This window comes from Streptomyces sp. NPDC041940 (genome assembly GCF_055589465.1).
Genome location: NZ_JBVJBP010000021.1, coordinates 57672 through 171226 on the forward strand (window position 1 = coordinate 57672; position 113555 = coordinate 171226).

99 protein-coding genes and 2 pseudogenes (2 of these 101 cut by a window edge) are annotated in these 113555 nt (G+C 71.8%); 60 read left to right on the forward strand and 41 right to left on the reverse strand.

All coding sequences use genetic code 11. From position 1 onward, the window contains the following. Nucleotides 1–514: the 3' portion of a cation efflux transmembrane domain-containing protein gene (locus ACZ6I3_RS29710; protein WP_469418752.1), read on the forward strand. Its footprint begins 188 nt before the window's first position; only the last 514 of its 702 coding nucleotides appear in the window; the start codon falls outside the window, past its left edge; it ends in the stop codon at nt 512–514. A gap of 40 nt (nt 515–554) precedes the next feature. On the opposite strand, the gene ACZ6I3_RS29715 is transcribed toward ACZ6I3_RS29710, so the two are convergent. From ACZ6I3_RS29715 to ACZ6I3_RS29735, 5 genes are all read right to left on the reverse strand, one after another. After that, nucleotides 555–1046: a CinA family protein gene (locus tag ACZ6I3_RS29715; protein ID WP_469418753.1), complete on the reverse strand. Its 492-nt coding sequence runs from the start codon at nt 1044–1046 to the stop codon at nt 555–557. Between the two features lie 209 nt (nt 1047–1255). Further along, nucleotides 1256–1480 carry a hypothetical protein gene (locus tag ACZ6I3_RS29720; RefSeq protein WP_469418755.1) on the reverse strand — a complete coding sequence of 75 codons (225 nt, stop codon included), beginning with the start codon at nt 1478–1480 and terminating at the stop codon, nt 1256–1258. Nucleotides 1481–1576: 96 nt separating this feature from the next. Further along, entirely contained in the window at nt 1577–2098 is a 522-nt protein-coding gene (locus tag ACZ6I3_RS29725) for a DUF4232 domain-containing protein (RefSeq protein WP_469418757.1), read from the reverse strand. Nucleotides 2099–2299: 201 nt separating this feature from the next. Beyond that, a complete protein-coding gene (locus ACZ6I3_RS29730) occupies nt 2300–3019 on the reverse strand; it encodes an ABC transporter permease (RefSeq protein ID WP_469418759.1) in 720 nt (239 codons plus the stop codon). A gap of 66 nt (nt 3020–3085) precedes the next feature. Further along, the gene (locus tag ACZ6I3_RS29735) at nt 3086–3970 is read right to left on the reverse strand and encodes an ABC transporter ATP-binding protein (protein WP_469418760.1); all 885 of its coding nucleotides are present in this window, start codon (nt 3968–3970) and stop codon (nt 3086–3088) included. A 108-nt stretch (nt 3971–4078) separates the two neighbouring features. Here ACZ6I3_RS29735 and ACZ6I3_RS29740 point away from each other — a divergent pair, with 108 nt between their 5' ends. The 7 genes from ACZ6I3_RS29740 (at nt 4079) to ACZ6I3_RS29770 (ending at nt 8838) form a co-directional block, all read left to right on the forward strand. Then, the gene (locus tag ACZ6I3_RS29740; RefSeq protein WP_469418761.1) at nt 4079–4354 is read left to right on the forward strand and encodes a hypothetical protein; all 276 of its coding nucleotides are present in this window, start codon (nt 4079–4081) and stop codon (nt 4352–4354) included. Continuing rightward, on the forward strand, nt 4351–5466 hold the full coding sequence (locus tag ACZ6I3_RS29745) for a sensor histidine kinase (RefSeq protein ID WP_469418762.1): 1116 nt from the start codon (nt 4351–4353) through the stop codon (nt 5464–5466). The genes ACZ6I3_RS29740 and ACZ6I3_RS29745 overlap by 4 nt, the downstream gene beginning before the upstream one ends. After that, nucleotides 5463–6065: a response regulator gene (locus tag ACZ6I3_RS29750; protein ID WP_469418763.1), complete on the forward strand. Its 603-nt coding sequence runs from the start codon at nt 5463–5465 to the stop codon at nt 6063–6065. The genes ACZ6I3_RS29745 and ACZ6I3_RS29750 overlap by 4 nt, the downstream gene beginning before the upstream one ends. 115 nt (nt 6066–6180) lie before the next feature. After that, entirely contained in the window at nt 6181–6858 is a 678-nt protein-coding gene (locus ACZ6I3_RS29755; RefSeq protein ID WP_469418764.1) for a hypothetical protein, read from the forward strand. Nucleotides 6859–6974: 116 nt separating this feature from the next. After that, nucleotides 6975–7643: a DsbA family protein gene (locus tag ACZ6I3_RS29760; RefSeq protein WP_469418765.1), complete on the forward strand. Its 669-nt coding sequence runs from the start codon at nt 6975–6977 to the stop codon at nt 7641–7643. A 41-nt stretch (nt 7644–7684) separates the two neighbouring features. Further along, complete coding sequence (locus ACZ6I3_RS29765; protein ID WP_469418766.1) at nt 7685–8080, forward strand: hypothetical protein; 396 nt, start codon at nt 7685–7687, stop codon at nt 8078–8080. 104 nt (nt 8081–8184) lie between these two features. Then, complete coding sequence (locus ACZ6I3_RS29770; protein ID WP_469418768.1) at nt 8185–8838, forward strand: DUF3105 domain-containing protein; 654 nt, start codon at nt 8185–8187, stop codon at nt 8836–8838. A gap of 57 nt (nt 8839–8895) precedes the next feature. On the opposite strand, the gene ACZ6I3_RS29775 is transcribed toward ACZ6I3_RS29770, so the two are convergent. Continuing rightward, the gene (locus tag ACZ6I3_RS29775; RefSeq protein ID WP_469418769.1) at nt 8896–9621 is read right to left on the reverse strand and encodes a GntR family transcriptional regulator; all 726 of its coding nucleotides are present in this window, start codon (nt 9619–9621) and stop codon (nt 8896–8898) included. Nucleotides 9622–9785: 164 nt separating this feature from the next. Here ACZ6I3_RS29775 and ACZ6I3_RS29780 point away from each other — a divergent pair, with 164 nt between their 5' ends. Together ACZ6I3_RS29780 and ACZ6I3_RS29785 are read left to right on the forward strand one after the other, a co-directional pair. Continuing rightward, nucleotides 9786–10679, forward strand: a complete 894-nt coding sequence (locus ACZ6I3_RS29780; RefSeq protein ID WP_469418771.1) for a MerR family transcriptional regulator — start codon at nt 9786–9788, stop codon at nt 10677–10679. A 223-nt stretch (nt 10680–10902) separates the two neighbouring features. Continuing rightward, nucleotides 10903–12177 carry a phosphatase PAP2 family protein gene (locus tag ACZ6I3_RS29785; protein WP_469418772.1) on the forward strand — a complete coding sequence of 425 codons (1275 nt, stop codon included), beginning with the start codon at nt 10903–10905 and terminating at the stop codon, nt 12175–12177. A 17-nt stretch (nt 12178–12194) separates the two neighbouring features. Here the strand turns inward: ACZ6I3_RS29785 and ACZ6I3_RS29790 are convergent, their stop codons facing one another. After that, nucleotides 12195–13889: an SMI1/KNR4 family protein gene (locus ACZ6I3_RS29790; RefSeq protein WP_469418773.1), complete on the reverse strand. Its 1695-nt coding sequence runs from the start codon at nt 13887–13889 to the stop codon at nt 12195–12197. Between the two features lie 248 nt (nt 13890–14137). Between ACZ6I3_RS29790 and ACZ6I3_RS29795 the strand changes: the two genes are divergently transcribed. Further along, nucleotides 14138–15199: a peptidoglycan recognition protein family protein gene (locus ACZ6I3_RS29795; RefSeq protein WP_469418774.1), complete on the forward strand. Its 1062-nt coding sequence runs from the start codon at nt 14138–14140 to the stop codon at nt 15197–15199. Nucleotides 15200–15211: 12 nt separating this feature from the next. Here ACZ6I3_RS29795 and ACZ6I3_RS29800 read toward each other — a convergent pair whose 3' ends face one another. Further along, nucleotides 15212–16693: an alpha/beta hydrolase gene (locus tag ACZ6I3_RS29800; protein WP_469418776.1), complete on the reverse strand. Its 1482-nt coding sequence runs from the start codon at nt 16691–16693 to the stop codon at nt 15212–15214. Between the two features lie 90 nt (nt 16694–16783). On the opposite strand from ACZ6I3_RS29800, the gene ACZ6I3_RS29805 reads away from it, so the two are divergent. The 11 genes from ACZ6I3_RS29805 to ACZ6I3_RS29855 all read left to right on the forward strand — a co-directional run bounded on the left by ACZ6I3_RS29805 (nt 16784) and on the right by ACZ6I3_RS29855 (nt 29575). Then, nucleotides 16784–18040: an ATP-grasp domain-containing protein gene (locus ACZ6I3_RS29805; RefSeq protein ID WP_469418777.1), complete on the forward strand. Its 1257-nt coding sequence runs from the start codon at nt 16784–16786 to the stop codon at nt 18038–18040. Next, on the forward strand, nt 18037–18873 hold the full coding sequence (locus ACZ6I3_RS29810; protein ID WP_469418778.1) for a Rossmann-like domain-containing protein: 837 nt from the start codon (nt 18037–18039) through the stop codon (nt 18871–18873). Before ACZ6I3_RS29805 ends, ACZ6I3_RS29810 begins: the two co-directional genes overlap by 4 nt. Beyond that, the gene (locus ACZ6I3_RS29815; RefSeq protein WP_469418779.1) at nt 18870–19958 is read left to right on the forward strand and encodes a PLP-dependent cysteine synthase family protein; all 1089 of its coding nucleotides are present in this window, start codon (nt 18870–18872) and stop codon (nt 19956–19958) included. Before ACZ6I3_RS29810 ends, ACZ6I3_RS29815 begins: the two co-directional genes overlap by 4 nt. Continuing rightward, complete coding sequence (locus ACZ6I3_RS29820; RefSeq protein WP_469418780.1) at nt 19955–21007, forward strand: dipeptide epimerase; 1053 nt, start codon at nt 19955–19957, stop codon at nt 21005–21007. The genes ACZ6I3_RS29815 and ACZ6I3_RS29820 overlap by 4 nt, the downstream gene beginning before the upstream one ends. Continuing rightward, the gene (locus ACZ6I3_RS29825; RefSeq protein WP_469418781.1) at nt 20991–22226 is read left to right on the forward strand and encodes an MFS transporter; all 1236 of its coding nucleotides are present in this window, start codon (nt 20991–20993) and stop codon (nt 22224–22226) included. The genes ACZ6I3_RS29820 and ACZ6I3_RS29825 overlap by 17 nt, the downstream gene beginning before the upstream one ends. Next, on the forward strand, nt 22223–23008 hold the full coding sequence (locus tag ACZ6I3_RS29830; RefSeq protein ID WP_469418782.1) for a class I SAM-dependent methyltransferase: 786 nt from the start codon (nt 22223–22225) through the stop codon (nt 23006–23008). The genes ACZ6I3_RS29825 and ACZ6I3_RS29830 overlap by 4 nt, the downstream gene beginning before the upstream one ends. 15 nt (nt 23009–23023) lie before the next feature. Further along, a complete protein-coding gene (locus ACZ6I3_RS29835) occupies nt 23024–24598 on the forward strand; it encodes an ABC transporter substrate-binding protein (RefSeq protein WP_469418783.1) in 1575 nt (524 codons plus the stop codon). After that, nucleotides 24595–25620, forward strand: a complete 1026-nt coding sequence (locus ACZ6I3_RS29840) for an ABC transporter permease (RefSeq protein WP_469418784.1) — start codon at nt 24595–24597, stop codon at nt 25618–25620. Before ACZ6I3_RS29835 ends, ACZ6I3_RS29840 begins: the two co-directional genes overlap by 4 nt. Then, nucleotides 25617–26411, forward strand: a complete 795-nt coding sequence (locus tag ACZ6I3_RS29845) for an ABC transporter permease subunit (RefSeq protein WP_469418786.1) — start codon at nt 25617–25619, stop codon at nt 26409–26411. The genes ACZ6I3_RS29840 and ACZ6I3_RS29845 overlap by 4 nt, the downstream gene beginning before the upstream one ends. After that, on the forward strand, nt 26408–28342 hold the full coding sequence (locus ACZ6I3_RS29850) for an ABC transporter ATP-binding protein (protein ID WP_469418788.1): 1935 nt from the start codon (nt 26408–26410) through the stop codon (nt 28340–28342). Before ACZ6I3_RS29845 ends, ACZ6I3_RS29850 begins: the two co-directional genes overlap by 4 nt. Nucleotides 28343–28483: 141 nt before the next feature. Beyond that, nucleotides 28484–29575: an acyltransferase family protein gene (locus tag ACZ6I3_RS29855; protein WP_469418790.1), complete on the forward strand. Its 1092-nt coding sequence runs from the start codon at nt 28484–28486 to the stop codon at nt 29573–29575. Between the two features lie 47 nt (nt 29576–29622). Here ACZ6I3_RS29855 and ACZ6I3_RS29860 read toward each other — a convergent pair whose 3' ends face one another. The 5 genes from ACZ6I3_RS29860 to ACZ6I3_RS29880 all read right to left on the reverse strand — a co-directional run bounded on the left by ACZ6I3_RS29860 (nt 29623) and on the right by ACZ6I3_RS29880 (nt 33633). Then, nucleotides 29623–29790, reverse strand: a complete 168-nt coding sequence (locus ACZ6I3_RS29860; protein WP_469418792.1) for a hypothetical protein — start codon at nt 29788–29790, stop codon at nt 29623–29625. A 193-nt stretch (nt 29791–29983) separates the two neighbouring features. Further along, entirely contained in the window at nt 29984–30211 is a 228-nt protein-coding gene (locus ACZ6I3_RS29865; RefSeq protein WP_184589531.1) for a hypothetical protein, read from the reverse strand. A 427-nt stretch (nt 30212–30638) separates the two neighbouring features. Further along, nucleotides 30639–31661, reverse strand: coding sequence for a hemolysin family protein (locus ACZ6I3_RS29870; protein WP_469418794.1), 1023 nt, complete (start codon nt 31659–31661; stop codon nt 30639–30641). After that, complete coding sequence (locus tag ACZ6I3_RS29875; protein WP_469418795.1) at nt 31658–32992, reverse strand: hemolysin family protein; 1335 nt, start codon at nt 32990–32992, stop codon at nt 31658–31660. Before ACZ6I3_RS29875 ends, ACZ6I3_RS29870 begins: the two co-directional genes overlap by 4 nt. A gap of 137 nt (nt 32993–33129) precedes the next feature. Next, nucleotides 33130–33633 (reverse strand): MarR family winged helix-turn-helix transcriptional regulator, encoded by a 504-nt coding sequence (locus ACZ6I3_RS29880; RefSeq protein WP_469418796.1) that lies wholly within the window; start codon nt 33631–33633, stop codon nt 33130–33132. Nucleotides 33634–33762: 129 nt separating this feature from the next. Between ACZ6I3_RS29880 and ACZ6I3_RS29885 the strand changes: the two genes are divergently transcribed. Next, entirely contained in the window at nt 33763–34278 is a 516-nt protein-coding gene (locus ACZ6I3_RS29885) for a YceI family protein (RefSeq protein WP_469418798.1), read from the forward strand. Between the two features lie 61 nt (nt 34279–34339). Here ACZ6I3_RS29885 and ACZ6I3_RS29890 read toward each other — a convergent pair whose 3' ends face one another. After that, a complete protein-coding gene (locus ACZ6I3_RS29890) occupies nt 34340–38413 on the reverse strand; it encodes a molybdopterin-dependent oxidoreductase (RefSeq protein ID WP_469418800.1) in 4074 nt (1357 codons plus the stop codon). A 194-nt stretch (nt 38414–38607) separates the two neighbouring features. Between ACZ6I3_RS29890 and ACZ6I3_RS29895 the strand changes: the two genes are divergently transcribed. The 4 genes from ACZ6I3_RS29895 to ACZ6I3_RS29910 all read left to right on the forward strand — a co-directional run bounded on the left by ACZ6I3_RS29895 (nt 38608) and on the right by ACZ6I3_RS29910 (nt 41279). Next, nucleotides 38608–39003 carry a cell division protein SepF gene (locus tag ACZ6I3_RS29895; RefSeq protein ID WP_031134653.1) on the forward strand — a complete coding sequence of 132 codons (396 nt, stop codon included), beginning with the start codon at nt 38608–38610 and terminating at the stop codon, nt 39001–39003. Nucleotides 39004–39095: 92 nt separating this feature from the next. After that, a complete protein-coding gene (locus ACZ6I3_RS29900) occupies nt 39096–40313 on the forward strand; it encodes an ATP-binding protein (RefSeq protein WP_469418801.1) in 1218 nt (405 codons plus the stop codon). Beyond that, nucleotides 40306–40635, forward strand: coding sequence for a nucleotide pyrophosphohydrolase (locus ACZ6I3_RS29905; protein WP_469418802.1), 330 nt, complete (start codon nt 40306–40308; stop codon nt 40633–40635). Before ACZ6I3_RS29900 ends, ACZ6I3_RS29905 begins: the two co-directional genes overlap by 8 nt. 173 nt (nt 40636–40808) lie before the next feature. Then, a complete protein-coding gene (locus tag ACZ6I3_RS29910; RefSeq protein ID WP_468192190.1) occupies nt 40809–41279 on the forward strand; it encodes a DUF6099 family protein in 471 nt (156 codons plus the stop codon). A 192-nt stretch (nt 41280–41471) separates the two neighbouring features. Here ACZ6I3_RS29910 and ACZ6I3_RS29915 read toward each other — a convergent pair whose 3' ends face one another. After that, on the reverse strand, nt 41472–41645 hold the full coding sequence (locus ACZ6I3_RS29915) for a hypothetical protein (RefSeq protein WP_469418804.1): 174 nt from the start codon (nt 41643–41645) through the stop codon (nt 41472–41474). Nucleotides 41646–41882: 237 nt separating this feature from the next. Here ACZ6I3_RS29915 and ACZ6I3_RS29920 point away from each other — a divergent pair, with 237 nt between their 5' ends. The 6 genes from ACZ6I3_RS29920 to fxsT all read left to right on the forward strand — a co-directional run bounded on the left by ACZ6I3_RS29920 (nt 41883) and on the right by fxsT (nt 54442). Beyond that, a complete protein-coding gene (locus ACZ6I3_RS29920; RefSeq protein ID WP_469418805.1) occupies nt 41883–42806 on the forward strand; it encodes an LLM class F420-dependent oxidoreductase in 924 nt (307 codons plus the stop codon). Nucleotides 42807–43066: 260 nt separating this feature from the next. Next, the gene (locus tag ACZ6I3_RS29925; protein WP_469418807.1) at nt 43067–44530 is read left to right on the forward strand and encodes a 3' terminal RNA ribose 2'-O-methyltransferase Hen1; all 1464 of its coding nucleotides are present in this window, start codon (nt 43067–43069) and stop codon (nt 44528–44530) included. Next, entirely contained in the window at nt 44527–47070 is a 2544-nt protein-coding gene (locus tag ACZ6I3_RS29930; RefSeq protein ID WP_469418808.1) for a polynucleotide kinase-phosphatase, read from the forward strand. Before ACZ6I3_RS29925 ends, ACZ6I3_RS29930 begins: the two co-directional genes overlap by 4 nt. A 178-nt stretch (nt 47071–47248) precedes the next feature. Then, the gene (locus tag ACZ6I3_RS29935; RefSeq protein WP_469418809.1) at nt 47249–48799 is read left to right on the forward strand and encodes a VMAP-C domain-containing protein; all 1551 of its coding nucleotides are present in this window, start codon (nt 47249–47251) and stop codon (nt 48797–48799) included. Beyond that, entirely contained in the window at nt 48796–49887 is a 1092-nt protein-coding gene (locus ACZ6I3_RS29940; protein ID WP_469418811.1) for an AAA family ATPase, read from the forward strand. The genes ACZ6I3_RS29935 and ACZ6I3_RS29940 overlap by 4 nt, the downstream gene beginning before the upstream one ends. A 76-nt stretch (nt 49888–49963) precedes the next feature. Next, nucleotides 49964–54442, forward strand: a complete 4479-nt coding sequence (fxsT, locus tag ACZ6I3_RS29945; protein WP_469418812.1) for an FxSxx-COOH system tetratricopeptide repeat protein — start codon at nt 49964–49966, stop codon at nt 54440–54442. 46 nt (nt 54443–54488) lie between these two features. Here fxsT and ACZ6I3_RS29950 read toward each other — a convergent pair whose 3' ends face one another. After that, nucleotides 54489–55853 carry a cation:proton antiporter gene (locus tag ACZ6I3_RS29950; protein ID WP_469418813.1) on the reverse strand — a complete coding sequence of 455 codons (1365 nt, stop codon included), beginning with the start codon at nt 55851–55853 and terminating at the stop codon, nt 54489–54491. Nucleotides 55854–56038: 185 nt separating this feature from the next. Here ACZ6I3_RS29950 and ACZ6I3_RS29955 point away from each other — a divergent pair, with 185 nt between their 5' ends. The 5 genes from ACZ6I3_RS29955 to argF all read left to right on the forward strand — a co-directional run bounded on the left by ACZ6I3_RS29955 (nt 56039) and on the right by argF (nt 62775). Further along, complete coding sequence (locus ACZ6I3_RS29955; RefSeq protein WP_469418815.1) at nt 56039–57172, forward strand: alpha/beta fold hydrolase; 1134 nt, start codon at nt 56039–56041, stop codon at nt 57170–57172. Further along, nucleotides 57169–58275: an effector-associated domain 2-containing protein gene (locus ACZ6I3_RS29960; RefSeq protein ID WP_469418817.1), complete on the forward strand. Its 1107-nt coding sequence runs from the start codon at nt 57169–57171 to the stop codon at nt 58273–58275. The genes ACZ6I3_RS29955 and ACZ6I3_RS29960 overlap by 4 nt, the downstream gene beginning before the upstream one ends. A gap of 385 nt (nt 58276–58660) precedes the next feature. Next, the gene (locus ACZ6I3_RS29965; RefSeq protein ID WP_469418818.1) at nt 58661–60355 is read left to right on the forward strand and encodes an HEXXH motif domain-containing protein; all 1695 of its coding nucleotides are present in this window, start codon (nt 58661–58663) and stop codon (nt 60353–60355) included. A gap of 93 nt (nt 60356–60448) precedes the next feature. After that, nucleotides 60449–61672, forward strand: a complete 1224-nt coding sequence (locus ACZ6I3_RS29970; protein WP_382825381.1) for an arginine deiminase — start codon at nt 60449–60451, stop codon at nt 61670–61672. Nucleotides 61673–61767: 95 nt separating this feature from the next. Continuing rightward, entirely contained in the window at nt 61768–62775 is a 1008-nt protein-coding gene (gene argF, locus ACZ6I3_RS29975) for an ornithine carbamoyltransferase (protein ID WP_469418819.1), read from the forward strand. Between the two features lie 7 nt (nt 62776–62782). On the opposite strand, the gene ACZ6I3_RS29980 is transcribed toward argF, so the two are convergent. Next, complete coding sequence (locus ACZ6I3_RS29980; RefSeq protein WP_469418821.1) at nt 62783–63238, reverse strand: ATP-binding protein; 456 nt, start codon at nt 63236–63238, stop codon at nt 62783–62785. 322 nt (nt 63239–63560) lie between these two features. On the opposite strand from ACZ6I3_RS29980, the gene ACZ6I3_RS29985 reads away from it, so the two are divergent. Together ACZ6I3_RS29985 and ACZ6I3_RS29990 are read left to right on the forward strand one after the other, a co-directional pair. Beyond that, nucleotides 63561–64388 (forward strand): enoyl-CoA hydratase family protein, encoded by an 828-nt coding sequence (locus tag ACZ6I3_RS29985; RefSeq protein WP_469418823.1) that lies wholly within the window; start codon nt 63561–63563, stop codon nt 64386–64388. After that, entirely contained in the window at nt 64373–66748 is a 2376-nt protein-coding gene (locus ACZ6I3_RS29990; RefSeq protein WP_469418825.1) for a bifunctional salicylyl-CoA 5-hydroxylase/oxidoreductase, read from the forward strand. The genes ACZ6I3_RS29985 and ACZ6I3_RS29990 overlap by 16 nt, the downstream gene beginning before the upstream one ends. Nucleotides 66749–66800: 52 nt before the next feature. Here the strand turns inward: ACZ6I3_RS29990 and ACZ6I3_RS29995 are convergent, their stop codons facing one another. Both ACZ6I3_RS29995 and ACZ6I3_RS30000 read right to left on the reverse strand, forming a co-directional pair. Continuing rightward, nucleotides 66801–67613: a PaaX family transcriptional regulator gene (locus ACZ6I3_RS29995; RefSeq protein WP_469418826.1), complete on the reverse strand. Its 813-nt coding sequence runs from the start codon at nt 67611–67613 to the stop codon at nt 66801–66803. A gap of 15 nt (nt 67614–67628) precedes the next feature. Beyond that, nucleotides 67629–69251 (reverse strand): AMP-binding protein, encoded by a 1623-nt coding sequence (locus ACZ6I3_RS30000; protein WP_469418827.1) that lies wholly within the window; start codon nt 69249–69251, stop codon nt 67629–67631. 127 nt (nt 69252–69378) lie between these two features. Here ACZ6I3_RS30000 and ACZ6I3_RS30005 point away from each other — a divergent pair, with 127 nt between their 5' ends. Together ACZ6I3_RS30005 and ACZ6I3_RS30010 are read left to right on the forward strand one after the other, a co-directional pair. After that, complete coding sequence (locus ACZ6I3_RS30005) at nt 69379–70533, forward strand: acyl-CoA dehydrogenase family protein (RefSeq protein WP_469418828.1); 1155 nt, start codon at nt 69379–69381, stop codon at nt 70531–70533. Further along, a complete protein-coding gene (locus tag ACZ6I3_RS30010) occupies nt 70530–70928 on the forward strand; it encodes a RidA family protein (RefSeq protein ID WP_469418830.1) in 399 nt (132 codons plus the stop codon). The genes ACZ6I3_RS30005 and ACZ6I3_RS30010 overlap by 4 nt, the downstream gene beginning before the upstream one ends. Before the next feature lie 11 nt (nt 70929–70939). Here ACZ6I3_RS30010 and ACZ6I3_RS30015 read toward each other — a convergent pair whose 3' ends face one another. Further along, nucleotides 70940–71131 carry a DUF5999 family protein gene (locus ACZ6I3_RS30015; protein ID WP_469418831.1) on the reverse strand — a complete coding sequence of 64 codons (192 nt, stop codon included), beginning with the start codon at nt 71129–71131 and terminating at the stop codon, nt 70940–70942. Between the two features lie 243 nt (nt 71132–71374). On the opposite strand from ACZ6I3_RS30015, the gene ACZ6I3_RS30020 reads away from it, so the two are divergent. From ACZ6I3_RS30020 to ACZ6I3_RS30045, 6 genes are all read left to right on the forward strand, one after another. Then, entirely contained in the window at nt 71375–71830 is a 456-nt protein-coding gene (locus ACZ6I3_RS30020; RefSeq protein ID WP_469418832.1) for a DUF6299 family protein, read from the forward strand. A 129-nt stretch (nt 71831–71959) separates the two neighbouring features. Then, on the forward strand, nt 71960–73546 hold the full coding sequence (locus tag ACZ6I3_RS30025) for an ABC transporter substrate-binding protein (RefSeq protein ID WP_469418834.1): 1587 nt from the start codon (nt 71960–71962) through the stop codon (nt 73544–73546). Nucleotides 73547–73566: 20 nt separating this feature from the next. Further along, complete coding sequence (locus tag ACZ6I3_RS30030) at nt 73567–74535, forward strand: ABC transporter permease (RefSeq protein ID WP_469418836.1); 969 nt, start codon at nt 73567–73569, stop codon at nt 74533–74535. Continuing rightward, the gene (locus ACZ6I3_RS30035; RefSeq protein ID WP_469418838.1) at nt 74525–75412 is read left to right on the forward strand and encodes an ABC transporter permease; all 888 of its coding nucleotides are present in this window, start codon (nt 74525–74527) and stop codon (nt 75410–75412) included. The genes ACZ6I3_RS30030 and ACZ6I3_RS30035 overlap by 11 nt, the downstream gene beginning before the upstream one ends. A 403-nt stretch (nt 75413–75815) precedes the next feature. After that, the gene (locus ACZ6I3_RS30040) at nt 75816–76742 is read left to right on the forward strand and encodes an ABC transporter ATP-binding protein (protein WP_469418898.1); all 927 of its coding nucleotides are present in this window, start codon (nt 75816–75818) and stop codon (nt 76740–76742) included. Further along, entirely contained in the window at nt 76735–77388 is a 654-nt protein-coding gene (locus ACZ6I3_RS30045; protein WP_469418839.1) for an ABC transporter ATP-binding protein, read from the forward strand. The genes ACZ6I3_RS30040 and ACZ6I3_RS30045 overlap by 8 nt, the downstream gene beginning before the upstream one ends. Nucleotides 77389–77424: 36 nt before the next feature. Here ACZ6I3_RS30045 and ACZ6I3_RS30050 read toward each other — a convergent pair whose 3' ends face one another. The 5 genes from ACZ6I3_RS30050 to ACZ6I3_RS30070 form a co-directional block, all read right to left on the reverse strand. Further along, a complete protein-coding gene (locus tag ACZ6I3_RS30050) occupies nt 77425–77724 on the reverse strand; it encodes a hypothetical protein (protein ID WP_469418841.1) in 300 nt (99 codons plus the stop codon). A 117-nt stretch (nt 77725–77841) separates the two neighbouring features. Beyond that, nucleotides 77842–78606 (reverse strand): class I SAM-dependent methyltransferase, encoded by a 765-nt coding sequence (locus ACZ6I3_RS30055; RefSeq protein ID WP_469418843.1) that lies wholly within the window; start codon nt 78604–78606, stop codon nt 77842–77844. A gap of 102 nt (nt 78607–78708) precedes the next feature. Further along, nucleotides 78709–79905: an aminotransferase class V-fold PLP-dependent enzyme gene (locus tag ACZ6I3_RS30060; RefSeq protein ID WP_469418844.1), complete on the reverse strand. Its 1197-nt coding sequence runs from the start codon at nt 79903–79905 to the stop codon at nt 78709–78711. 5 nt (nt 79906–79910) lie between these two features. After that, the gene (locus ACZ6I3_RS30065) at nt 79911–81230 is read right to left on the reverse strand and encodes a pyridoxal-phosphate dependent enzyme (protein WP_469418845.1); all 1320 of its coding nucleotides are present in this window, start codon (nt 81228–81230) and stop codon (nt 79911–79913) included. Then, nucleotides 81227–82705: a Y4yA family PLP-dependent enzyme gene (locus ACZ6I3_RS30070; protein WP_469418847.1), complete on the reverse strand. Its 1479-nt coding sequence runs from the start codon at nt 82703–82705 to the stop codon at nt 81227–81229. Before ACZ6I3_RS30070 ends, ACZ6I3_RS30065 begins: the two co-directional genes overlap by 4 nt. Nucleotides 82706–83005: 300 nt before the next feature. Between ACZ6I3_RS30070 and ACZ6I3_RS30075 the strand changes: the two genes are divergently transcribed. From ACZ6I3_RS30075 to ACZ6I3_RS30085, 3 genes are all read left to right on the forward strand, one after another. Next, nucleotides 83006–83899, forward strand: coding sequence for a helix-turn-helix domain-containing protein (locus tag ACZ6I3_RS30075; protein WP_469418849.1), 894 nt, complete (start codon nt 83006–83008; stop codon nt 83897–83899). Further along, a complete protein-coding gene (locus tag ACZ6I3_RS30080; RefSeq protein WP_469418851.1) occupies nt 83896–84087 on the forward strand; it encodes a DUF397 domain-containing protein in 192 nt (63 codons plus the stop codon). The genes ACZ6I3_RS30075 and ACZ6I3_RS30080 overlap by 4 nt, the downstream gene beginning before the upstream one ends. 75 nt (nt 84088–84162) lie before the next feature. After that, nucleotides 84163–84810, forward strand: a complete 648-nt coding sequence (locus ACZ6I3_RS30085; RefSeq protein WP_469418853.1) for a hypothetical protein — start codon at nt 84163–84165, stop codon at nt 84808–84810. A 453-nt stretch (nt 84811–85263) separates the two neighbouring features. Here the strand turns inward: ACZ6I3_RS30085 and ACZ6I3_RS30090 are convergent, their stop codons facing one another. Further along, nucleotides 85264–85893, reverse strand: a complete 630-nt coding sequence (locus ACZ6I3_RS30090; protein ID WP_469418855.1) for a type III effector protein — start codon at nt 85891–85893, stop codon at nt 85264–85266. A 128-nt stretch (nt 85894–86021) separates the two neighbouring features. On the opposite strand from ACZ6I3_RS30090, the gene ACZ6I3_RS30095 reads away from it, so the two are divergent. The 3 genes from ACZ6I3_RS30095 (at nt 86022) to ACZ6I3_RS30105 (ending at nt 87455) form a co-directional block, all read left to right on the forward strand. After that, entirely contained in the window at nt 86022–86453 is a 432-nt protein-coding gene (locus tag ACZ6I3_RS30095) for an Hsp20/alpha crystallin family protein (RefSeq protein ID WP_453462454.1), read from the forward strand. 101 nt (nt 86454–86554) lie between these two features. Next, complete coding sequence (locus ACZ6I3_RS30100) at nt 86555–86950, forward strand: DUF2267 domain-containing protein (protein ID WP_469418857.1); 396 nt, start codon at nt 86555–86557, stop codon at nt 86948–86950. A 58-nt stretch (nt 86951–87008) separates the two neighbouring features. After that, on the forward strand, nt 87009–87455 hold the full coding sequence (locus tag ACZ6I3_RS30105) for a DUF2267 domain-containing protein (protein ID WP_469418858.1): 447 nt from the start codon (nt 87009–87011) through the stop codon (nt 87453–87455). A gap of 270 nt (nt 87456–87725) precedes the next feature. On the opposite strand, the gene ACZ6I3_RS30110 is transcribed toward ACZ6I3_RS30105, so the two are convergent. After that, entirely contained in the window at nt 87726–88064 is a 339-nt protein-coding gene (locus ACZ6I3_RS30110; protein WP_469418860.1) for a MerR family transcriptional regulator, read from the reverse strand. A 2047-nt stretch (nt 88065–90111) separates the two neighbouring features. Between ACZ6I3_RS30110 and ACZ6I3_RS30115 the strand changes: the two genes are divergently transcribed. Continuing rightward, nucleotides 90112–90312, forward strand: coding sequence for a hypothetical protein (locus tag ACZ6I3_RS30115; protein ID WP_469418861.1), 201 nt, complete (start codon nt 90112–90114; stop codon nt 90310–90312). Nucleotides 90313–90456: 144 nt separating this feature from the next. On the opposite strand, the gene ACZ6I3_RS30120 is transcribed toward ACZ6I3_RS30115, so the two are convergent. Both ACZ6I3_RS30120 and ACZ6I3_RS30125 read right to left on the reverse strand, forming a co-directional pair. Continuing rightward, a complete protein-coding gene (locus ACZ6I3_RS30120; protein WP_469418862.1) occupies nt 90457–91986 on the reverse strand; it encodes a helix-turn-helix domain-containing protein in 1530 nt (509 codons plus the stop codon). A gap of 65 nt (nt 91987–92051) precedes the next feature. Further along, nucleotides 92052–92252, reverse strand: a complete 201-nt coding sequence (locus ACZ6I3_RS30125) for a DUF4236 domain-containing protein (protein WP_469418863.1) — start codon at nt 92250–92252, stop codon at nt 92052–92054. A gap of 276 nt (nt 92253–92528) precedes the next feature. Between ACZ6I3_RS30125 and acnA the strand changes: the two genes are divergently transcribed. Both acnA and ACZ6I3_RS30135 read left to right on the forward strand, forming a co-directional pair. Further along, the gene (gene acnA, locus ACZ6I3_RS30130) at nt 92529–95246 is read left to right on the forward strand and encodes an aconitate hydratase AcnA (protein WP_469418865.1); all 2718 of its coding nucleotides are present in this window, start codon (nt 92529–92531) and stop codon (nt 95244–95246) included. Nucleotides 95247–95390: 144 nt separating this feature from the next. Continuing rightward, entirely contained in the window at nt 95391–96887 is a 1497-nt protein-coding gene (locus tag ACZ6I3_RS30135; protein ID WP_469418867.1) for a sensor histidine kinase, read from the forward strand. A 126-nt stretch (nt 96888–97013) separates the two neighbouring features. Here ACZ6I3_RS30135 and ACZ6I3_RS30140 read toward each other — a convergent pair whose 3' ends face one another. The 5 genes and pseudogenes from ACZ6I3_RS30140 to ACZ6I3_RS30160 form a co-directional block, all read right to left on the reverse strand. Then, nucleotides 97014–98366 carry an ABC transporter substrate-binding protein gene (locus tag ACZ6I3_RS30140; RefSeq protein WP_469418869.1) on the reverse strand — a complete coding sequence of 451 codons (1353 nt, stop codon included), beginning with the start codon at nt 98364–98366 and terminating at the stop codon, nt 97014–97016. Nucleotides 98367–98426: 60 nt separating this feature from the next. Continuing rightward, entirely contained in the window at nt 98427–99719 is a 1293-nt protein-coding gene (locus tag ACZ6I3_RS30145) for a sugar ABC transporter permease (RefSeq protein WP_469418870.1), read from the reverse strand. After that, nucleotides 99710–100489 (reverse strand): ATP-binding cassette domain-containing protein, encoded by a 780-nt coding sequence (locus tag ACZ6I3_RS30150; protein WP_469418871.1) that lies wholly within the window; start codon nt 100487–100489, stop codon nt 99710–99712. Before ACZ6I3_RS30150 ends, ACZ6I3_RS30145 begins: the two co-directional genes overlap by 10 nt. A 15-nt stretch (nt 100490–100504) precedes the next feature. Continuing rightward, complete coding sequence (locus ACZ6I3_RS30155) at nt 100505–101587, reverse strand: substrate-binding domain-containing protein (RefSeq protein WP_469418873.1); 1083 nt, start codon at nt 101585–101587, stop codon at nt 100505–100507. 386 nt (nt 101588–101973) lie between these two features. Continuing rightward, nucleotides 101974–104394, reverse strand: a pseudogene (locus tag ACZ6I3_RS30160) (SpoIIE family protein phosphatase); the annotation flags it as partial. 561 nt (nt 104395–104955) lie between these two features. On the opposite strand from ACZ6I3_RS30160, the pseudogene ACZ6I3_RS30165 reads away from it, so the two are divergent. Then, nucleotides 104956–105141 (forward strand): annotated as a pseudogene (locus ACZ6I3_RS30165) (hypothetical protein); the annotation flags it as partial. Between the two features lie 57 nt (nt 105142–105198). On the opposite strand, the gene ACZ6I3_RS30170 reads toward ACZ6I3_RS30165, so the two are convergent. The 3 genes from ACZ6I3_RS30170 to ACZ6I3_RS30180 form a co-directional block, all read right to left on the reverse strand. Continuing rightward, entirely contained in the window at nt 105199–106257 is a 1059-nt protein-coding gene (locus ACZ6I3_RS30170) for a lytic polysaccharide monooxygenase auxiliary activity family 9 protein (protein ID WP_469418875.1), read from the reverse strand. Between the two features lie 225 nt (nt 106258–106482). Next, entirely contained in the window at nt 106483–107403 is a 921-nt protein-coding gene (locus tag ACZ6I3_RS30175; RefSeq protein WP_469418877.1) for a LysR family transcriptional regulator, read from the reverse strand. Nucleotides 107404–107630: 227 nt separating this feature from the next. Further along, nucleotides 107631–108386 carry a formylglycine-generating enzyme family protein gene (locus tag ACZ6I3_RS30180; RefSeq protein ID WP_469418878.1) on the reverse strand — a complete coding sequence of 252 codons (756 nt, stop codon included), beginning with the start codon at nt 108384–108386 and terminating at the stop codon, nt 107631–107633. 309 nt (nt 108387–108695) lie between these two features. Here ACZ6I3_RS30180 and ACZ6I3_RS30185 point away from each other — a divergent pair, with 309 nt between their 5' ends. Continuing rightward, complete coding sequence (locus ACZ6I3_RS30185; RefSeq protein WP_469418880.1) at nt 108696–109088, forward strand: hypothetical protein; 393 nt, start codon at nt 108696–108698, stop codon at nt 109086–109088. A 238-nt stretch (nt 109089–109326) separates the two neighbouring features. Here ACZ6I3_RS30185 and tgmC read toward each other — a convergent pair whose 3' ends face one another. From tgmC to ACZ6I3_RS30205, 4 genes are all read right to left on the reverse strand, one after another. Further along, on the reverse strand, nt 109327–110451 hold the full coding sequence (tgmC, locus tag ACZ6I3_RS30190; RefSeq protein ID WP_469418882.1) for an ATP-grasp peptide maturase system methyltransferase: 1125 nt from the start codon (nt 110449–110451) through the stop codon (nt 109327–109329). After that, nucleotides 110451–111401, reverse strand: coding sequence for an ATP-grasp ribosomal peptide maturase (tgmB, locus tag ACZ6I3_RS30195; RefSeq protein WP_469418884.1), 951 nt, complete (start codon nt 111399–111401; stop codon nt 110451–110453). The genes tgmC and tgmB overlap by 1 nt, the downstream gene beginning before the upstream one ends. After that, nucleotides 111398–111709: a putative ATP-grasp-modified RiPP gene (gene tgmA, locus ACZ6I3_RS30200; RefSeq protein ID WP_469418886.1), complete on the reverse strand. Its 312-nt coding sequence runs from the start codon at nt 111707–111709 to the stop codon at nt 111398–111400. Before tgmA ends, tgmB begins: the two co-directional genes overlap by 4 nt. 285 nt (nt 111710–111994) lie before the next feature. Further along, a complete protein-coding gene (locus ACZ6I3_RS30205; RefSeq protein WP_469418888.1) occupies nt 111995–112576 on the reverse strand; it encodes a hypothetical protein in 582 nt (193 codons plus the stop codon). Between the two features lie 107 nt (nt 112577–112683). Between ACZ6I3_RS30205 and ACZ6I3_RS30210 the strand changes: the two genes are divergently transcribed. After that, on the forward strand, nt 112684–113555 hold the 5' portion of the coding sequence (locus tag ACZ6I3_RS30210; RefSeq protein WP_469418890.1) for a helix-turn-helix domain-containing protein. 343 nt of this gene lie beyond the right edge of the window; only the first 872 of its 1215 coding nucleotides appear in the window; the start codon lies at nt 112684–112686; its stop codon lies beyond the right edge, outside the window.

Below are 113555 nucleotides of genomic sequence, written 5' to 3' on the forward strand. Positions count from 1 at the left end.
GGCCGCCGCGGTCGCCTGGCAGTTCTCCGCCCGGGAGCACGCCGTGCGCGAGGCGCGCGAGAAGGTCGCCCTGCGGATCATCGCGCTGTCGTTCTTCGCGCTCGCCGCCTATGTCAGCGTCGACGCCGTCCGCGCCCTCACGGGCACCGGCGAGGCCGAACGCTCCGTCCCCGGCATCGTGCTGGCCGCCCTCTCCCTCGCGGTCATGCCGTTCCTGTCGGCCGCCCAGCGCCGCGCGGGCCGCGAACTCGGCTCCGCCAGCGCGGTCGCCGACTCCCGGCAGACCCTGCTGTGCACGTACCTCTCGGGCGTGCTGCTGGTCGGCCTGATCCTCAACGCCACGATCGGCTGGTCCTGGGCGGACCCCGTCGCCGCCCTCGTCATCGCGGCCGTCGCCCTGAAGGAGGGGCGTGACGCCTGGCGGGGTGAGGGCTGTTGCGCCGTCGCCCCTGCGGCCGGGGCGAGTGATGCGGAGGTGTGTGGCTGTCGTCCAGGGTGCGACTGTTGCGGCTGAGGGGCGACGTCGTCCCTGGTCGTAGTCGAGCCCGGGTCCGTCAGTTCTTCTCCGGCCGGTCGAGATGGTCGACGAGCAGGCTCAGTGCCCGTTCCACGGCTTGGCGGCGTACCTCGTCGCGCGTCGTGCCGTTGCTTCTGAACTCGTGGCTGACGGTGCGCTCCGTGTCGGAGACTCCGATGTAGACGAGTCCTACGGGTTTGCCGTCCTGGCCGGTGGGGCCGGCGACGCCGGTTGTCGAGACGCCGAGGGAGCTGCCGAACAACTCCCTTACACCGCGCGCCATTTGTTCGGCGGTCGCAGGACTCACGGGGCCGTCGGAGGCGAGGGTCGCCTCGGTGACGGAGAGGACCGTCGCCTTGGAGTCCGTCGCGTAGGTGATCGCGCCGCCGCGGTAGTAGTCCGATGCGCCGGGGGTGCCGGTGATCGTCGCGCCGAGCATGCCGCCGGTGAGGGATTCCGCCGTGCTGACGGACAGACCGCCGGCGCGAAGCAGCGAACCGAGCCGTGCCGCGATGTCCTGCGGTGTCACAGAGACTCCTCCGTTGCGGGCTGCGCCGGGGTGCCCGTCGCCACGGACGGTAGGCCGAGCGCCAAAGCGTATCCGGCCTCGACGCAGGAACTCGATACCAGCCGGCCGTTCGAAACGGCCATGGGGCGTGATTGCCGAACACCCCATGGGGCAGCCCCGGGAATCGTCATGAGATCCCCGGGGCCCGGAGTTACGGCCGAGACATTCGTCTAGTGGTGGCCAAGGTCGTTGACATTCACCGGGAGGAGGCTGGTGAGCGGGCTGAGCGCGTTGGTGGTTCTGTGGAGCAGGTTGTTTCCGCTCGTGCTCACGGTGGTGCCGTCGGCCTGGTCGCCGCCCTTGCCGCCGGGGTCGGCGGCATGAGCTGTGCCGGTGGCGGCCAGGGCGGCCCCGGCGAGAGCCAGGGCGGCGATGGTGCGTCGCGTGTTGGTCATGCACTGCTGAACGATCAGGCGTCCTATGCGTAACTAGGCCAAAACGGCGCTGGTCTAGGTGGTCGCCCCCTCTACCTCCGTGTCCCCGTGTATCCGTCAGCCGGAGAACGGGACCGCGTCGGCCGGGTCGGTGTGCCAGTTGGTGGCGACGGGCCTGTCGACCAGGGCGGGGTCGGGGAGGTCGAGGCTGATGGAGTTGGCCTCGTCGCCCGCGACGGACAGGTGGATCCGGTCGAACTCCTTGCCGTAGTCGTTGTTGGTGGTCTTGGGGTTGATGCCGGCGTAGGCCCGGGTGGAGCCGGAGAGGACGACGTTCTCGCTGACCGCGTGCTCGGCCGGTCCCACCTCGGTGTCGGCGGCCGAACCGAAGGACGCGGAGGGGAAGACACCCTTCAGGTAGCAGGTGACGCCCGACTTGGCCTTGGCGGTGAGGAGGTAGTAGCCACCCGCCTGGGTCTCCGTGGTCAGCTTGAAGGTCAGGTCCTTGGTCACGCAGGCCCGCGCGGTGCTGCCTTTGCTGTCGGCGGTCGCGGTCGCGGTCGCGGTGGCAGTGAGGGCGACCGCCGCGACGGCGGCCAGGGCGAGACGGGCGGGGCGGGCGGCAAAGCGCGAACGCATCGAGATCTCCATCGTGCAGAGGTGGGTCGTCCAGCGGGTTGCTGGACGACCGCAGCTTGTTCCGCGATTCGTCCCGCCCGCCACAAGCGGCGGCGATGATGGGACGCCGGAACGCTGGAACGGGGGCTGACCAGCAAAGACGCTGACCGCCTGGAACGGTGTGCTGGGACGGGGGAGAGCCCAGCCCCCCCGGGTTCCCGCTCACCGGCGCGGCTCCCAGCGGAACAGGCGGGAAGCGAGCGCGATGGCGACGACCACCCAGCTCAGTGTGGGCGCCAGCAGGAGGAGGGAGTCCGCGACGGGGACGCCGCCGTTCCAGGCGTTGAGGACCAGTTCGGTGGCCGAGCCGCCGGGGAGCAGCCGCTTGAGCAGGGTGAGTTCCTCGGTGCCGGTGATCCCCACCCAACTCGCGACTGCGATGGTGCCGAGGCTGACCGGCAGCGTGGTCACCTGGGCGTGCTCCGGAGAGTTCGTCAGTCCCGCCGTGGCCAGTCCCAGTCCGAGCATCATGGCGACCGTGGAGAGGACCGCCGCCGCCAGGAGGGGGACGTTGGCCGGTTCGCCGGCGACCGAGCCCAGCACCACGAGGATCGCCACCACCTGGAGCAGCGACAGGACGGTGACCGGGAGCATCAGGCCGGAGAGGATGCCGGCGTCGCCCGCCGGGGTGGAGCGCAGCCGCTTGAGGAAGAGGTTCTGACGGCGCGAGGCCAGAGTGGTCACGGTGGTGGTGTAGAGCCCGAACGCCCCTACGGTGAACACCACCACCGCCGCGATGTATCCGAGGCTGCCCAGGTCCGCGAAGACCTCGTGCTGGCGGATGAAGTACGCGCTGACCACCGTAGGCATGATCAAACCGGTGACCAGAACCAGCCGGTTCCGGAAGATCTGGATCAGCTCGCCGAGAGCGATTGAGAGCATGGTGAAGGGCCTGTTCCTGGGAGGTTCCGGGGGAGGGGCTGACCGTTGGGGGAGGGGGAGGAGGGGCTAGTCGTCGCCGAGGGCGCGGAAGACGTCGTCGAGCCGGGTCGGCCCGGCTTCGAGTTCCCGCAGCTCCAGCCCGCCCGCGTGCGCCCAGTCGAGCAGGGCGTAGAGGGTCTCCTGCAGGCCGAAGGTCTCGACGAGGAACCGTCCGTCACTCGCACGCGTGGCCCGCAACGGCAGCGCCGGTGCGGCGGCCGGGAGCGAGAAGCGGATGACGGCGGGCAGCGTCCGCGTCAGCTCGGCGACGGTCCCTTCCTGGTGGAAGACGCCCTGGTGCATGAGCCCGACGCGGTCGGCACGCGCCTGGGCCTCCTCCAGGTAGTGCGTGGTGAGCACGATGGTGGATCCGTCCTCGCGCAGTTTGTCCACGGCGTCCCACAGGGCGTCCCGGGACTGGATGTCCAAGCCGGTGGTCGGCTCGTCGAGGAAGATCAGCTCGGGCTTCCCGTACACGGCCGTGGCGAAGTCCAGACGCCGCTTCTCACCGCCGGAGAGCTGGGACACCTTGGTGCCGGCCTTGTGCGTGAGGCCGACGACGTCGAGGACGCGGTCGACCCTGTCCCTGCGCCGGGAGAGCGTTCCGATCATCCGGACGGATTCCCTCACCGTCAGATCCGGGGAGAACCCGCTCTCCTGGAGCATGATGCCCATCCGGGGCCGCACGGACCGCCGGTCGCGGGGGCTCTGCCCGAAGACCCGCACGGTGCCCGAGGTGGCCGCGCGGTGGCCTTCGACGGTCTCCAGGGTCGAGGTCTTGCCGGCCCCGTTCGTGCCGAGCAGCGCGTACAGCTCCCCCTTCCGCACCTGGAACGACAGGTCCTTCACGGCGTGGAAGTCGCCGTAGCTGAGGTTGAGGCGTTCAACGTCGATGACTGGTGTCGAGGTCATGCGTCGATCTCAGCCGACGTCCCGCCCGTACGGCAGGGCCGTGGTGTCATCGTCGCGGTGTGACATCTCGGGGGGTGAACCCATGACGTGGTGTCACTGGTGCTGCCCGTGAGCAGGCAGAACACTGCGGCGGAGACTCTGCTGTTCGACCCCGGAGCGCCGTACATGGACACCAGACCCCTGCGCATACTGCTGACGGCCAATGCCGCCGTCTTCCTCCTGGTGTGCGCAGTCTTTCTCGTCCACCACCTCGGCGTCGGTCTCTACCCTGACGACATGGAGTCCTGGCTCGAGAACAACCAGTGGCTGATGTGGACGGCCGCGGCCCTCACCGTGGCCGGCGCCTCGGCGATCCCGTTGCTCAGCGTGCGGACGCAGCGGTGAGGACGCCGGACCGCGGGGAAACACGGGAACGGCTGCGCCGGCTGAACGTCACCACGATGGTCACGGTGAACGCCTCCGTCGGGACCCTGCTGGTGGTGGTCGACGCCCGGACGTGGTGGGACGCCGTCATCCTGAGCCTGGGCGTGGCCGCGGCGCTGGTCGCCTCCGCGCGCTGGACGGCGAGCGGGATTCCGCGGGTCGTCCTCCCGTGCCTGATCGTCACCGCGATGGTGTGGATCGCCGGGGTGCTGTTCGTGGGCGGCCATACGGCGTTCTTCGGCATCTCCGTCCTGGGCCCGCTGTACGCGCCCAAGCTGCCGCGCCACCGCGTCGCGGCCGCCGTCGGGCTGATCGCCTTCGTCGCCGCCGTGGGCGCGGCCCGGCTGCTGGTCGTGCCGGGGGATGTGCCGGAGGACCTGCTCCTCTATGTCCTCGTCCCGGCGGGCGTCATGGTCGTGGTGACCGGCGGCATGTTCGCCGGGCAGGTGTTCTACGACCTCGTCGAGGAGCTGGAGCAGTCACGGGAACGTGAAGCGGAGCTGGCGGTCGTCCGGGAACGCGTGCGCTTCGCCAGTGATCTGCACGACATCCAGGGCCACACACTGCATGTGGTGAAGCTGAAGATCGCGCTGGCCGAGAAGCTGGTGCGCAGCGACATCGGGCGGGTGGAGGAGGAACTCCGGGAGGTGCGCGCCCTGGTCGGCGACACCATCACCCAGACCAAGGAGCTGGCGTACGCACAGCGGCGGCTCAACCTGTCCGTGGAGCTGGAGAACGCGAAGAACCTCTTCGAGGCCGCGGGCATCCGCGTGCGGGTCGACCGCGAGGCCGAGGTCGACGAGCGGGTCGACGAACTGCTCGGCCAGGTCCTGCGGGAGACGACGACGAACATCCTGCGCCACGCGCAGGCCACGCGGGTGCGGATCACTCTCGCGGAGTCGGGCATCGCGATCGTCAACGACGGCGCGGGGGCGGCTCCCCTGTCCGGGCTCAGCGGACTGTCCACCCTCAGGGAGCGCGTGGGCGACCACGGCGGTGAGCTGACGGTGGAGCAGACGGACGGCCGCTTCCTCACGGCCGCGGCGTTTTCGAACGGGAGGACCGACCGATGACCACCGTGGTGCTCGCCGACGACGAGGCCCTGCTCCGTAAGGCCCTGGCGGCGTTGCTGAGCCTGGAGGACGAGATCACCGTGCTCGCCGAAGCGCAGGACGGCGAATCGGCGGTCCGGGCCACGCTCCGGCACCAGCCCGACGTACTCGTCATCGATCTCGAGATGCCCGGCGTGGACGGGCTGGGCGCTGTCGCGGAGATCCGCCGTGCCCGGCCGGAGCAGGTGATCCTCATGCTGACCCGCCATGCCAGGCCCGGAGTGCTCCGCAAGGCCCTGAAACTGGGCGTCCAGGGCTTCGTCAGCAAGTCGGCGGAACCCGCGCACATCACGTCGGTCATCCATACGCTGCACGACGGCAAGCGCTGGATCGACCCGGATGTCTCCGCGCTCGCCGTCGTCGACGACTGTCCCCTCACCGACCGGGAGATCGACGTCCTGCGCGTCACGCGCGACGGCTACTCCGTCGCCGACATCGCCGCCCGCCTGCACCTGGCGGAAGGCACCGTGCGCAACTACCTCTCGAACGCCATGCGGAAGACCCAGACCCGGACCCGGCACGAAGCGGCACGTTACGCCCGGGAGCACGACTGGCTGTAGAACTGGCTGTAGAGGCGGGCACCGCGAGAGGGGCGTCGGCAGCGGCCCGATACGCTGCGGAGGCGTGCGGGGAAACCGCCCCTCGCAGCCCGATGCTCCCGAAGGCCCGACCCTGATGCGACCGCACCGCCCGCGAGGACTCCCCTCCCCGGCGTCCGGCCTGCTGCGTGGGTTCAGCGCGGGTGTGCTCGCCGTGCTGTGTGTGCTGCTGCCGCTGGCCGGGCACGTGCTGGCGCAGTGCCACGCTCCTCGCTGGATCATCGTGGCCGGGATGGCGGCGGTGGCCGTGCCGGGCGCGACGGTGCTGACGCGGCGGAGGCTGACGGACACCCAGGTGTCGGCGGTGCTCGCCGTCGCGCAACTGGCCTGTCACGCCGCGTACTCCCTGCCCGGCGCGTGTGCGGCGGTGGCGGAACGGGGTGGCTCCGGCGGCGGCTTGTCCCGGCTGGCCGAGCACGACGCGGTCGCCGGTCCGTCGCCCGGGGTGGTAGTGGCCGGCCATGCGGTCGTGCTCCTGCTCGCCGCCCGTCTGCTGGGCCTCACCGAGCGGCTGCTGTGGCAGAGCAGGACGCTATGGACGGTCGTACGACGTCTGCTGCTGTTCCTGTGGCCGCTGCTGAGCGGCCGCCACGGCAACGGCCCGCGGGTCGCGGTGCGCGAGAGCGCGGCTCCGCCGGTGTCGGCGCTGCTGGTCCGGCTGAACGAGGGCAGGGCGCCCCCGCGTCACGGGCGCGGTCCGTTCCTCCTGCCTCTGCTCCGGCCGATGCCGATCGGTGGTCCCTGCCTGCCCTGACGGGCACGCGGCGCCGTCCCGCCCTGGTTATCGCCGACCACAACCCCTTCCTGGCCTGCCCGCCCGCGAGGGGCGTCCCGCCCGCACCACCACGACCACTTTCCCCCTGAGGAATCATGAAGAAACCGTACAAACACCTGATCGTCGCCGCCGTCCTCGTGGCCGGTTTCGCCGCGGCCCTCGGCTCCTACCTGCTGCTCAGGCCCGACGACGGAGCAAGCACCGGGGCGGACGTGCGGCCCGCAGCCGAGTCACTGCCCGTCCGGGCTTCCAGCCACCGACTGACCGAACCGGAGCGCAGTGAGCTCACGATCGTCGAGTTCCTCGACTTCGAGTGCGAGGCGTGCGGGGCGTACTACCCGGTCGTGGAGCGGCTGCGTGAGGAGTACGGCGACCGGGTCACCTTCGTCGCCCGCTACTTCCCCATGCCCGGACACCGCAACGCCGAGCCGGCCGCACGCGCCGCCGAGGCCGCCGCGCAGCAGGGCGAGTTCGAGGCGATGTACACCAAGCTCTTCACCACGCAGAAGGAGTGGGGCGAGTCGCAGGAGTGGAAGGCGCCCGTCTTCCGCGGCTACGCCGAGGAACTCGGCCTGAACATGAAGAAGTTCGACGCCGATTTCGCCGATCCGGAGACGGCCGGACGCGTCCAGGCCGACCAGCGCGACGGCCTCGGCCTGGGCGTCCAGGGCACCCCGACCTTCCTCCTCGACGGGACCAGGATCCAACCTCCCGCTTCCTACAAGGAGTTCAAGGCCCTCATCGAGGACAGGCTCGGCGACTGACCCCGCCCCGGCACCCCTCGAAACCGCTTAACATCACCGTGATGACGAGCAGGACGCCGCTGACGCAGCGCAGACCCCGTGGAGCGTGGTGGACCACGTGCGCCCGGGTCCTCTGTCCTGCTCTCGCCGTCCTGCTCGCGGCGGTGGTGATGTGCCTGGGCTACGCGGAACACGGCGGCGTCGACGGCGACCACCGGGCCGGGCATCACGCCATCACGGCCGTGCACCTGGACGACTGCCCCACCGGCGACGCGTGCTGCGCACCGGCCGCACACCAGGCGGCGGCGCTCCTCGCGACCCCCGTGCAACCGATGCCGGCGCTTCTGCCCCGCATGCCGGATCTCCCCAGGTGGCAGGGCGACACCACGCCCCTCGCCCAGCCGCCTCCCGCGGGCGGCGCTCCCGACCTTCACGTCCTTCAGGTGCTGCGGACCTGAGCCGGATGCCATGACGCCGTGCGCTCACCCGTGCGCACGCGCTCGAAGACATCCACTCCAGCTCCGCACTGACCGCCGTACGGCGGGACGGAAGGACACCAGTCATGAGCAAAACCGGCAAGAAGGCCGCCGCCGTCACCCGCAAGGCCCGCATCGAGGAGATGCGCCGCACCGAAAGAGCCCGCGAGCGCCGCAACCGCGTCATCACCATCACGCTCAGCACGGTCATCGTCGCCGGACTGGCCGGCTTCGGCGCGTACGCCCTGAACAAGGCCGAGGAGAAGGACGAGCAGCAGGCCGCCGCCGCGAAGAAGCCCGTACGCGGCGAGAAAACCTGGGACACGAAGAAACTCGGCCGCGAGCACGTCCAGGCCGCCGTCGACTACCCGATGAACCCGCCCGTCGGCGGCGACCACAACCAGGCGTGGATGACCTGCGACGGCACCGTCTACACCAAGGCCATAGGCAAGGAGAACGCCGTCCACTCCCTCGAACACGGGGCGGTCTGGGTGACGTACAACGACAAGGCCGCCGACGCCGACGTCAAGAAGCTCGGTGACAAGGTCTCCAGGACTCCCTACACGCTGATGAGTCCGGTCGACGAGCAGCCCGGGAAGATCATGCTGTCGGCCTGGGGCTACCAGCTCACCGTGGACAAGGCGTCGGACCCGCGGGTCGAGCAGTTCCTGACCAAGTACGTCCAGGGCTCGCAGACGCCCGAGCCGGGCGCCGCCTGCACGAACGGACTGACCCAGTAGGTGCGCGTGTGGGTGAACTCGCGGGCATCCAATCTTGTATACAGCAAGTGAGGGGGATCAGCCGACGATGTCGAGCTGAACCTCGCCGCCGAGGGCGAAGTCCTGTGCGGTCAGGCTGTCGATGAGGGCCTGCAGCGTCTGTGCCAGATGGTGACGGCAGGCCGCCGACGCGGCCTGTGCGTCGCCCCGCGTGATCGCCTTGAGCATGGCGCGGTGCTCCTCCAGCGACGTCAGCATGCGCCGGGGTCCGCTGTGCGACAGATACCGCAGCCGCACGGTCTGGCTGCGCAGGTCGCCGATCGTGCGGGCGAGGTACGGGTTGCGGCACGCCGCGATGACCGCCTGGTCGAAACGCTCGGTCAGATCGTAGAAACCCTGGTAGCCCTGCTCCTGCTCGGCCGCGTTCAGCGCCCGGAAGGAGGTGTCGAACTCGTCCAGCAGCTCCAGGAGTTCCCGGAACGGTGCGAGGGTCGTCTCACGGGCCGTGCCCGCCGTCGCGACCGAAGCGGCCGCCTCCGGCTCCAGCAGCATCCGGAAGTCGAACAGGGCGCGCACCCCGCCCAGCGAGATCCCCGCCACGCGGGCCACCTCGCCCGGCACGAAGTCGACGAGCCCCTCACGGGCCAGCCGCCGGATCGCCTCGCGCACCGGGGTGCGGGACGCCCCCAGCTCCTCCCCGAGCTGGATCTCGCTCAGCTTCGCCCCGGGGCGCAGGCGCAGCGACTCGATGTCACCCTTCAGCCGCGCGTACACCGCTTCGCTCTTGCCGGTCGCCCGGACCATGACACTCCCTCGTCGCCAGACCGCATGTCGTGCTGTATACAGCCTATTCGTCGACTGAATTCCCCACCCCCCAGGACTGTTCCGCCCACGACAGCGGGGTTTGCACGTGCCGTAGCGGCATGTGGTCCAGTAGGCGGCGAGACGACATCGAGAGGTTCCCTCGCATGCCCCTTCCTGCGATTCCCCGCCGGGTCAAGATCGGCGATGCCGCCGCGTTCGCCGGGACCACACCCCGCGCCATCCGCCACTACCACGCCATCGGGCTCCTCGCCGAACCGGAACGCGGCAGCGATGACCGCCGCCGCTACGGCTACGACGACATGATCCGCCTGCTGTGGATCCGCAGGATGGCCGATGCGGGTATCTCCCTGGATGACATCCAGGCCGCCTTCAAGGGCGCCACCGGCATCGAGGAGTCCCTGGCCCGTCTGGAGGAGTCCCTCGCTTCCAAGGCGGCCGTCATCGAGGCCCAGCGGGCCGCCGTGAACCGTCTGCGCGAGGTGGGCAGCCCCCTGGGCCTGCTCTCACCGCTGGTCACGGACCGCCTACGCGATCTACCGCCCGGAGCTCTGCGCTCCACCGACCTCGATACCCTCCTGGTCACGGAGCGCGTCTTCGGCCCTCTGGGCGCCGCGATCCAGGCCGACCGGTTCATCGTCCTGGCCACCCACCCCGAGTTGCGGGCCGCGGAGGACCGACTGGCCGAGGCCGAGGCGGCCCTGGACGACGCCATGTCCCCCGACGACCCCCGCGTCGAAGACCTGGCCGCCCAGCGATGTGATCACGAGGCCGCCCTGGCAGCCGCCATCGAAAGATCCGGCCTGGAAGAGGCCCTCGACGTCCTCCTGGACCGGGAGGACGAGCACGCCGGCGAGGAAGGAGACGGGGCGAGGATGAGCGCGATGGAGGCCATCGGCAAGATGCCGTACGACTTCTCCCCGGCCCGCGTCCGGTACGAGGAACGTGTCATCGAACTGCTTCACTCGGCCGATCAGGACGGCGACACCGACCCACTGACCGGCGACCACGTCCTGGCCCACCTGCCGCCAAGGCCCTGATCGATGCCCTGACCATCTGAGTCGGCGCGAATCACCCGTAATCGCGAGACTCATCCGCATCGCTCCGCTAGCATGTTCGAGCTTGTGACGAGCGCCCTCATAGTCCTTCTTCACCGGAAAACAGACTAAAAAATTGATACCCATGGCATCGCGGTTTCTTGCGCGAATAGGCAGCAGAACGACGTTCGCCGCATGGCGTCAACCGCGAGTGCTGCTATGGGCCATGGCGGCGGTGATCACCCTCGGCTTCCTCATCGCGCTGGAGATCGCCGCGCGTCGCTACGGAGTGCCGGGGCCGATCACCTGCCAGGTGCAAGAGGTGATACTCCCTCCCAAATCGGGCTGGTTGCTGTATGCCTGCCTGGCCATGGCGCTGATCGTCCTCAACCGGCGGCAACGGTTCATCGCGGTCGGCGTCGCGGTCGGTATCGACGCCGTCTTCCAACTGGTGCGGTGGGCGATCGGCGCCCCCTTCCTGGCCGACGGCCACCCCTTCGGCAACGGTGCGTTGTGGGTGATCCTGGGCATCGCGGTCATGGCCGTCACACGCCGTACCGGCGCGGAGCGGGTTCTGCTGCTGAAGGGCGTCGGGCTCGGCCTGCTGCTGGTGGCCGGCCGTAAGACCGGAGACACCTGGCTGCTCATCACGTCCAAGACCCGCCCGCTGGTTCTCGACCAGTACCTGGCGTCCGCCGATCACGCGCTCGGCAACCCGTCGTGGCTGGTGGGCCGTATCGTCATGGCGACCGACCCGGTCGGCACCCTTCTGCTCGACGTCGTCTACGCGCAGCTCGCGGTGGGCGCGGTCGTCGTCGCGCTGTACCAGCTGCGCAACGTGGCGGCCGAGCGCCGCTTCCCGAAGCATCACCTGGTGCGCACGTTCCTGGTGATCGGCCTCCTCGGGCCGGGCATCTACATGATCTTCCCGGTGGTCGGGCCGGTCTTCGCCTACGGTGCCGACGGCGGGCAGTGGGCGCTGGCCAACCTGTGGCCCGACCTGCCGCCGCCGGTCGGCGCCCCGCAGGCGATGCCGTTCGACGGGATCACCCCGCGCAACTGCATGCCCAGCCTGCACACGGCATGGGCCGTCGCGATCTACCTCCATTCCCGTCGGGGCCCGCGCCTGCTGCGCTACGGGGGCACGTTCTGGCTGATCGCCACGCTCACCGCGACGCTCGGCTTCGGCTACCACTACGGCGTGGACCTCGTCGCCGGCGTGGTGTTCACGCTCACCATCGAGGCGGGTCTGCGCGCGCAGGCACGCGGCTGGGACCGGTCGGGAGTCCAACTGGTCGCCTACGGCACGACGGTGTTCGGCGCGCTCCTGGTCTCCTATCGCTATCTGCCGGTGGAGATGGCCGCGCACCCGCGGATATTCGGACCGCTTCTCCTGCTGGCGATGGCCTCGGTGATCTACGGCTACATACGGACCACCAGGGTGTGGGAGCCGAAGACGGCCCCGACGCCCCAGCCGGAGCCGCAACCCGAAATGGTCTGAGCCGCCACGCCGCAGGCTCAGGTGTCGCCCAGGTCGGCGGCGAGTTCGTCCCGCCAGTGGAGGGAGACCCGCCGCTGGAGGACCGCCTCGGCGGCGACGGGCAAGGGGAGCCGGAGGAAGGCCCGTAGCGCGTCGGCCGCGTCGCTGCGCGCGACCCACGCGGTGAGGTCCTCCGCCGACACGGGTTCGCCGTCGCCGCCGGACAGCATCGTCCTGGTCGCGTGGACCTCCGCGACCAGGGTCCGCATCCGCACGGCCAGGGGATCGTCCTGGTCGCAGTCGACCGGCAGGCCGTGCCGGATCCGGTCGAGGGCCTCGGTCACCTCCGGGTGGGCGTCGAGGTGCGTCTCGGCCGCAAGCCGGGCCAGCTGGGCCGCGACGGCGGCGCGCAGTCGCTCCGGCGGGGTGCGCTCCACCAGCCCGGCCAGGTCGAAGTCCCGTACGTACGGCTCGGGTTCACGCTCCTGCGGGTCCTCCAGGAGGGGCAGCACCAGAGCGCTGGTCAGCTCCGTCGGCCCTTCCTCGTCCGGGTCGTAGGCGATCCCGAACTCCTCTTCCAGGACCGCCAGGAAGTCGGTGTAGGCGGCGGTGGAGCCGGGCCAGAGGTCCACACCGAGGCGCCGCGCCCACGGTCCGCCGACGCGATTGCCCTCCCGTGGTGACATGACGCGCCGGGTGTCCTCCTCCGGGCCCGGCACGCCGTCCTCCGCGAAGGTGAGAGCTACCTCGGGACCCCGCCTGGTCAGGACCACCACCCGCGTGCCGGCGGACAGGGCACGCAGCACCTCGGGCCGGGCGAACTGCGCGGCACCGCCCTCGATCGTGGCGTACGCCCAGCCGCCGACGGCACCCGCACGGACCAGGGGCCGGTGCGCGGCCCACGCCGACTCCACCGCCCGCTGCGCCTGCCGGCGGTCGCGCGGCCGGACGGTGCCGGGGACGGCGCCGAGCCGGCGCAGCATGCCGGCCGGCGTAAGACCCGCGGCGAACGCCACGTCCGGCTGGTCCGGGAGCGGTTCGCGACGCGGGCGGCCGGTGCGGAGGAAGAAGAGCCGTTGCGTGCCGCCCTCCGCAGGGGCCGGCCCGGCGCCTGCGGCGTGGTCCGGGAAGACCGGGTTCTGGGGGAAGGGCGGGTCCGACTCCGGCTCGGCGAGCGTGGTGGCGTGGGTGAGCGGGGAGACCGGGTCGGCGGGCACGGTCCGCTCGCCGTCCTCCCACAGCAGCCTTCCGTCCACGGCGAGGGGGATGCGGCCGAATAACGGGAGGGCCCCCTCCAGCGCCTCCGCGAAGTCGGCCAGAACATGACGCAGCGAGGGCCAGTGCGCCACCTGGCCGTGGTGGGATCCGGGACGGCAGCACACGAACAGGCTGTCCGAGGACCTCCCGGCGATACCCCGGGTGATGGGCAGTCCCTCCTCATCGTCCTTCTCCGCGATGCCTCGAAGGAACGTCGTGCTCCGCACGATGTCCGCGACTCCGGACAGGGGTCCGTGATACGTCAACTCCAGGGCGCCGTCACCGGGTTCCACCCCGTCATGGCACCCCAGCGATGCCACCAGGTCAGCCGGGAACGCCACCCCGAGCATCCGCTCGGCCGCCTCGATGCCGTCCTGTGATGCCGGTGGGCGCAGGGTCGTGTGGGTGACCGGAGCGCGCCGGGCCAGCCAGGTGCCGATGCGGGCCCAGGACTCCTCGACGCCGGGGATGCTCATGGCAGCGGACCCTACGCCGGGCCACTGACAGTGCCCTGCCGTTCCTGCCGCGGCAGGGGCGTAATCCCGCCGAATTTGTGTGCGGGTGCACGGCGAGGTGAGGGAGGAGGCAAGCGGCGGAACAATGGTGAGTGAGGGCCTGGCGAGTTTCCAGGGCAGATTCGGGCGCAGCGTTCCGCAGGCACGCTGCGCCGCCGGGCCCGCAGTCTTCGGACCGGTGCGAGCGCGCCGAAACGGAGGACCGACGCATGGCCACACCACTCACCGCCGCCCGGCTCGTCGCCGCGTTAAAGGCCGAGGGCTGCGCCGTCCACGAGGTCGGCGGCTGGCGCACCAACAACCGCAATCACAAGGGCCCCTGGGGCCCCGTACACGGTGTGATGATCCACCACACCGTCACCGGGCCGAGCACGGACGTCGTCGAGTTGATCTACCACGGCCACAGCGCCCTGCCCGGTCCGCTCGCCACCGGTTGCATCACCAAGGACGGTGTCGTCCATCTGACCGGCAACGGCCGGGCCAACCACGCCGGCGGCGGTGACGGTGACGTCCTGAACGCCGTCATAGGCGAGTCGTACGGTACGTACCCGCCGGCGACGCACGAGCACGACGGCTCGGCCGGCGCGGTCGACGGCAACGCCCGGTTCTACGGCTGGGAGTGCGAGAACCAGGGCGACGGCAAGGACCCGTGGCCCGGCGAACAGTACGTCGCCATGGTCAAGGCCACCGCCGCGGTCTGCCGTGCGCACGGCTGGGGCCACAAGAGCGCGATCGGGCACCTGGAATGGAGCGACTGGAAGGTCGACCCGCGCGGATTCGACATGGCCGACTTCCGCCGTGATGTCGCCGACGCCCTGGCCCTCCCGGCGGGCCGGTGGGAAGGAGAGGACCCCATGCCCCAGTACGTCAACCTAGGTGTCGCCGGGGAGTACCAGCTCCCGCCCGGCGCCTGGGACTCGGTCGAGTTCACCGAGGAGTGGACCGACGAGACCGGCCACCACGCCACCGGCGGAAGCGTGTTCGCCCGTGGCCCGGCCCGGTTCAGCGGGACCGTCAGCCTCCAGATCGACGGTCTGCCGGCGGGTGCCGTCGTGCAGGCGCGCATGTCGGAGTACGAGGGCGACGAGCACCGCGCGGACCACCCGATCCACGAGATCACCGGGACCGGGGGCGGTTCCTTCGTGGTCCTGCCGCTGACGAAGCGGCTCGCGTCGGGGCGCAGTATGCGGGTGCGGCTGCTGAGCCAGGCCGCGGTGCCCGTCACCGTCGCGAACGCGGTGCTGACCGTGCTGGTCTGGAAGGAGACCTGAGGCCGGCGCTCTCTACCCGACCGCCGGCAGACCCGGGCCCGTGCAGCGCACATCAGCCGACGGCACCGTTCCGCGCAGCAGATAGGCCGCCACGGTGCCGTCCACGCACGCGTTGCCGCGGCTCGCGAACACGCCGTGCGAGTAGTCGTTGTCGAGGGTGACCAGGCGTGCGCCGGGCAGCAGGCGCCGTAGGCCGCGGGCCCCCTCGACGGGCGTGACGGGGTCGTGCGCGGAGGCGACGAGGAGGACCGGCGGCGCGTCCGGACTGCCGAGCGGGGTGCGGTGGCCGGGCCGGTGGTGCCAGTAGGCGCAGGTGTTCGCCTCCATGCCCGTCAGAACCGGCTGCGGGTCGAGACGGCGGGTGCGGCGGATGTCCGTGACGATGTCGCGGGCGCTGGGGCCCGGCCCGTCGGCGCACTTGACGACCCGGTTGGCCGCCTCGTAGGTGCGGGACTCCGGGCCGTCGAAGGCGGCGGCCGGGCGCAGCCCGTCCGGGTCGCCGTCGGTCAGGTAGCCGCGCAGACCGTCGGCGAGGCCCTCCCAGCGTTCGGTGCGGCCCAGCGCGCGGTACACCGCGCGGTCGAACTCCGCAGGGCCGAACCGCGCGACGGGCCGCGCGGCCAGCCCCCGGCGCACCCGCAGATACGACGCACGCACCTCGGCGGGAGTCTCTCCCAGGCCGAAATGCCCGGCGGCCCAGGCGAAGAAGATGTCGCGTTGCCGCAGCAGCGCCCGGCTCTGGAGCACGTCGAAGTCGTACCAGTCCCACGGCCCGACCACGCTGTCCAGCACCATCCGGCCGACGCGGTGCGGGAAGCGGGCGGTGTACGCCGCGCCGAGCCAACTGCCGTAGGAGACGCCGAGGAAGCTCGTCCGCGGTTCGCCGAGGGCCCCGCGTATCGCGTCCATGTCGTACGCCGTCTGCTCGGTGGACAGATGGGGCAGCAGGCGGCCCGCGTGGGTCGCGCAGTCGCCGGCCAGGGCGCGCAGGGACGACAGGTACGACCGTTCCGCCGGGGCCCCGGCCGGTACCGGGTCGCCGCCCGGGCTGTCGAAGAGGCCGCCCATCGGGCCGCAGGAGACCGGGGTGCTCCGTCCGACACCGCGCGGGTCGAAGCCGACCACGTCGTACGCGCGCCGCACGCTCTCGGGGAGCTTGGCCCGCTTCGTGACCGTGTAGGGGAGTCCGGAGCCGCCCGGACCGCCCGGGTTGACCAGCAGGATGCCGCGTCGTTCGGCGGGGGTTCCCGAGGCGCGGACCCGTGAGACCGCCACCTCGATGCGCGGCCCTCGGGGGTGGCGCCAGTCCAGCGGCACGGCGAGCCGTCCGCACTCGACGCGCTCCGGGGCGGGCGGCCGGGGGACGGAGCCGGGGCAGTCGGTGAAGCGGAGCGGGGAGCGCGGCTCGGCCGCCCGGACGGGGGCGGCGGGGAGCAGGGCGGTGGCGGCCGCGAGGGCGCACAACAGTGCGGTGCGGCGTGCGGGACGGGTCAAGGGGGTCTCCGGAAGATCTTCGCTCAAGAAGGTGACAATGAAAATGATTATCGATACCGTCTCCGGCGGCAACCTTTGAAAGGGGGAGTTGTGGCTCATCTGTTGGTGGTCGAGAGCTGGGTCGGGTCCATGAGCCGACTGCTGCCACGGGCGATCCGGGAGAACGGGCACGCGTTCACGTTCCTCACCCGTGACCTGCATCACTACCTGCGCTCGGCTCCGGAGGGAACGGCCCATCCGCTGCTCGGCGCCCGCAACGTCATCACCGCCGACACCAACGACGTCGAGGCGCTGCTGCCCGAGGTCGAGCGGCTGCACGGGGTGCTCGGCTTCGACGGGGTCGTCACGTCCTGCGACTACTACCTGCCGGCCGTGGCGCGGATCGCGGAACGTCTCGGGTTGCCCGGCCCCGGGTACGAGGCGGTCCGCAACGCCTGCCGCAAGGACACCACGCGCCGCGTCCTCGGCGACGCGGGAGTGCCGGGCCCGCGCTTCGCCGTCCGGGAGGAGTGGGCCGACATCGCGCGGGCCGCGCGGGACATCGGCTACCCGCTGGTCGTCAAGCCCGTCGACCTGTGCGCGGGCATGTACGTGCGCCGTGTGGACGACGAGGCCCAGCTCGCTGCCGCCTGCCGGGCCCTGGCCGACTTCCCGGTCAACGCGCGCGGACAGCGCCGGACGCCCGTGGTGCTGCTCGAAGAACTGCTGGACGGTCCCGAGGTGAGCGTCGAGACGGTGTCGTACGCGGGCGCGGTCCATGTGGTGGGCGTGACCGACAAGAGCGTCGGCGGGGCGCCCGCCTTCGTCGAGACCGGGCACATGTTCCCCGCCGACCTGACGACGGCCGACGCCGAGGCCGCCGAACAGACCGCGCTGGCCGCCCTCAAGGCCCTCGGACTGACCGAAGGGGTCGTGGCGCACACGGAGATCAAACTGACCTCGGCCGGGCCGCGCGTGGTCGAGGTCAACCCCCGGCCCGCCGGAAACCGCATCACCGAGCTCGTGCGGCACGTCACCGGGATCGACCTCGCCGCCGCCTTCGTGGACGTCGCCCTGGGCCGCGCACCCGACCTGCGGCACACGGACACCGGGCTGGACAGCGCGGCCATCGGCTTCCTGGTGCCGGGCTCCTCGGGCACCCTCGAAGCGCTGGACGGCGTGAGCGTGTGCGACCTGCCCGGGGTGCTGGAGATGCAACTCGCCGAACCCGGCAGGGCGGTGAAGGCGGCGGGCAGCAATAACGAGTACCTGGGGCACGTCATGGCGGGCGACGCCGACGGACTCGGCGCCCGCGCACGCGTCGAAAGCGTGCTGGACGGGCTGCGGGCGGGGCTGGTGATCCGATGACCACCGCCCTCACCGGACTGTCGTACGACCACCTGGTGACGCTCGTACGCACAGGAGCCCTCGGGCCCGACCCCGGCACGCTGAGCGTCGCCGTCGCCTTCACCACCCGGCAGGCCGTCCGGCACGACGGACGGGGCACCGGCTACCGCAACGAGGTGCTCAGCCTGCGCCTCGGCGAGGCGGTCGGCTCCTGCGCGGTCGAGCCCGGCGCGCTGCCCGACAGCGCGGTCGAGGAGTGTGTGGGCGCGGACGTGGCCCGGCTGCTGGAGCATCCGCTGCCGGCGGTACGGGTCGCGGCCCTCGACGCCTACCTGATGCACGTCCTGCCGCACACTCCGGCCAACGGGGCCTGCCCCGTCCCGCTGCCCGCCGGGTCGTCGCTGGAGAAGTCCCGGGCCCGGGCGCAGGCGGTCGTCGGCCTGCTCGACCTCCCGCCCGGAGCCACCGTGCTCGTCGTGGGAGTGGTCAACTCCCTTCTGGAAGTGCTGCGTTCGCGCGATCTGCGCTACATCCCGTGTGACCTCAAGGGCGGCGCGACCGAGTGGGACGAGCCGGTCGTCGCCGACGCGCTCGCCGCGGCCGGGCGGTGTGACGCGCTGCTCGTCTCCGGCATGACCCTGGGCAACGGCACCTTCGAACGGCTGCGGCGGCACGCGCTGGCGCACGGCAAGCAGCTGGTGATGTTCGCCCAGACCGGCAGCGCCGTGCTGCCGCGCTTCCTCGGGCAGGGCGTCAGCGCGGTGTGCGCGGAGCCGTACCCGTTCTTCTGGCTCGACGGCGGCCCCGGTGTCCTGCACCGCTACGACGGCTCCTGCCCGGGAGGCGGGCGATGACCGCGACCGCGCTCCGTCCGGCCGCGCGACGGGAACTGCTCTCCCTGGTCGGCCGTACCCCACTGGCCCGCATCACCCCCGACCTGCCCGGCCCGCACCCCGGCTTCTGGGCCAAGCTCGAAGGGCTCGCCGCGGGCGGCATGAAGGCACGGGCCGCCGTGTCGATGCTGCTGGGCGCCCGAGAGCGCGGCGAACTGCTGCCCGGCGCCCCGGTGGTGGAGTCCACCTCCGGCACCCTCGGCATCGGGCTCGCCTTCGCCGGACAGGCCCTCGGCCATCCCGTCGTGCTGGTCGGCGACCGGGAACTGGAGCCGTCCATGCGCCAGTTGCTGCGCTCCCACGGAGTACGGCTGGAGATCGCGGACCGTCCGCTGGAGCGGGGCGGCTGGCAGGCCGCGCGCCTGGCCCGGCTGCGGGAACTGCTCGCCGAACTGCCCGGCGCCTACTGGCCCGACCAGTACAACAACCCCGACAACACCGCCGGTTACGCCTCCCTGGCGGCCGAGATCGCCGTCGAACTCGACCATCTGGACATCCTGGTGTGCAGCGTCGGCACCGGCGGCCACAGCGCGGGCATCATCGGCCCGCTGCGCCGCCACTGGCCCGCCCTGCGGCTCATCGGCGTCGACGCCACCGGCTCCACCATCTTCGGCCAGCCCGCTCGGCCCCGGCTGATGCGAGGCCTGGGCAGCAGCATCCACCCGCGCAACGTCGCCTACGACGCCTTCGAGGAGGTCCACTGGGTCGGCCCGGCGGAGGCCGTCGACAGCTGCCGCCGACTGGCGCGGGGCGCCTTCGTCAGCGGCGGCTGGTCCACCGGCGCCGCCGCCCGGGTCGCCGCCTGGGCCGCCCGCGTCCACCCCGGGGCGGTCGTCGCCACCGTCTTCCCCGACGGCCCGCACCGCTACCTCGGCACGGTCTACGACGACGCCTTCACCGACGCCCACGGCCTCGACCCGGACGCCGCGGCCACCCGGCCCGTCGAGATACCGCACCCCTACGCGGCGGAGGCCGCCGGCTGGGTCCGCTGCACCCGCGTCAGCGACCCGCTCGCCGCCTCCGCCCTGAAGAAAGAGCACTTGTGAAGTCCAGCCTGCGCACCGTACGCCTCGAACTCGCCGAGCCGCTGCGCATCTCCCGTTCCACCATGACCGCACGCGACGCCGTATGGCTCACCGTCGAGCACGACGGACTGCGCGGCCACGGCGAGGCCGTCACCAGCGTCTACTACGGACTCGGCACCGAGGCGCTCGTACGCCTCCTCTCCGCCGTGGACCTGAGTCGTTTCGCCTGTCCGGAGAGCGCCCTGGAGGCCCTGCGGGCCGGGGAGCTGACCGCGAGTGACACGCCGCCCGCGGTCACCGCCGCCGTCGAGTCGGCGCTGCTCGACCTGGCCGGCCTGCGCGCGGGCGTCCCCGTGCACCGTCTCCTCGGGACCACCGCCCCGCCCGTCGCCGCGACCGCCCGCACCATCGGCATCACCGCCCTGGCCCGCGCGGCGGCCGAGGCCAGGCACCTCGCCGCGAGCGGCTTCGAGGTCATCAAGGTCAAGGCGGGCGCCCCCGACCCCGAGGACGACATCGAGCGCGTGCGCGTCATCCGCGACGCCGCTCCCCGGGCCCGGCTGCTCCTCGACCCCAACGGCGCCTGGTCCGTGGCGCGGGCGGACGCCCTGCTGCCGCGCTTCGCCGACCTCGGCGTGGCAGCAGTCGAGCAGCCCGTCCCGCCCGGCGACCCGGACGCCCTGGGCGCCCTCGCGCAGCGCGCGCCGCTGCCCGTCATCGCCGACGAGGACGCCGTGACCCTGGAGGACGTCCGCCGCCTCGCCGGACGCGTCCAGGGCGTCAACGTCAAGCTCGCCAAGTGCGGCGGCGTCCACGCGGCCCTGCGCATCGCCGAGCTGATCGAGGGCAGCGGCACCGATCTGATGCTCGGCTGCCTGACCGCCAGCACCCTCGGACTCGCCCCCGCCGTCCACCTCGCCGACCGGGCCCGCTGGGCCGACCTCGACGGGCATCTGCTGCTCGCCCACGACCCGTGGACCGGCATCGGCGGCACCGACGGCGTCGTCCGCACCAGTGGCCTCGCCGGCCTGGGCGTCGAGGAGGTGGCGGTCCGTGCGCACGTGGCATGAGATACGTCGCTTCCCGCTCGCCGTGCGGCTCCTGCTGGTCAACCAGCTCGGCGTCAACACCGGCTTCTACCTGCTCATCCCCTACCTCGCCACCCACCTCACCCAGAACCTCGGCCTGTCGGCGGCGGTCGTCGGCATCGTCCTCGGAGTCCGCAACCTCAGCCAGCAGGGCCTGTTCATCATCGGCGGCTCCGCCTCCGACCGGCTCGGCGCACGCGGGGTCATCATCGCGGGCTGTGCCCTGCGCACCCTCGGGTTCGCGCTGTTCGCGCTCGGCGACGGGCTGGCGGTGCTGCTCGCCGCGTCCGTGCTGAGCGGGCTCGCGGGGGCGCTGTTCAACCCGGCCGTGCGGGCGTATCTCGCGCAGGAGGCAGGCGAGCGCAAGGCGGAGGCGTTCGCGCTGTTCAACGTGTTCGCCACGACCGGCGCGCTCATCGGCCCGCTGCTGGGCAGCGCCCTTCTCCTCGTCGACTTCCGCACGTCCGCGCTCACCGCGGCCGGGATCTTCGCCGTCCTCACCGTGGCACAGGCGCTCGTCCTGCCCGCGCGGAAGGCGGAGCCGAGCGGCGGCGGCGTCCTCGGGGACTGGCGCGAAGTGCTCGGCAACCGGCCCTTCGTGGCCTTCGCGCTCGCCATGGTCGGCATATACACCCTGGAGAACCAGCTGTATCTGCTGCTGCCGGCGGGGGCGCGGGACGCCACCGGCTGGGACGGGGCGGCCGGGATCGTCTTCCTCGTCGGAACGGTGGCCAACCTGGCCCTCCAGCTGAGGATCACACGGTCCCTCAAGGCCCGGGGCGACCGAGGGCGCTGGATAGCCGTCGGACTCGCGGTGATGGCGCTGGCCTTCCTGCTCCCGGCCTTCCTCGCGGGCGTCGTACCGGTGCTCGCCGGAGCCCTGCTGCTCTACCTCGGCGTCATGATCGCCCAGCCGTTCGTCATGGAGCTGGTCCCCGGCTTCGGCCGCCCCGAACTGACCGGCACCTACTTCGGCATCTTCTACGTCGTCTCCGGCGTCGCCGCGGCCCTCGGCAACACCGCCGTCGGCTGGGCCATGGACCGCGGTGAACACGGCGCCGGGTGGCTGCCCTGGGTGTGCTGCGCCTGCTTCGGCCTCGTCTCCGCGCTCGGTGTGGCCTGGCTGCGCCGGCTCGGTGCCCTGCCCGCGAGCACGGCCCCGGAGGTGCCCGCGCCGGCGGGGGAGAGGAGCAAGGCGTGACGAGCGGCAACCTCCTCACCGACCATCCGGCGCTGTACGAGGCCCGCTTCCCCGACGCCGAGCGGACGGCCGCCCGGTGGACCGAGGACTGCCTGCGCCGGCACGGTGCCGGGCCGCGCGTCCTGGACATGGGCTGCGGCACCGGCCGCGACGCGGCCGGACTGCACGCGGCAGGCCGCACGGTCACCGGCGCCGACCTGTCCGAGCCGATGCTCACCCACGCCCGCGCGCACCACCCCGGCCCGCAGTACGTCCGCGCCGACCTGCACGGCTTCGACCTCGGCCCCTTCGACGCCGTCGTGTGCCTGGACAGCTCCCTCCTGTACTGCCACACCAACGACCAGCTCGACGGCTTCCTCGCCTCCTGCCACAAGGCCCTCAGCCCGGGCGGCCTGCTCGTCGCCGAGATGCGCAACGGCGCCTACTTCCTCGGCCGCACCGACCTGCTCGACCGGCCCACCGCCAACGCCTTCGCCTGGCAGGGCACGTCGTACCGCTCCACCACCACGCTGACGGTGGACCGCACGACCCAACTCCTGCGCCGCACCCGCGTCTGGACCACCGACGACAGATCCGAGCCCGTCACCCAGCACTCCGCCTGGCGGCTGCTCTTCCCGCACGAACTGCGGCACTTCCTCACGGCGCACGGATTCGAAGTGCTCGAACTCCACGACGGACCCGGACCGCGCACCGAACCTCCCTGGCGGGCGGGCGAGTCGCCCGGCCGGACGACCGACGCGGACCGGCTCCACCTCGTCGCCCGCCGCCCGCACACCCACTGACCCGAAGGACCAGCCATGCCCGACGAACACCTTCCCGGTCTGCGCCGCCGCGGCTTCCTCGCCGCCACCACCGGCGCCGCCGCCCTCGCCCTCGCCGGCTGCGGCGGAGGAACGGACGACAAGACGGACAGCGGCAGCGGCGGAACGCCGAAGCGCGGCGGACGGCTGCGCGCCGCCTTCGCCGGCGGCGGCGCGAGCGAGACCCTCGACCCGCACCTGGCCAGTCTGTTCGCCGACGTCGCCCGCGCCAAGGCCCTCTACGACAAGCTCGCCGACTACGACGCCGACCTCTCCGCCCGCCCGCGCCTCGCCGCCGAGTGGAAGCCGAACAGGACCCTCGACCGCTGGCAGATCACCCTGCGTGAGGCCGCCTTCCACGACGGCAGGCCGGTCACCGCCGACGACGTCCTCTACAGCTACCGCCGGATCGCCGACCCGAAGCAGGCGTTCCGTGCCAAGGCGTCCCTGGAACCCATCGACCTCGACGCCAGCCGCGCCACCGGCGAGCGGTCGGTCGAGTTCGTCCTCAAGCGTCCCACGGCCGAATTCCCCAACGTCCTGGCCGCGTTCGGCGCGTACATCGTCCCCGAGCACGCCACCGGCACCGACTTCGACCGGCGGCCGATCGGCTCCGGCCCCTTCCGCTTCGAGTCCTTCGCGCCCGGCCGCTCCGCCGTCTTCCGCCGCTACGAGGACCACTGGGACGGCGCCCCGTACCTCGACGAGCTCGAATTCGTGGTCGCCAACGAGGAGTCCGCGCGCGTCAACGCCCTCCTCGCGGGCCAGGTCGAGTACGCGCACGAACTCAACCCCACCACCGCACGCGCCCACGAGGGCCGGGGACAGATCGAGATCGTCCGGCTGCGCAACAGCGCCATGCAGGCGTTCTGCATGAAGACCGACCGGCCGCCCTTCGACGACCGGCGGGTGCGCGAGGCGTTCTTCCTCATCGCCGACCGGAAGGAAATCGTCGACGGCGCCCTGTCCGGCGCGGGCGAGGCCGGCAACGACCTGTTCGGCAAGGGCTACGAGTACTACGCCGACGGCCTGCCCCAGCGCGAGCAGGACGTCGACCGTGCCCGCGCCCTGCTGAAGAAGGCCGGCGCCGAGAAGCTGAAGGTCACCCTGGACACCTCCGCCGTCGCCGCCGGCTTCACCGAGGCCGCCGGCATCTTCCGCGACCAGGCCGCCAAGGCCGGCGTCACGATCGACGTGCGGATGGGCAGCAAGGACTCCTACTGGAGCGACATCCTCGACGGCGGCACCCTGTGCTGCTACCGCTCCGGCGCCATGCCCATCGAGGCCCACATCTCCCAGCGGCTGCTCACCGACTCCACGACCAACGCCACCCACTGGCAGCACAAGGACTTCGACGCCCTCTACCAGCAGGCGCAGTCCACCCGCGACAAGACCGAGCGGTCCGCCGTCTACGAGCGGATGCAGCGCCGGCTGTACGCCGAGGGCGGGTTCCTGGTGTGGGGCTTCGCGGACTGGATCATCGGAACGTCCAGGACAGTGAGGGGAGTCGAGACCAAGGCCCCGGCCAACACCCTCGACTGGGCCCGCTTCGACAACGTATGGCTGGCATGAGCACCGACGTCCTGAAGGGGCGCGGGGAACTGCGCGACAAGCCACGACGCAGCCGCACCCGACAGACGACACACCGCGGCACATCCTTCGTCGCCCGGCGACTTGTCCTGGGCGCAGCCCAAACCGTCGCCGTAGTCCTCCTGGTCTTCACCCTCACCGAAGCCCTCCCCGGCGACGCCGCCGTCGCCCTCGCGGGCGACCAGCCCGACCCCGCGCGCATCGCGGCCATCCGCGAGGTCATGGACCTCGACCGGCCCGCCCACGAACGGCTGCTGAGCTGGGCCGCAGGCCTGCCGCAGGGCGACTTCGGCACCTCCCTGACCTCCGGGCGCCCCGTGGCCCACTACATCGCCGACGGCTTCGGTCCGAGCCTGCTGCTGGCCGCCCTCACCGTCGCCCTGCTCGTCCCGCTCGGCTTCGGACTCGGCGTGCTCGCCGCCCACCACGAGGGGCGGCTCATCGACCGGCTGGTCAGCTCCGTGACACTCGCCGTGTACGCCGTGCCCGAATTCGCCCTCGGGGTACTGCTGGTGACGGTCGTCGCGCTGAAACTGGCCTTGCTGCCGCCGACGGCCGTGGGCTACGGCACGGACCTGCTCGGCCACCCGGCCGTGCTCGTCCTGCCGGTGCTGGTCCTGCTGTCCCGCCCGGTCTGCTCCCTGTCCCGCCTGGTCCGGGCCGGCATGGTCGACGCCCTCGCCTCGCCCTACGCCGCCCATGCCCGCCGCTACGGCGTCCCGGGCGCCCGCGTCCGCTACGCCCACGCCCTGCCCAACGCCCTGGCCCCGGCCGCCCAGCAACTCGCCCGCACCGTCGACTGGCTGCTGTGCGGGGTCATCGTCGTGGAGGCGCTCTTCGTGATCCCCGGCCTCGGAACCGTTCTCCTCAACGCCGTCGCCGAGCGGGACGTGCCGGTGGTGCAGGGGCTGGCGGTGGTGTTCGGCGTGCTGACCGTCGTACTGAATCTGGGCGCGGACGTGGTGGCGTACCGGCTGACGCCGCGGGCGGGGGTGGCGGCGTGAGGGCCCCGCGCCGACTGCTGCCCGGCCTCGCCGTCGTCGCCGTCCCGCTGCTTCTCGCCCTCCTCGGGCCTTGGTTCGCCGGCGACCCCGGCCCCCGCGCCGTCTCCTTCACCCTCGGCGGCGGCCACTGGCTGGGCACCGACTTCGTCGGCCGGGACGTCTGGCAGCAGGTGCTGCACGGCGGCCGTACGGTCGTGCTGACCGCGCTCGCCGCGACCGCCCTCGCCTACCTCGTCGCCCTGCCGGTCGGACTCGCCGCCGCGGTCACCCGCGCCCGGTGGCTCGAGGAGCTGCTGATGCGGCCGCTGGACGTGCTGCTCGCCGTACCGTCGCTGCTGCTGATCCTGCTCGTGGCGTCCGTGTTCTCGCCGGGCGCGGCCGGCCTCGCGCTGCTCGTCGCCCTGGTGAACGTGCCCGACGCCGCCCGGATCGTACGGGCCGCGGCGGCCGAGGCGGCGGCCCGGCCCGCCGTGGAGGCGCTGCGCATGCAGGGCGAGTCGTGGTGGCGCGTCGCCGTCGGCTACGTCGGCCGCTCCGCCCTGCGCACCCTGGCCGCCGACGCCGGTGTCCGGCTGACCGGCGTGCTGTATCTGGTGTCGACGGCCGCGTTCCTCGGTGTGGGCGTCGCCCCGGACGCCGCCGACTGGGCGGTCATGGTGGACCGCAACCGCACGGGTCTGTTCATCCAGCCCTGGGCCGTCGTCGTGCCCGCCCTGCTGATCGTCGCCCTGACGACGGGCACCAACCTGCTCTTCGACGCCGCACTGGACAAGAAAGGGCGACGCCCGTGAGCCATCAGACCGACCCGGTCGCCGAGATCCGTGACCTGCGCGTGGAGATCGCCGGCCGGCCCATCGTCGACGGGGTGGACCTGCGTGTGCTCCCCGGCCGGGTGACCGCCCTGGTCGGTGCCTCCGGGAGCGGCAAGACCACCACCGGCCTCGCACTGCTGGGGGAGTACCCGCCCGGCGCCCGGGTCACCGGGGAGGTACGCCGGTCGGGGGCCGGACCGGTCGGGTACGTGCCCCAGCATCCCGCCGCCGTCCTCAACCCGGCCCGCCGCGTCAACGCCCTGCTCGACGACATCGCCCGCGCCCAGGTACGCCACCTGCCCCGCGCGCAACGCCGCACGGCGGCCCGGGAACGCGTGCGTGAAGCCCTGGCAGCGGCCCAACTCCCTGCTGCCGACGCCCTGTTGATTCGCTACCCCCACCAGCTCTCCGGCGGCCAGCAGCAACGGGTCGTCCTCGCCCAGGCCCTCCTCCTCGGCGCCCGTGTCATCGTCGCCGACGAACCCACCACCGGCCAGGACGCGCTCACCAAGCGCGGCATCGTCGACCAGCTGGCGACGGTCGCGGCCCGCGGCATCGCGGTCGTCCTGCTCAGCCACGACCTGGACGTGGTCCGCGCCCTCGCGGACGACGTCCTCGTCCTGCGCGCCGGCCAGGTCGTCGAGTCGGGCCCCGCCCAACGCCTGTGGCACGCACCCCGCCACGCGTGGACCCGCGACCTCCTCGCAGAACACGCCCCGGCTCTCACCGGCGAGGCCGGCGCCGACTTGGCGCAGCACGGCCTCGCCCGTGTCCGTGGCTCCGCCCCGCGCGTAGGCGATCTGCCTGCCCGGGCGCAGGATGACGACGGCCCTGCTTCTGTCCGTGCCCCTGTCTTGGGCGTGCGCGATCCGGCCGCTCGGGCGCAGGGCGACGCCAGCCTGGCCTCTGTCCGTGCCCCTGCCTTGCCGACACCCGACCGCCCCGCTCGGGCGCAGGACGACGACAACCCTGCCTCCGCCCGTCGCCCCGTCCTGCCGGAACCCGACCGCCCCGCTCAGGCGCAGGATGACGACAGCCCCGCCTCCGCCCGTCGACCCGCCCTGCCGGAACCCGACCGCCCCGCCCGTGCCCAGGCCGCCGAGGACGCCCCCGGCCTGGCTCTTCGCCCCGTCCTCCGCGTCAGTCACCTCACCGCCCGCCACCACGGCGGCACCCGCCGAGGCACCACCACCGTCCTGCGCACCCCCCACCTCGCCCTGCACCCCGGCGAATGCCTCGCCGTCGTCGGACGCTCGGGCAGTGGCAAGACCACCCTCGCGCGCTGTCTGGCCGGACTCCACCGGGACCACGACGGCGAGATCCTGCTCGACGGGACCGCGTTGCCGCGCAGCCTGCGGCAGCGCAGCCGTGCGCAACTGGCGGCCGTGCAGTACGTCTTCCAGGACGCCCGGGCCGCCTTCGACGAGCACCGGCCCGTCCTCGCCCAGGTCGCCCGTACCGCCGTCCGGCTGCGCGGCACCGACGAGAGGACGGCCACGGACGAGGCCCTGACCACGCTCGCGAGCCTCGGGCTCCCGGACGGTCTCGTCCGCCGCCGCCCCGGCGAGCTCTCCGGCGGTGAACTCCAGCGCGCCGCCCTCGCCCGCGCCCTCCTCGCCCGCCCCAGGGTCCTGGTCTGCGACGAGATCACCTCCGGCCTCGACACCGTCACCCGGCGCGGCATCCTCGACCTGCTCACCGCGCTGGTCCGTGAGCACGACCAACTCGCCCTCGTGCTCATCACCCACGACCTGGACACGGCGGCGCTCGCCCACCGCATCGCCGTACTGGACGCGGGCGAACTCGTCGAACAGGGCCCGGCCCGCAGGATCCTGACGGAGCCGCGCCATCCCTTCACCGCAGCCCTCGCGGAGACGATCGCCCGTCTCGATACGTATACCCGGGCATGAACCGAAGCGAGTCACACCCGTTACGAGTTGAACGAGGGCACGGCCCTGTGATTAGGGTGCGGGCGATGTTCTGCGCAGACACCACCCCTTTACTCCACGCAAGACGAGGCACAGCCGCTTCGAGTCGCTGGGGGAGGGCCCGTGAGTGACACGGTGACAACGGCCCGCCCGGCGGCCGAACAAGCCCGGGCCACTGCGACGAAAGAGCAGGACGCGCCGGCCCGGCCGGCCCGGCAGCGGGACGCGTTCTTCGACAACGCCAAGTACCTGGCGATCGTACTGGTGGCCGTCGGGCACGCCTGGGAGCCGTTGCGGCCGGGCAGCAGGGCCGTCACCGCGCTCTACATGCTCGTCTACGCCTTCCACATGCCGGCGTTCATCATCATCTCCGGCTACTTCTCGCGCACCTTCGACGGCAGCCCGGGGAAGCTGAAGCGCCTGGTCACCGGCGTCGTCGTCCCGTACGTCGTGTTCGAGACGGCGTACACCCTGTTCACCCGCTGGACGAGCCAGGACCCGGACCGGCCGATCAGCCTGCTGGACCCGCTCTACCTGACCTGGTTCCTGGCGGCGCTGTTCGTCTGGCGGCTGACCACACCGCTGTGGCGTCATGTGCGGTGGCCGCTGCCGCTGGCCTTCGTCATCGCGATGCTGGCGACGCTCTCGCCGTCCATCGGCAACGACCTCGACCTGCAACGCACCCTGCAGTTCCTGCCGTACTTCGTCTTCGGGCTGCTGCTACGGCCGGAGCACTTCCGGCTGGTGCGCCGACGCAAGGTGCGCATCCTCGCCGTGCCGGTCGCCGGCTGCGCGCTCGCCGTGGCGTACTGGGCGGTTCCGCGGATGAACTACGCCTGGTTCTTCCACGCCGACAGCGCCCGGGCCCTGGCCGCGCCCTTCTGGTACGGGCCCCTGATGACCCTGGCGGCCTTCGGCTGCTCGATCGTCCTGGTCGCCTGTTTCCTCGCCTGGGTGCCGGGGCGCCGGATGTGGTTCACCGCGCTGGGCGCGGGCACACTGTGCGGCTATCTGCTGCACGGCTTCGTCGCGCAGGCCGCCGAGTACTGGGGCTGGTACGAACCGGCCTGGGTCCAGGGGCCCGTCGGCGCGCTCGTAGCCACCCTGGTGGCCGCCGCGGTCATGACCGCGCTGTGCACACCGTCCGTACGCCGGCTGTTCCGCTGCGTGACGGAACCCGGGATGCGGTGGGCCTTCCGCCGAGCTGCGGGGTGACATGGCGAAGCGCCTGTTCAAGGCCGACGGCCGGTGGCGTCACTCACTCATGCACTGGGGCCGTGACCCGTCGGCGCGACACCGTTCAGCGCCTCCGTCATCTGGTGCTGCGTCTCCTCGGCCACCACACGGGCCTCCTCCACGACATCACCGCGTTCGCGGATGAGGCTCTCGTAGATCGGAAGTTCGTCGGTCCGGATCGAGTCGGGTTTCACGGTGTTGGTCCTAACGCTTTACAGCCGGTTCTGAGGGGGTCCGTGTAAGTCTGCGGCATGGCCCTCCGCGGTGTTACCCACCCCCGTCGTGTTCATATTTCCGTCACGTACTTCGCGAATTCCCCAACATTGCGACCATGGGCAGCACGAAGGGCCCCGGGAATCGTTCCCGGGGCCCTTCGCGGGGAGTTCGTCAGAGCGAGGTCGTGTGAACGCCCGCGTTCGCGCCCGCCGCGGCGCCCTCCGTCGACAGCGCCGCCTGCAGGTTCCCGCAGACCTCGGCGGTCAGCGGCCCGACCAGGCCGGCGGAGAGGCCGCCCGCGAGGCCCGCGGAGGCGGCGCCGCCCGCGTTGCCGCCGGAGACCTGCTCCAGGTCCGCGTCGGAGAGCTCGGCGATGTCGACCCGGGGGGTGAGGTTCATGGGGGTGTTTCCCTTCGCGTGAATGTGCGCAATGGCGGAGCGGCGCGGATGATCGCGGGATTCCGGGAATCGGGATTCCGCTCCGGCGCCTCCGCCGTGCGCAGGATCAAAGCATTCCCCGGAGCTGGACGGCCAGCCGCGTGCCGTCGCCGCACCCGGCTTTTCGGTGGCCTCCTTCACCGCCATGACCACGGGGCCACCGAATTGCGCGCGCTCCTTCACACACCCCGTCGCCCGGCGGCACACCGGTGTATTGCGCCCCGAATTCCGAAGCGGGCACATCGGCGCCAAGTTCCCATGCCGGGGGACGGACTTGGCGCCGGGTGCACCGCCTTACGGCGTCCTGGCGGACGGTGTGCAGATGTGCTGGATGTTCGGTCCCGCCCCGTCAGGCGGCCCCGTCAGTCCGCGCTGTCAGGTCGCGCTGTCAGGCCGCCGCGGCCGGCTGCATCAGACGGGCCAGCAGGTCGTCCAGGGTGACCAGTCCGGTGAGCCCGCCGGCGGGGTCGCGGACGACGGCCAGGGACGACCGGCGGCGGCGCAGCACCTCGATCGCGTCCGCGACCGTGGTCGCCTCCGTCAGCTCGGGCACCGGCCGGGCCAGTTCGCGCGCGGTCGTGGCACGCCCCCGGGCCCGGGCGACCAGGGCGTCACGGGCGTGGACCGAGCCGAGGACGACGCCGTTCTCCCGGACGAGCAGCCGGGTGCGGTCGTGCTCGGCGGCGAAACGCAGCAGCGCGTCGACGTCCGCGCCGCCCTCGGCCCAGGTGATCTCCGCGGCCGGGATCCGCAGCGCCGCCACCGGCGTCTCCGGCTCGGTCAGGGAACGGGTCAGCAGCTCCGAGTCGGTCGCGCTGATCAGGCCGAGCCGCTCGGACTCCTCCACCAGATGCGTCAGCTGCTCCCGGTCGTGCACCGAGGCCAGCTCGTCGCGCGGGGCCACCCGGCACAGCCGTACCAGCGCGTTGCTCACCGCGTTGAGCAGCCGGATCAGCGGGCGCACGGCCCGCACCACGGCCCGGAAGGGCGGGGAGAGCAGCATCGCCGAGCGCTCGGGGTGGGCGATCGCCCACGACTTGGGCGCCATCTCACCGACCACCATGTGCAGGAACACCACCACGACCATCGCCACGGCGAAGGCCACGCCGTAGCTCACGGCACTGGGCAGGCCCAGCTTGTGCAGCAGCGGGTCGAGTTCGTGCGAGATCGCCGGCTTGGACACCGAGCCCAGGCCCAGCGTGCACACGGTGATGCCCAACTGTGCGCCGGCCAGCATCAGCGACAGCTCGCGAATGCCGGCCAGTGCCGCCCCGGCGCCGCGCCGCCCCTCTGCCGCCGCCTTCTCCATGCGGTGCCGTTTGGCGGCGACCAGCGCGAACTCGGCCGCCACGAAGAAACCGCTGCCGATGAGCAGCAGCACGGTCACGAAGACCGCCATGGGGAAACTCACGCCATCTCCTCGGCTTCCGCGAGCGGGCTGATCCGCACCCGGTCGGCCACGTGCCGGTCGAGCGTGCGGACGTCGATCACGGCCCGGCCGCCCTCGGGCAGTCCGACCGTGACGTGGTCGCCGACCGTCGGGAAGCGGCCGAGCCGGTCCACGACCAGGCCGGCCACGGTGTCGTAGTCGTCGTCCTCCGGCAGCCGGACACCGGTGGCCTCGGCCACCTCGTCGAGCCGGCGCCCCGCGTCCACCAGCCAGCCGTCGCCGTCCGCGACGGCGAGCACGGTGACGGTGTCGGACTCGTCCGCGATGTCACCGACCAGTTCCTCGGCGATGTCCTCGTAGGTGACGATGCCCGCCACGCCGCCGTGCTCGTCGAGGACGACCGCGAACTCGTCGTCCTGCTCCCGCATCCGCGTCACCGCGTCGGGCAGCGCGAGCGTGTCCGGCAGCAGCAGGGGCCGCCGGGCCACCTCACCGGCGGTCGCGGCGGCGATGCGGGCGGCGGGCAGCGCCATCAGCTCGCGCACGCCCAGCACACCGGCGATGTCGTCCGGGTGGTCGCCGAGGACGGGGTAGTTGGAGTGGCCGTGCTCGGCGATCAGACCGATCGCCTCCTCGGCACCGGCGTCCTTGCGGACGAAGACGGCGTCGGCGCGCGGCACCATCACCTCGTCGAGGGAGCGCTCGGAGAACTCCAGCGCGTGGTCCAGCAGCGCGGCGGTGTCCTTCGGCAGCGCGCCCTGCTCGTGGGACTCGCCGATCAGATGGCCCAGCTCCTCCAGCGTGGCGCCGTGGTGCAGTTCCTCGACCGGCTCGATACCGGCCTTGCGCAGCAGCTTGTTCGCCGCGTTGTCGAAGACGCGGACGACCGGGCCGACGACCTTCAGATACGCCAGCGTGGACGGGGCCAGCGCCTTCGCCAGCCGCTCGGGAACCGCGATCGCGAGGTTCTTCGGGGCCAGCTCGCCCAGCACCATCTGCACGACCGTGGCCAGCACGAAGGCGAGGACGACGGCGATACCGCTGACGGCCGCGTCGGGCAGGCCGAGCCCGGACAGGGCGGGCCTCAGCAGCGCGGACACCGACGGCTCGGCGATGAAGCCGACGACCAGGCCGGTGACGGTGATGCCGAGCTGCGCGCCCGACAGCATGAACGACAGCCGCTCCAGCACCTTCAGGGCCCGGGCGGCCTTGCGGTCCCCGGCCTCGGCCGCACGCGCGAGGGCGAGCCGGTCGGCGGAGACGTAGGCGAACTCCTGGGCCACGAAGTAGCCGGTGCCGGCGGTCAGCACGAACACGGCGAGCAGGCCCAGCAGGGCCTCGGGGGCGCTCATCGCAGCAGGTCCGTCGATCTGGCGGACAAGAAGTCGCTCCTCAGGTGGGGTGTGTACTCGGGTCAACGATCCTTCTCGCGCCCGTGTTCCCGAATTCTACGACGCTGTAGAGAACACGGCCCCGCTCCGGGTGCCCCTCACTCCGGGCGGGACTCCTCCGCGAGATCCGGGACCAGCCCGCACAGCGCCGCGCGCTGGTCCGGGCCCATGAAGCGGGCGAGCGACCGCGTGACCGTCTCGGCGAGCGCTCCGGAGGCCTCGGCCAGAAGGCCCCGGGCCTTGTCCGTCAGAGCGACCTCGATGCCGCGCTTGTCCCCGCACACCGACCTGCGCGTGACGAGGCCGGCGTGCTGGAGGCAGGCGATCTGGTAGGTGAGGCGGGTCTTGGGGCGGCCCAGCAGTTCCGCGACGCGCGTCATGCGCAGGCCGCCCTCGGGCTGCTCGGCGAGCAGGCACAGGACCAGGAACTCGTCGTGCGAGATGTCCAGCTTCTCCTTCACGGCCGCCCGCAGACGCTGCTCCACCGCTCCCGTCGCGGCGAGCAGCAGCATCCAGGCGCGCAGCTCGGGGGGCAGTAGCCCGTTGCCCTCGGCGGAGGGGCATCCGGGCAGGTCGGCGGGGTGCTCCTCGGGGTCGGCCATGCCGCCCAGTCTACGTGTCGTCCAAATTTGAAGCAGGAGCAAGCAGGGGGTTGTTCAAATTTGGACCAGACGCTAGCGTGACCTCATTGCAGTCATCCAAATTTGGACGATACGAGTGGGAGAAGGATCATGACCGTCGCCGTGGAAACCGGACTCTGGCAGCTCGACGCGACTGCCTCGACCGTCGGCATCCGGCACAGGACGATGTGGGGCCTGGTCACCGTCAAGGGCGGCTTCGGCGCGCTCAGCGGCACGGGCGAGGTCCGGCCCGACGGGTCCGCCGTCGGCACCCTCACCTTCGACGTCGCCTCCCTCGACACCGGGAACGCCAAGCGCGACACCCACCTCAAGGGCACCGACTTCTTCGACGCCGACCACCACCCCGAGATCACCTTCTCGGCCCGCAGCGCCGAGCTCCGCGACGGCGACCAGGTGCACGTCGTCGGCCAGTTGACCGTGCGCGGCATCAGCAGGCCGCTGTCCCTCGTCGCACGCCTGACGGACGGCGACGCCACCGGGCTCACCCTGGACACCGAGTTCACCGTGGACCGGGACCAGTTCGGCATGGGCTGGAACCAGCTCGGCATGATCCGCGGCCGGACCACGGTCACCGCCGCCCTCCGATTCGTCCGCACCACGGGCTGACAGCACTCAGTCCGTCTCTCCGGTGTGAGCGGAGCAGAAGGGCCCGGTGGTCCGGGCGGGGTCAGTACACGTCCCTCACGTACCGCTTGTCCGCCGCCAGCTGCTTCACGTACGCGGCGGCCTCCGGCTCGCTCAGCCCGCCGTGCGTCACCGCGATGTCCTTGAGCGCCCGGTCCACGTCCTTGGCCATGCGTGAGGCGTCGCCGCAGACGTAGAAGCGGGCCCCCTCGCACAGCCAGTGCCACAGCTCGGGCCCGTGCTCGCGCATCCGGTCCTGCACGTACACCTTGTTGCGCTGGTCACGGGAGAAGGCCGTGTCCAGGCGGGTGAGGGTGCCCTCGTCGAGCAGCGCGGTCAGCTCGTCCTCGTAGTAGAAGTCCGTCGCTCGGTGCTGCTCGCCGAAGAACAGCCAGTTGGGAGCCCGGTGGCCGAGCGCCCGCCGCTCCTGGAGGAAACCGACGAAGGGCGCGACCCCGGTGCCCGGGCCGACCATGACCATCGGCGTCGAGGCATCGCCCGGGGGCCGGAAGTGCGGGGAGCGCTGCACGAACACGGGTACCTCCGTGTCCGCCTCGGCATCCGCGAGGAAGGGCGAGCAGACCCCGCCGCGCGCCCGGCCGTGCAGGTTCTCGTACCGCACCACGGACACCGTCAGCGACACCCGCCGGGCGTCCACCAGTGGGCTGGACGATATGGAGTACAGCCGCGGCTGAAGCCCCCGCAGCACCCCGGCCCACTCCTCGGCACCCGCCCGCACCGCGTACTCGGCGACCACGTCCACGGCCTGCCGGCCCCAGCTCCACTGGGCGAACCCGTCCTTGTTGTCGGGCCGCAGCAGCCTGCGCAACTCGTGCTTGTCCCGGGCGCGTTCGGCGACGAAGCGCAGCAGGTCGGGCGTGATCCGCGTGATGTCGAAGTGCCGGTGCAGGGCCTCGGCGAACGGCACCTCGCCAACGCCCTTGACCTGCACGGCTGCTGTCCCGTCCAGGCCGGTCACCGCCAGCCACTCGGCCACGAGGGCGGGCGCGTTGACCGGCCGGACGCCGAGCGCGTCCCCGGCCTCGTACGCCAGGTCCGTCCCGCTCGTGTCGAAGGTGAACCGGCGGACCTCCTTGCCCGCGCCGGGCCGGCTGAGCAACTCGTTGCCGACGAGCCGGGCGGCGGTGGCGGCGGGCTTGGACCTGGTCCTCGGCTGCTCAGCCGGGGCCGGGGCCGAGGTCGGGGCCGGTGCCGGTGCCGTGCTCGTGTCGCCCAGCGCCGAGAGCACCTGGTCGAGCCACTCCCCGGCGGAGGGCTCGTAGTCCGGCTCGCAGTCCGTACGCGGAGCCAGCCGCACCCCGCCCAGCTCGCCGAGCCGCGCGTCCAGCCGCCGCCCGTGCCCGCAGAAGTCGTCGTAGGAGGAGTCGCCGAAGGCGAGCACGGCGTACCGCACCCCGTCCAGGCGCGGGGCCCCGGCGTCGGCGAGCGCGTCCCAGAGGCCGCTGCCGTTGTCGGGGGCGTCGCCGTCCCCGAAGGTACTGGTGATGAAGAGCAGATCGGCCGTGCGGGCGAGCGCCCCGACATCGGCCTCGTCCATGCCGACGAGGCGCGCGCGATGCCCGGTCGCGGTCAGCCGCTCGGCGGTGGCGGAGGCGAACTCCTCGGCGTTCCCGGTCTGCGAGGCCCACAGCACGACGATCTCGCGGCCGGCGGGTTCCTGCGGCGCGGCGGTCATTGGCCCGGAGGTCCGGGAGTACATGCCGGCGAGGACCCCGTTGACCCACAGGGCGTGCTCGGGGGAGAAGGGCGCGTCGGGCGGCAGCACCGGGACACCGCCGAGGGTGCCCGAGCGGAGCCCGGCGAGGAATCCGGTGAGATACCGGCGTTCCTGGGCGGAGAGGACCGGCGGAGGGGAGGGTTCCAGGCCGAAGGGGTCGGCGGCGCCCGGGGTCACCTCCGTCGGCACGAGCGCCTCGGAGGGGAGAGGCGCCGGTGCCGGTGCGGCCACCTTCGCCAGCGAGACGGCACACACCTTGAACTCCGGCTGGAACGACAGCGGATCCACCGCGTCACTCGTCACCGCGTTGATGCTCAGATACTCGCCGAACAGGTCGTTCCAGTGGAACGGCGCGAAACAGCACCCCGGCCGCACCCGGTCCGTCACCACCGCGGGCAGCACGGCCCGCCCGCGCCGCGAGGCGACCTCGACCAGATCGCCCTCCACGACGCCCAGCGCGGCCGCGTCCAGCGGGTGGAGCTCCACGAAGGGCCCGGAGTTCAGCTTGTTGAGCTTCGCGACCTTCCCGGTCTTGGTGAGCGTGTGCCACTGGTGCTGCACCCGCCCGGTGTTGAGCACGAACGGATAGTCGTCGTCCGGCATCTCGGCGGCGGGCAGATGCGGGCGCGCGAAGAAGACACCCCGCCCCGAGGCCGTCGGAAAACGGAGCCCGTCGTCACCGACGTAGCGGATGGGATTGCGCTCCGGCCCGTCCTCCCGCGCGGCCGGCCACTGCACGGGCGTCTCGCGCAGCCGCTCGTAGGACACCCCGCGCAGGTCCCACCCGGTCTTCGGGTTCCAGAACCGCCGGATCTCCTCGAAGACCTGCTCGGCGCTGTCGTACGAGAACCCCTTCTCGTACCCCATCGCACACGCCACCTCCGCGATGATCCGCCAGTCGGCCATCGCCTCCCCGGGCGGGTCCGCGGCCGGACGGGTCAGCGTGAGGTTGCGCTCGCTGTTGACGAAGACGCCCTCCGCCTCGGTCCACATCGCGCCCGGCAGGACGACGTCGGCGTACGCGTTCGTCTCGGTGTCGGTGAACACGTCCTGCGCGACGACGAACTCGGCTGCCTCCAGACCCTCGATGACCGTACGGCGGTTGGCGACCGAGGCGACCGGGTTGGTGCAGATGATCCAGCAGGCCTTGATCTCCCCGTCGGCCATCTGCCGGAACATCTCGACGGTGCCCTTGCCGACGCCGTCCTTGCGCAGTGTCCCCGGCGGCAGCTCCCACACGTCCTCGACGAACGCCCGCTCCTCGTCCACGAGCACCGACCGCTGCCCCGGCAGCCCCGGGCCCATGTACCCCATCTCGCGACCGCCCATGGCGTTGGGCTGACCGGTCAGGGAGAACGGCCCGGCGCCCGGACGGCAGATCGCCCCCGTCGCCAGATGCAGATTGACCAGCGCGTTGGTGTTCCAGGTGCCGTGCGTGGACTGGTTGAGCCCCATGGTCCAGCAGCTCATCCACCGCTTGCCCGCCTCGCCGAGCATCCGGGCGGCGGTGCGCAGATCGTCCTCCGCGATCCCGGTGATCTCCGCGGCCGCGGCCGGGGCGTAGTCGGCGAGAAACCCGGGCAGGGCCTCCCAGCCCTCGGTGTGCGCGGCCATGAACTCCTGGTCGGTGTGCCCGCCCTCGTGCAGCAGCCGCAGCAGACCGTTCAGCAGCGCGAGGTCGGTCCCCGGCTTGACCTGCAGGAACAGATCGGCCTTGGCGGCGGTCGCGGTCCGCCGGGGATCGACGACGATCAGCTTGGCGCCCGCCTTGACCCGCTCCATCATCCGAAGGAAGAGGATCGGATGGCAGTCGGCCATGTTCGACCCGATGACGAGAAAGGCATCCGCCTGATCGAAGTCCTCGTACGACCCGGGCGGCCCGTCCGCACCCAGCGACAGCTTGTAGCCGGTGCCCGCGCTCGCCATGCACAGCCGCGAGTTCGACTCGATCCCGTTCGTGCGCACGAAACCCTTGGCCAGCTTGTTCGCCAGATACTGCGCCTCCAGGCTCATCTGCCCGGACACGTAGAAGGCGACCGCGTCCGGGCCGTGCTCGTCGACGATCGCCCGCAGCCGCGCCGCGGTCTCGGCGATCGCGTCGGCCACCGGCGCCGGGACCGCCTCCTCGCCCCGGTCGTCCCGCACCAGCGCGCCGGCCAGCCGCCCGGGCGCGGCGAGCATGTCGGCCGTGGTCGCGCCCTTGGTGCAGAGCCGCCCCGCGTTCGCCGGATGCGCCTTGTCACCGGACGCCTTGAAGATCGTGCGACGGCCGTCCGGTCCCGCCCCGACATCGAGGACGAGGCCGCAGCCCACACCGCAGTATGAGCAGACGGTGCGCACCTGCTGCGTCTCCTGCTGCGGCCGGGGGGTCGTGGTCATGCCGTCGACGCTACGAACACCCCGTTACGCAGGTGTGACATTGCTCGATCGCGAGGAGTTACGCCCGTCACACAGCCGCCTTCCGGCCGTTGTGAGCTGCATTGAGGTCGCGGAGCGTGTCGCAGTTGGGCCGAACGGGTGACTCTGCGCAAGAATTGCCCGATGCAGACAGTCAGCGGGAGCCAGGACGGAGCATGCCGGTGAACAGCCACGATGTCACCGACGAACAGTGGGAGGGGCTCGCCCAGGTCGTGCCGCTGCGGGGCCGGGACGCCTGGCCGTCCTCCGTCGGCCACCGTTCCATACCCGAGGCCGAGACGGAGACGCGCCGCCGCTTCGTCGTCCTGCGGGTGAACGTCTTCGCCGACGCCCGTGATGTCGCCGAGCGGCTGATGGCGGGGGTGCCCGTGCTCCTCGACCTGACCGGCGCGGAGACGGAGGTCGCCAAGCGCGTCCTCGACTTCAGCACAGGCGTCGTCTTCGGCCTGGCGAGCGGGATGCACCGCGTGGACCGCAACGTGTTCCTGCTGACGCCGGCCGGGACCGAGGTGACGGGGCTGATGGAGGGGGCCGGGCTTCCCGGGGTGTGACGGCGGCTCGACCGGGGTGACGGTAGCTCGATCGTAGGAACGCCCCAGAGACGGAACGGTTCGTCCTGTCGCCGGAGCCCTACGGTCCGGATATGACCCAGCCCCCCGCACCCACACCCCCCACATCCCCCGCACCCGCCACGTCCCCCGCACCTTCCGCATCCCCCGCACCTCCCGCGGGTCTCACGCACCCCGACCGCCCCCGCCTCACCGAACTGCGCCTGGCCGCCTTCACCACCCACCGCCGCGCCGCCCTCCCGCTCGGGCCGCTCACCCTCCTCACCGGCCCCAGCGGCTGCGGCAAGACCAGCGCGCTGCGGGCGTACGAGGCCCTGGCCCGGCTCGGCGGCGGTGCCGGGCTCGGCGAGGCGTTCCCGGACCCCGTCGCCTGTGTGCCGGAGCGGGCCCGGCCCGACGCGCAGCGCCGCCGCGGCTTCCGCATCGGCTGCACGGCCGACGGCCCCGCGGGCCCGGTCCGGCTCGACGTGGCCGTGCAGGCCGAGCCCGAACTGCGCGTCGTGGGCGAACGGTTGACGGCCGACGGCCTCGTCCTCCTGGAAACCGCCCTGCGCGACCCCGGCAAGCGCGCCGTCCAGGCCGCCTGGCACACGGCCGGGCCCACGCCCGTGACCCGCGGTCCGCTGCCGGACGACCGGCTCGGCACGGCCCTGCTGCCGCTGCGGGTGGCCGGCAAGACACCCGGCCAGCGCAGGGTGCTGGCCGCCGCCGAGCAGATGGTGGTCGCCCTGCGCTCCGTCTTCGCCTGTGACCCCCAGCCCGCCGGGATGCGCGGCCCCGTAGCGTCCGGGTCCGGCCGGCTGCTCCGCGGCTGCGGCAATCTGGCCGACGTACTGGAGCGCACCCGTACCGAGTGCGGACGGCGGCACGCGCTGTTCGTGGCGGCGGTACGCGCCGGCTGCGCCGGACCGGTCGCGGACGTGCTCACCCGGGCCGAGGCGGCCACGGGAACGATCCGCGCCGCACTCGACCGGGGCGACGGCGTCCGTACCGACCTGCGGCGGCTCGGCGACGGTGAACTGCGCTACGTGGCACTCGCGCTGGTCCTGCTCACCGGACCGGGTGTGCTGGAGGTCGACCCGGCCGGCGAGGTGCCCGCCGCGCTCCAGACCCTCACCGTCCTCGCCGACGGCTTCGACCGGGGCCTGGACGGACGGCAGCGGCTGGAACTGCTGCGACTGGCGTCCCGGATGTGCGAGCGGGGGCACATCCGGCTCGTCGGAACGGTGAGTGACGCCTCGTGGGCCGCCGGGACGGAGGGTGTCACGGTGGTACACCTGGACCGTGACTGATCACCTGGACGTGGCCGAACTGCAACGCCGCCTGGCCGATTTCGCGGCCGCGCGGAACTGGCAGCAGTACCACACCCCCAAGAACCTGGTCGCCGCGCTCAGCGTGGAGGCCTCCGAACTGGTCGAGATCTTCCAGTGGTTGACCCCCGAGGAGTCGGCCCGCGTCATGACCGACCCCGACACCGCGCCCCGCGTCACCGACGAGGTCGCCGACGTGCTCGCGTATCTGCTGCAACTGTGCGAGGTGCTCGGCATCGACCCGCTGGCGGCGCTGGACGCGAAGATCGACCGGAACGAGCGGAGGTTCCCGGTCCAGGAGTAGCAAAGTCCGTTTGTACGCTACGTAACCAAAATGCAGCTCGAATCCGAATTGTTGTCCGCAATTTTCCGTCTTCCTCTGGCTTTTGGTCTCACGCCCCTTCACTCTGGGTAGTGAACTAGGGAGTTCGGGCAGGCGTACGCGCGGGAGCGCGTCGGGACAGACGGGGGCAGCGCATGGACGCGGTGCGGCTCATCGTGACGAGCAGGCGGTCCCTGGCCGCGGGTGGCAGCGTGCGGGAGATCCTGGCCGAGGTGTGGCAGGCGCAGGCCCTCGCGCAGGCGATAGGCAGCCGCCTCGCGGTCGCCGGACCGCCCGAACTGCGCGGCGAGGCACTGGGTTTGACGGAGTTGGCGGGCCGAGGCTGCGGCGTCCTCGACCCGCCCGAACTGGCCCCCGGTGAGCTGCGGGCGGGCCAGCTCACCGAGTTGGGCGACGCCCGCCACACCCTGATGTTCCTCGGCGGCCTCCTCGGCGAGGTCGGCATTGCCCTGGTCGGCCTCGCCTGCGCCGCGGACGACGAGGGCACGTACTGGCAGTGCATGGAGGCCATCGACGCGGCGGACGAGTCCCGCGACCGCGTCCTCGAAATGCTCCGCAGACTCGCGGACCGCGAGCAGGTGGTACCGGAGAGGGAGGCGGGCTAGGACAGGGACCGCTGGAGCGCCGGGCCGTTGGGGTGTTCGCGCAGTGCCCCGCGCCGCCCCTGTGGCAACGCCCTCAAGGGGCGCGGGGCTGTGTCGATATGCGGCTTCGCCGCGGGGCGCGACCGGCCACAACGGCGCCGCGGCCGACAAGCCCCGCCCTCACCGCGAACACCCCAACCGCAACCCCAGCCCTCAGCCCACAGAGCCCTCTTCGCTCGCCCCCCGACCCGCATCCCCCGCTGCCTGAAGATCCGCGTCCAACGCCGACAGGTCCGCGTTCAACGCCGCCATCAGCTCCTCCATCTGCTGCAACAGCCCTTTCGGCTGCCCGGTCCCGCCCTGCTGCGGCACGGTCTCTTCGGACATGACGGCCTCCTCGGCCCATGGCCCCCGGGGAGGCCGACGCGGTGACGCCCCGGCGGTCGCCGGCCGGTGCGGAAGCCGGGGGCTCCGGCTCCGCCCGAGCCAACGATCATCATCGGGGCCGGTCACTGGCCGGGTCGGGCCGCACCCGCGGTATGCACGTAATTTCACCCGACCGGGGACCGAGGGGGACGGGGGACCGACCGTGGCGCCCCGCACCCCGGCGTGCAGGATGGAAGCATGGATCTCCGCATCTTCACCGAGCCCCAGCAGGGGGCCACCTATGACACGCTGCTCGCTGTCGCCAAGGCCACCGAGGACCTGGGCTTCGACGCCTTCTTCCGCTCGGACCACTACCTCCGCATGGGCGGCGGCGACGGCCTGCCCGGCCCCACCGACGCCTGGCTGACCCTGGCCGGACTCGCCCGCGAGACCAAGCGCATCCGGCTCGGCACCCTGATGACCGCCGGTACCTTCCGGCTGCCCGGCGTGCTCGCCATCCAGGTCGCGCAGGTAGACCAGATGTCCGGCGGCCGCGTCGAGCTCGGCCTCGGCGCCGGCTGGTTCGAGGAGGAGCACAAGGCCTACGGCATCCCGTTCCCCAAGGAGAAGTTCTCCCGCCTCGAGGAACAGCTGGAGATCGTCACCGGCCTCTGGGCGACGGACCCCGGCAAGACCTTCGACTTCCACGGCACCCACTACGACCTCACGAACTCTCCCGCGCTGCCCAAGCCCGCGCAGCAGAAGATCCCCGTGCTCGTCGGCGGCCACGGCCCCACCCGCACCCCGAGGCTGGCCGCACGGTACGCCGACGAGTTCAACATGCCCTTCGCGTCCATCGAGGACAGCGAGACCCAGTTCGGCCGGGTGCGCGCCGCCGCCGAGGAGGCCGGCCGCGACGGCGACGATCTGACCTACTCCAACGCCCTCGTCGTCTGCGTCGGCCGCGACGAGGCCGAGATCGCCCGCCGCGCCGCCGCGATCGGCCGCGATGCCGACGAGCTGAAGCTCAACGGCCTGGCCGGCTCTCCGTCCGAGGTCGTCGACAAGATCGGCCGCTACGCCGAGATCGGCGCCCAGCGGATCTACCTCCAGATCCTCGACCTGGACGACCTCGACCACCTGGAGCTGATCTCCTCGCAGGTGCAGTCGCAGCTGTCGTAGGGCCGGCGTCGCAGCTGTCGTGAGACCGGCACGGCGCGCCGGCCGTCCGGCGGATCGGGCCGTGGAGTGCGATCCGCCGTCACCTCCGTGCGGTTCGCCGAGCTCGGGGTGCCACCGCGCTCACGGTGGGGAAGTGTGAGGCCCCCTGCTCGGCCGCCGCCACGTCGACCGGAGGCCGGCGAAATTCCCGGATGCTGCCGATGTTCCCTCTGTACGGTGAGTGGATCCGCAGTTCAGCCACTACTTCGAGGCTCACCACCGTGTTTCTGACCATCACCACGACCGGCACCCCGGAGCGCCCCGCCACCGAGCTCGGCTACCTGCTGCACAAGCACCCCGAGAAGGCCCAGGCGTTCTCCACCTCCTACGGCACGGCCCACGTCCTCTACCCCGAGGCGGACGCCGAGCGCTGCACGGCGGCGCTGCTGCTGGAGGTGGACGCCGTGGCGCTGGTCAGGCGCGGCAAGGGCAAGGGCCGGGGCGGTGCGCCGGACGCGGCACTCGCGCAGTACGTCAACGACCGCCCGTACGCGGCCTCCTCCCTCCTCGCCGTGGCGCTGAGCGCCGTCTTCTCCAGCGCGATGAAGGGCGTCTGCAACGCCCGTCCCGAACTGCCCGCCGTACCGCGGCCGTTGCGTGTCGAGGTGCCGGTGCTGCCCGCCCGCGGCGGCCCCGGGCTGGTACGGCGGCTCTTCGAGCCGCTCGGCTGGACGGTCATCGCCGAGCCCGTGCCGCTGGACACCGAGTTCCCGCAGTGGGGCGACTCCCGCTACGTCCGACTCGAACTGGAGTCCACGGACCGCACCCTCGCCGAGGCCCTGCGCCACCTCTACGTCCTGCTCCCGGTCCTGGACGACGCCAAGCACTACTGGGTCGCCCCCGACGAGGTCGACAAGCTGCTGCGCGCCGGTGAGGGCTGGCTGCCCGGCCACCCGGAGCAGAAGCTGATCACCAGCCGCTACCTCGCGCGCCGCTGGTCGCTGACCCGTGCCGCGACGGAGCGGCTGGAGCTGGTACGGCTGGCCGAGACCGACGACAGTGAGGTCGAGGAGATCGACAACGCGGTCGGGGCGGAGACCGAGACCGAGGAGCGGCCGACCCCGCTGGCCGTGCAGCGCCGGGAGGCCGTCACCGCCGCGCTCAAGGCGTCCGGGGCCGCCCGGGTCCTGGATCTCGGCTGCGGCCAGGGCCAGTTGGTGCAGACACTCCTCAAGGACCCGGCGTTCACCGAGATCGTGGGCGTGGACGTGTCGATGCGCGCGCTCACCATCGCCTCCCGGCGGCTCAAGCTGGACCGCATGGGGGAGCGGCAGGCCGCGCGCGTCCAGCTCTTCCAGGGCTCGCTCGCGTACACCGACCGCCGCCTCAAGGGCTACGACGCCGCCGTGCTCAGCGAGGTCATCGAGCACCTCGACCTGCCCCGGCTGCCCGCCCTGGAGTACGCCGTGTTCGGCTCGGCCCGCCCGCGCACGGTCCTCGTGACGACCCCGAACGTCGAGTACAACGTCCGCTGGGAGAGCCTCCCGGCCGGCCACGTCCGCCACCGCGACCACCGCTTCGAATGGACCCGCGCCGAGTTCCGGGCCTGGGCGGAGGCGGTAGCCGAACGGCACGGCTACACAGCCGAGTTCATACCCGTGGGCCCCGACGACCCCGAGGTGGGCCCGCCCACCCAGATGGCCGTGTTCACCCTGACCACCCCGAAGGAGGCGAAGGCGGCATGACCGACGTACGCGAGGGACGGGTCCTGCCCGTCACCGACCTCTCCCTGGTGGTGCTCGTCGGCGCCTCCGGCTCCGGCAAGTCCACCTTCGCCCGCAGGCACTTCAAGCCCACCGAGATCATCTCCTCCGACTTCTGCCGCGGCCTCGTCTCGGACGACGAGAACGACCAGAGCGCCACCAAGGACGCCTTCGACGTCCTGCACTACATCGCGGGCAAGCGCCTGGCCGCCGGCCGCCGCACGGTCGTGGACGCGACCAGCGTGCAGCCCGACGCCCGCCGTCAGCTGATCGACCTGGCCCGGCAGTACGACGTCCTGCCGATAGCCATCGTGCTCGACGTGCCCGAGGAGGTCTGCGCCGAGCGCAACGCGGGCCGCACCGACCGCGCGGACATGCCCCGCCGGGTCATCCAGCGCCACACCAGGGAACTTCGCCGCTCCCTCAGGCACCTGGAGCGTGAGGGCTTCCGCAAGGTGCACGTCCTGCGCGGCGTCGACGAGGTCGAGCAGGCCACGATCGTCACCGAGAAGCGCTTCAACGACCTGACCCACCTCACCGGCCCCTTCGACATCGTCGGCGACATCCACGGCTGTGCCGCCGAACTGGAGTCGCTGCTCGTCGAGCTGGGCTACACCGACGGAGTCCACCCCGAGGGCCGTACCGCCGTCTTCGTCGGCGACCTGGTCGACCGCGGCCCCGACAGCCCGGGCGTGCTGCGCCGCGTCATGGCGATGGTGAAGTCCGGCAACGCCCTGTGCGTGCCCGGCAACCACGAGAACAAGTACGGCCGCCATCTGCGCGGCCGCAAGGTCCAGCACACCCACGGCCTCGCCGAGACCATCGAGCAGATGGCGGGCGAGAGCGAGGAGTTCGTCGCCGAGGTACGGGAGTTCCTCGACGGCCTCGTCAGCCACTACGTCCTCGACGGCGGCCGGCTGGTCGTCTGCCACGCCGGGCTGCCCGAGAAGTACCACGGCCGCACCTCCGGCCGGGTCCGCAGCCACGCCCTGTACGGCGACACCACCGGGGAGACCGACGAGTTCGGGCTGCCGGTGCGCTACCCGTGGGCGGAGGACTACCGGGGCCGGGCCGCCGTCGTCTACGGCCACACCCCCGTCCCGGAGGCCACCTGGCTCAACAACACCATCTGCCTGGACACCGGCGCCGTCTTCGGCGGCAAGCTCACCGCGCTGCGCTGGCCGGAGCGCGAGCTGGTCGACGTAGCGGCGGAGCGCGTCTGGTACGAGCCGGTGAAGCCGCTGCGCAGCGAGGCACCCGGCGGGCACGACGGCCGCCCGCTGGACCTGGCGGACGTGCACGGCCGCCGGATCGTGGAGACCCGGCACCAGGGCCGGATCTCGATCCGCGAGGAGAACGCGGCGGCGGCCCTGGAGGTCATGAGCCGCTTCGCGGTGGACCCGCGCCTGCTCCCGTACCTCCCGCCCACCATGGCACCGACGGCGACCAGCAAGGCCGACGGCTACCTCGAACACCCGGTGGAGGCCTTCGCGCAGTACGCGGCGGACGGCGTCGGGCGGGTCGTGTGCGAGGAGAAGCACATGGGATCGCGGGCGGTGGCCCTGGTGTGCCGTGACGCGGAGACGGCCCGCGAGCGCTTCGGTGGTGGGGGAGGCGCCACCGGATCCCTCTACACCCGTACCGGCCGCCCCTTCCTCGACGACGACTCCCTGACCGAGGAGATCCTCGACCGGGTGCGCACGGCGATCGGCGAGGCCGGCCTCTGGGACGAACTGGCGACCGACTGGCTGCTGCTGGACGCCGAGCTGATGCCCTGGTCGCTGAAGGCGTCCGGGCTGCTGCGGTCGCAGTACGCCGCCGTGGGAGCCGCCTCCGGCGCGGTGCTCCCGGGCGCGCTGGCGGCGCTGGAGGGCACGGCCGCACGCGGCGTGGACGTCACCGGCCTGCTGGCCCGCACCCGTGAACGCTCCGCCGACGCCGCCGCGTTCACCGACGCCTACCGCCGCTACTGCTGGACCACGGACGGTCTGGACGGCGTCCACCTGGCACCGTTCCAGATCCTCGCCGTCCAGGGCCGCAGCCTCGCCGCCCTGCCCCACGACGAGCAGCTCGCCCTGCTCGACCGGCTCGTCGAGCACGACGGCAGCGGGCTGCTCCGGACCACCCGGCGGCTGTACGTCGACACGGCCGACCCGGAGTCCGTCCGGGCCGGTGTCGACTGGTGGCTGGAGATGACCGGCCGCGGCGGCGAGGGCATGGTCGTCAAGCCGGTCGGCGCACTCGTCCGCGACCCCCAGGGCCGCCTCGTCCAGCCCGGCATCAAGTGCCGCGGCCGCGAGTACCTGCGGATCATCTACGGCCCCGAGTACACCCGCCCGGAGAACCTGGCCCGCCTGCGCTCGCGGTTCCTCAACCACAAGCGGTCCCTGGCGATCCGCGAATACGCCCTGGGCCTGGAGGCCCTGGACCGGCTGGCCGACGGTGAGCCGCTGTGGCGGGTGCACGAGGCGGTCTTCGGGGTGCTGGCGCTGGAGTCGGAGCCGGTGGACCCGAGGTTGTGAGCCGGAAGGGCGACCTCTGCGAGACGCGGGGCGATCGATTTCGGCCAGGCTTGTCCCGACTGGGGCGATCCTGGCCGGACGTCGTCCTTCCGGTCCCATTCGTCCCTGGTTAACCGCTGGTTGCCGTGCTAACTTCGCTGGTCGATCAGGCAGGTATACCGGCTCAGGGGGAAAGTCGGTGGAGACACACGCGGGGTTCGGTGAACCCGAGGGCGGGTCCGGGCGTGCGGACGGCTTACGGCTGCTGCTGGGGCTGACCAACGCCCTGTGCGGCCTGGGCTGCATGGAGGACGCGCAGGGGCGGCTGCACTTCGGTGCCGTCCTGGGAGACCTGCTGGGGCGTCAGATCGACCTGCGCGGCGTCAAATTGCGCGAGGACGTGGTGCTGCTGACGCGCGCCGCGCTGAACATGCCGGGCGGCGAACGCGTACTGGTCGAGGTGGTGCGGATCCTCGAAGGAGACATGGCGGGCGACGAACTCGACCAGTTGCTCGACCAGTGGCTCGCGCCCGCCCCGCCGCCCGCCCTGCAAGGCCCCCTCTCCCGGGACGACGAGACCAGTGCCCGCGCCGTCCTCGCCAAGGGCGAACTCCCCGCCGCCCGGCTGCGCGACGCCCTGGTCGAGGAGCTCAACGGCCTCGACCTGCCCACCGGACTCGCCCCGGAACAGCTCTTCGCGCACCTCCTGGACCGGAACGTGCAGCCGGACGGACTGCCCCCGGCCGTCCTGCTGATCGACCACGCCGCCCGGTTCGCCGCCACCCCCGGGCACCGCACCGCCCTGTCCGGCTGGGCCGAGGACTGGGCCCGCCGCGCCGGCCTGACCGGACCGGTGGAGGAACGCCGCAGGGCCCGCGGCACGACGGAGAGCGATCCGGACATCCCGCGCTGCCTGGTCGTCGCCGTCGAACCGGCACGGGACGGTTCCGGCGAGATCGTCGTCCGTCCCTGGCTCAACACCGTCCCCGGCCGCTGGGACCCGCAGCCCGGCGAACCCGCCACGACCACCCTCGACGAGCTCGGCACGGCCGTCCAGTGCGCGTTACGGCAGGGCGCCCGCCTCTGGTCGGCGCCCCGCGAACCCGACCCGGGCGGACGCCGGCAGCCACCGCCGTACATCGAGTTCGTCCTTCCGTACGACCTCCTCAACCACGATGTGGCCGGTCTGACCTTCCGGATCGGCGACGGGCAGCCGCTGCCGCTCAGCCTGAAGTACGGGGTGCACCTGCGCAGCCTGGAGCGGATGCGCACGGACGACGCCCTGGTCCGGGACCAGTGGCGGGAGCGTTGGCGAACCCTGCGCGAGCACGGCGTCCTGGTGCACGGCTGGCGCGAACCGGACGGCGGCCGGCTCGGCGCGTGGCAGGCCGGGCTCGCCGGGGAACCAAGACATACGGCGGTGGTGCTCGACGCCCCGGCCGACGTCCTGGCACTGGAGGCCCTCAAGGCCGCCATAGCGGAAGGGGTGGGGCTCGCGATCTGGGACCGCAGAGGTGTCTTCCGCGAGGAGCGCCGGGAGGTGGTGACCGCCCTGTTCGCCGCGGCGCCCACCCCGGCGAGGATCCCGGTGGCCGTTCACCTCCTGCGCAGGAACGCCGAGAGCGAGGGCCGGGGCCCCGGCGAGCTGCTCGGCCGGCACATCGGCTTTTTCTGGGACGATCCGACGCGTCCCGTCGACTTCCAGCCCAGCGACCCAGGCGATCTCGCCAGCGAGGAGGCATCCGCATGAGCGCGCAGGAGCAGACGGTCCCGAACGGCTGGCGGATCTTCCACGGCACGGGCAGTGCCCCCGCCGTCCCGCCCGACCTGCCCGCGCCGCCGCCCTGGCGCCGCTTCCGGGGCGACCCGCCCCGGCCCGTACCGGCGGCCGACCCTCAGGCCGCGCTGCGCCGACTGGGCCCCGGCGACGTCACCCCGCAGCTGGGCGAGGAGGAGATCGACGTCGTCAACGCCGCGCTGCTGCTTCGCAGGCCCTTGCTGATCACCGGCCCGCCCGGCGTCGGAAAGTCCACCCTCGCCTACCTCATCTCCCGCGAGCTCGGCCTCGGCCGGGTCCTGGAATGGAACATCGTCAGCCGCACCACCCTGCGCGAGGGCCTCTACGCCCATGACGCCATGGGCCGCGCCCAGGCCATCGCCGCCTGGCGGGCCGGCCTGCGGCATGCCGAGTCCCTGGAACCGGACGACGCCGATCCGGTTGCGGACGTCAACACCGCGCTTCCTCAAAGACCTCGTCAACTTCCCCCGGTTCTGGGCGACTTCGTCACTCTCGGCGCCCTGGGGACCGCGCTGCTGCCCTACGATCGTCCCCGTGTGCTTCTTGTCGACGAGCTCGACAAGAGCGACATCGACCTGCCGAACGACCTGTTGCACGTCCTGGAGAACGGAAGCTATGACGTCCCCGAGCTGGTACGCGACGCCGCGGACAGCGCACGCGTCCACACCAGCGACCCCGGGGGCCGCGCCGAGGTGCGCGACGGGCGGGTCGAGTGCCGGGAGTTCCCCGTCGTGGTGATCACCAGCAACGGAGAACGCGAATTCCCCGCGGCCTTCCGCCGGCGCTGTCTGCCGCTGGAGATGCGCACGCCCACCCGGGAGCAACTCCTGGCCATGGTCGAAGGGCACCTCGGAACGCGCCCGCAGGGCACGGAAGACCTCGTCGACCTGTTCGTTCAGCGGGTCCAGGCCGGCGGTTCCCACTCCCTGGACCAGTTGCTCAACGCTGTCCAGATGACGACGGCGGGTGGTTTCCAGGCGGATGGTGACGGGCGTAAGCTCGTGGAAATGCTCCTGCGCGACCTCGCGAAGGGCCGCTGAATTGAAGGGCTATCCCAGGGAGCACGCATCCGGGCTCGGCGACGGATTCCCCGTTTCGGGATCGTCGCCTCCTTCGGTGTTGCCCGAGTCCGCCGACCAGGCGGCAGAGCACGGAGCGCCGGTCCCGGCCGCCCTGGAACAGCCCGTCCCGCGCTGGCAGGACGTCGCCGACGCGGTCTGGCTCGCCGCGCACTGGAACCGCCACGGCGGCCCCGCCGCGTCCGTCCCGGAGCCCGAGCAGGGCCGGGCGGCCGCATCCACGGCCCCGCCTTCCGCGCGCCCGCGGGAAGCGGAGGCCGCGGACCAGCCGGACACCCCACCGGCCGACCGGTCCCGGCCCTCCGGCACCACCCCTGACACCACCCCCGACGCCGCACGCGCCCCGCGCCCGCCCACCCCCGAGGAGCCCGGCGACCGGTCGCGGCCGGGTGCCGGCGCCGCCCTGCCCGGAGAACCGGGCGCCGCGGCCCGTCTGTTACCCGACGCCGACGGCCGTTTCACCCTGCGCCTCGGGCAGCCGTTGCTGCCCGCCGACGACCGCCCGCAGCAGGCCCCGGGCCGCACCACCGCCCGCTTCGCCCGCGCCCTGCACCAGCTGGCCCGCCGCGTGCCGTCGCGCGACACCCTCGAACTCGACGAGGAGACCACCGCCGAGCAGGGGATCATCGACGGCATGTGGATGCCGTTCCTGCGTCCCGCCCGGACGGCCGCCTTCGACCTGGTCCTGCTGGTCGACGACGCGCCCACCCTGCGGATCTGGGAGGAGTCCACCGCCCGTCTCGCCGAGGCCGCGGAGCACAGCGGCGCCTTCCGGGCCGTACGAACGGTCCGGGTGAACGTGCCGCGCACCGGGACCGCCACCCTGCGCTGGAGCGCCGGCCGAGCCGCCGCCGACCCCGCCGAACTCCTCGACGGACGCGGCGACCGCGTCTTCCTCGTGGTCACCGACGGGCTCGCCCACGGCTGGGCCGCGCCCGCCGCCGACGACCTGCTCGCCCGGCTCGCCCACGCCGGCCCCACGGCCCTGGTGCACCTGCTCCCGCCGCATCTGCGCCACCGCGCCTCGCTCTACCCGTATCCGGCCGTTCTGGAGGCCGGCGGATTCGGCGCCGCCAACGACGGGCTGGAGCACTGGGCGCCGCCCGGCGGCCCCGACCCCCTGCGACCGCTGCCCGACGCGGGCGACGGCTCCGTGCCCGTCCCCGTGCTCTCCCTGAAGCCCGCCTCGCTCGCGGCCTGGGCCGACCTCGTCACCGGGGAACGCGGAGTGCGCCGCGCCCTGCCCGTCGTCCTGGCCGGCACCCTCACCAAAGGTTCGCCCGCGCCGGGCCTGCGCGCCCCCCGCTTCCCGCGCGCCGCCAAAGCCGCCGTACGCCGATTCTTCACGCTGGCCACCCCCGCCGCCCGTCGACTTGCCACCCAACTCGCCGCCATCCCCTTCGAGTTCGACCTCGTCGAGCAGCTGCGGCGGCGCACCATGCCGGAGACCGGCCCGGACCACCTCGCCGAGATCCTGATGGGCGGGCTGATCGACTGGGACAGCGGCGGCGAGGGGCGCCCCGAGTTCGCCGACGGAGTCCGCGAGGAACTGCTCGCCACCACCACCCGCAGCCAACTCGCCCACACCGTCAGCGTGGTGGGCGAGCTGCCCGGCGCGGGCGCCCGGGGTATCGCCCTGCGTGCCGCCCTGCGCGACCCGATGGGCACCACGCTGCCCGACCCGTCGGAGCGGGGCTGGGCGCGCAGCGAGCTGGCCGTGATGCGCGCGCTCTCGGGGCCGTACTCCGAGCGGGCCCGCCGAATCGAGCCCGGTCTGTCCAGGGCCCGGGGGCCCGGTGACGCCGAACGAGTGAGTCCGGGAATGTCCGGAGCTGCAACTTCTGAGGTGAACCGCGCGGCTCCTGGGGGATTGTCCGACGGAACGGGAAGTGTGCCACCGTCGACCGCCCCCCAAGAAGCTGGAGAACCACCCGTGCCACCCCTGGTATCCGACGCCATCCCACAAGAACCCTCGGAGGCTGAGCTCCCCATGCCGAGCACCACGACCGGAACGCCCGCCGCCCTCCTGGTGAACGTGCCTCTGCGTAACACGTCGTTCGTCGGCCGGCAGGCGCTGCTGAGTGCCGTGGAGGAGCAGCTGGCGGCTCAGGACACGGCGGCGGTGCTCCCCAACGCCCTGCATGGCCTCGGTGGCGTCGGCAAGTCCCAGCTGGCACTCGAGTACGTCTACACCCACCAGCACGACTATCGGGTGATCTGCTGGATCCCCGCCGAGCGGGAGAGCCTCATTCTCGCCGCGCTGGCCCAGTTGGCGGCACAGCTGGGCGTCGCCCCCACCGGTCAGGACAGCCTCGGCGCCCCCGCCGCCAACACGGCGGTGCCTGCCGTACTGGAGGCGCTGAGCACCGGAACGCCGTACGACAGCTGGCTGCTCGTCTTCGACAACGCCGAGGACGTCGACACGGTGCGCCAGTACTTCCCGGCCAACGGACCGGGCAAGGTCATCGTCACGTCCCGGAACCGGGCTTGGGAGAGGGTGGCCACGTCGCTGCCGGTCAACGTGTTCGAGCGAGAGGAGTCGGTCGAGCTGCTCCAGAGGCGCTCGCCCGACCTGTCCATCGAGGACGCCGGGCGGCTCGCCGAGGCACTGGGCGACCTGCCGCTCGCGGTCGAGCAGGCCGGAGCCTGGCGCGCGGTGACCGGCATGCAGGTCGACGAGTACCTCGATCTGCTCGCGCAGCGCAGCCCCGAGATCCTCGAACTCGACCCGGCTCCCGACTATCCGGTCTCCGTCGCCGCCGCATGGGACATCTCGCTGGAGCGGATCAAGGAGAACAACCCCGGCGCCCGGCAGCTGCTCGACATCTGCGCCAGCATGGCCCCCGAGCCCATCCCGAGGGCGATGCTGCGCGGCAGCCGCGGCGTCAACGTCACACCCGAGGTCGACCCCCTGCTGAGGGAGTCGATCAAACTCAACCGCGCCGTCCGCGACCTGAGCCAGTTCTCCCTGGTCCGGGTGGACCCGCGTTCCGACACCCTCCAGATGCACCGCCTGCTGCAGACGGTGCTCCTGGCCAAGCTGAGCGTCGACGAGCGGGAGCGGATGCGCGACGCCGCGCACCAGCTGCTGTCGGCCGCCAAGCCCGGCCCCTCCGGCTCGTCACTGGAGTGGCGTGCGTATCAGGCGCTGCTGCCCCACGTACTCACCTCACAGGCCGTGACGAGCACCGACACCTATGTGCGGGAGCTGGTCTTCGACACGGTGTGGTTCCTCTACTACTGGGGAGACCACGTGGGCGCCGCCGACTTCGCCCGCCAGGCCTGGAGCGCCTGGATCGGATCCTCGGCCGAGGAGGACCTCCATGTCCTCCGGATGACGAAGAGCCTCGGATTCCTGTTGCGGCAGAACGGCCAGGTCCCCGAGTCCATCCCGCTCACCGAGAAGGCCCTGGAGATCTCGCGCCGCACCGATGTCGACTCGGAGAACCTGATCGACTCGCTGTGCGAGATGGCGGACGCCCGCGGCTACCAGGGTGGGTTCGAGGAAGCCCGGGCGCTGACGCAGGAGGCCACCGAGCTGGCCCGGTCCCTGTTCGGCCCGGACGATCCGATGACGCTGCGCGCCACCCACGCCTGGGGAGTCGCTCTGCGGTTGTGCGGCCGGTTCAGTGACGCCCTGCCGCTGGACCAGGAGAACGCCCAGCAGCGCGAGCTGCTGTTCGGCCCCGCCAGCTTCTTCACCCTCAACACCCTCAACGCGCTCTCCATCGACATGCGCGAGAGCGGGGACTATCCCGGCGCCCGCGATTTCCAGGAGGACGCGTATCGCCGAGCGCGCACCGAGCTCGGTGAGGAACATCCGCTCACCTTGCGCATCGCCCGCAATCTCGCGGTCTGCCGACGCCGGGACGGGGCCCACGAAGAGGCGGCCAAGCTCTCGGACGAGACGCTGCGGCGCTTCGTCTCCCGCTACGGCAAGGACCACTTCGACGCCGTGTCGTCGGCGACCAACGTATCCGTCGACCGGCGCCTGAACGGTGACCTCGACGGCTCCCGGGAGCTGGCGGAGGAGACGCTGCGGCGATTCGAGCAGCGCCTCGGTGAGAGCCACGCCTACACCCTCCTGACCAAGGCGAACCTGGCCGCCACCCTGCGTGCCCTCGGCGCGCTGGACCAGGCTCAGGAGCTGGAGGACGACGCGGCGAGCCGGCTGGCCGCGGGTGTGGGCCCCCGGCACATCACCTCGCTGACCGTCGCCATCGGCCAGGCCAACACGGCCTACGCACGCGTCGACTTCGAGCGGGCGCACGAGATCGACCAGGCCAATCTGCCGCTGCTCGCCGAGATCGCCGGCGAGGAGCACCCGTTGACGCTGGCTTGCATGGCCAACCTCGGCCTCGACCTGCGCGGCCTGGGCCGCAGGGCGGAGGCCGACGACCTGCAGCGCAAGGCGACGGACGGCTTCGCCCGCGTGGTTCGTGCCGACCACCCGTGGCATGTGGCCGCACGCCAGGGCCGCCGTATCGAGTGCGACATGGCGCCGATGCCGCTGTAGACCACCGCCTCGGCCGGGGTGGCACCCGTGTGCCGCCCCGGACCGGTCAGCCCGCGTCCGCCACCGGTGTGGGGGGCGCGCCGTCCGAGGGGTGACGGGACACCGGGCCGTCGGTGGCGTGGTCCGGGAGGGCCAGGTGCACGGGCACGACCTCGGCGGGGCCCGGGGCGCGGGTCGGCTCGTGGTCCGACAGACGGCGGACCAGGAGCAGCAGGGGCTGGGTGAGCAGCGTCGTGGCCAGGGCCATGAAGACCAGCACCGTGTAGAGGGGCTTGCTCACCAGGCCTGCCTGGAAACCGGCGTTGAGGGCGATCAGCTCCGTGAGGCCGCGGGCGCTCAGCAGCACACCGACGGTCCGGGCGTCGTCCCGGTCCAGTCCGCCCATCCGGGCCGCCACCACGCCGCTGCCGACCTTGGTGGTGACCGCCAGCACCGTCACCACCAGCAGGGTGATCCACCCGGTGGCGTTCATGCTGTCGAGGGTGACGGACTGTCCGGAGAAGACGAAGAAGTAGGGCACCAGCAGCGAGCTGACGACATGCAGCGGCCGCAGCAGATCAGGGTCGAGGGTGCCGCGTCGCTCACGCGGGCAGACGATCCCCGCGAGCAGCGCACCGCAGATGGCGTGCAGTCCGAGGAACTGCGTCACGGACGCCGACGCACAGGCGAAGCCGATGAGCAGCGCCAGCCGCAACGACGGCTCCATCCGGGTCCGCCACAGCACCCTGCGCAGCACGGGCCGGGCCGCCACCAGCATGAGCACGGCGAAACCGGCCGCGATGACGGCCCGCCACTGCCAGCCCAGCGCGTGCTCACCGCTGTCGCTGTCCAGCATCGTCCCGGCCAGCACCGTCCACCCGATCACATCGAGCAGCCCTGCCGCGGACACCGCGAGGACGCCGGGCACCGTGTCGGCCAGGTTGTTCTCCCGCACGATGGCCGTCAGGACCGGTACGGCCGTTATCGACAGGGCGACCCCGGCGAAGAGCACCATGCCGGTGGTGAGCGGGGGCATGTCCAGGGCCCGCAACTGCTCCCGGAACAGCAGTGCACAGCCGCTGCCCACGATCATCGGGACCACGAACGCCGCCAGCGCCACCGTCACGACGGTGCGCGCCCGGTCGCCCAGGATCTTCAGATCCAGCTCGTACCCCACCGCGAACAGGAAGACCACCAGGGCGAACTGCGCGAGCCCGGTCAGCGCGGTGCCGATCTCCTGGGGGAACAGCATCCGGTAGGCATCCGGCGCCGCACTGCCCAGCAACGAAGGACCGAGGGCGATGCCCGCTGTCAGCTGCCCGACGATGTACGGCTGCTTCAGCCGCTGGGCCACCCAGCCGGCGCCATGGCCGACCGCGAGGATCAGGGCCGAGGCGAACAGGAAATGCGTGACCACCGCGTCAGCGCTCACTGCGTCCCCCTGTGTCCAGTTGTCATGGCCGGTGGTTCGGCCGCGGGCGGGTCCTCGCACGTGCGCTCGACCCCCAACCTCCTGATGATACTGGTAAGTTGACGGCGTATCGGCAGTCGTACACAACTCTGTACCGGTGTCACGGGGGGCACATGGCGACGGTCGTCTTCATTCATGGAACAGGGGTGCGCGAACCAGGCTTCTCGAAGCTTGCGGGGCGCGTGGCGGCCGGACTGACCGCCCTGCGTGAGGGACTACGCATCGTGCCGTACTACTGGGGCGGCACGCACGGCGCCACGCTCGCGGCGGGCGGGGTCAGCCTTCCCGCCGAGCCGGGCGGCACGGCCCGTGGCCTGGCCGAGGGTGACCCCGACGACGCGTCGCCCGCCGCATGGGCCGCCCTCTACGCCGACCCGTACGCCGAACTCGTGCTCGCCGCGGCCGGTGCGCCGCAGGCCGTCGAGCGTGCGCCCGGTTCCCTGCCCCCTGACCAGGCGATACGGGCGCGGCTCACCGCCCTCGCGGCCCAAGGCGACGCGCCGGCCGCCGAGCTGGGTCCCGGCCTGGCCCGCGCCGCCGCCGACCTGGCCGCCCATCCACTGCTCGCTCCGGCTGCCGTTGCCCTCGCCGCCGGCGACCTGGCCGCCCTCGCCGCCCGCAGTCTCACGGCCCGGGTCATCGCCGACGCCCTGGACTCCGACGCCCCGTTGGTTCCGGTCGGCGACAGCCGTGACGCCGTCGCCGACCAACTCGGCGTGGCACTCGGTGCACAGCCCCGGGGCACGGAACGCGGGGTGCGCTCCCTGGTGCTGCGGGTCGCGGGTTCGGCGGCATCCCGTGCCGCTGTGCGCCGCCGCCGCGCCCTCACCGAGGCCGCCCATCCCGCCGCCGGTGACATCCTGCGTTACCTCAGCCGCGGCGAGGCGGTCCGCGCCGAACTGCGTGATCTGGTGACGGGCCTCGAACCGCCCGTCACCCTCGTCGGCCACAGTCTGGGCGGCATCATCGCCCTGGACAGCCTGGTCTCCGCGCCGCTGCCGCAGGTCCGGCTCCTGGTGACGGCGGGATCCCAGGGGCCGTTCCTCTACGAGTCCGGATCCCTGCCCTCCCTCGAGCACCCCGCACCCCTGCCGTCGCACGTACCGGACTGGTTGAACCTGTACGACCCCCGCGACCTGCTCTCCCATCTGGGCGCGGGCCTGTTCCCCGGACGGGTCTCGGACGTGGCGGTCGACAGCCGTCAGCCCTTCCCGGCCTCGCACAGCGCCTATTGGACGAACCCGGAGGTCTACCGGCACATCGTGGACCGGCTGCCGTGAACCCCGCCCGGGTGCATGCGCTGATCGTCGGTGTCGAGCGGTACGACGCCGGGAGCGGCTGGGACCTGCCCGGGCCGGCGCGGGACGCCGTCGCCTTCCACCGGCTGTTGCGGGAGGCCGGGGTGCCGGAGGACCAGCTCCGGCTGCACCTCGCCCCGTTGCCGCCGTACGTCCCCGACGTCGCCTACCGGCCCGCCGACCACGCGACCCTGCGCCGCGTCCTCGTCCGCGAACTGCCCCTGGCCCAGGGCGATGTCCTCTGGGTCTGGTGGGGCGGGCACGGCGTCCTCGACCGGGCCGGGCACCTGCGGCTGTTCTGCTCGGACGCCAGCACCGCCGACAAGCTGGGCGTGGACCTGGACTCCGCGCTCGATCGCTACGCCGGGGACGCCGTACCGGCCTTCGGCGATCAGCTGTGGATCGTGGACGCCTGCGAGTCCTTCGAAGAGGACCTGGCCTTCCGGGAGCAGCTGCCGCCGGACGCTCTGCCGGTGGGGCGGCGCAACCTCGCCCATCGGCAGACGCTGCTGCGGGCGGCCGGGCGCGGGCGGGTCGCCGCCAACGACCCGGAGCGCGGTACGGGGCTCTTTTCCGAGATCCTGCTCGGGCTGCTGGCCGGGCAGACGGCCGTCCTGCCCGCCACGCCCGATCCGGAGGAACTGTTTCCGGCCGTACGAGCACGTATCGGGGCCCTCAGGGAAGCGGGACGTACTCTCCAGTATCCGGAGATTCGGCTCCAGAGCCCCGAGCGGACCGAGATTGTGACGCCGACGCGGGTCGGCGCCGAAGCGCGTCCGGCCTCCCCGCTCCAGCGGGCCGTGGACGCCATCCTCGCCTATCCGATGATGGGGGATCCCACCGAACGGCAGACGGTGGTCGCCTCATTGGACCCTCGTGTCACTGCCACGCTGCCCCGTCACAGCAAGGCCCGCACCGATGTCGTCGGCATCCTCAACCGGCTGGCCCGGGGTCGGCCGGAGATGCTCTGGGAGCTGTTCGACGCCGTGGTCTCCCTTGATGACGACCCGGACCTCAGGGGCAAACTGGACTCTGCGTTAAGGGAGTTCGAGGCCTCAGTCATGCGTCCACGTGATCGGAAATGATCGAGTGGCGTGATCGTACGGTTTTCGACCCGGGTAGGAATGGCCATGATGAAAAGGACACAGGCACCGGGCATCGCGTGCCATCGTGCGAGAAGGGGGAGCATCTTGGACCAGCCGCGCGCTCTGTGCCAGGCCGAAGCCGCCGTTCATGAGCCGGCCACCGCTGCTGGTACCGACGTCTGGGAGTCGGATCTCACCGACCTGGCAGGGATGCCCCTGACCGCGGTGGACCGTCTCGCCCCGCTGCCTCCCTCTGCCCGTCTGCTCGGCGAGGTTCTGCGAGCACGCGAGAGCATCAGAGGGGGCGGTGAGGGGACCGCCCGGGCCGAATAGCTCTCCAGCCCCGCCGTGGCTCTATGCCCGTACCCCCGACCGGAGGTCCCGCATGCCCAGCGAGCCGCGTCACGCCCCGTTCCGCATGCCCGAACGGCTCTTCGCGGAACTGGCCGCGGGAGGGGGTTCCGCCGAGGCCGTCGCTTTTCTCGAACGGGCGGAGCGGGCGCGGAGGCTGCTGCTTCTGCGGACCCTGCTGGACCGACTCGGCGCGCTGCGGACGCCGCTGAGCCCGGCCGCCGAGGCCTGGGACGTCCTCAAGGAGGCCGCCGCCGCGGCACCCGGGCCGGTCGACCGGCTGCTGCTCGCCCCGGCGACCGGCGGCTGGCTCGCCCATGTGCTGCGCCGGCTGCACGGCACCGCGTCGGGCCCGCCGCTGTGGGCGGAGGCCGGGCATCTGTGCGCCCTGGCCGTCGCGGCGGCGCTGCGTGCCGGTACGCGGGCGGACCTCAGGGTGCCCGTCGCCGACGGCGGACTGTCGCTGCCGGGACTGGGACTGGCCCGACTCGCCGGAGCGGACAGCGGGTTGACGGTCGCCCGCGCCCGGACGAGCGGGGGCGAGCTGACGCTGTCCGGCCCCGGCCGCGACGGCGGCACCGTCGCCGTGACGATCAGCCCGGCGACACAACCCCTGCCGGCACGGGAGATCCTCACCCCCGCTTGGCTCCCCCTGCGCACGCTCACCCACCCCACCCCCGCCGGAACCGTCGCCATCCCCCTCGAAGACCTCGACCCCTACCGCGACCTGGACGACCCCTTGCCGCCCGCACGGCTCGACGCCGACGAAGCCGAGGCCTGGCAACGGCTGTTCGAGGAGGCCGTCGCGCTGCTCGCCGCGCCGGGCGGGGAAGGGCCGGGCCGGTTCGACCCCGGCGCGATACGGGCCGTGGTGCCCTGGGGGCGTACCGGCACCCTGCCGCCCGCCCCGCCGACCGTCCTGGTGTCCGCCTCCAGCGGTGACTCGTTCGGGGCCATGGTGATCGCCCGTCCGTCGTCCACCGTGGCGCTCGCCGAGACCCTCGTCCACGAGTTCCAGCACAGCAAACTGGCCGCCCTCCTGCACCTCTTCCCACTGCTCGACGACGACCGGGAGGAGCGCTACTACGCCCCCTGGCGGCCCGACCCGCGGCATCTCACCGGTCTGCTGCACGGGGCGTACGCCTTCACCGGGGTCGCGGGATTCTGGCGGGACCGCATGGCCGTGGCGCGGGACGAGGAGGCGGCCGGCATCGCCGGGTACCACTTCGCGCTGCGCCGCCTGCAGAGCCGGCTCGTCGTGCGCACCCTGCTGGTGGAGGGGCGTCTGACCCCCCAGGGCCGGGCCCTCGTGTCGGGGCTCGCCCGTACGCTCGACGGCTGGCTGCGCGAGCCGGTGCCGTACGCCGCGCTCACCCGGGCCCGGACGGCCGCCGCACTGCACCGCACCGAGTGGCGCCTGCGCAACGTGGCCCCGCCCTCCTCCGGCTCCGAAGGCCCCCGCTTCCGCCCCGACCGCACCTCCTGGCCCGACGTCCGCACCCATGCCTTCGCCGCCCGCCCCGTCGCCCCGGGCACCGCCGACGAGCAGCTCGCCGCCGGGGACGCCGCCGCCGCGCTCGCCCGGTACGCCGACCAGCTGGCCACCGATCCCGCCGAACCGCACGCCCTGGCCGGCTGGATCGTCGCGCGTGCCGTGCTCGACCCGGGGCGGACGACCCGGCGGATGCTGGCCCGGCCTGAGTTGCTCCAGCCGCTGCCCAGCGGATGACCGTGCCGGTTGTCGTCACGCAGACGTAAACAAGAGTGCGCGGAAACACGCGAGCAGCGCGTCAACGGGCGCCGCGATGGTCAGGATGGAGGCATGGCATACCACGTCCACTCCGAGGCCGGGCGGCTGCGCCGCGTCATCCTGCACCGGCCCGATCTCGAGCTCAAAAGGCTCACCCCCAGCAACAAGACCTCGCTGCTCTTCGACGACGTGCTGTGGGTGCGCAGGGCCCGCGCCGAGCACGACGGATTCGCCGATGTGCTGCGCGACCGGGGCGTCGCCGTCCACCTCTTCGGTGACCTCCTGGCCGAGACGCTCCAGGTCCCGGCGGCCAGAACCCTCGTCCTGGACCGGGTCTTCGACGAGAAGGAGTACGGCCCCCTGGCCACCGACCACCTCAGAGCCGCCTTCGAGAACCTGCCCGCGCGGGAACTGGCCGAGCTCCTGGTCGGCGGCATGACGAAACGCGAGTTCCTGGACGGGCACCCGGAGCCGACGTCGGTCCGCTTCCACGTCATGGACCTGGACGACTTCCTGCTGGACCCCCTGCCCAACCACCTCTTCACCCGCGACACCTCCGCCTGGATCTACGACGGCGTCTCCATCAACGCCATGCGCTGGCCCGCCCGGCAGCGCGAGACCGTGCACTTCGAGGCCATCTACCGGCACCACCCGCTGTTCCGGGACGAGACCTTCCACCTGTGGTCCGAGGGACAGGCCGACTACCCGTCGACCATCGAGGGCGGGGACGTCCTGGTCATCGGCAACGGAGCCGTCCTCATCGGCATGAGCGAGCGCACCACGCCGCAGGCCGTCGAGATGCTGGCGCACAAGCTGTTCGCCGCCGGTTCCGCCGAGACGATCGTGGCGCTCGACATGCCCAAGCGGCGTGCCTTCATGCACCTCGACACCGTGATGACGATGGTCGACGGCGACACCTTCACCCAGTACGCGGGTCTGGGCATGCTCCGCTCGTACACCATCGAGCCGGGCGTCGGCGAGAAGGAGCTGAAGGTCACCGACCATCCGGCCGAGCACATGCACCGCGCGATCGCCGCCGCGCTCGGCCTGAACGAGATCCGGGTGCTGACCGCCACCCAGGACGTGCACGCCGCCGAGCGCGAGCAGTGGGACGACGGCTGCAACGTCCTGGCCGTCGAACCGGGCGTCGTGGTCGCCTACGAACGGAACGCCACCACCAACACCCACCTGCGCAAACAGGGCATCGAGGTGATAGAGATCCCGGGCAGCGAGCTGGGGCGGGGGAGGGGCGGGCCGCGCTGCATGAGCTGCCCCGTCGAACGCGAGCCCGTGTGAGCATGCGGGCCGTATAGGCATGCGGCCTGTATAGGCATGCTGAGCTTCGTATAGTATTCCAGGAGTCTGTGTCCCCGTATCCCTGGAGCGCCCCCATGGCGACAGCCCCGAGCGCCCTCGCCGGCCGCCACTTCCTCAAGGAGCTGGACTTCACCGAGGAGGAGTTCCGCGGTCTGGTCGAGCTGGCCGCAGAGCTGAAGGCCGCCAAGAAGGCCGGGACCGAGACCCAGTACCTGCGGGGCCGGAACATCGCGCTGATCTTCGAGAAGACCTCCACCCGCACCCGCTGCGCGTTCGAGGTCGCGGCCGCCGACCAGGGCGCCTCGACCACGTACCTCGACCCGTCCGGCTCGCAGATCGGCCACAAGGAGTCGGTCAGGGACACCGCGCGGGTGCTGGGCCGGATGTACGACGGTATCGAGTACCGGGGCGACAGCCAGCAGAAGGTCGAGGAGCTGGCGGCGCACGCCGGTGTGCCCGTCTTCAACGGGCTCACGGACGACTGGCACCCCACCCAGATGCTGGCCGACGTGCTGACCATGACCGAGCACTGCGCCAAGCCGCTGAACGAGATCGCCTTCGCCTACCTGGGCGACGCCCGCTTCAACATGGGCAACTCCTACCTGGTCACCGGCGCCCTGCTCGGCATGGACGTGCGTCTGGTCGCGCCGAAGGCCTACTGGCCCGCCGAGGAGGTCGTCGACCGGGCCCGCGCGCTCGCCGAGCACAGCGGCGCCCGCATCACGCTCACCGAGACCCTGGACGACGGCGTCCGTGGCACGGACTTCGTCGCCACGGACGTCTGGGTCTCCATGGGCGAGCCCAAGGAGGTCTGGGACGAGCGCATCACCGCCCTCGGCCCGTACGCCGTGACCATGGACGTCCTGCGCGCCACCGGCAACCCGGACGTGCGGTTCCTGCACTGCCTGCCGGCCTTCCACGACCTGGGCACCAAGGTCGGCCGCGAGATCCACGCCTCGCACGGCCTGGCATACCTCGAGGTCTCCGACGAGGTCTTCGAGTCGGCCCACTCGGTGGTCTTCGACGAGGCGGAGAACCGGATGCACACCATCAAGGCGGTCCTGGTGGCGACCCTGGCCTGAACAGGCCTTACGCCGACCGGCGCCGCTGAGCCGGTACCGCAGGCAGCCTGAACCACACCGCCTTGCCCGACTCGGTCGCCCGGTGTCCGCACGACGAGCTCAGGGTGCGGATCAGCAGCAGCCCGCGCCCGTGCTCCTGCCAGGGGTCGGGTGGTCCGTCGGATGGGCGGGTGAGGTCACCGGGCGGGGCCGGGTCGGTGTCGTGCACCTCGACCTGACATCCCGACGGCATCAGCTCCACCACCAGCTCTATCGGTGCCTCGCCGGTGGTGTGCTCCACCGCGTTGGCCACCAGCTCCGCCGTGAGCAGCTCCGCCGTGTCGCAGTCGGCCCCGTACTCCAGCTCGGCCAGCGCCGTACGGACCAGGGCACGGGCCACGGGCACGGCCGCGACGGTGTGCGGCAGCGCGATGCGCCAGGAGGCGGGGGCTGAGGGGAGTTCGTACAAGGCGGGTCCGTTCATGGAGCAGGACATCCTGCTTTCAACCTGATGAATGGTACGGCGCCGCTCTTCAGAGGCGTCCGAGGGGCCGTCGTCGGGGAGCGCCTTCGCCCCCTTGCCGGACGGCTTACCCAGGTGAACGCGGTGCCGCGCGCGGCTGCTCCCACCGTTACGCCGGTGTGGACGATCTGTGACGGATGTGACCGGCCCGGGTCACCCCGGATCCACACAGAAGTCCTACCCGAACGGTCTATCGCGCACTCATGACGACAGTCACGGATGAGTGATAGCTTCGTGGGGTAGAGCTCAGTGAGACAGTGCCCGCCCGAGGAGGCCGCACGTCATGAGTCCCTTCACCGGCTCCGCCGCCCGCACCCCCCGCTGGGAGCACCTGCGCGTCGATGTCACCGACGGCGTCGCCACCGTCACCCTGGCCCGCCCCGACAAGCTCAACGCGCTCACCTTCGGTGCCTACGCCGACCTGCGCGACCTGCTCGCGGAGCTGTCCCGGGAACGGTCCGTACGGGCCCTGGTGCTGGCCGGCGAGGGGCGCGGCTTCTGCTCCGGCGGCGACGTCGACGAGATCATCGGCGCCACCCTCGGCATGGACACCGCCCGGCTCCTGGACTTCAACCGCATGACCGGCCAGGTGGTGCGCGCCATCCGGGAGTGCCCCTTCCCGGTGATCGCGGCGGTGCACGGTGTGGCGGCGGGCGCCGGAGCCGTACTCGCCCTGGCGGCGGACTTCCGCGTCGCCGACCCCTCGGCCCGCTTCGCCTTCCTCTTCACCCGGGTCGGCCTCTCCGGCGGCGACATGGGCGCGGCATACCTCCTGCCCAGAGTCGTGGGCCTGGGTCACGCGACCCGCCTCCTGATGCTGGGCGACCCGGTCCGGGCACCCGAGGCCGAGCGCATCGGCCTGATCAGCGAACTGACCGAGGAGGGCGCCGCCGACGAGGCCGCCCAGCGACTGGCCCGTCGCCTGGCAGAAGGCCCGGCCCTCGCGTATGCCCAGACCAAGACCCTGCTGACGGCCGAGCTGGACATGCCCCTGGCGGCCTCGGTGGAACTGGACGCGTCGACCCAGGCGCTGCTGATGAACAGTGCGGACTACGCGGAGTTCCACGCGGCGTTCACGGAGAAACGCCCTCCGAAATGGAGCGGACGGTGACCGCGTCTCCCTCAGGGGCGCGGGGCGGTGTCAATTTGCGGCTCCGCCGCGGGGCGCGACCAGCCACGGACAACCTGCACCCGCACCACGACAGCAGCCACCCCCTACGCGTGGCAGTCATCGGCGGCGGCCCCGGCGGCCTCTACGCCGCCGCCCTCCTCAAACGCCTCGACCCCACCCGAGAAGTCACCGTCTGGGAACGCAACGCCCCCGACGACACCTTCGGCTTCGGCGTCGTCCTCTCCGACGAAACCCTCGGCGGCATAGAACACGCCGACCCCCAGGTCTACGAGGCCCTCCAGAGGGACTTCATCCGCTGGGACGACATCGACATCACCCACCGGAACACCCGCCAGACCTCCTCGGGCCACGGTTTCGCAGCCCTGGGTCGCCAACGGCTCCTCGAAATCCTCCACACCCGCTGCCGCGACCTCGGCGTGGCCCTCCGCTTCCACACCGAGGCCCCGAAAGACCTCCCGGGGACCCACGACCTGGTCATCGCCGCGGACGGCATCCACAGCACCACCCGCGAGACCTACGCGGACGTCTTCCGCCCCCGGGTCACCGCGCACCACTGCCGCTACATCTGGCTCGCCACCGACTTCCCTTTCGACTCCTTCCGCTTCGACATCGCCGAGACCGAACACGGCGTGATGCAACTGCACGGCTACCCCTACGCCCCCGACTCCTCCACCGTGATCATCGAGATGCGCGAGGACGTCTGGCAGCGGGCCGGCTTCGACGAGCTCGACGAGACCGAGTCGATCGAGCGCTGCGGCAAGATCTTCGCGGAAGCACTGCGCGGCCGCCCCCTGCGGTCCAACAACTCGGCGTGGACGACCTTCCGCACGGTCGTCAACGACCGCTGGTCGCACGGCAATGTCGTCCTGCTCGGCGACGCCGCCCACACCGCCCACTTCTCCATCGGCTCCGGCACCAAGCTCGCCGTCGAGGACGCCCTGGCCCTGGCCGCCTGCCTGGAGGAGCGGGACTCACTGGAGGAGGCCCTGGCCGCGTACGAGGCGGAGCGAAGGCCCGTCGTCGCGTCCACGCAGCGCGCGGCCCGTGCCAGCCTGGAGTGGTTCGAGAACCTCGGCCTGTACCTGGACCAGCCGCCCCGCCAGTTCGCCTTCAACCTGCTCACCCGCAGCCGCCGCGTCACCCACGACAACCTGCGGCTGCGCGATGCGCGTTTCACGGAGGCGGTGGAGCGCGAGTTCGGCTGTCCGCCCGGCACGCCCCCGATGTTCACCCCGTTCCAGCTGCGCGGTCTGACCCTGCGCAACCGGGTCGTCGTCTCACCCATGGACATGTACTCGGCGGTCGACGGCGTCCCCGGCGACTTCCACCTGGTCCATCTGGGCGCGCGGGCGCTGGGCGGGGCCGGGCTGGTGATGACCGAGATGGTCTGCGTCAGCGAGGAGGGCCGGATCACGCCCGGCTGCGCCGGCCTCTACACCGGCCGGCAGGCCGAGGCATGGCGGCGTATCACCGACTTCGTGCACGACCAGGCGCCCGGCACCGCGATCGGCGTGCAGCTCGGCCACAGTGGCCGCAAGGGCTCCACGAAGCTGATGTGGGAGGGCATGGACGAGCCGCTTCAGGAGGGCAACTGGCCGCTCGTGGCCGCCTCCGCGCTGCCGTACAAGCCGTACAGCCAGACGCCGCGCGCGCTGTCCCGCGCCCAGCTCACCGACATCCGCGAGCAGTTCACGGCAGCCGCCTGCCGTGCCGCCCGGGCCGGCTTCGACCTGCTCGAACTGCACTGCGCCCACGGCTACCTGCTCTCCGGCTTCCTCTCCCCGCTGACCAACCGGCGTACCGACGCCTACGGCGGTTCACCGGAGAAGCGGCTCCGTTTCCCGCTGGAGGTGTTCGACGCCGTACGGAACGTGTGGCCGGGGGAGCGGCCCCTGACCGTGCGCATCTCCGCCACCGACTGGGCCGAGGGCGGGACCACGGCCGAGGACGCCGTCGGGATCGCCCGGGCCTTCGCCGCGCACGGCGCCGACGCGATCGACGTGTCGACGGGGCAGGTCGTGGCGGACGAGCGGCCGGAGTACGGGCGGTCGTACCAGACGCCCTTCGCGGACCGTATCCGCCGCGCCACCGGGGTCCCGGTGATCGCGGTCGGCGCGATCTCCTCCTGGGACGACGTCAACTCCCTGATCCTGGCGGGCCGCACGGACCTGTGCGCCCTGGCCCGCCCGCACCTCTACGACCCGCACTGGACCCTGCACGCGGCGGCCGAACAGGGCTACACGGGCCCGGGCGTCGCCTGGCCGGCCCCGTACCGCGCGGGCAGCCGAAGGCCCCAGACGGGCCGCACGGACGCGCCGAAGCCGCGGCTGAGCCTGTGAACGCCCCGTGGGCCGCCGCGCCGCGGAGCGGTGCCGGCTCACAGGACGCGACCTACAGCCCCACGAACTCCGCCCCCGCGTCCCGCAGCCGCTCGTGCAGCCCCCGGAACACCGCCGAGGAGCGCTCCCCGGGCCAGTCCCGGGGGAGCAGGGCGGACGGCAGGCCGGGGTCGGTGTAGGGGAGGTGGCGCCAGGAGTCCAGGGCGAGGAGGTAGTCGCGGTAGGCCTCCTCGGGCGGGGTGTCCTCGCGCTTCTCCCAGCCGAGCAGCACGGGCGCGTGGCGGTCGAGGAACGCCTCGTGCTCCTTGGCGATGGCGGCCAGGTCCCACCAGCGGGTGACGGCCTCGGCGGTCGGCGCGAAGCCGAGGTGGCCGCCGAGGAAGAAGTCGACGTACCCGTCGAGCCGCAGCCGCTGGAGGGTGTGCCGGGACTCCTCGTACAGCCGTGCGGGCGCGATCCACACGCCCGGAGCGGCCGTGCCGAAACCGAGGCCGGCCAGCCGGGAACGCAGGACGTGCCGCTTCTGCCGCTCCGACTCCGGCACGGAGAACACGGCGAGCACCCAGCCCTCGTCCTCCGGCGGAGCCGTGGCGTAGATGCGCCGGTCGCCGTCGTCGAGCAACTGCCTCGCGTCCGGTGACAGTTCGTACCCGGCCGCGCCCTGAGCGGTGCGGGCGGGCACGAGCAGTCCGCGTCTCTTGAGCCGCGACACCGAGGAGCGTACGGACGGAGCGTCCACACCGGCCGCGGCCAGTAGCCGGATCAGTTCGGCTACCGGCACGGGGCCCGGTACGAAGCGGCCGTACGCGCCGTAGAGCGTGACGATGAGAGACCGTGGTGCATGCTGGTCGGACACGTTGATCATCTTAGGTCGTACGGATCAGTCCTGGTCGCCCGCGGTGCCGCCGTCCGGGACTCGCGTGCCGCGCAGCCGGAATCGCTGGAGCTTGCCGGTGGCGGTGCGCGGCAGCGTGTCCAGGAAGACGATCTCGCGCGGGCACTTGTACGGCGCCAGCTCGCTCTTCACGAAGCCGCGCAGCGCCGCGGCGTCCCGTTCCGCGCCCTCCTTGAGGACGGCGTAGGCCACCACGACCTGTCCGCGCGCCTCGTCGGGCCGTCCCACGACCGCAGCCTCCAGCACGTCCGGGTGCCGCAGCAGCGCGTCCTCGACCTCGGGTCCGGCGATGTTGTACCCGGCCGAGATGATCATGTCGTCGGCGCGGGCGACGTACCGGAAGTAGCCGTCGGGTTCGCGGACGTAGGTGTCGCCCGTGATGTTCCAGCCGCCCCGCACGTACTCGCGCTGCCGCGGGTCGGCGAGATACCGGCAGCCGACCGGTCCGCGCACGGCGAGCAGCCCCGGCTGCCCGTCGGGCACCGGCCGGCCGTCCGTGTCCTGCACGCGCGCGTGCCAGCCCGGTACGGGAACGCCCGTCGCCCCGGGCCGGATCCGTTCGTCGGCCGCCGAGATGAAGATGTGCAGCAGCTCGGTGGCGCCGATGCCGTTGATGACGCGCACGCCGGTGCGTTCGTGCCAGGCCCGCCAGGTGGCCGCGGGCAGGTTCTCACCGGCCGAGACGCAGCGGCGCAGGGACGAGACGTCGTGGCCGTCGAGCGCGTCGAGCATCGCGCGGTACGCCGTCGGCGCGGTGAACAGGACGGAGACCCGGTGCCGGGCGATGGCGGGCAGCAGCTGCTTCGGGCCGGCCTGCTCCAGCAGCAGGGCGCTCGCCCCGGCCCGCAGCGGGAAGACCACGAGACCGCCCAGCCCGAAGGTGAAGCCCAGCGGCGGACTGCCGGCGAAGACGTCGTCGGCGCGGGGCTTGAGGACGTGCCGGGAGAAGGTGTCGGCGATCGCCAGCACGTCCCGGTGGAAGTGCATACAGCCCTTGGGGCGGCCGGTGGTGCCGGAGGTGAAGGCGATCAGCGCCACGTCGTCGGACGCCGTCGGGGTGGCCTCGTACGGTGTGTCGGGCGCCGGCCGGTTGAGCAGGTCGTCCGGGGCGTCACCGCCGTACGTCGTGATCCGCAGGTCCGGGATCTCGGCCTTGGCGAGGTCGTCGACGGCCCGGATGTCGCACAGCGCGTGCCGGACCCGGGCGATCTCGCACATCGTGCTCAGCTCGTGCGGCCGCTGCTGGGCGAGCACCGTGACCGCCACGGCCCCCGCCTTCAGCACGGCCAGCCAGCAGGCGGCGAGCCACGGTGTGGTGGGGCCCCGCAGCAGCACCCGGTTGCCGGGGACGACGCCCAGGTCACCGGTGAGCAGATGCGCGATGCGGTCGACGCGGGCGCGCAGCTCGCCGTACGTCCATGGCTCACCGGTGGGGGTGAGGAACGCGGGCCGGTCGTCGTCAGGGCCGTGGAGCAGTTCGGCGGCGCAGTTGAGCCGTTCGGGGTAGCGCAGCTCCGGCAGGTCGAAACGGAGCTCGGGCCAGTGGTCCCGGGGTGGCAGATGGTCGCGGGTGAAGGTGTCGACGTGCGCCGTGTCCGGTGGATTCATACGGTTCGCCCCCTTGGCGTGGTGGGCTCGCCCCTGGAGCGTATCGTGTTGGTGACGACAGTCAACGGTCCGCGATAGCCTCGGAGTGGCCCAGCCGGGAAGCAGGGTGGCGGAGAAGGGACCGGCAATGACCGCATTCTCGCTCGAACCGGCACAACTCGCCTGGTGCGCAGAGCTGCGCGCACTGGCCGCCGAGCGGCTCCGTCCGCTGGCCGAGAAGGGGGAACCGGGTCATGTGAACCGCGCGCTGGTCGCCGAACTCGGCCGACTGGGACTGCTGGAGCGGCTCTTCATGTCCGGCGCCCTCGACCTGTGCCTGATGCGCGAGTCCCTGGCCCACGGCTGCACGGAGGCCGAGACGGCCCTCGCCCTCCAGGGTCTTGGCGCCCACCCGGTCCACGCCCACGGCACCGAGCCCCAGCGCGCCCGCTGGCTCCCCCGGGTGGCCGACGGCACGGCGGTCGCGGCGTTCGCGCTGAGCGAGCCGGGCGCGGGATCGGACGCGGCGGCGCTGGCCCTGCGGGCGGAGCCTGACGGACCCGCCCGGTGGCGCCTGATCGGCGAGAAGTGCTGGATCTCCAACGCCCCCGAGGCCGACTTCTACACCGTCTTCGCCCGGACCGCCCCCGACGCCGGGGCCCGGGGCGTCACGGCCTTCCTGGTGCCCGCCGACCGCCCGGGTCTGACCGGCACCGGCCTCGACATGCTCTCCCCGCACCCCATCGGCGCGCTCCACTTCGACGCCGTACCGGTGACGGCCGAGGACGTGCTCGGGGAGATGGACCGGGGGTTCCGGGTCGCGATGGGCACCCTCAACCTCTTCCGCCCGAGCGTCGGCGCCTTCGCCGTCGGCATGGCCCGGGCCGCCCTCGACGCGACCCTCGCCCACACCGCCGGGCGGGACGCCTTCGGCGGCAAGCTGAAGGACCTCCAGGCCGTCTCCCACCAGGTCGCCGAGATGGCCCTGCGCACGGAGGCGGCCCGCCTGATGGTCTACGCGGCGGCGACGGCGTACGACGAGGACGCCCCGGACGTGCCCCAGCGCTCCGCCATGGCGAAACTGCTCGCCACCGAGACCGCCCAGTACGTCGTCGACACGGCCGTCCAGCTGCACGGCGCCCGGGCGCTGCGACGCGGGCACCTGCTCGAACACCTCTACCGCGAGGTGCGCGCCCCGCGCGTCTACGAGGGGGCCAGCGAGGTGCAACGCGGCATCATCGCCAAGGAGTTGTACGCCACGCTGTACGCCGAGTCATCGCACGCCCGCCAGGAGGCCCGGTGACCACCGAGCGCGTCAACCCGCCCGAGCTGTCCCCGCCGACCGGCTTCTCCCACGCCGTCGTGGCCTCCGGGTCGAGGGTGGTGTTCCTGGCGGGCCAGACCGCCCTCGACGCCGACGGCAAAGTGGTGGGGCGGACCCTGCCGGAGCAGTTCGCGAAGGCGCTGGCGAACCTGCTGGCCGCTCTCACGGCGGCCGGCGGCACACCGTCCGACCTCGCCCGCGTCACCGTCTACGCCACGGACGTCGCCGCCTACCGCGCCCACGCCCCCGAACTGGGCCGGCTGTGGCGCGAGGCGGCCGGGCGCGACTACCCCGCCATGGCCGTCGTCCAGGTCGTCCGGCTGTGGGACGAGGAGGCGATGGTCGAACTCGACGGCTTCGCGGTGCTGCCCTGACCTTCTTGAGGTCAGGCCGCGACGGTCAGCCCCGCCGTCACCCGGTGCGGTTCCACCACGCGGCCGTCCGGCAGCAGCTCACCGGTGTCGTCGAAGACGATCGCCCCGTCGCACAGCAGGCTCCAGCCCTGTTCGGGGTGGGCGGCGACGACATGGGCCGCGGCGGAGTCGGTCGCGGGGCACTGGGTCTGGTGGGCACACATGGCGCACCTCCACGTCGGTAGGGCCATCCGGAGGATTCGTATGACTCTTACGTACAGACCATGCTCCCGACTCGAACACATCGGAACGGCCCGCCGGGAAGCGTGACACGCCCCGGACATTCCCCGGACCGTTCCACGACGGTCGGTGCGGACTCACCACCGAAGGAGTGAGGGGCGCGGGCGTAGGCCCGGGCGCCGGGTACGAGTGGAACAAAAAACCACTCCTTTCGGGAGGTTCCCCCCATGCGTGTTCGTCCCCTGCTCGGCGCGACGGCCGGTGCCGCGCTGCTCCTGCTCACCGGTGCCACGGCGGCACCGGCCACCGCGGCACCCGCCACCGCGTCCGCCGCGGCCCCGTACGAGGCCGTGACGGTCGACGCGGTGGGCCGGATCACCGCCGACGGCACCGTCACCCTCTCCGGCACCTACCGCTGCCGCAGCGCCGTCGGCCCGGTCTTCGTCAGCTCCTCCGTGAGCCAGGGCGCCTCCACCACCCGCTACGGCATCGGCGGCACCCGGGCCGTGTGCGACGGAGTGAAGCACCGCTGGGTCAACACGGGCCGGCCCAAGCCGGGCGCGCTCGCCCCCGGAGCGGCCCACGTCGAGGCCACCCTGATGGAACTGCGCACCTTCAGCGGCCTGCCGCTGCCCAGCTTCCACGCGGTCCACGGACGGGACATCACCCTGACCCGGCCCTGAACACGAGCCGGTGAACGGACCGGTGACCTGGGCCTCCCGCACCGCGGTGGTGCGCGGAGGCCCTCCTTGACTGTTTAATTGCGAGGCCTGTGCAAGAACTTGACTAGAGCAACAACGGGGTGAGGTCATATGTCGACCCGTCGGATACGAGGAGCCGCCGCCACGGCGGCACTGGCCGCGGCGGTCACCGCCTGCTCGGCCCCGAGCAGCGGCGGTCAGAGCGACGCCAAGTCCGGCTCCGTGGTCATCGGGGTGGCTTCCGAGCCGGACACCCTCAGCCCGCTGCTCGGCTACGGCAAGGACGGCAACTCCAAGATCTTCGACGGGCTGCTCGCCCACGACGCCGACCTGAAGCTGAAGCCCGCCCTCGCGGCGGCGCTCCCCGAGGTCTCCGACGGCGGCCGCACGTACACCTACACGCTGCGCGACGGGGTGGAGTTCAGCGACGGCGAGCCGCTGACCGCCGCCGACGTCGTCTACACGTACCGGACCGCGCTCGACGCCAAGACCAACAACACCTTCAAGAGCGAGCTGGACGCCGTCAAGAAGGTCGAGGCGAGCGGCGACGACAAGGTCGTCTTCACCCTCAAGTACCCCTACGCCGCCTTCGCCGCCCGCACCGTGCTGCCCATCGTCCCCGAGCACGTCGCGGGCGAGCAGGATCCCAACACCGGCTCCTTCAACACGAAGCCGGTCGGCACCGGTCCGTACGTCCTCTCCAAGTGGAGCAAGGGCGAGAAGCTCAGCTTCAAGGCCAACCCGCGCTACTGGGGCGGCAAGCCGAAGGTGTCGTCCTTCACCATGGCGGTCATCGGCGACGACAACGTCCGCGCCACCCGGCTGCGCTCCGGCGACCTCGACGGCGCGGTCCTCCCGCCCAACCTCGCCGCCACGTTCAAGAGCGACGACGCCAAGCGCACCTACGAGGCCCGCTCCTACGACTTCCGGACCGTCACCCTCCCCACCCCGAACAAGGTCACCGGCGACCGCGCGATCCGGCAGGCCCTCGACGCCGCCGTGGACCGCCAGGCCATGGTCGACAAGATCCTCGACGGCTCGGGCCGCCCGGCCTACGGGCCGCTGCCCGTCGACGACCCCGCCTTCACCAAGGCGATCGAACGCGACCAGGACCTCGGCAAGGCCAGGAAGATCCTGGACGAGGCCGGCTGGAAGCCCGCCGAAGGCGGCATCCGCGCCAAGGACGGACAGCGGGCGTCCTTCACCCTGCTCTACCCCTCCGGCGACAAGGTCCGCCAGGACCACGCCCTCGCCTACGCCTCCGACGCCAAGAAGGCCGGCATCGAGGTGAAGGCGGAGAGCGCCACCTGGGAGGTCATCGAGCCGCGCATGAAGAACACCGCCGTCCTCGCGGGCTTCGGCTCCACCGGCGACCCCGACTTCGGCCTGTACACCCTGCTGCACTCCTCCCTCGCCGGCGACGGCTTCAACAACATGGCCCGCTACGACAACCCGGCCGTGGACCGCGCCCTCGACAACGGCCGCCGCGGCCAGGACCCGGCGGAGCGCAAGGCCGCCTACGACAAGCTCCAGCGCGCCCTGGTGCAGGACCCCGGCTACACCTTCCTCACCCACATCGACCACCTCTACGTCCTGGCCGACCGCTGGGACGGCCTGGGCACCCAGCTCGAACCGCACGAGCACGGCTTCGCCAGCGGCCCCTGGTGGAACATCGAGGACTGGCAGCCGAAGAAGTGACCCGCCCGCCCTGGGGCGCCATGGCACGACTGGCGGGACGGCGGGCGCTGTTCGCCGTCCCCGTCCTGCTCGTCGTCACCTTCGGCGTGTTCGCGATCGCCGCCGCCTCCCCGTTCGACCCCGTCAAGGCGTACGCCGGTACCGCCGCGCTCGGCGCCGACCAGCAGACCCTGGACCGGCTGCGCGAGAACCTCGGCGCGGACCAGCCCTTCGCCGCCCGCTGGTGGCAGTGGCTGACCTCCGCGCTCACCGGCGACCTCGGCCACTCCAGCGTGCTGCGGCAGCCGGTCGCCCAGGTGATCGGCGAACGCCTCGTGTGGTCCTCGCTGCTGTGCGCGGTCGCCTTCGCCGCCGCCGTGCTGGTGGGCACGGTCCTCGGCGTGCTCGCCGCCCGCCGGCCCGGGTCGCTGATCGACCGGACCGTCACCTCCCTCGCCTACACCCTGGAGGCGGCCCCGGTCTTCTGGATCGCCCTGCTCGCCGTCTGGCTGTTCGCCCTCCAGTGGGACATCCTCCCGGCGGGCGGCCTGACCGACACCGCCAGCGAACAGGTCACGGCGGGACAGGTCGCCAGCCACGTCGTCCTGCCGGCCGGAGTCCTCGCGGTCTCCCAACTGCCCTGGTTCACGCTCTACGTCCGCCAGGGCGTGGGCGACGCCCTGGCGGAGGACCCCGTACGCGGCGCCCGCGCCCGCGGCCTGAGCGAACGCACCGTCCTGCTCGGCCACGCCCTGCGCTCCGGAGTGCTGCCGGTGCTCACCCTGATCGGCTCCCGCGTGCCCGAACTCATCACCGGGGCCCTGCTGGTGGAGAGCGTCTTCAGCTGGCCGGGCATCGCCGCCGCCACCGTCGAGGCGGCCACCGCCGTCGACTTCCCGCTGCTCGCCGCCCTGACGACCCTGGCCACGGCCGCCGTCCTCGCCGGGAACCTGCTCGCCGACCTGCTCTACGGACTGTTCGACCCGAGGGTGAAGCTCAGTGACATGTGACGCACCGGCGCCCGCCGAGACCGAGTGGCGCTCGCACGGCCCGAAACGCCGCTCGACCCGCGCCCTGCGCGTGCGCACCTCCGCCGTACTGGTGGGCGCGACCGTCCTCGCCGTGCTGCTCGTACCGCCGCTGGTCCAGCTCGACCAGCAGGCCGTCGACCTGGCCGCCAAGCTCCGACCGCCGTCCTGGTCCCACCCCTTCGGCACCGACGACGTCGGCCGCGACCTGCTGCTGCGCTGCGTCTACGGCCTGCGCGTCTCGCTGCTCGTCGGAGTGGCGGCGGCGCTGACCGCGACGGTGGTCGGCACGGCCGTCGGCGCCACCGCCGGGGCTCTCGGCGGCTGGGCCGACCGCGCCCTGATGCGGGTCGTCGACGCCTTCTCCTCCGTGCCGCATCTGCTGCTCGGCATCTTCATCGTCGCGATGTTCCGCCCCGGTGTCTGGCCGGTGGTCATCTCGGTCGCGCTGACCCACTGGCTGTCCACCGCGCGGATCGTCCGCGCCGAGGTGCTGTCCCTGCGGTCCCGGCCGTACGTCGACGCCGCCGTCTCCGGCGGGGCGTCCCGGTGGCGGGTGACGGTACGGCATCTGCTGCCCGCCGTCCTGCCCCAAGCCGCCCTGGCCGCCGTGCTGATGGTGCCGCACGCCATGTGGCACGAGTCGGCGCTGTCCTTCCTCGGACTCGGGCTGCCCACCCACACGGCGAGCCTCGGCACCCTGATCCAGACGGCCCGCGGCTCCCTGCTCGCCGGACAGTGGTGGCCGACCCTGTTCCCGGGCCTGTTCCTCATCGTCCCCACCCTCGCCCTGGCCGGTCTGGCCGGGGCGTGGCGGGAGCGGATCAATCCCCGACACCGATCGGAGCTGATGTTTTGAACCCTCCCCCAGCTGAAGCAGGGGGATTTCTGGCTCAGGAAGCCCCACCGGTCAGCGACCGGCAGGGTCTTACTCCCTCAGCACCAGCCGGGACGGAACCTGCCCGGTTGCCCGAAAGCGTTGGTGCGCGCCGGCTTGGCTCTCGCTCGGCGCGTCGTGCGCGCTTGGTTCTCGCTACGCACGGTAGGCAGCCTACCCGATTGTGTAGCCGTTCTTTCGCCCTTGAGGCGAAACCCCGTTCTCTGCCCTGCTCCGCAGGGGTTGGACTCCGCCCCGGCCGGAAAGCCGGGGCCTCCTCGAAGGAGACCCGGTGACTGCCGAAGCCCCCGTGCCCGTCGGAGGCGACTTCGCACCCGGCCGCGTCCCCGTGCTGTCGGTGCGCGGCCTCTCCGTGCGGTTCCTCATGCCCGGTGGGCGTCGGGTCGCCGCCGTCACCGACGCCCGGTTCGACGTGGCGGCCGGTGAGTGTCTGGCGCTGATCGGGGAGAGCGGCTGCGGCAAGTCCGTGCTGGCCTCGGCCCTGCTCGGCCTGCTCCCCGGCAACGCGCAGACCGCCGGGGCGGCTCACCTCGGCGACCTGGACCTGCTCACGGCCGGCGAGCGGACCCTCGCCCGTACCGTACGGGGCCGGCTCATCGGCCTCGTACCGCAGAGCCCGGCCGCCCACCTCACCCCCGTGCGCACCGTGCGCTCCCAACTGGAGGAGACGGTCGCCGCATTGACCGCGACCCGGGGACGCGCCGCCCTGCGCGCCGCCGCCGAGGCCGCCGCCGAACGGGCCGCGTTCCCCGCGGACCACCTCGACCGCCACCCCCACCAGCTCTCCGGAGGCCTGGCCCAGCGCGCCGCCACCGCCCTCGCCCTCGTCGGCGACGCGCCCCTGCTGCTCGCCGACGAACCGACCACCGGGCTCGACCGCGACCTGGTGGACCGTACGGTCGACGAACTGCGGCGGCACGTCGACGAGCCGGGGGAGAGCGGCGGCCGGGGACGGGGCCTGCTGATGATCACCCATGACCTGACCGCCGCCGAGCGCATAGCCGACCGGGTCGCCGTGATGTACGCGGGCCGGATCGTCGAACTGGCCGCCGCCGAGGACTTCTTCGGCTCACCCGGGCCCCGCCACCCCTACAGCCGCGGCCTGCTCCAGGCCCTGCCCGACCGCGCCTTCACCCCCATCCCCGGCATGCCGCCCGAACTCGGCGACCTCCCCGACGGCTGCGCCTTCGCCGCCCGCTGCGACCGGGCCACCGGCACCTGTGCCGCCCCGCCGCCCCCGGGCACGGTCGCCTGCCACCACCCGCATCCGCCGGAGGACGTCCGTGCTTGAACTGCGCTCCATCACCGCCGGATACACCAGGAACGCGCCGGTGGTCCGGGGCGTCTCCCTGACCGTGGCACCGGGCGAGTCCGTGGGCCTGCTCGGCCCGAGCGGCTGCGGCAAGTCCACCCTGGCGCGGGTCGCGGCCCTGCTGCACCGGCCGGACTCCGGAACCCTCGTCCTCGACGGTGACCCCGTACGGCACTGGCGCCACCGCGCCCCGCGCGCCCTGCGCACCGCCTTCGGGGTCGTCTTCCAGCAGGCCAGACTCTCCTCCGACCCCCGGCTGCCGCTCACCGACCTGATCGCCGAACCCCTGCGCGCCAGCGGCCGGAGCAAGGAGATCCCCGACCGGGTGGCCGAGCTGGCCCCCGTCGTCGGCCTCACCCCGGACCTGCTGACCCGGCGGCCGCACGAGGTCAGCGACGGCCAGCTGCAACGCGCCTGCCTCGCCCGCGCCCTCGTACTGCGCCCGCGCCTGCTGGTGTGCGACGAGATGACCGCCATGCTCGACGCCTCCACCGCGGCCGCCCTGGTCGGGGCCGTCGAGGACTACCGGGCCGCGACCGGCGCCGCCCTGCTGGCCGTCGGCCACGACCGCACCCTGCTCGGGCGCTGGTGCGACCGCACGGTCGACTGGGACAGCCTGTCCTGAGCAGCGCTGCCTACGGGTGCGGCGTTCGGTCGCGGTTCAGTGATCGTCCCAGTGTCCCTCGTGGCCGGCGTGCCGGTGACCGTCGTGCACGTAGTCGGTGTGGTCGCCGTGCCGCACGGCCAGATGGCCGCAGTCGTCGCCGTGCTGGTGGTCGTGGTTCTGGTGCACCGTGTGGCCGCCGTTCGCGCACTCGTCGACGTGGCCCTCGTGCATCCGGTGGATGTGGCCGTCGTGGGCGTAGTCCGTGTGGTCGCCGTGGGTGAAGGCGACGTGCCCGCAGTCGTCGCCGTGGGCGTGCGGGTGGTCGTCGTGCGTGATGTGCTCGGCGGTGGTCATGGGGGTGGCTCCTCAGTAGGGGACCGGCGGCAGGAATATATGGCGATTTCTGAGTGTATTGTCCGAGCACTCGCCGCCACCGGCCATCCGAGGGAGCGTGAAGGGGGACGAGGACCCCTACCGCACCGCGACGACCACGTAACTGTCCCCGTACTGCCAGACCGGCCCCGCTGTGCCGAACCCCGCCTGGCGCAGCAGCTCCAGATGGGCCGAGAGGGGCAGCTCCGCGGGGCGGCCGGTGTCGAGGGGCTCCTCCCGGCGGCGGCGTTCCGCGAGGAGGTCGGTCAGCTCGGGGTCGCGGGAGAGGGCGGTCCACCAGGAGCCCCAGTCCTCATGGGCGAACACCCGCTGCCGGGCGGCCCGGCACCGCCCGACATGCGCGGCGATCCCGGCCGGGCCCGCGTCGTCCTGGGGGAGATGGTCGCCGTTGACGAGGACACCCCCGGGCCGCAGTAGCGAGGCGAGCTGCCGGTAGACGCGCAGCAGGGTGTCGCGGTCGAGGTAGTGCAGGGCCGTCGTGGAGACGGCCGCGTCCAGGGGCCGGTCCAGGCCCAGTGTCCCGGTCCAGCCGGGTGCGCCGATCTCCGCGTCGACATAGCGGGCCGCGTCCGGGTGGTGGGTCCGGCCCAGCTCCAGCAGGACGGGGTCCCGGTCCACGGCCACGATCTCCGCGTCCGGCAGCCGCCGGACCAGCCGGGCCGCCAGGGAGCCGGGCCCGCAGCCCAGGTCGACGACGAGGGGCCGGGCCGTGCGCCCCGCCGTGACGTGCTCGACGACATCGGCGATCACCGTGAACCGCTCCTCGCGGTCGACGGCGTACCGCTGCTGCTGGAGCTCCCAGCGCTCCACCCACCGCTCCGCCGTCGCCAGACTCAGCCCCATCCGGACGCGCCACCTCGCCGTTTCGCACCTGACTCCTGCCGATCCGAGCCTACAGGTGGAAACGGTTCTCATTACGCCCAGGGGAACGCCCAGTCGGCGGAGTCACTGGAGTGACGCAAGGACGGTCAGCAGCCGGTCGATCTCCTCGACGGTGTTGTACACATGCAGGCTCACCCGCACCGAACCGGTCTTCTCGCCCGCGTCGCCCTGGCAGTGGTGGTCGGAGCGGACCATGAAACCGTGGCTGAAGAGGATGAAGCCGAGGTCACCCGAGTCGATGGCGCGGTGCCGCAGGGTCACGATGCTCTGGCGCCGCTGCACGGTCGAGTCGGCCGCCAGGCTGAGCGGGCAGCCGAGGATCTCGTAGGCGTCCAGCCGGCGCAGCCCCTCGGTGAGCCGGGCCGCCAGGGCGACGGTCCACCGCTCGACGCGCTCCACTCCGGCCGCGTCCAGCCAGTCCAGAGCCGCCTCCAGCGAGGCGATGCCCACGGTGTTCGGCGTGCCGCTCCACCCGCCGGGCGTGAACGCCGGGCCGCGCGCCTGCCGGGCCCACACCGCGCCCGACCCCGGCAGGGCCAGCGCCTTGTGCCCGGAGAAGACCACGAAGTCGACGTCCAAGTCGCCCACGGAAACGGGCAGATGCCCGACGCTCTGGGCCGCGTCCAGGCAGATGACCGCGTCCGGCCCGACCGCCTCGCGGATCCGGTGCACGTTCATGTCGCCGCCGTACACATGGTGGACGTGCGTCGTGGCGACGAACCGGGTGCGCGGCCCGGCCCGTTCGGCCAGCGCGGTGTGGTCGTAGTCCCCGGAACCGCTCTGGTACGGCATCGGCAGCACCCGGACGCGCACGCCCTGCCCCGCGAGCAGCCGCTGGGCCTCCAGCCAGGGCGTGATGTTGGCCTGGTGGTCGGCGTCCGGTACGACGATCTCGTCGCCGTCGCGCAGGAACCCCGGCAGCCAGTCGCGGGCGATCGTCCGCAGTCCCTCGGTCGTGCCGCTCGTGAAATGCACGGCCGACCGCTCCGGCGCGGTGTCCCCGAGGAACCGGGCGACGCGCTCCCGGGTCCGCTCCACCAGCTCGGTGGTCCGGTTGGCCCAGGTGTACGTACCGCGCGCGGAGTTGGCGTTGCTGGTGGTGAGATACGTCTGCACGGCGTCCAGCACGGCCTGCGGCTTCTGCGCCGTCGCCGCGCTGTCCAAGTACGCCAGCTCCGGGTGCCCGGTGACGATGGGGAACTGGGCGCGCAGCGCCTGCTGCCACCGGCTCATGTCCTCGCGAATGATCGGTGCGGTCATGGCCGTCAGTCCCGCACCAGGGGCGCGCCCGCGTCCCGCCAGGCGATGATGCCGCCGCTCAGGCTGCGCACGTCGGCATGCCCCATCCGGGCCAGCAGCGCCGCGTACCGCGCGGACTGCTCACCCACCGGACACGCCAGCAGCACCGGCCGGCTCCTGCTGAACGGCAGCCCGCCCCGCAGGAGTTCGGCGAACAGCTCGTCGACGATGTTGACCGACCCGTCGATGTGCAGCGCCGCGTACGCGAACGGACTGCGCAGGTCGACCACGAGCGGCCGGTCGGTGTCGATCCACCGCCGGGCGTCCGCCACGGTGACCGACGGAGCCTCGCGCACCTCGGCCTCGGTCAGGTCGGCCACCGAGTTCCTCCGGGCGGGCCGGCCCAGCAGGTCGGGCCGCCGCTGACGGACGTAGCTCAGATAGCTCTCGACGCGGTCGCAGACGATGAACACCGCCGTCCGGCGCTCGCTCAACTCCTCGTCGAGGGAGCGCAGATGGCGCACGGCACCGAAATAGGCGGCCCCTCCGGTGGGCCCGCCCAGGATGCCGCAGCGGCGGTTCAGGGTCAGCATCCCCTCGATGGCCTCGTCGGCGCTCACCGACTCCATCGTGTCGTACGTCTCCGGGTCGAACAGGCCGACCTCCTGCACCTCGTCGATCGTGCGGATGCCGGGGATGAAGTCGGACTTGGCCGCGACCAGCCCGACCACCCGCACCGTGGGGTCCTCCTCCCGCAGCGCGCGGGCCACGCCCGTGGAGGAACCGGCCGTGCCCACACAGGCGACGAACCAGTCCGGCACCCGGCCGTCCAGGTCCTTGACGATCTCCGGGCCGGTCCCGGTCAGATGGGCCTCGGTGTTGCGCGGGTTGAAGTACTGGTCGGTGTGCAGATAGGCGCTTCCGGAGGCGGACAGCGTCCGGTGGAAGAGGGTCAGCGGATCGTCCGTCGCGGTCGGGTCCAGACACTCGCTCTGCCCCGGCAGCTCCTCGATCTCCGCGCCGAGCAGCAGCAGAAGGTCCTTGATCTCCGGCACCCGCATCCGGTTGGTGACGCTCTTGAAGCCCAGTCCGTGCATGCCCGCGACGACCGCCAGCGCCTTCGCCGTGTTGCCGCTGGACAACTCCACGACCTGGCTGCCGTGTTCGACTGCCTCCGAGAGCAGCGGGCGGGCCATGCTCCAGGCCGCCCGGTCCTTGACCGAGCCCCAGGGGTTGAGCATCTCCAGCTTGGCGAACAGGTCGATGTTCCGCAGTCCGTGCACGGCCGGGTCCAGCCGCACCAGCGGGGTGTTGCCTATCGCCTCCGTGATGCTGTCGTACCTCACTGGGCTCCCCCCGAGGGCGTGATCGGCCAGAACTGGTCGTCGAGGCACCAGCGCCATCCGTCGCCGTCCTGCCAGGCGGCGACCTTGCGGGCGGCGGGCTGGTGCTGGGCGCGGGTGGCGTGGAAGTCCATGGCGTACCCGGCGGTGTTGGCGAACGCCAGCAGGTCGCCGGGGACCGGACGGCGGGGCAGGAACACCGTGCGCCTGGTGATCAGGTCGGTCTCCAGGCACAGGCTGCCGAAGAGGTGGACGGCGACGGGCCCCTCGCCCGGCCCCGCCCCGCTCCCGGGGATGACGACCGGGTCCATGAGCACTCCGTGGTCCTCCAGGGCGATGTCGTCGGCCTTCGCGGCCAGCCGCACCAGCAGCTCCCCGCCGTTCTCCCCGTCGCTCTCCTGCTCACGGACCTCCAGCACCTTCGCCAGCGTCAGCCCGCACTGGTCCAAGAGGGCCCGGCCGGGTTCGGTGTGCAGGTCGTACAGGTGCTCCAGCAGCAGCCCGGCCAGCGGACGGCCGCCCAGTGAGGCGGCGGGCTGTGCCAGCAGCTCGTCCAGGTAGGCCGCACCCGCCACGGACCGATGGGCCGGGTACAGGCCGAGCGTGCCGCGCAGGGTGCCGGACTCGTTCCGCAGCCCGTAGCCGTGCCCGCCCCAGGCCAGAGGCGGGCGCCGGCCCAGGACGGCGGACGTCAGCGCCGTCGTGTACGCCTCCCACTGCTCCCGCTCGGCGAGGTAGCTGACCCCGAACCCGCCGCCGACGTCCACGGCCCGGGGGCGCAGCCCCCTGCTCCGGCACGCCTCCAGGGCCGCCAGGCACCCTTCGAGAGCGGTCGCCTTCTCCGCGACGCTCGTCGTGTCCAGATGGAAGGCCACCCCGGTGAGGTCGACCGCGTCGCCGTGCCGCTCGACCGCCTCCAGCAGCGCCTCCAACTCCCGTACGGGCGTACCGAACCGGCTGCGCCGGCTGAGCACTCGCACCCCCGACGTCTCGAACCCCGACAGCCGCAGCAGCACCCGCACCGGGGCGAGCGCGTGCTTGCGCACCAGCGCGCCGAGCTGGTCCAGCTCGGCCACGCCGTCGACGCTGACCGTGACCCCCGCCCGGGCCGCGAGCCACAGGAACTCGGGGTTCTTCGGCCCGGTGGCGGTGATCCGGTCGGCGGAGAAACCGGCACCGAGCGCGTGCTGTAACTCGCCCAGCGACGCGACGTCCACACCCGCGTCAGTGGCGGCCAGGCGGCGCAGCAGCGCGCTGGACCGGTTGGCCTTGTGGGCGTAGAACACCTGGCCCGACAGGTGATGCGCGCGGTACACGGACCGGAATCGCTCCAGATTCTCGGCGATCTGGTCCGGCACCACCACGTGCAGCGGTGAACCGAGCGCGTCGGTGAGCGAGTGCAACGTCCCGGTCGCCGCCACGAGCGACCTCAGCCGTGGTTCCAGCCGCGGTTCGAGAAACAAGGGCCGTCCGTCCATGCGCGCTCCCTCCCCTGAAGCCGCTGCGCCCGGCATCCGGGCACGTCGGACACTCCCCGCGTTTCGCCGTATAGCCCATATCCATTCTTCGGTCGCTTTACGCCCTGAAAGACCTGAAGCCGTCCGGCATGGCCGAAGACGGGGCGGTGGGTGTTCCGCTCCGCGGGGAAAGGCCCGGCAGCCCGTACGCGGAGTCAGCGTACGGGCACACAGAGTGGACAGTACGCGGCCCGCTCCGTCACGCTGAGTGGCGATTGCGGGCGGCGGGAGGAGCCGTCGGGCGACGGAGAGGGGCGGCGGATGGGCAACGTCGAAGGAACCGCGGGTGAGGGCGTCGAGGTGCGGGCGGTCACGGCGAGGGAGGGGGCGCGGGAGCGGGAGCGGGAGCCCCATCCGTCCGACAGTCTGCGCACGTTCGGCGCGGTCGTCCAGGCACTGCGCGAACACTCCGGGCTCAGCCGGGTCGACCTGGGCACGAGGGTGCGGTACTCGGAACACACCGTGGCGTCGGTGGAACTCGGGCGCCGGATGCCGGACAAGGCGTTCGTGGAACGCGCGGAGGAGGCTCTCGGCAACACCGGGGCGCTACGGAAGGCCGCCCGGCATCTCACCCGGGGCGAGGCGGGGCTCGCGGCGTGGTTCCGGCGGTGGGCTCGGCTGGAGCGGGAGGCGGTGAGCCTGTGTACGTACGAGTGCAGGCTGGTGCCGGGGCTGTTGCAGTCGAAGGCGTATGCACGGGCGGTGTTCGAGGGCACGATCCCCTTGCGGACGGACGAGGAACTCGAAGCGCAGCTCGTGGCTCGGATGGAGCGGCAGGAGATGATGCGGGACCGGCCGACCGTGCCGTTCGCTTTCATCGTGGAGGAGCATGTGTTCCGACGGCGGTTCGGGGACGCGGAGGCGATGCGGGAGCTGTTCGACCATGTGCTGGAGCTGAGCGCACCGCGTAATGTGACGCTTCAGGTGGTGCCGTTGGAGGCGGGGCTGCATGCGTGTCTGGATGGGCCCGTGCAGATCCTTGAGACCCCTGCGGGACAGCGGCTCGGATACTCCGAAGGCCAGGAGAACGGGCGGCTCATCGCCGACCCGAAAGAGGTGAGTGTGCTCTGTCAACGCTATGACACACTGCGCTCGCAGGCCCTCACCCCGAAGGAATCCCGGGACCTGCTGGAGCGACTCCGAGGAGAGCTATGAGCAGCGGTACGACGGAACTCGCCTGGTTCAAGTCCAGTTACAGCGGCAGCCAGGGCGACAGCTGCGTCGAGGTGGCGATCGCCGAACAGGCCGTTCACGTACGGGACTCCAAGGACGTGAGCCGTCCGTCCTTCATGGTCGGCCGTGAGGGCTGGGCGCCGTTCGTGCGGTTCGCTTCGGAGGGCTGAGTCGAGGGGGTGCCGTCCGCCGCGTCTGATGCTGGGGCGGCGGACAGGGCCGCCTCGAGTTGCGACGATGCTGGAATGATCGAGATTTCCGCCGGACTGCTCAATCAGGCGCTCGGGAAGGCGTGCGAGTCCTTCGCGCCCGACGAGCTGGCGTACCTTGCCCTCACATCAAAGCCGGAGCAGCCGATCCGGGATCGCATGGCGTGGATCCTGCACACGGAGCTGTCTGGATGTGTCGCGGCCCGCGAGTGGAGCCCCAACAGCGACCGTGCGCGCACCGATCTCGCGATCCTCGACGAGAGCAGTCACGAACCGTTGGCCCTGGTCGAGATCAAGGCCGCATACACCTTCGACTTTGCCCGGGTGAGCAGGCCGACGGTCGAGAAATACGTAAAGGCCATAGCCACCGATCTGGCCAAGGCCCGTGCTGCCGGAAGTGGCCGCGCTCGGATCTTCGCTCTCCTGCTCCTGACTCATCCCGCGAGCGCGCCGGTCCAGCCCACTCCCGTGGTCAAGTACGCCCCGGAGATCGCCCGTTCCCTCCGCGGGCGAAGCGCGGCTGACCTCGGTGACACCGCATGCGGGATCGTCGGCTCCCGCCTCGGTGCGATGGGATTCGTAACGAAAGGGACGCTCCACGCGGGGGCGGCCTTCGGTATCGATGTGACCATCAGATACTTCCTGGTCGAGGGCCCTACCGCGTGCCGCGAGGCTCAGCTCTGAGGGACGGCAGCGCGCCTCAGCGGCCCGCCGCAGCACGTCGGCCATCCGGTCGACACCGTCGAGGGGGAGGTGACATCGACGGCAAGGACCAGTCGGCGCCTGAAGATCGAGATATCGGTCCCCGAGAGTCATGCGGAGGTTGTGATCGAGGCCCTCCATGCGGCGGGTGCGGGGAGGGTGGGCGAGTACGCACGGTGTTCCAGCGTCTGGAAGGTGACCGGCAACAAAGAGGTGCCGCCGCATCCCGCGCTCAGATGTCCCGGAAGAGACCAGCTAGTGCGGTGACCTGCAGTGATAAGCGGTTGGCGGCTGACGTCGCGACGGTGGACGCCCGCTACGAGCTGCGCAGCCGGCTCACCGGGGGGGCAGGGCGGGCGTAGAAGGCGGCGGCCGGTCCCGGGGCGTGCTGCCGCAGGGCCGGTCTCACGGGGCCGGCCCTGCGGCATGCGCGAGTCAGCTGGATGGCTCGGCGGGTTCGGTGAGGGCGTCGATCTGGTCGGCGAGGCCGGGGTGCGTGGTCAGGTAGGGGCGGGTGGCGCGGAGGGGGTCTAGGAGCGACACGGCGTCGTCGTCTGCGAGGGCCGTGTGGAGCCTGCCGAGCGGGCGGCGGGCCTCTGCTGGGAGGTCGGTGAGCGCGGTGATCTGGCCGGCGAGACGGCGTAGGTCGGCTGCATTGTGGCGGGCCCAGGTGGCGGTGGTGCGGTCGGCGGCGCGGGCCTGTCGGGTGGCCTGGACGCGTTGTTCGCCGGTGGTTCCGGCGGGGCCGGGGCGGCCGCGCAGGTAGCGGCGTTCGGCGGCCTGGCGGCTGGCGACGCCGAGGGGGTGGGCGAGGTCGGCCCAGCTGGCGCCTGCGTCGCGGGCGGTTTCGATCAGGCCGGTCTCCCATCCGGCGAGCTGTTCGCGCACCTGCCGCAGCAGCAGCAGGGAGGCCAGGGCCTGTTCCGGTCCCGGCCCGCTGGCGGGCGCGTCGGACGGCCTTCGCCGGGCGGCGTGCAGGGCGTCGTCTATGGCGTTAAGGGCCGCCGCGGCGGCGAGGAACGAGGCCGGGCTTGCGCCGTCCGCGGGCTGTTCGGCTGCTGTCACGGGCACCTCCCTCGACATGTCATCGCACCGACGACATCGTGTTTGTCATCCATTGGATGACATGTTACAACGGTGTCAGTGAAGCGCATTGGCAGCAACTGCCTGAACCTGCTGGAGGTGTTTTCACGATGTTGATGCGCACTGACCCCTTCCGTGAGCTGGACCGGCTGGCGCAGCAGCTGATGGGCCCGGGCACCTGGTCGAAGCCGTCGGCCATGCCGATGGACGCCTACCGCGAGGGCGATGAGTACGTGGTCGCCTTCGACCTGCCCGGCGTCACCGCAGACGCGATCGACATCGACGTCGAGCGGAACATGCTCACGGTCAAGGCCGAGCGACGGCCGGTGGCGAAGGCCGACGACGTGCAGATGGAGCTGTCCGAGCGGCCGCTGGGCGTCTTCTCCCGCCAGATCGTGCTCGCCGACACCCTCGACACCGAGCGCATCAAGGCCGACTACGACGCGGGCGTGCTCACCCTGCGCATCCCGATCGCCGAGCGCGCCAAGCCCCGCAAGATCTCCATCGGCGTCGGATCCGGCCACAAGGAGATCTCCGGCTGACACCAGCCGGACAGGTGCGGAGGACGGACACCTGATCTCCCCCTCACCCCGCCCTCCGCACCCCCGTGGGCAGTCCGAGAAAGAAAGGGGTGGCGGCCGAGATGACTCTGCGACGCGAAGCGTTCCTCGACCACGTCAAGGAACGCGGCGAGTACGGCACGCCGGAGGAAGCCGAGCGCGCGGCCCGTGTGGTGCTCGCCCTGCTCGGCGCGCACCTGGTCGGCGAGGTCCGCGCCCAGCTCGCGACACGCCTGCCGGAGGACTTCGCCCTGATCCTCCTCAACCCGCTGACCAGCGCCGAACCGCTGCCGCCGGAACGGTTCGTCCGGGCGACCGCAGCCTGGATCGAGGGAGCCACCGAGCAGACCGCGACCTGGGACGTCAGCGCCGTGCTGTCCACCGCCGCCGACGCGGCCGGCGAGGACCTGCTGGGGCAGATCCTGCTCCAGCTCCCCGCCGGCTACGAACTCCTCTTCGGCCGCCCCCAGCCCACTTGACCAGCGGTGCCGCACACCGGCACCGCTCCACCCGACTCCACGAAAGGCATGCACCACAGTGATCACCGACGTGCGCGTACCGCTTGAGCAGCAGCAGTCGCCGTACGGGACGGCGTACGAGCAGATGCTGGAGAAGGTCCGCTACGAAGGCGCCTACCCCACCCGTGAGAGAGCTGAGGAAGCCGTCCGCCTGGTCCTGGCAGGGCTGGGACGTCAGCTGACCGGCGACGAGCGCGTCGACCTGGCCGCCTGCCTGCCCCTGGAGGCCGCACGTGACCTGACCGCGCAGATCCCCGACACGCAGCCGCTGACCGGATGGGCCTTCGTCAAAGACCTTGCCGCCCGCTCCGGCGCCTCCCTGGCCACCACCCGGTGGGACACCGGTTCCGTCTTCGCGGCCGTCTCCGCCTACGCAGGCCCCGACCTGATCACCCGCATCCTGCACCAGCTCCCCACCGGCTACGCGCTGCTGTTCGGCCGAGCCGAACTCACCCCGGCCGCGTAAACGGCCGTGTCCTTCCAGCGCCAGGGACGGATCGGCCCGGCTGTGGTCCAGCAGGCCCGGTCCGGGCCCCGGCGGGCGAGGCGTCCGCCGCAGCACGACGGCACCGGCCCGCACCCAGCAGGGAGAGGCCGCCGCAGCACTGGCTGACAGCCGGGCTGCGGGTGGGGCTGACCGCGGTGGAGGCGACGTTGCCCGGGACGCAGAGGTGTCCCGGGCAGTACGTGCCTGCGCCAGCCGCGAAGCTTCGGGCAGCTGCCGGTCTTCGCTGTCTCAGCCCGAGGCCGGCGGAGCGGCTGATTCGGCGGCGCGGCGGTATTCGGCGTTGATGCGCTGGGCTTCTTCGAGCTGGTCTTCGAGGATGATGATGCGGCAGGCGGCCTCGATCGGGGTCCCGTCGTCGACGAGCTCCCGGGCCCGGGCTGCGATGCGCAGTTGGTAGCGGGAGTAGCGGCGGTGACCGCCCGCGGAGCGGAGCGGGGTGATCAGGCGGGCTTCACCGATGGCTCGCAGGAAGCCCTGGGTGGTGCCGAGCATCTCGGCGGCCCGGCCCATGGTGTAGGCGGGGTAGTCGTCGTCATCGAGACGGCCGAAGCTGTCGTCTGCTGTCATTGCACCTCTCTGTGGAACACGCTTGAGGGGCCCTGGTGTCGTGTGACACCAGGGCCCCGAAGGAAGGAACTGCTACACCATCCGCCGGCCCTGGTACTGCGCCGGCGTTCCGTTTCCGCTGGCCCGACGGGACTGCTGTCGGGGTCGCGGGGATCGCGGTTGCTTGACCGGAGACCACCTCACTATCGATGTCCTGCGGTACCCGGGCTCAAGACTTCCGCCCGGGCGATCCTGATGGCGCCTGGCTCCTCCGTTCTTCCTCGGTGATCAACTACGTACTGCTGGTACTGCGTACTGCTCAGCGGCCTGTGACAGCGCCGCCCTTCGGCAGCCGGCCCCGTCGCCCGTCCTGCATCTGCTCTGGCTTGGAACCCCACTGCCGAACATCCCGGTGCGCGCGTCCGCAGCCGACGCCTTCACCGAGGTACTGCTCACTGACCTTCGCTGCTGGGTACTGCGTCAACTGCGGTACTGCTCACGGCGGCCCCTGATCACTGCGGGCCACCCGGTCCGGTCGCCAGTCCCGTCGCCGTCCTGCAAAAGCCCTGGCTTCGAAACTCCGCCACCGCACCGTCCTGCCAACTGCACCTGCGGATGCTTCTGCCCGGTAGTTCGTCTCTACCGGGCTCTGCTGACTTCCTTGGCTACGAGAGAAACCATAACCAGACCATCATCCAATGTCTACTCCAGCCAGCATAGATTTTCGCGGGTTCAGCGATGAGGTAATCGAACTCGAACGGCGATGACACCGCGGTTCGCGGATCACCGGCCCCTCGAATCCAAGGGGCGAACGTGAGGCGGGCACCGTGGGCGTGATCGGCGACGGGGCGGGCTGTGCATCCTGGACCGGCGGGTGGTCGTTGTTCGGCTCAGGGGGCTGATCACCGTGTCATGTACCGGGTGGAAGCCCTTGACGCCTGGGTCCGTGAACAGGAGCAGGCCGACTCCCGCTCCAACTCGGCCCTCAACCCGCTCAGTGTCCGGCCTCAGGAGCGTTCCGCCAGCTTCACCGGATCCTGACGCCTCCCAAGCGCCGTAGGACCCCGACGTCGCCCCATCACAAAGGAGTTCCCCTGCCCGGCTACATAGAAGACCGATGGCTGAAGAAGCGCCCGAATCCCCCAACCGGCAAACGCGACCGCACCGCCATGTATGGCAAGTGCACCCGCTACCGGGTCAAGTGCATCCCCGGCGTCAAGGACCGTTCCTTCGACGCCCTCCAGGACGCCAAGACCTGGCTCTCCCAGGCCTAGACCGACGCGCGCCGAGGCGAGTTCGTTGATCCCCGCGATGGGGCCATCTCCCTCAAGGAGTACATCGCGACCCAATGGTGGCCCACCCAGAGCGGTGACCCGTCGACGATCGAACGGATCGAGCAGACGGTACGCCGACACATCGTTCCCCACCTAGGTGCTCAGCCGCTCAACGCCATCGGCACGGAAGTCTTGCGCCACTGGAAGAAGCGGCTGGAGGACCGTCGCATTGGACGCAATCCATGTCGGTCCAGCACAGTCGGTCCTCCCGCCGCCACACCCGGCAGGGTCGAAGCGTGGCCGCTCGAACGGGTCCTGGCGGTACGGGAGGCCCTGACGGACCGCTACAAGCTCCTCCTCGTAGTCGGAGCAGGTCTCGGGCTCCGCCAAGGGGAGGCGCTCGGTCTCTCAGCGGACGATATCGACTTCGAGAAGGAAGTCGTCCATGTCCGGCGGCAGGTCAAGATGGTGCGGGCGAAGCTGTGTTTCGCGCTTCCCAAGGGCCGCAAGGTCAGGGACGTGCCGCTGCCGTCCAGCGTGGCCCGGGCCATCCAGCAGCACATGGAGCAGTTCGCGCCGGTGCCGGTCACGCTGCCCTGGGACGACCCGACTCCGGCCGCGACGCTGGTGGACGCCAAACACCGGCGGCCGAGGACCTACCACCTCCCGGTGACGGGACGCGAGCGGAAGGCCGTCAACCGGAACTACTTCAACTCCTACGTGTGGAAGCCCGCTCTGGCCGCGGCGGGCGTAATCGCCCCGCTGGAGGAGGGCAGCACCGACGGCGCTCGCGTGTGGGAGCCGTCCCGAGAGCACGGCTCCACGCCCTGCGTCACTTCTTCGCCTCCGAGGAGCTGGAGGCCGGCGAATCCATCGTCTCCCTGGAACGCTGGCTGGGGCACTCCGACTCTGGGTTCACGCTGCGGAAGTACTCCCACTTCCTGCCGCGTGCCGGTGCACGCGGCAGCGCCGTCACCGACGCGATCTTCGCGTAGCCGCGGCCAGCCGGCAGGGGCCGTTGAGCGCGGCCCGTAGCCCGCCACAGGCCCAAAGTCCCAGAGAAGTCCCAGAGATGCCGCCGCACCCCATCCTGGCACGCTAAATAGCAGGCCAGACGGGGTGCGGCGGCGTTTCACTTATCAAATGTCCCGGAACGTCTCGATCTGCGCCCCAATAGAGTTCAGCCGCTCCGCCAGGTCCTCGTACCCCCGGTTGATGACATACACGTTGCGCAGCACCGACGTGCCCTCGGCCGCCATCATCGCCAGGAGGACGACCACGGCGGGGCGCAGGGCGGGTGGGCACATCATCTCGGCGGCGCGCCAGCGGGTCGGGCCCTCGACCAGGACGCGGTGGGGGTCGAGGAGCTGGAGGCGGCCGCCGAGGCGGTTCAGGTCGGTCAGGTAGATGGCGCGGTTGTCGTAGACCCAGTCGTGGATCAGGGTCTGGCCCTGGGCGACCGCCGCGATGGCCGCGAAGAACGGGACGTTGTCGATGTTGAGGCCGGGGAACGGCATGGGGTGGATCTTGTCGATCGGCGCCTCCAGCTTGGAGGGCCGGACGGTGAGGTCCACCAGCCGGGTGCGGCCGTTGTCGGCGAAGTACTCGGGCGTGCGGTCGTGGTCGAGGCCCATCTCCTCGAGCACGGCCAGCTCGATCTCCAGGAACTCGATCGGCACCCGGCGCACCGTCAGATGCGACGCGGTGACGACGGCCGCGGCGACCAGGCTCATCGCCTCGACCGGGTCCTCGGAGGGGGAGTAGTCCACGTCGACGTCGATGGTGGGCACGCCGTGCACGGTGAGCGTGGTCGTGCCGATGCCGTCGACCTTGACGCCGAGGGCCTCCAGGAAGAAGCACAGGTCCTGGACCATGTAGTTGGAGGAGGCGTTGCGGATGACGGTGATGCCGTCGTGCCGGGCGGCGGCGAGCAGCGCGTTCTCGGTGACGGTGTCGCCGCGCTCGGTCAGCACGATCGGGCGGTCGGGGCGGACCGCGCGGTCCACCTGGGCGTGGTACTGGCCCTCGGTGGCGGCGATGTCCAGGCCGAAGCGGCGCAGCGCGATCATGTGCGGCTCGACCGTGCGCGTGCCGAGGTCGCAGCCGCCGGCGTACGGCAGCTTGAAGTGGTCCATGCGGTGCAGCAGCGGGCCGAGGAACATGATGATCGAGCGGGTGCGGCGGGCCGCGTTCGCGTCGATCGCCGCCAGGTCCAGCTCGGCCGGCGGCACGATCTCCAGGTCGACGCCGTCGTTGATCCACCGGGTGCGGACGCCGATGGAGCCCAGCACCTCCAGGAGGCGGTAGACCTCCTCGATGCGGGCGACGCGGCGCAGCACTGTGCGCCCCTGGTTGAGCAGTGAGGCGCACAGCAGTGCCACGCACGCGTTCTTGCTCGTCTTCACGTCGATGGCGCCGGACAGCCGACGCCCGCCGACCACCCGCAGATGCATCGGACCGGCGTAGCCGAGCGACACGATCTCGCTGTCGAGGGCCTCCCCGATGCGCGCGATCATCTCAAGGCTGATGTTCTGGTTGCCGCGCTCGATCCGGTTGACGGCGCTCTGGCTGGTACCGAGCGCCTCGGCAAGCTGCGACTGTGTCCAGCCCCGGTGCTGCCGGGCGTCACGGATGAGCTTGCCGATGCGTACGAGGTAGTCGTCTGCCATGTGGTTGAGGTTATCTCAGATATGAGATGGAACCCGGTTGGGGGGTCCATTCGGGTGACGGGACGTCAATCCCGCCGCGCCTTGGTCGTGCGCCGCCATCCGAAAGGTCCGGGCAGATCCATCGACGTCGTACGGCGTCCCGTGCTGCTGCGCGTGTACCGCGGGCCGTTCTTCCCGCCGCCGGTGGTGATGGACCAGGAGCGCTTGTTGATGTTCAGTCGCACCCCCGGGAGGATCCGGAAACTCTTGCGGAACGTGAGCGGCATGCCTGTCTCCCTTCTGTTCGTGGCGTGGATACCTCGTTCGGATACCCCGGGAAGGGAAGCGCATGACCGCGTGACGGGTGCCGGGGCATGACCATCCGGCCCTCGTGTATTAGAGTTATCTCGACATCGAGATATCTGCCGAGGTGACACCGCAGCCGCGCGGCACCACCGGTCCGGCGGTAAGGGTTACCTAACTTAGCCCTACCTTAGCGGATCGCCAAGTAGTCGTGGCGGCAGGATCGTGGTGGTACGCGCACATCAATGAAGGAGACTGTCGTGTCGGCGAACAGCTTCGACGCCCGCAGCACGCTGCAGGTGGGCGACGAGTCGTACGAGATCTTCCGGCTGGACAAGGTCGAGGGCGCCGCGCGCCTCCCTTACAGCCTGAAGGTGCTGCTGGAGAACCTCCTCCGCACCGAGGACGGCGCGAACATCACCGCCGACCACATCCGCGCCCTTGGCGGCTGGGACTCCCAGGCCCAGCCGGCCCAGGAGATCCAGTTCACGCCGGCCCGCGTGATCATGCAGGACTTCACCGGCGTTCCCTGTGTCGTGGACCTCGCGACCATGCGTGAGGCCGTCAAGGAGCTGGGCGGCGACCCGGCGAAGATCAACCCCCTGGCCCCGGCCGAGCTGGTCATCGACCACTCCGTCATCGCCGACAAGTTCGGCACGAACGACGCCTTCAAGCAGAACGTCGAGCTGGAGTACGGCCGCAACAAGGAGCGCTACCAGTTCCTGCGCTGGGGCCAGACCGCGTTCGACGAGTTCAAGGTCGTCCCGCCCGGCACCGGCATCGTCCACCAGGTGAACATCGAGCACCTGGCGCGCACGGTCATGGTCCGTAACGGCCAGGCGTACCCCGACACCCTCGTCGGCACCGACTCGCACACCACCATGGTCAACGGCCTGGGCGTCCTCGGCTGGGGCGTCGGCGGCATCGAGGCCGAGGCCGCCATGCTCGGCCAGCCGGTCTCCATGCTCATCCCGCGCGTCGTCGGCTTCAAGCTGACCGGCGAGCTGAAGCCGGGCACCACCGCCACCGACCTGGTCCTCACGATCACCGAGATGCTGCGCAAGCACGGCGTCGTCGGCAAGTTCGTCGAGTTCTACGGCGAGGGCGTGGCGGCCACGTCGCTCGCCAACCGCGCCACCATCGGCAACATGTCGCCGGAGTTCGGCTCCACCGCCGCGATCTTCCCGATCGACGACGAGACGCTGAACTACCTCAAGCTCACCGGCCGCTCCGAGCAGCAGGTCGCGCTCGTCGAGGCGTACGCCAAGGAGCAGGGCCTCTGGCTCGACCCGGCCGCCGAGCCCGACTTCTCCGAGAAGCTCGAGCTCGACCTGGCGACGGTTGTCCCGTCCATCGCCGGCCCGAAGCGCCCGCAGGACCGGATCGTCCTCGCGAACGCCGCCGAGCAGTTCAAGCAGGACGTCCTCAACTACGTCGACAGCGTCGACGAGTCCGGCAAGGAGTCCTTCCCGGCCTCCGACGCCCCGGCCGTCGCCCCGAACGGCGCCCCGTCCAACCCGGTCACCGTGACCGCCCCCGACGGCACGTCGTACGAGATCGACCACGGTGCGGTGACGGTCGCGGCCATCACCTCCTGCACCAACACCTCCAACCCGTACGTCATGGTCGCCGCCGCGCTGGTGGCCAAGAAGGCGGTGGAGAAGGGCCTGACCCGCAAGCCGTGGGTCAAGACCACCCTCGCCCCGGGCTCCAAGGTCGTCACCGACTACTTCGAGAAGTCGGGCCTGACCCCGTACCTCGACAAGGTCGGCTTCAACCTCGTCGGCTACGGCTGCACCACCTGCATCGGCAACTCCGGCCCGCTGCCGGACGAGGTCTCCAAGGCCGTCAACGACCACGACCTCGCCGTCACCTCGGTCCTCTCCGGCAACCGGAACTTCGAGGGCCGTATCAACCCCGACGTCAAGATGAACTACCTGGCGTCCCCGCCGCTGGTCGTGGCCTACGCGATCGCCGGCTCCATGAAGGTCGACATCACCCGTGACGCCCTGGGCACCGACCAGGACGGCAAGCCGGTCTTCCTCGCGGACATCTGGCCCTCCGAGGCCGAGGTGAACGACGTCGTCGCCAACGCCATCGGCGAGGACATGTTCTCCAAGTCCTACTCGGACGTCTTCGCGGGCGACGCCCAGTGGCAGGCGCTGCCGATCCCGACCGGCAACACCTTCGAGTGGGACGCCGAGTCGACCTACGTGCGCAAGCCCCCGTACTTCGAGGGCATGACGATGGAGACCACCCCGGTCTCCGACATCTCCGGCGCCCGTGTGCTCGCCAAGCTGGGCGACTCGGTGACGACGGACCACATCTCGCCCGCCGGTGCGATCAAGGCCGACACCCCGGCCGGCAAGTACCTCACCGAGCACGGCATCGAGCGGCGTGACTTCAACTCCTACGGCTCGCGCCGAGGCAACCACGAGGTCATGATCCGCGGCACCTTCGCCAACATCCGCCTGCGCAACCAGATCGCGCCGGGCACGGAGGGCGGCTACACCCGGGACTTCACGCAGGACGGCGGCCCGGTCGCCTTCATCTACGACGCCTCGCGCAACTACATCGAGCAGGGCACCCCGCTGGTCATCCTGGCCGGCAAGGAGTACGGCTCCGGTTCGTCCCGTGACTGGGCCGCCAAGGGCACCGCGCTCCTCGGCGTCAAGGCCGTCGTCGCCGAGTCCTACGAGCGCATCCACCGCTCCAACCTCATCGGCATGGGCGTCGTCCCGCTGCAGTACCCGGAGGGCCAGTCTGCCGAGTCCCTCGGCCTGACCGGCGAGGAGTCCTTCTCCATCACCGGCATCACCGAGCTGAACGACGGCACCACCCCCCGTACGGTCAAGGTCACCACCGACACCGGTGTGGAGTTCGACGCGGTCGTCCGCATCGACACCCCCGGTGAGGCGGACTACTACCGCAACGGCGGCATCCTGCAGTACGTGCTGCGCAGCCTGATCCGCAAGTAAGCGGGCCGGTAGGGCAGTTCGAGGCAGTTCGAGGGCCGCGTTCCCGGGTGACCGGGGGCGCGGCCCGCGCCGTTCCCACCGGGACATCGGCGGTGCTCAGCCCGCACACAGGGTTCCCCCAGCGGACGGGGACAGGATCGGTACATGTCTGGCACCCCCGGGTCCCTGCGCACCCGGCTCCTCCTCCGCATCGGCGCCGCCCTCGTCGCCGTCTGCGCCGCGATGGCGCTCGCCGCCGTCCTCGCCCAGCGGGCCCTGCTGCTGGACCATCTCGACGGCCGCGTCATGGACGCCGCCGAACACGGCCTGGCCGGGTCCTCGCTCCGGCCCGGCGACGACCGGGACCTGACGTTCCTCGACGGGAACGGCCACCCCGAGGGGCTGCTCGCGGCCCGGCTCGACGCGCGCGGCGCGGTCACCGCCGCGGTGGTCACCGGCCCGGACAGCACGCCCCGGCCCCTCACCGCCGGCCAGCGCGCCGCCCTGCGCGGCATCGCCCCCGACGGCACACCCCGCACCCGGACCGTCCCAGGCCTCGGCACCTACCGGGTCACGGGGCTGGACGCGAGCGGGACCCGGGTCGTCGCCGGGCTGCCCATGGACGACGTACGGGACGTGCTGAACCGCCTGGTCGTGGTCGAGGCGGCCGTCGGGGCCGCCGGGCTCGCCGTCGCGCGCTGCGTCTGCGCCGTGGTCGTACGGCGTCAGCTGCGCCCCCTCGGCCGGGTCGCCGCCACCGCCGCCGCTCTCGCCCGGGCGCCGCTCGGCCACGACCGGCTCACCGGCCTGCCCCGGGTGGCCGAGGCGGACACCGGCCCCGGCAGCGAGGCCGGACAGGTCGGCGCCGCGCTCAACCGCATGATCGACCAGGTCGAGAGCGACCGCGCCGCCCGCCGCCGCGACGAGGAACGGATGCGCCGCTTCCTCGCCGACGCCGGCCATGAACTCCGTACCCCGCTCGCGTCGATCGTCGGATACGCCGAGCTCATGAACCGCGGCACCGGCCCGGTCGAGCCGATGCTGGCCTGGCGCCGGGTCTCCGCCGAATCGGCGCGCATGACGGGCCTGGTCGAGGACCTCCTGCTGCTGGCCCGGCTCGACGAGGGCCGCCCCCCGCCGTCCGCCGAGGTGGACCTGGTGGCCCTGGTCGCCGAGGCCGTCCGGGAGGCACGGGCGGCGGACCCGGACCGCACCTGGCGGCTGGCGCTGCACCTCGACGCGCCTGCGCTGGTCATCGGCGACGAGACGGGGCTGGGCAAGGCCGTGGCGAACCTGCTCGCCAACGCCCGCGCGCACACCGCGCCCGGCACCACGGTCGTGGCCGCGGTGGAGGCCACCGTCGAGCGCCGCGTCATCCGCGTCCGCGACGACGGCCCCGGCATCCCGCCGCACCTCCTCGCCTCGGTCTTCGACCGCTTCACCCGCGCCGACGCCTCCCGCTCACGCCGCGGACCGGGCGACGCCGGGTCCGGCCTCGGTCTGGCCGTCGTGGAGGCGATCGCGTCGGCGCACGGCGGGCGCACCGCCGTGCGCAGCGCGCCGGGGCACACCGAGTTCACCGTGGAGCTGCCGCCTGCCCCGGACGCGGAGGGGGAGCCGCCGTTGCCGGCGGAGGTGCCGGAGTTCTCCGAGCAGTGCTGACGGCGGTGTGCGGCGCGCGGGAGCACGCCGAGTTCACCGTGCAGCCCTCTCCCACCCCGTCAGGTGGAGGGGAAGGCCCTCGTCGGCCGACGTGTCGGGGCGCTCCGTGCGGCGCTGACCGGCGGCTCACTCGCCCCGGTACTTCGCCGCCGCGGCCTGGGCGATGTCCTGCGCCTTGTCCAGGGCGGTGTCCACCGACTGCTGCCCGGCGATGGCCGAGGCGATCTGCTGGGAGACCGCCGTACCGAGCACGGCGAACTCGGGGATGCCCAGGAAGCCGATGCCGGTGTACGGGCGGGGGCCCACGCCGGGGCTCTTCGGGTCCGCGGAGTCCGTCGCCGCCGTGTACTCCTGCCGGTACCAGGCGCCGGCCGCCTGCTGGTACTCGGGATTGGAGTAGAGCGACTTGCGGTTCCCGGCGGGCGCCGAGGTCCAGCCGAGTTCCTGGCCGACCTGCTCCTGGTACTCCTTGGAGGAGGCCCAGGAGATGAACTTCCAGGCGGCGTCCTTGTTGTCGGTGGCCTTCTGGACGCCCCACGCCCAGGTCCACAGCCAGCCGGCCTTGTCGGTCCGGTCGTGCGGGGCCGGGACGTAGCCCACCTTGCCCTTGACCGAGGAGCCGTCGGCCTCGATCGAGGAGGCCAGCGACGTGGCGTCGTACATCATGGCGCACTTGCCCTCGACGAAGCTGTCCAGGATCTCCAGCACGCCCATCCGGTCGGCGCCGGGCTGGCCGTGGGAGCGGACCAGGTCGACGTAGAACCCGACGGCCTTCTTGAACTCGGGTGAGGTCAGGCGGGCGTTCCAGTCCATGTCGTACCAGGCGCCGCCGAAGGTGTTGACGACGGTGTTGATCGGGGCGAGGTTCTGGCCCCAGCCGGGCAGGCCGCGCAGGCAGATGCCGCTGGTGCCGTCGGTGCCGTCGATCCGGGCGGCGAGGTCGGCGACCTGCTTCCAGGTCGGGTTCGGCGGCATGACCAGCCCGTCCTTGCGGAAGAGGTCCTTGCGGTACATCAGGAAGGAGCCCTCGCCGTAGAAGGGCTCGGCGTAGACCTTGCCGTCCTGCCCGGTCAGCGACGCCACCAGGTTGGGGAAGACGTCGTCCTGGTCGAAGTTCTCGTCCGCCCTCACATAGGAGTCCAGCGGGGCGAGCCAGCCGTTGTCCGCGTAGATCGGCACCTCGTAGGCGCTGAGGCTCGCCACGTCGTAGGTGCCGGCCTGGGTCGCGAACTCGCGGTTCATCCGCTCCCGCGCCTCGTTCTCCGGCAGCAGGGTGTAGTCGACCGTGATACCGGTCTCCGCGGTGAAGTGCTCCTTGGTGAGCTTCTTGAGGGTCTGCACCTGCGGCGCGTCCATCGCGAGCACCTTGAGGTCGGCCTGCTCGCCGCCGGTCGGGTCGGTGTCACCGCATCCGGCGAGGACCAGGCCCAGGACGGCCGTGGCTGCCATGGCCATCTGGGCGAGGCGGCTGCGTTTCATGACAAACCCGCCCCTACCCACCTTTGCCATTTATTAGGCATTAAAGGGCAAAGCGATAACTTACGGACGATCCCGGCGGGCCTCTCCGCGTCTGGAGAGCGCGTCGGCCGCCACGGCGGCCAGCAGCACCCCGCCGGTGATCATGAACTGCACGGCGTCCTCGACCCCCAGCAGCCCCATGCCCGAGGCGATCGACTGGATGACCAGCACCCCGAGCAGCACCGACCAGGGCGAACCGCGCCCGCCGAACAGACTCGTACCGCCGATGACGGCCGCCGCGATCGCGTTGATCAGCAGCATCCCGGAACCGGCGGCACGGGCCGTCGTGGGGCTCGCCGAGGTCAGCTCCGAGGCCACGAACAGCCCGCCGAACGCGGCCAGCGTCCCCGACACCATGAACATCGCGACCCGCACCCGCGCCACCGCGATGCCCGCCCGCCGCGACGCCTCGACCCCGCCGCCGAGCGCGTACACCCGCCGCCCGTGGCGGGTGCGGCGCAGCACGTAGTCCGAGACGACCAGGACCACCAGGAAGATCAGCAGCGCGAGCGGCAGCCCCTGGAACCGGTTGAGGGTGTAGGCGGCGGCGAACGCGACCGCCGCGAGAAGACCGGTGCGCAGCCAGACGTCACCCGCCGGCCGGTGCGGCATCCCGGCGGCCAGGTGGCGGGCGCGCTTGCGCCGGGCGGCCAGGAAGTACCCGGCCGTGCCGAGTGCCGCCACCGCGTAGGCCGCCGCGGGGTCCTCGAAGTGGCGGCTGGTCAGGGAGGCGACCAGACCCTCCTCGTCGATGTTGATCGTGCCGCTCGCGCCCAGCAGGTAGAGCGTCAGGCCGTTCCAGATCAGCAGGCCCGCCAGCGTCACGACGAACGCGGGCACGCCCAGCGAGGCGAAGAAGAACCCGTGGAAGGCGCCCACGGCCATCCCCACCGCCACCGCCACGATCACCGCGAGCCACTCCGGCATCCCGTGGTTCACGTTCAGCACGGCGAACGAGGCCCCCGCCAGGCCGCTGACGGAGCCGACCGACAGATCGATCTCCCGGATCAGCAGCACGAACACGATGCCGACGGCGACCAGACCGGTCCCGACGATGCCCACGCCGAGGTTGGACAGATTGCGCGGCGAGAGGAACTTGTCGTCGAGCCCCTGGAAGACGCACCAGATCACGATCAGCCCGGCGATGACCAGCAGCGGCCCGCGCTCGCTGCCCCGCACACTGCCGCGCACCTCCAGGGCGTACTCGCGCAGATTGCCGGACCAGCCCCGGGTGCGTGGCGCGCGGTCGGGCGCGACCGGACCGGCGCTGCCCGGCCCGCCGTCCCGGTGCGGCCCGCCCCGGCTCACGGCCATGCCCCCTCGTCGCCCTTCGAACGATGCGCCACGGCGTTGTCCGCCGCCCCGGTGACGGAGGAGATGATCTGCTCCTGCGTCACGGTGCTCACGTCGAACAGACCGTTGTTGCGCCCGAGCCGCAGCACGGCGACCCGGTCCGCGACGGCCTTGATGTCGCCCATGTTGTGACTGATCAGGATGATCGCCATACCGTGGTCGCGCACCTCCTCGATGAGGTCGAGCAGATGGCTGGTCTGCTCCACGCCCAGGGCGGCGGTGGGCTCGTCGAGCAGCAGGACCTTGGGCGCCCCCATGAGCGAGCGGGAGATCGCGACGGCCTGCCGCTGACCGGCGGACAGCGCGGCGACCGGCACCCGCACATCGGGGATCCGGATCGACAGGGCGCGCATCAGGTCGCGGGAGCGGCGCTCCATCTCCACCTCGTCGAGGACACCGACCCGGTCGATCTCACGGCCGAGGAAGAGATTGCCTACGACGTCCAGGTTGTCGCACATGGCGAGGTCCTGGTAGACGGTCGCGATGCCCAGGGCGTGGGCGTCGTGCGGGCGTTTGATCTGCACGACCCGCCCCTCCCATTCGATGACGCCCCGGTCGGCGGGGCTGACCCCGGAGATCACCTTGATCAGCGTGGACTTGCCGGCGCCGTTGTCGCCCGCCAGGGCCACGACCTCACCGGCCCGGACCTGGAGGTCGACGTCCACGAGCGCCTGCACGCCGCCGAACCGCTTGGTTATGCCGCGCAACGCCAGAACAGGGGGATGGGCCACGGGGAATCACGTCCCTCACCGGGTGAGCCCGATCCGGTCGCAGGCCGGCCGGAGCTTCTGGGTGCAGATCTGGTCGATCGTGTAGACGCCGTCCCGGACGAGCGTCCGCCCGATCTTCTCGGCCGTCACGGCGATCGGGGTGAGCAGCACCGCCGGGATGTTCTTCGTGGTCGGGCTGTCCACGCTCCGTGTGACGAGGGAGTCGAGGTCGTTGCCGCGCGCCAGGGCCACGGCCATGGCGGCTGCCGCCTCGGTCTCCAGCCGGAAGGGCTTGTAGACGGTCATGTACTGCTCGCCCTCGACGATGCGCCGCATGGCGTCGAGATCGGCGTCCTGGCCGGTGACCGGGGGCAGCGGTGCGATACGGGCGCTCTTGAGCGCCGCGATGACACCGGCGGCGATCGAGTCGTTGGCCGCCAGCACCCCGTCGATCTGGTTCGGGCCGAGGTCGCTGATCGCGGCGGCCATGTGGTCGTGCGCGTTCTCCGTCCGCCACCCCAGGGTGTTGTACGACTTGAGGATCCGCACCTTGTCCCGGAGGACGGACCGGGACCCGCCCTCGTACCAGGCGGCGTTGGGGCTGGAGGGATCGCCGTTCATCATGACGATGCCGCCGCCGTCGGCCCTGGCTCCCATGCCCTTCAGCAGGGCCTCGCCCTGGAGCCGGCCGACCTGGCCGCCGTTGAAACTGACGAAACCCGAGATCGGGCCCTCGGCGAGCCGGTCGTAGGCGACCACGGGGATGCCCTCGCGGTCCGCCGCCCGGACCGAGGAACGCAGCGCCTTGGGATCCACGACATCCAGGATCAGGGCCGAGACACCTCTGGTGATCATGGAGTTCATCTGCTGCCGCTGGCTCGCCGCGTCGTTCTCCGCGTTGGCGTACACCACCGAGCACTCGGGGCACAGCTCCTTCACCCGCTTCTCGATCAGGGGCTTGTCCGACTGCTCCCAGCGGGGCACCGCGCGGCTCGGCAGCAACAGGCCGAGGGTCAGACTGTCGTCGCCCTGTTCGCCGTTCTCGGTACAGCCGGCCAGGGACGTGGCCAGGACACCGGCCATCAGGGCGCCGAACACACGCCATCTGCGCCCTCTCACGGCGGACCTCCTTCGTCGGGCCGTGTCGGGCCCTGGCCGGGGGTTCGGCCCTGGCCAGGGGTGGGGATTCGCCTGGGGTTGGGGTTCCGGTCCGGGTTGCGGGTCGGGGTCGGGGTTTGGTCCCGGTCTTTGCTGCGGCTGTGGTCTCGGCGGTCCGGGTCCAGGTCCGGGGCTTGGGTCCGGTCTCTGTTCCGGCCGAGGATTCGGCGGCCCGGGGGCGGGTCCGGAGTGCGGTCTCGGCCCTTGTTCCGGTCGCGGTTTCGGCCCATGCCCCAGCTGCGGTCGCGGACCAGGCCCCAGCCGCGCTCCCAGGTCCGGCCCGGCTCCGGCACCCGCTCCGGCTCGACCCGCGGCGGTTCCGTCCCCTGGTCGGGCTCCGGTTCCTGTGCCGGATCCGGCCGGGACACGACGATCTCGCTCCACACCTGCTTGCCGCCGCCGACCGGCACCGAACCCCAGGCCGTCGACATCGCCTCGACCAGGAAGAGCCCACGGCCGCCCGTCGCCTCCCAGTCCACCACCACCGGCTTGGCGGGCGCGCGCGGCGAGGAGTCGTTCACGGCCACCCGCAGCCGGTCCGCGGCCAGGGTCAGGTCCACCCGGACCGCGCCCTGGGTGTGCACCAGCGCGTTGGTGACCAGTTCCGACACCACCAGCAGGACGGTGTCGGCCTCGGCCACGACGTCCCACGAGCGCAGCGTGCGCGCGCTGAACCGGCGGGCGTGCATGACCGCGTCCGGCAGCCGCCACACCACCCAGCCCGCCCGCACCGGCCGGATCCGCATCCCGTCGTAGCGCAGCAGCAGCAACGCCACGTCGTCCTCACGGCGGCCGGCGTCGCCCAGCAGTTCGTCGGCCATCCGCCCCGGGTCGGAGGGGTCGGCCGCGGCGAGTGCCTCGCGCACGAGCCGCATGCCCTCGTCCACCTGCAGATCGGACGACTCGACCAGGCCGTCCGTCACCAGCGCGAGCACCGAGCCCGGAGCCAGGGCGATCGCCGTCAGCGGGAACTCCGCGTCCGCGAGGACGCCCAGCGGGAGCCCGCCCTCCACCGCGACCTCCTCGGTGCCGCCGTCGGGAAGACGCACCAGCGGGGACAGATGCCCGGCCCGCACGAACAGCGCGTTGCCCTCCTCCATGTCCAGTTCGACGTAGCAGCAGGTGGCGAACAGGTCGGTCTCCATGCCGACGAGCAGCCGGTTGGCGTGCCCGACGACCACGTCCGGAGGGTGGCCCTCCACGGCGTAGGCCCGGACCGCCGTACGCATCTGGCCCATGATCGTCGCGGCCCCGGCGCTGTGCCCCTGTACGTCACCGATGACCAGGGCCACCTTGCCCTCCGACAGCGCGATCACGTCGTACCAGTCGCCGCCCACCTGGAGCCCGCGCCGGGCGGGCAGATAGCGGGCCACGGCGGTGCCCCCGGGCAGCCGGGGGAGCCTGCGCGGCAGCAGGCTGCGCTGCAGCATCGTCGCGAGCTCCTGCTCGGCGTCGTAGGCGTGCGCGCGCTTCAGGGCCTGCCCCACCAGCCCCGCCGTCGCCGTCAGCAGGGCCCGCTCCTCCGGAGCGAACTCGTGCGGCGCGTCCCAGCCGACCAGGCACACCCCGGTCACCCTGCTCTTGGCCGGCAGCGGCAGGACCGCGAGCCCGCCGGGGCCGATCCCATCGAGCCCGGGCTCCAGTACGGCACCCGCGGGCCACAGGCTCATCCGCCCGTCCCGCAGCGCCGCCTGGAGCGTGGGCAGGGCGGCGACCGGCGCGTCGGGCCACTCCGAGCGCCACTCGGCACGCCACAGGTCCGGCCAGGCGGCGGCACTCGGCGGATCGAGCACGGTGACCGCCAGCCGGTCCTCCAGCAGCTCGGCGAGCGCCACCCGGTCGGCGTCCAGCGGCTCGCGCAGCGCGGCGACCACCACGCGGCTGACGTCCCGGACCGTCACGGCGTCGTCGAGCGCGGCCGTCAGCCACTGGATCCGGGCGACGTCGCTGGCGCTCCGGCGCAGCACGGGGGCGGCGGTCACCACGCCGAGCACGCGCTCCGGAGCGCCGTCGGGCCCCTTCCGCACGCGGCAGTTCAGGCGCAGCCAGCACAGTTCGCCGGTGGGCCGGCGGATACGGAACTCCAGTTCCCGGCGTCCAGGGGTCTGCGCGGACGGTTCGATCACCGACATCAGGGCGGGGACGTCCTCCGGCACGCTGTACGAGAGCAGGGTGTCGGTCTTGCCGTCGAAGCCGTTCTCGGGGATGCCGACGAGTTCGAGCAGGGCCGGGTCCGTCTCGACCAGGCCGGTGCCCGGCGCCAGGGCGAAGGAACCGACGCCCATGGCGCGCAGCGCCGAATCGAGCAGGGGCGAGGGGGCGCACCGGTCGGCCTCGCCCCGGAGCCGCCCGGCGACCGCCTCGGCGTACCGCTCCAGAAACTCCCGCTGCTCGGCCCCGAAGCCCTCCCCGGCCTCTCCCACCACGACGAGACACCCCAGCCACCCACCCGCGGCCCCCAGCGGCAACGCCCCGAGCGGCGCGGCGGAGGCCCGGCCTCCCTCCCGGCCGCCGAACACCACACCCCCGAGCCACAACGCCCGCCCACTCCGAAAGGCCTTGGCGATGGCCGCCCCTCCGTGCTCCGCCTCTACGTGCTCTGCCCCTACGTGCTCCGCCCCTGCGGGGCCACCGGGGGAGGGTGCGGGCGGGGTACTCGGCGCGGGGGCGTGGGGCGGGGCAGTCGGGCCGCTTGGCCCCGGCTCGGTCGGGTCAGGTCCCGGAAGCCCCGCGCCCCCGACCCCGGTCTCGCCACGTCCGGCCTCGATCGGGTCACCCCCGACCCCGGTTTCGCCGCCGCCGGCCCCGGTCGAGCCACCTCCGGCCCCGGTCTCGCCACCCCCCGCCACCGACGACCCTCCACCCCCCTCCGAAACCGGCACCCGCCCCGGCAGCCCGAACAGCTCCGGCTCGGCGCCGGCCGATTCCACGGAGCGGAGTTCCGTACCGTCCTCGTTCCGTACGTACACCACCGCCAGTGCCACCCCGGCGAACGCCAGGATCCGCTCCCGTGCGGCGAGCACCGGCTCGGGACGAGGCGGACCGGTGCCCCCGTTCCCCGGCGCCCGAAGACCGGGGACCGCGGCCCCGGCATCGCCGTAATGGGGCATGTCCGCATCCACCTCCCGTCCGTGCCGCGGCCACCGGCAGGTGGGAGTCCCCGGAACTCAGGCGACGACGACACGGCGGATCCACGCCGCGCGTGAGCGGCAGGGCACCCACACAACAGAATCGCATACCCGGATAACTGCGACATATGGGACGGTGGGTGTCCGGCCCGGTCGGCGCACTCCGCGATGTCCGGCCACTCGTACCCTGCCGCCCCCCCTGCCGTCGCACGCGCCCTCGTCTGCATGATCATCGGAGACGCCGGAGCCCACGGCCGCCCCGGCGGCAAGCCCACGTGGGGCCCACCGGCCCGGGCCGGCCATCTGCGACCGGGCGGGTGCCGTCAACGGATGTCCTCACCCGGATGTCCACACCGGATGTCCTCACTGGATGCCGTCACCGGGTGACGGGCCCGGCGACCGAGGCGAGGCTCACCGGTCACCGGGCTCGCCCGGAGTGACGGTTCAGCCCACCCGGCAGGGCAGGCTCGTCGTACTGTCAGCGCCGGGAGCGGTGGCGGTGTAGCCGAAGGTGGTGCTCCTGCCCGGCGCGAGGGAGCCGTTCCAGCCGGCGTTGTGGACCATCACCGACTGGCCGTTGTAGGTCGCGTTGCCGCTCCACAAGCTCTCGATCCTGTGGCCGGCGGGGAGGTTCCAGTCGACCATCCAGCCGAGCATCGGGACGGTGCCGGTGTTGGTGACGGTCACCTCGGACTGGTAGCCGCCGTTCCAGCTGCCGGTCGTCTTACGGGTGGCCGTGCAGGTGCCGGGCACCGGCTCGGACGGGTTGCCCGGCTCCTTGATGCCGGTCACCTCTCCGTTGCCGCCGTCGAAGACGATGTCGGAGCAGGAGTAGAACGTCTCCTGGCTGTCGGAGCGCTGCCAGACCATGTAGACGATGTGGCGCCCCGACTTGTTGGCGGGGAGCTTGCCGGTCCAGGAGTAGTTGGCCTCGACGGTGCCCGGGGAGCCGTTCAGCAGCGGGTGGTCGACGCTCAGGAACGGCCGTTCCTCCATGTCGTTCCAGGTGAGCGTCTTGGCCGGGTCGAAGCCGTCCTTGGTGATGTAGACGTAGAACCAACCCGGGTGCGCCGCCCAGGCGTTGTACGAGAAGTCGACCGTCGCGCCCGAGGTGAGGTGCGTGAGCGGCCAGTCCTTGCTGGGCGTGTTGAACCCGGTGAAGTTGGTGTTGCCGCCGCTGCACAGCTCGCCGTCCGGCACGAAGCCCCGGGTGCGGCCGGCGCCGTCCGAGCGGAGCACCGAGAACCAGTTGTAGAACGGCGTGGTGCCGCTGGTCTGCTGGGCGGACCGGCAGGCCGGGTTGACCGGCTTGATCTCACCGGTGTCGGTCAGACCGTCCTGCCAGCACAGGAAGGTACGGCTGCCGGGCTTCATGGGCGTGCCGTGGGCCTCCGCCTCACCCCCGGCCGTCATGACCAGACCGAGGGCCGGGACGGTGACGAGCAGGGAGAGCATGACGAGGAAGAGGGACCTGGCCCGGGTGGGGAGCGTTAATCGGCGCATCGAGAGCCTTCCGGGCTCTTTTGTCAGGATCATGACAGCATCATCCGTTCCTTGGGATACGGGCCTGCGGATGCGTGTGTGGGGATGCGTGTGCGGATGCGCGGGGTGGGAGCGACTTCAGGGCGGGTTCCGGTCCACCGTAATGGGAGCGCTCCCACCCCGCCTGTTGCGGAAGTTAGCGCCGAGGGGCGCGGATGTAAACGGTTGTCGCACCCGAACTGCCGGTCAGGGACCTTCTGGTGGCCGCCGGCCCCGCCACAGAACACGCTGGGCCGCCTGCCGCAGGGCCGCGACGAGCGGCTCGTCCCGGCGGCTCGGCAGCCAGCCCAGCGCGGCCGTCCAGGGTTCGAGGTCGGTGACGTCGACGTACGACACACCGCGGCGCGGATAGAGCCAGCGGGTCGCGTCCGGCGGCAGCTGGATGCCCTGCCCCATGGCGATCAGCGGCAGGGCGCTCTCGTAGTCGACGATGGCGTGCGGGCTGAACCGCACCGGGGTGCCGTCCGGTCGCGGGTCGGCGGACCAGAAGTCCCGGAACACCTTCGGGACCTGCTCCGACCAGCCGATGCGGGGCTCGTCGGCGAGGTCCGCGAGGGTCAGCGCGTCCCGGGCGGCAAGAGGGTGACAGCCGGCCATCACGACGCAACGCGGCCCACCGGCAAGCGCCAGGGTCTGGACCCCGTCGGGCACGGGCAGGAACAGGAACGCCGCGTCGACCTCGCCCCGCAGGATCGCCGGGCCGGAGTCGAAGCCCATGCGTACGACGTCGACCTCCACCTGCGGGAAGCTCTCCCGCAGTTCCTTCAGGACGGCCGGGATCGGGTCCATCGAGGTGATCGCCTCGAAGGAGCCGATCACGATCCGGCCCGCGGCCGCGTTGGCCCGGCTCTCCGCCTCACGGCGCAGCTCCTCGGCCGCCTCCACCACACTCCGGGCCCGCCCCACGAGCGCCTCACCCGCCGCGCTCAACGCGACCCTGCGCGTCGTCCGATCCACCACGGCGACACCCAACCGCTCCTCCAGAGCGGTGATGTGCCGCGAGAACGTCGGCTGCGCCATGAACGCCCGCCGCGCCGCCCGCCCGAAGTGCAACTCCTCGGCGAGGAGCAGGAACAGCTGCAACTGCTGGATGCTCGGATACCTCACGTCGCTCCTGGTGCAGCCATGTCGCCGAGGCTATCAACGACTTGAGTGCGACCGGCGTTTCAAGGGCGCGCGGGGTTTCGTCGCGCGGGCGCGACTAGTTACAGCGATCGGGCGCACGTCCACCAGAGCCGTGTATGCGGGTTCGAATTCTGCCTGGGGCACCAGTTCAGAAGGGGGCCACCTCCGAAATATCGGAGGTGGCCCCCTTCTGCCATCCAGATCTCGCCCTAACTGGTTGGCACGGGTGCGACCGGACGGACCGCGGTGAAGTCCTGGGACTCGCAGCGGGTGGCGGAGAGCAACAGCAGCCACTCGTCGCAGCCCTGCCACGGAGAGAGATCGCCGCCACCTCCACGCACCACCCGCAGTCCGTCGCCGGTGCGGGGGCGTGCGTCCACCGGCGCGTCCGTGAAATGCGGGATCCACACATCGCCGCAGATCTCGTTCGCCGACCCCATCGCCGCCAACCCGAAGGCGTTCTCAGCCGCTGCAGTGCGCTCCTCGTCGGCAAAGTCGTCGAGCACCTGGCCCTCGTCCGGCCTTCCGTCCCCGCGGAAGGTCAGAGTGGTCGTACCTGCCCGGGCCGCGTACTCCCACTCCGCCTCGCTGGGCAGCCGGAAGGGCAACGCCCCAAGCAGGTCGTCCAAGTCGCCCTCGAAGCGGGCCGTGCTTGAATCCGATTCGGCGAAGCTGTCCTCGTACTCGGGCAGCCAGTGCCGTGCTTGCGCCACCGTCAGCGGATGTCGGGCGATCAAGAACGGCTCGACCCGCACTTCTCGTACCGGCCGGGCCTGGGCAGCACCGGCGAAGAACGCTCCGAGGTCGTCATCGGCGCCGTCGGACCGCTCGATGGCACGAACCGCGTCCAGTTCCGCGTCGGACAGGCCCATCAGGAACGTCCCACCGGGGATGGCCCGGAAGACCACTCCGGAAGAGCTGTGCCGCCAAGCCGGTCGACCGGCCACGATCTCTTGAGCCCACATGGTGCCGGACGCTAGCAGCCGAGCATCCCGGACGAGGGAGGAGGCCCGGGAAGAGAATGTGGTCAGCGGATCACATCCTGGACGCCGCAGATCCGCACCACTACCGCCCCAGATCGAGCGGGGAAGAGCGGGGAATCACGATGAAAGCCGACGGCACCTGCGAGAGCACAGGTCAGCCATCAACGCAGCTCAGCGCCCAATCCAGCCTCGAAGGTCCGCAGCTTCCCAAGCTGAGGTTCTAGAGGTGGACGGGCGGCCTGGGCCGGAAGAGGTCGTGGCATGGTTCTGCAAGAGCCGTACAGTGTCGGCGTGTTCGAGACGATCCGGTGGCGCTGCTATGCGCACGTGGCTGACCGCCGTGGTGCCGAGCGAGTGGTCGGCCGTATCGGGGAACTGTTGCCCCACACCATCGAGATCGAAAGCTACGAGCGGTATTGGAAGTTCCCAGAGCTGGCCGAGCTGCGGTTCGTCTCTCCCCTCCGTCGTTCCGCCCCGGAGGATGCACTTCTGGCCACCCTTCAGTGGGCATGGAAGATCGCCTCACCCTGGAGCCTCAGCGGCCCGCAGCCAGGCGAACGTCATGAGTTCGAGGGCATCGCGTCCTCCAATGTCGGAGCCAGTTTCAGTGTCGCCGGCATCGAGTGGATGGAGTTCACCACCACTGATCGCCAAGAGAAGCCTCCTGCGGATAGGGCGAGCTGACATCCACGAGTGACATCAACAGCGTCAGACGCATTGCGCCTATGCACGACCCGACGCAGCCACCGCGACCGCACGACGACGCAGTCGGGCTGCGCATGGACCGAACTCCTAAAGCGGGTGTCGCAGGTTCGAATCCTGCCGGGGCACCAGCCAAAAGGCCCCGGACCGATCATGGTCCGGGGCCTTTGACATGCACTTCTGACATCAACGGGGCGGTCGAGAGCTCCCCTCGCTTCGGCTACCAGCGAATCGTCTGGCCCTCCGGGGTAACGGTCACGGTGAACTCCTCCAGCTTCGGTGCACCGGCGGCGCGCCAGCGCCCGAGCTGCTCTTCCACGCGGTCCCACAGCCCTTCCGGCCCGCCTTGCCGGACGAGCCACCGACCGCCGTCCTCGTACACCGCGGCCCATGAAGCGGAGTCGACGTCGACCAGGACGTCCTCGGTGCACCCGTTCCGCTCCATCGTCAGCCGTTGGGCGCTCGGCACGGCGAGCTGCGTGACGAAGCGTGCGCTCCAGTTGTTCAGCACGTCGGCCCCGGTGACGGTCTCGCGTTCCGTGCCGTCGTCGAGGTCGGGGAGCATGCCGAGCGGGGGCGGCGTCTGCGGCCGGGCGAGCATGAAGGAGATCTGCCCCCCGAGCAGTCTGCCGTGGGCCACCCCGTCTTCGCCGACAGTAAGCCGGGCCAACTCCGAGGCATACAGCCACCCGCACAGGGTGGCCACGATGACTCCGCCCGGTGCGGTCTGCTCGATCCAGGCGTGCGGCACCTCCAGCACCCCGCAGGTGGCGACCAGCCGGTCGTACGGGGCCCCGTCCTTGTGCCCGGCGAGGCCGTCACCGACAACCAACTCGGGGAAGTAGCCGCAGGAACCCAGGGCAGCACTCGCCCTGCTGCACACCTCCGCGTCCACCTCCACCGACGTCACCAAGTCCTCTCCGAGTCGGTGGCACAGCAGCCCGGTCGAGTAACCGGTGCCGGTGCCGATCTCAAGCACCCGGTAGCCGTCGTTGACTTGGAGCTCCTCCAGCATCCGCACGACCAGACTCGGCATGGTGCTGGACGACGTGGGGGTGCGCAGGATCTCACCGCGGATGTCGCCCGGCACGACGGTCCCGGCGATCTGAGTGACCAGAGACTCATCCGCATAGCAGCGCTCCAGCCAGCCGGCGGTGCCGGGCAAGACCGGCCGCCAGGCGGTCGGTGCGGAGCCTTCGACCTGATCGAAGAAACCGCCGCGCAGGAACTCATGGCGGGGCACGGTTTCGACAGCCGCGCGCCACGGCGAGGTACGCAGGAAGCCGCCATCGGCGAGTCGACCGGCCAGCGCACGGCGCTGGGCTGCGGAGTCCATGACGGTCATCAACGCATCTTCCTTTCCAGCAGGTCGGCCATGGCCGCGAGCATCGGCAAGCCGGTCTCCGGTTCCAGCCAGTACCACTGCCCAGACGGGTTGCACTCCAGGAACAACCATTGCCCCTCACGGTCGATGGCGAAGTCGAAAGCGCCGAACACGAGGCCGAAGCGGGCCAGGTATGCGTGCAGGGCGTCGATGATGCCGGGCGGCGGGCTGACCACGGAGTAGCGCAGACGGCTGTAGTCGGTGCGCCAGTCCAACAGGTCCGAGTCGATGCGGACAGGAAACACCCGGTCACCGATGACGGTCACGCGTACGTCCGCGGTCTTCTCGATCCGCTGCTGGAACAGGTGGGCCGTGCCGGAGACGGCCTCATCGATGTCGTCGGCCGCCACCTCGGCGACCTCCACGGTGCAGGAAACCCCGCCGATGCGGTACAGCGGCGCCGACAGAGGCTTGTAGATCACGCGTGCGTGCTGCTTGATGAACGACCGCGCGGCATCCGGGTCCGAGGTGATGACCGTCGGCGGGAGATGGAACCCCGCAGCCGCAGCGGCGGCCAGGCCGGACGGTTTGAACTCGGCGTCCCCGATGCGGTGCGGGTGGTTGACGTACAGGCAGCCGGGAAGCGACGCGAGGACTCCTCCCAGACCGTAGCGGGCCTGAGCGACCGCGAACCGGGCGTCCTGCTCGTCCAGGTGCGGGAAGGTGAAGCCTGAAGGCCGGCGGTAGTACAGGGAACGGAGCTGTGTCAGGTCCGCGGTCCGTGACGGCGTGGACAGCGTTCCTTCCACGCCGTTCGACGTGATCGTGGCCGTGACCGACAGGGCGTGAGGGAAGTCCCCCGAGTCGAGCCGCACGACCGGGACACCCCGGTCGTGCAGCTCACTGATCACCACGTCGGCCGTGGGGTCGTCCAGATTGGTGACGACCAGCACCGGACCGAGATCGGTCACTGGTCGGTGTCGTTCCCGGTGTCCTGGTCACCGCCGCCGCTGCCACCGCCGCCAGAGCCGTCTGATGGGTTACCGGTGTTGGTCGCCGGGTTCGTGCCACTGCTGGTGCCGTGCTTCCCCATCTCCAGCACGTGGCCGTCGGCGTCGAAGTAGCGAGCCGTCTGGGTGGTTCGGTCGAGTTCGACGCGGGCGTAGCCCGACGCCATCGCCGGATACGGAGCCATGCGCCGCAAGCCCCACGGGGACGGCATGGCCGCGCCGGACGGCAGAGGCGTCCCGGTCGGGAGCCGATCAGAGTGAGCAAACAAGAGTTCTTCCTCTCTTCTTCGGTTTCTTCGGTTGCTTGACGAGCCCGCCCCGGCGCTCGACCTGTCCAGGGTTGGGGGCCGGGGCGGGAGTCTCCTTGGGTCAGGCGCCGCGGCGCGCGTCCCGGCATTCCCTGCTCAGCCGTACGGCTTCTGGGCACGTCAGCCGAAGGTTCGCGGCTTGGTCGTCAGCGGCCGTGCACGTCGGGCACGTCATGCAGTGGTCCGCCAGGCGCTCGAACGCGGCTGCCCAGGGGGCGTCGACGGACGACGGATACTCGCGGCCGCTCATACCTCCGGCTCCGCGGGCATGCAGTGCCGTCCGGCGGCGATCAAGCGGGCGACCTCGACGGGCGAGCACAGCGTCGACGGCGAGTCCACAGGCGCCGACCAGTAGGTGGCGCGGGGACGAGTCCATTGCACGGCGTCCACACTCGGCACGCCGAGGTAGCTGCCGCGGCCCAGGCAGTCGACGTCCATGGCCCGCCAGTCATCGAGCGCCTGGTGCCAGGTTCTGGGCATGCTCGCGGGGACCAGGGCGTAGTACCGGCGGAAGCGCGGATCGCAGATGACCGGGCCGCCGTCGAGGCTCTCGCGCAGGAACTGGTCCAGCTTGGGGGCCTCGGTGATGCCAGTCAGGGCGACGAGGAGGCGGCCGGGGATCCGCACCGCGGAGAACAGGGTGCCCAACGGCAGCAGCGTCACCTGGTGCTGGTCCCATTCCAGCCGGGCGCGGTCACGACTCGGTGCCGGAAGTGTTGCCAGCAGCCAGTGCTCCGAGGCCAACCGCCGGTCAGCGGTGGGATGAATGAGAACGCCGGGCGCAGCCTCGATCGGTCGTAGGGCCAGATGGCTGTGATCGCTGTTCATGCTCGCGCCTCCCCTTTCGCATGTGGTCCGCCTCACACATGGGACCGTAGGGCGCGGTACAACAGAGCTGGGCACGCAAAGTGCGTGCCTTGTACGGGGGCACTGGGATGGACACTTCAGGCATCGGCCGGCGCATCGCCTACTGGCGAGCCGAGCGCGGCTACACCCAGTCGGACTTCGGCCACCTCATGGGCCAGACGAAGCGCTGGGTGCAGGACATCGAAGGCGGCAAGCGCCAACAGGACCCGCGGCTCTCGGTACTGGTGCGCGCGGCCGAGATCCTCCGCGTCCCCCTGGAGCAGCTTTTGACCGACACTGCGCCCCAGCAGCCCGCAGACAGCACCCCGCCCGCTGACGCCCTCCGCGTCATCGACGCCCTGTACGGCCCCGACCGCGACGACGACGTGCACCCACGGGATGTTCTGCAACGCCGCCTCGACTACTGCTGCGTGGCTTTCCAGGCCTGCCACTACGCTGCGCTCTCCCGGGACCTGCCCGCACTGATCGGGGATGCCGGGCGGGCGGTGCACGCGGCGCCCGTCGGCGAGCAGGGTGAGGGGCACGCGCTGCTCTCCCGCGTGTACCAGCTCGTCACCTCGTACCTGCATAAGTACGGTGCGGCGACGGCGATCCCGGCGGCGCTCGCCGCTGACCGGGCGCTGGTCGCCGCCGAGCGGTCCGGTGATCCGGTGCAGATGGGCGCGGCCGCCCGGCGGGTCGCGAAGAGCCTCGTCTACCAGCAGCGTCCGGCCGCGGCGGTCGAGTTCGCGACGGCGGCCGCGCGGCGCCTGGCCGACGGGCTCACCGACCGCGGGGCGCTCGGCCTGTCCACCCTCGGAATGCTGTACCTGTCCGCCGCACTCGCCGAGTCCTCGCAGGAGCGCACCCCCGGGCGGGTCGCAGCGGCGGGCGGGTACGTGGCCGAGGCCGGAGACGTGGCCGCGCGGCAGGGCGCCGACCTTGACGAGGACTACACCCA

What these genes read in the sequence shown, in the direction of transcription:
- ACZ6I3_RS29720 (WP_469418755.1), bottom strand. Translation starts at nt 1,480, where the DNA reads ATGACCAACACGCGACGCACCATCGCCGCCCTGGCTCTCGCCGGGGCC.
- ACZ6I3_RS29725 (WP_469418757.1), bottom strand. Translation starts at nt 2,098, where the DNA reads ATGCGTTCGCGCTTTGCCGCCCGCCCCGCCCGTCTCGCCCTGGCCGCC.
- ACZ6I3_RS29730 (WP_469418759.1), bottom strand. Translation starts at nt 3,019, where the DNA reads ATGCTCTCAATCGCTCTCGGCGAGCTGATCCAGATCTTCCGGAACCGG.
- ACZ6I3_RS29735 (WP_469418760.1), bottom strand. Translation starts at nt 3,970, where the DNA reads ATGACCTCGACACCAGTCATCGACGTTGAACGCCTCAACCTCAGCTAC.
- ACZ6I3_RS29750 (WP_469418763.1), top strand. Translation starts at nt 5,463, where the DNA reads ATGACCACCGTGGTGCTCGCCGACGACGAGGCCCTGCTCCGTAAGGCC.
- ACZ6I3_RS29755 (WP_469418764.1), top strand. Translation starts at nt 6,181, where the DNA reads ATGCGACCGCACCGCCCGCGAGGACTCCCCTCCCCGGCGTCCGGCCTG.
- ACZ6I3_RS29760 (WP_469418765.1), top strand. Translation starts at nt 6,975, where the DNA reads ATGAAGAAACCGTACAAACACCTGATCGTCGCCGCCGTCCTCGTGGCC.
- ACZ6I3_RS29765 (WP_469418766.1), top strand. Translation starts at nt 7,685, where the DNA reads ATGACGAGCAGGACGCCGCTGACGCAGCGCAGACCCCGTGGAGCGTGG.
- ACZ6I3_RS29770 (WP_469418768.1), top strand. Translation starts at nt 8,185, where the DNA reads ATGAGCAAAACCGGCAAGAAGGCCGCCGCCGTCACCCGCAAGGCCCGC.
- ACZ6I3_RS29775 (WP_469418769.1), bottom strand. Translation starts at nt 9,621, where the DNA reads ATGGTCCGGGCGACCGGCAAGAGCGAAGCGGTGTACGCGCGGCTGAAG.
- ACZ6I3_RS29780 (WP_469418771.1), top strand. Translation starts at nt 9,786, where the DNA reads ATGCCCCTTCCTGCGATTCCCCGCCGGGTCAAGATCGGCGATGCCGCC.
- ACZ6I3_RS29785 (WP_469418772.1), top strand. Translation starts at nt 10,903, where the DNA reads ATGGCGGCGGTGATCACCCTCGGCTTCCTCATCGCGCTGGAGATCGCC.
- ACZ6I3_RS29790 (WP_469418773.1), bottom strand. Translation starts at nt 13,889, where the DNA reads ATGAGCATCCCCGGCGTCGAGGAGTCCTGGGCCCGCATCGGCACCTGG.
- ACZ6I3_RS29795 (WP_469418774.1), top strand. Translation starts at nt 14,138, where the DNA reads ATGGCCACACCACTCACCGCCGCCCGGCTCGTCGCCGCGTTAAAGGCC.
- ACZ6I3_RS29810 (WP_469418778.1), top strand. Translation starts at nt 18,037, where the DNA reads ATGACCACCGCCCTCACCGGACTGTCGTACGACCACCTGGTGACGCTC.
- ACZ6I3_RS29815 (WP_469418779.1), top strand. Translation starts at nt 18,870, where the DNA reads ATGACCGCGACCGCGCTCCGTCCGGCCGCGCGACGGGAACTGCTCTCC.
- ACZ6I3_RS29835 (WP_469418783.1), top strand. Translation starts at nt 23,024, where the DNA reads ATGCCCGACGAACACCTTCCCGGTCTGCGCCGCCGCGGCTTCCTCGCC.
- ACZ6I3_RS29840 (WP_469418784.1), top strand. Translation starts at nt 24,595, where the DNA reads ATGAGCACCGACGTCCTGAAGGGGCGCGGGGAACTGCGCGACAAGCCA.
- ACZ6I3_RS29865 (WP_184589531.1), bottom strand. Translation starts at nt 30,211, where the DNA reads ATGAACCTCACCCCCCGGGTCGACATCGCCGAGCTCTCCGACGCGGAC.
- ACZ6I3_RS29875 (WP_469418795.1), bottom strand. Translation starts at nt 32,992, where the DNA reads ATGAGCGCCCCCGAGGCCCTGCTGGGCCTGCTCGCCGTGTTCGTGCTG.
- ACZ6I3_RS29880 (WP_469418796.1), bottom strand. Translation starts at nt 33,633, where the DNA reads ATGGCCGACCCCGAGGAGCACCCCGCCGACCTGCCCGGATGCCCCTCC.
- ACZ6I3_RS29885 (WP_469418798.1), top strand. Translation starts at nt 33,763, where the DNA reads ATGACCGTCGCCGTGGAAACCGGACTCTGGCAGCTCGACGCGACTGCC.
- ACZ6I3_RS29890 (WP_469418800.1), bottom strand. Translation starts at nt 38,413, where the DNA reads ATGACCACGACCCCCCGGCCGCAGCAGGAGACGCAGCAGGTGCGCACC.
- ACZ6I3_RS29895 (WP_031134653.1), top strand. Translation starts at nt 38,608, where the DNA reads ATGCCGGTGAACAGCCACGATGTCACCGACGAACAGTGGGAGGGGCTC.
- ACZ6I3_RS29900 (WP_469418801.1), top strand. Translation starts at nt 39,096, where the DNA reads ATGACCCAGCCCCCCGCACCCACACCCCCCACATCCCCCGCACCCGCC.
- ACZ6I3_RS29910 (WP_468192190.1), top strand. Translation starts at nt 40,809, where the DNA reads ATGGACGCGGTGCGGCTCATCGTGACGAGCAGGCGGTCCCTGGCCGCG.
- ACZ6I3_RS29915 (WP_469418804.1), bottom strand. Translation starts at nt 41,645, where the DNA reads ATGTCCGAAGAGACCGTGCCGCAGCAGGGCGGGACCGGGCAGCCGAAA.
- ACZ6I3_RS29920 (WP_469418805.1), top strand. Translation starts at nt 41,883, where the DNA reads ATGGATCTCCGCATCTTCACCGAGCCCCAGCAGGGGGCCACCTATGAC.
- ACZ6I3_RS29930 (WP_469418808.1), top strand. Translation starts at nt 44,527, where the DNA reads ATGACCGACGTACGCGAGGGACGGGTCCTGCCCGTCACCGACCTCTCC.
- ACZ6I3_RS29940 (WP_469418811.1), top strand. Translation starts at nt 48,796, where the DNA reads ATGAGCGCGCAGGAGCAGACGGTCCCGAACGGCTGGCGGATCTTCCAC.
- ACZ6I3_RS29965 (WP_469418818.1), top strand. Translation starts at nt 58,661, where the DNA reads ATGCCCAGCGAGCCGCGTCACGCCCCGTTCCGCATGCCCGAACGGCTC.
- ACZ6I3_RS29970 (WP_382825381.1), top strand. Translation starts at nt 60,449, where the DNA reads ATGGCATACCACGTCCACTCCGAGGCCGGGCGGCTGCGCCGCGTCATC.
- argF (WP_469418819.1), top strand. Translation starts at nt 61,768, where the DNA reads ATGGCGACAGCCCCGAGCGCCCTCGCCGGCCGCCACTTCCTCAAGGAG.
- ACZ6I3_RS29980 (WP_469418821.1), bottom strand. Translation starts at nt 63,238, where the DNA reads ATGAACGGACCCGCCTTGTACGAACTCCCCTCAGCCCCCGCCTCCTGG.
- ACZ6I3_RS29985 (WP_469418823.1), top strand. Translation starts at nt 63,561, where the DNA reads ATGAGTCCCTTCACCGGCTCCGCCGCCCGCACCCCCCGCTGGGAGCAC.
- ACZ6I3_RS29990 (WP_469418825.1), top strand. Translation starts at nt 64,373, where the DNA reads ATGGAGCGGACGGTGACCGCGTCTCCCTCAGGGGCGCGGGGCGGTGTC.
- ACZ6I3_RS29995 (WP_469418826.1), bottom strand. Translation starts at nt 67,613, where the DNA reads ATGATCAACGTGTCCGACCAGCATGCACCACGGTCTCTCATCGTCACG.
- ACZ6I3_RS30000 (WP_469418827.1), bottom strand. Translation starts at nt 69,251, where the DNA reads ATGAATCCACCGGACACGGCGCACGTCGACACCTTCACCCGCGACCAT.
- ACZ6I3_RS30005 (WP_469418828.1), top strand. Translation starts at nt 69,379, where the DNA reads ATGACCGCATTCTCGCTCGAACCGGCACAACTCGCCTGGTGCGCAGAG.
- ACZ6I3_RS30015 (WP_469418831.1), bottom strand. Translation starts at nt 71,131, where the DNA reads ATGTGTGCCCACCAGACCCAGTGCCCCGCGACCGACTCCGCCGCGGCC.
- ACZ6I3_RS30020 (WP_469418832.1), top strand. Translation starts at nt 71,375, where the DNA reads ATGCGTGTTCGTCCCCTGCTCGGCGCGACGGCCGGTGCCGCGCTGCTC.
- ACZ6I3_RS30025 (WP_469418834.1), top strand. Translation starts at nt 71,960, where the DNA reads ATGTCGACCCGTCGGATACGAGGAGCCGCCGCCACGGCGGCACTGGCC.
- ACZ6I3_RS30030 (WP_469418836.1), top strand. Translation starts at nt 73,567, where the DNA reads ATGGCACGACTGGCGGGACGGCGGGCGCTGTTCGCCGTCCCCGTCCTG.
- ACZ6I3_RS30040 (WP_469418898.1), top strand. Translation starts at nt 75,816, where the DNA reads ATGCCCGGTGGGCGTCGGGTCGCCGCCGTCACCGACGCCCGGTTCGAC.
- ACZ6I3_RS30050 (WP_469418841.1), bottom strand. Translation starts at nt 77,724, where the DNA reads ATGACCACCGCCGAGCACATCACGCACGACGACCACCCGCACGCCCAC.
- ACZ6I3_RS30055 (WP_469418843.1), bottom strand. Translation starts at nt 78,606, where the DNA reads ATGGGGCTGAGTCTGGCGACGGCGGAGCGGTGGGTGGAGCGCTGGGAG.
- ACZ6I3_RS30060 (WP_469418844.1), bottom strand. Translation starts at nt 79,905, where the DNA reads ATGACCGCACCGATCATTCGCGAGGACATGAGCCGGTGGCAGCAGGCG.
- ACZ6I3_RS30070 (WP_469418847.1), bottom strand. Translation starts at nt 82,705, where the DNA reads ATGGACGGACGGCCCTTGTTTCTCGAACCGCGGCTGGAACCACGGCTG.
- ACZ6I3_RS30075 (WP_469418849.1), top strand. Translation starts at nt 83,006, where the DNA reads ATGGGCAACGTCGAAGGAACCGCGGGTGAGGGCGTCGAGGTGCGGGCG.
- ACZ6I3_RS30080 (WP_469418851.1), top strand. Translation starts at nt 83,896, where the DNA reads ATGAGCAGCGGTACGACGGAACTCGCCTGGTTCAAGTCCAGTTACAGC.
- ACZ6I3_RS30085 (WP_469418853.1), top strand. Translation starts at nt 84,163, where the DNA reads ATGATCGAGATTTCCGCCGGACTGCTCAATCAGGCGCTCGGGAAGGCG.
- ACZ6I3_RS30095 (WP_453462454.1), top strand. Translation starts at nt 86,022, where the DNA reads ATGTTGATGCGCACTGACCCCTTCCGTGAGCTGGACCGGCTGGCGCAG.
- ACZ6I3_RS30100 (WP_469418857.1), top strand. Translation starts at nt 86,555, where the DNA reads ATGACTCTGCGACGCGAAGCGTTCCTCGACCACGTCAAGGAACGCGGC.
- ACZ6I3_RS30110 (WP_469418860.1), bottom strand. Translation starts at nt 88,064, where the DNA reads ATGACAGCAGACGACAGCTTCGGCCGTCTCGATGACGACGACTACCCC.
- ACZ6I3_RS30120 (WP_469418862.1), bottom strand. Translation starts at nt 91,986, where the DNA reads ATGGCAGACGACTACCTCGTACGCATCGGCAAGCTCATCCGTGACGCC.
- ACZ6I3_RS30125 (WP_469418863.1), bottom strand. Translation starts at nt 92,252, where the DNA reads ATGCCGCTCACGTTCCGCAAGAGTTTCCGGATCCTCCCGGGGGTGCGA.
- ACZ6I3_RS30135 (WP_469418867.1), top strand. Translation starts at nt 95,391, where the DNA reads ATGTCTGGCACCCCCGGGTCCCTGCGCACCCGGCTCCTCCTCCGCATC.
- ACZ6I3_RS30140 (WP_469418869.1), bottom strand. Translation starts at nt 98,366, where the DNA reads ATGAAACGCAGCCGCCTCGCCCAGATGGCCATGGCAGCCACGGCCGTC.
- ACZ6I3_RS30145 (WP_469418870.1), bottom strand. Translation starts at nt 99,719, where the DNA reads ATGGCCGTGAGCCGGGGCGGGCCGCACCGGGACGGCGGGCCGGGCAGC.
- ACZ6I3_RS30170 (WP_469418875.1), bottom strand. Translation starts at nt 106,257, where the DNA reads ATGCGCCGATTAACGCTCCCCACCCGGGCCAGGTCCCTCTTCCTCGTC.
- ACZ6I3_RS30180 (WP_469418878.1), bottom strand. Translation starts at nt 108,386, where the DNA reads ATGTGGGCTCAAGAGATCGTGGCCGGTCGACCGGCTTGGCGGCACAGC.
- tgmC (WP_469418882.1), bottom strand. Translation starts at nt 110,451, where the DNA reads ATGACCGTCATGGACTCCGCAGCCCAGCGCCGTGCGCTGGCCGGTCGA.
- ACZ6I3_RS30205 (WP_469418888.1), bottom strand. Translation starts at nt 112,576, where the DNA reads ATGAACAGCGATCACAGCCATCTGGCCCTACGACCGATCGAGGCTGCG.